Origin of the sequence: Cellulomonas xylanilytica (genome assembly GCF_007989805.1) — a bacterium.
Lineage (GTDB): Bacteria > Actinomycetota > Actinomycetes > Actinomycetales > Cellulomonadaceae > Cellulomonas > Cellulomonas xylanilytica.
Genome location: NZ_BJUB01000002.1, coordinates 1 through 112,215, shown reverse-complemented (window position 1 = coordinate 112,215; position 112,215 = coordinate 1). Strand labels below are relative to the sequence as shown.

Genomic DNA, 112,215 nt, shown 5'->3' with positions numbered 1-112,215 from the left:
CGGGCGTCCGACGCCTCGGCCACCTCGGAGGCGGACGGCTCGGACGTCGGGGCGTCCGCCGGCGAGCCCGCGCAGGCGGTCAGCAGGGCGAGGGGAAGGGCGAGCGCGGCGAGGGTCGTGGGGCGGCGCAGGGCGGCTCTCGTGGTGGTCATGGCGGTGACCGTAACAGCGAATGAGAACGAATATCAATACGTCCCCTCCGATGCGGCCGGGCCCGGTACAGTCCCGGCCATGGCGCGCCGCGGCGACATGCAGGAGGTCGAGCTGCTCGACGGTGACGAGCACGTCACGGAGCAGCCCGAGACGCCCGCGCGCAGCCGACGCGGCCCGCGGTGGGTCGCGGCCGGCGCGGTGGCGGTGGCCCTGTCGCTCGTGGGTACGCAGTGGGTCGTCGACTCCCGGGAGGCAGCGGCCGTCGCGCGCCTCGCCTCCGTCGCGGGCGTCTTCCCGCAGCTCGGCGACGAGCTGGTCGTGGTCCGCGAGATGTCGTCGGTGGAGGGCTACGACCTCTGGTCGGCCATCGAGATCGGCGACGCGCGCACCGCCACCCTCACCGTCGCGCCGGACGGGTCCCAGTCCGTCGAGGCGGTCGACCAGCGCACGGGCGCGGCGCTGTGGTCCACCCCGCTGGTGGGCCCGAGCACCGAGCGCGCCGCGACGCGGGAGAACGGCTCGGGCGGCCGCTGCCAGGGCGACGGTGGCTGGGAGGAGGCCTCGACGCTCCTCGTGTGCCTGGCCACGGACGGGTTCGTGCGCTACGGGAACGAGACGGAGGAGCGCTTCCCGGCGACCACCACCCGGGTCGTGGTCCTCGACAGCGGGGACGGGCACGTGGTCGCGGAGTGGGCCGTCGCGCACGGGTCCCGGCTCGCCGTCGTCGGTGACCTCGCCGTGGTCGGCACGCGCGACGCGCAGGACGGCGTGGTCGTCGTCGGGCACGACGTCCAGACCGGTGACGAGCAGTGGCGCTACCGGGAGCCCGTGGAGGCGGCGGACGTCACGCCCACCGAGCAGCAGGACTGGGGACTCTTCACCGCCGGGGACGCCGTCGCCCTCTACGACGGCGACGGGTACGTCGTGCTGTCGGAGACCGGGGCCCTGGTGCGGGACGACCTGCGGGAGGCGGGCCAGGACGCCGGCCTGGGCACCGACCCGGTGACCGGGCAGCTCATGATCTCGACCTACGGCGGCAGCAGCCCGACGACGACGACGCTGCTGGCCCCTGACGCCGACCCCGCCGGGGACGTCGTGCTCCAGGGGGAGCCCGTCCGGGTCACCGTCGACGACGGCAGCCTGCCCGGCCTGACGCTGACCTACCGCGGCCACGCGTACGCGTGGGACCGGCGAACCGGCGAGCAGCTCTGGGAGGCCAAGGTGCAACCGAGCTACAACGCCCTGATCCTGCGCGGCCGCCTGTACCTGACCACGTCGACCGAGATCGCCGGCCTCGACGGCCGCACCGGCGAGGTCCTGTGGCGCACCCCGCTGCCGGTGTCCGGCCAGGGCATGCTCGCCACCGACGGCCGGGACCTGATGCTGCTGTCGTCGGCGTACGACGACAGCGGCGTCGGCCGCGTGACCGTGTACGACCTCGGCACGGGCGACGAGACGCGCACGATCGAGTTCCCGCCTGGGGTGTCCGACATCCAGCTGATGCACGGCCTCCTGGTCGGGTGGTCCTACACGACCGACGGCATCACGGTGCTGGAGTGAGCCGGCGGCTCAGCCCAGGGCGTCGATCGCGGCCATCTCGTCGTCGGTGAGCGAGAACCCGAGGACGTCGAGGTTGGACCCGATCCGCTCCGGCGTCGTCGACTTCGGGATGACGACCACGTCGTGCTGCACGTGCCAGCGCAGCACCACCTGGGCCGGGGTCACGCCGTGCGCGTCCGCCGCGGCCGTCAGCGCCGACGCACCCAGGTCGGTGCGCTTCAGCGGGCTGTACCCCTCGACGACGACGCCGCGCTCGCGGTGGGCCGCCAGCAGGTCGGGGTCGTGGTCGCGCGGGCTGTAGGGGATCTGGTTCACCGCCGGGGCCTCGCCCGTGGCGGCGATGAGCTCGTCCAGCTGGGCGATCGAGTAGTTGGACACGCCGATCGACCGGACGAGACCCTCGTCGCGCGCCTCCCGGAACACCTGCCACGTCTCCGGGGAGGCCTGGCGCCCCGGCGGCCAGTGGATGAGCCACAGGTCCAGGTGGTCGGTGCCCAGTGCCACCAGCGACTCGGTCAGCGTGCGGCGGGCGCGGTCGGCGTGGTCCGGCGGCAGCTTGGTGGTGACGAACACGTCGTCCCGGTCGACGTCGATGGTCGCCAGCGCCCGGCCCACCTCCGCCTCGTTGCCGTAGCCGGTGGCGGTGTCGATGTGCCGGTACCCCAGCTGCAGCGCCGCGGTGACCGCGCGCTCGGCGGCACCGCCCTCCGACTGCCAGGTGCCGAGGCCGACGACGGGGATCTGCCCGCCGGGGAGGGTCAGGGTCGGGATGTCCACAGAGATCATGGATCCAGTCTCACCCGGTCCCTCCCGTCGCGCCCGGCGGTGTCGCTACGCTCCCCGGGTGGTCGTCGCCGACGTCGACCGGCGTCGCGGCGCGTCCCCTGCCGTGGCTCCGTTCGCCACGCTCTGGGTGCTCGGGACCGCGGGTGCGCTGCTCGCGGTGCTCGTCGCGCTGTCCGGCCGGTACGGCCCGCACCGCGACGAGCTGTACTTCGTCGCCGCCGGCCGGCACCTCGCGTGGGGCTACCCCGACCAGCCGCCGCTGACCCCGCTCGTCGCGCGCGTCATGGACCTGGTCGCGCCCGGTTCCCTCGTCGCGCTGCACCTGCCCAGCGCGCTCGCGGCCGCCGCCGTCGTCGTGCTGGCCGCCCTGACCGCCCGGGAGCTGGGTGGCCGGACCGGGGCGCAGGTGCTCACGGCCGTCGCGACCGGGACCGGCGTGGTCGTCGTGACGCTCGGCCACATCCTCTCGACCACGACGATCGACACCCTGTTCTGGGTCGCGATCGTGTACGTCGTGCTGCGGACCCTGTCCCGGGACGCGCCACGCGGGTGGCTGCTGGTCGGGCTGCTGGGCGGGATCGGGCTGTTGGACAAGCACCTCGTCGGGTTCCTGCTCGGGGCGGTCGTGGTCGGCGTCGCGCTGACCCCCCAGGTCCGGCACCACCTGCGCTCGCCGTGGGCCTGGGCGGGGGTCGGCCTGGCGCTGCTGCTCTGGCTGCCGAACCTGCTCTGGCAGGCGGCGCACGGGTGGCCGCAGCTGGAGCTGGCCGCCGACATCCGCGACGAGTACTCCGGGGTCGGACCGCGGCTGGAGTTCGTCGGCCTCCTGCTCGTCCAGTACAGCCCCGTCGCGGCCGTGCTGTGGGTCTACGGCCTGGTGCGGCTGCTGCGCGTGCCCGCGCTGGTGCGGGCCAAGCCGCTCGCGTGGGCGTTCCTCGTCCTCGTGGTGGCGTTCCTGGTGACCGGTGGCAAGGCGTACTACGTCGTCGGCGCCGTGCCGGTGCTGCTCGCGGCCGGCGCGTGCGGGCTGCAGGAGCGCTGGTCCCGCCGAGGGCTCGTCGTGACCGGCGCGGTGCTGGCGCTGGGCGCGTTCGTGGCCTGGCCGGCAGCCCTCCCGCTGCTGCCCGAGCGGACGTTCGGCGCGTCCGTCTACCCGGAGATCAACGGCGACCAGGCCGAGATGATCGGCTGGCCCGAGCTGGTCGCGACGGTGGGGCGGGCGGTCGACGACAGCGGGGCGGTGCTCGTGGTCACGGCGAGCTACGGCGAGGCCGGCGCGCTCGAGTGGTACGGCTCCGACGTGCCCGTGCACAGCGGGCACAACGGGTACGCCGCCTGGGGCCCGCCGGACGCCGACCTCGTCAGGCCCGTGGTGCTCGTCGGGTACGAGGACGCGCCGGCCTGGGCCGTCGGGTGCCGGTCGGTGGCCGTGGTCGACAACGGGGTCGACGTCGACAACGAGGAGCAGGGCGGGGTCGTGCAGGTGTGCGACGGCCCGCGCGAGACCTGGGCCGACGTCTGGGACGAGGTCAGCCACCTCGACGCGTGACGCCGGGCCGCCCGCGGGCGGTCAGGGCGTTGCACCGCCTCGTGCTGCACGGAACTGGTCCGACTGCCTCGTTGCGACGGACTCTTGCGTCGATATGCGTAAGTTCTTGCTTTCTTCAATCCGATCTTGTCTACAGGATTGTCCAGAACGTACGGTGTGTCCCGTCCCCGCGGCGCCGTGCCCCTGCCCGTCCTCACGGCGCCGTCCCCGGCTGCGCAAGGAGGCGCTCCGTGAGGAACTCAGTCAGCTGGCCCGGTCGCCGTCGGGCGCCGCGCGCGCTCGCCGTCGTGCTGGCCGTCGCCGTGGTCGCCGGTACCGGGAGCGCCGCGTCGGCCCACGGACGTCCCCCCGCCCCGGCTCCCACCCCCGTCACGCGCGCCGCGCTCGACCCCGCCCTGGTCGAGGGGCGCGGTGCCTCCGTCGGCTTCCTGGAGCAGGAGGCGGAGAGTGCGGTGACCACCGGCACGGTCATCGGCCCCGACCGGACCGCGTACACGCTGCCGGCGGAGGCGTCGGGGCGTTCGGCGGTGAAGCTGCTGCCCGGGCAGTACGTCGAGTTCACGCTGCCGAAGGCCGCGAACGCGCTCACCGTGCGGTACTCGATCCCCGACTCGGCCACCGGCGGCGGGATCACGGCCCCGCTCGACGTCACCGTCAACGGCTCCGGGAAGCGCACCATGACGCTGACCTCGCAGTACTCGTGGCTCTACAACCAGTACCCGTTCAGCAACGACCCGAACGCGGGCCTGCTGCACCCCGACTGGTGGATCACCGAGTGCGCGTGCGTCCCCGCGCAGACCACGCCGACGCCGACGGTCACCACCCCGTTCCGGCCCATGCACTTCTACGACGAGCAACGACTGCTCCTCGGCAAGACGTACAAGGCCGGGTCGACGGTCCGGCTGACCGCCCCTCCGGGGACGAACGCCGCGTGGACGGTCATCGACCTGCTGGACTCCGAGCAGGTCGGCCCGCCGCACGTCCGCCTGAAGGCCGCGAACGTGCTGCTGTTCGGTGCCGACCCCTTCGGCCGGAAGGACTCCGCCCAGGCGTTCGACAAGGCCATCGCGTTCGCGCAGAAGAAGGACCTGCCGGTGTACGTCCCGCCGGGCGTCTACCAGGTGAACCGGCACATCATCGTCGACGACGTCACGATCGAGGGCGCCGGCAGCTGGTACACCACCATCAAGGGCCGCGAGGTGGCCCTGCCCGCTCCGGCGCCCGACGGTTCCGTGCACACCGGCGTCGGCTTCTACGGCAAGGACGCGTCCGAGGGCGGCTCGTCGAACGTGCACCTGTCCGGGTTCGCCATCCAGGGCGACGTGCGCGAGCGCATCGACACCGACCAGGTCAACGGCATCGGCGGCGCGCTGAGCGACTCGACCATCGACGGCCTGTACATCCAGCACACCAAGGTCGGCGTCTGGGTGGACGGACCGATGGACAACCTCGTCGTGACGAACAGCTACCTCGTCGACCAGATCGCCGACGGGCTGAACTTCCACACCGGGGTCACCAACTCGGTCGCGTCGAACAACGTCGTGCGCAACACGGGCGACGACGGGCTGGCCATGTGGGCGGAGAAGACGACCAACTCCGGCAACCGGTTCGAGAACAACACCGTCCAGACGCCGACGCTGGCCAACGGCATCGCCATCTACGGCGGCCACGACACGACGCTCGTCGGGAACCTCGTGGCCGACCCGGTCCGGGAGGGCAGCGGCATCCAGGTGGGCTCCCGGTTCGGCGCCGAACCCTTCACCGGCAGCCTCTGGATCACCGACAACACCACCGTCCGTGCCGGCACCTACGAGCTCAACTGGAACATCGGGCTCGGCGCGATCTGGTTCTACGCGCTCCAGGGGGACATCGACGCGGACGTCCAGGTGGTCGGCGACCACTTCCTCGACAGCACCTACAACGCGATCATGGTGGTCGCCGACTGGCCCGTGAAGGACCTCTACTCGGTGACCAACCTGCACTTCCGCGACATCCGGGTGGACGGCACCGGCACCTCGGTGCTCAGCGCCCGCGCCGCCGGGTCAGCGACCTTCGAGAACGTCGACGCCCGCAACGTGGGTGCCGTCGGCATCAACAACTGCGGGTCGTTCAACTTCCCGCCCACCGGCTCGGAGTGGTCGTCGGTCGACCTCGGCGGCAACGACGGCGGCGGCACCACCGGGCCGTGGTTCGGCGCGTGGCAGCTGCCGAACACCATCACGTGCGACGACCGGCCGCCGGTCGTGGCGCCGCCCGCGCCGTCGGCCTGGTAGCAGGACCACCGCCGGGGGTGCGGTGAGGGAAGGGCGGCGTTCCGGCTGGGTACCGGTGCGCCGCCCTTCCTGCTCGCTACGGTGCGGGGCAGGAGGTGGCGGCCATGCCGGAGAGGGTCCCCGATCGCTTCGTCTGGGCGATGGAGGTGATGCGGATCGCGCCGACCGACCGGGTGCTGGAGGTGGGCTGCGGCCACGGGATCGCCGCCGCGCTGGTGTGCGAGCGGCTCGACGGCGGGCGCCTGCTGGCGCTGGACCGCTCCGCGACCATGACGGAGACGGCCGGTCGGCGGAACCGCCGGAGCGTCGAGGCCGGCGTCGCGGAGCTCCGCACCACGACCCTCGCCGCAGCGGAGCTGGAAGCGGCGTCCTTCGACGTGGTGTTCGCCGTCAACGTGAGCCTGTTCTGGACACCGCCCGCCGACGGCCTGGCCGTGGTCTCGCGCGCGCTGGCCCCGGGCGGGCGGCTGTACGTGTTCCACCAGGGACCGGTCCCGCAGAAGGACGAGCAGGTCGTCGAGGCGGCGACCGCCCTGCTGACCGGGGCCGGCTGGACGGTGCACGAGACGCTCCGCGCCGACACCGCACCGGTGGGGTCGGTCTGCGTCGTCGCAGGTCGCTAGACGCCTACGGCGCGACCACGGCCCAGCCGTGCGGCGCGACGTCGGCCCGCTCGCGGCTGGCGTCGTCGCACGCGAGGACCTCGCCGCCCGGCCGCGCGAGCGGCTCGTCGCCCAGGTTCAGCGCCACCAGCAGCGCGTCGTCGCCGTCCCGCACCTCGTACACGAACGTCGTGTTGGTGAGCGCGACCTGGCTCGTCCTCGCCCGGTGCAGCCACGGGTGACGTCTCCGCAGGCCGATGAGGTCCTGGTGGAGCCGCAGGACGGGGTTGTCGTCCTGGCTGGGCCCGTCGACCGCCAGCTCCCGCCGCACGGCGTCGTCGCCGCCCTCGCGCTCCTCCTTCACGCCCAGCAGGCCCAGCTCGTCGCCCGCGTAGACCGTCGGGGTCCCGCCGACCGTGCACAGCACCACGACCGCGTGCGCCCGGTGGCGCGGGTCCTCGATCGTGCTCGCGATGCGCGTGGTGTCGTGGTTGCCGACGAACGTCTGCGGCGCGAACGACTCGAGGAACTCGTCGTGCCGCGTCAGCGACCAGGCCAGCTCCCACAGGTTGGCGTCGCTGATCGAGCTCCAGATCGCCTTCCACAGCTCGTACTGGGTGACCGAGTCGACCGTCGACCCCTGCACGAACGCCGGGTAGTCGCCGTGGATGACCTCGGCCACGAACCACGCGTCGGGGTGCTCCGCGCGCACCCGCGGCAGCACCTGCGCCCAGAACGTCGTCGGCACCGCGTAGGCCGCGTCGAGCCGCCAGCCGTCCGCGCCCCGGTCGAGCCAGTGGTTCATGACGCGCACGACGTACTGCACGACGGAGGGGTGCGCGTGGTCCAGCGTGACGAGCGCGTCGTGCCCCTCGAACCCGACGAACCCGCCGTCCTCCCGACGCTGCAGCCAGACCTCGTCGTCGGACCGGCCCTCGATCGCGTCGACGGACCGCCGCGCGATCGCCGAGTCCCGGCCGACGTGGTTGAAGACGCCGTCGAGCAGCACCTTCAGCCCGCGGCCGTGCGCCTCCGCGACGAGGGCGTCGAAGTCCCCGTCGTCACCGAGGCGGGGGTCGATGCGCAGGTGGTCCACGGTGTCGTAGCCGTGCGTGCTCGATGCGAACACGGGGCCCAGCAGGACGCCCGAGGCGCCGAGCGTGACGACGTGGTCCAGCCAGCCGACCAGGCGGCGGAGCCGGTGCTCGTCGGGACCGGGGGCGTCGCCCGGGTACGCGCCGACGGCCCCGAGCGGGTAGACGTGCCACCAGATCGCGTGTCGGACCCAGTCGGGCTCGGTCATCTGCTCCCTCGTCCCCGTCGCGGTTCGTCGTCGAGCGTAGGCCGTCGCCGTGGGCGCCGCAGTGGGCTGGGCCGGCCGCGCGACGCGGTCACTCGCTCGCCGCGGGCGGCCCGAGGTGCGGGTACCGGCGCCGCAGCACCGGCGGTGCCGCCCACCACCAGGACTCCGCGAGGTGCGCCTGGAGCGTCTCGGCGTCGACCGCGTCCATCGCGATCAGCACGAGGTTGGCGCCGGCGTGGTGGTCGGTGGTCGAGTACAGCGACGGCTCCTGCTCCACCAGCGCCAGCCGCTCCCCGTTGTCCTCCACCCGCACCGTGATGCGGTCCTCGTCCCACATACGAGCCACCAGGGCCCGGTGGAACCACGCCGGCTGCCCCCAGCTCTGCCGCTCCGTCACCTCGGGCAGCGCGAGGGCCGATTGCCGGGCGTCGTCGAGGTCCATCGGGCCATCCTGTCGGTCGCCACCCACAGCGGGCGCGTGAGGCCGACTCGTACACTTGTTCGATGGTCCGGGAGATCGACTGGTCGAAGTGGCAGCGGACGCCGCGCGGCTGGGTGCGGGTGCCTCCGTCGGGCTGCCCGGCCGGTCACCGGTGGACGACGAACGGGCCGGGGCGACCCTCGGAACGGTTCGTCACGTGCGGCTGCACGGTCGACCGCCACCACACCCTGTGGGTGTGCCCGACGTGCGCGATGCACTGCGCGGAGGGGTGCACGGACACGGCCCTGTGGGCGGGCACGACGGTCTCGTCGGGGATCGTCGGAAGCCGCCGCGGGCTGGTGTGAGCGGGATAGTGGACGGCATGAGGAGTCGGTCGGGCATCGTCGTGCTGGTGGTCGCGCTGCTGTGCGCGGGCTGCGCGTCGTCGCAGGCGAGCCGGACCCCGACCGTCGCGCCGACGGCGACCCCCAGCGCGGCGCCGGTCACGGCTCCGCCGGTGCCGGACGTCCCGGACCCGCCGGTGGTCGCCCTGCCACCACCGGACTTCACGTCGACCGTCTCGGAGATCACGCCCGAGCTCGCCGCCCGCATGGATCGGTCGTGGCGCCCGGGCTGCCCGGTCCCGCTCGAGGACCTCCGCTACGTGACCGTCACGCATCGCGACTTCGCGGGCGAGAAGGTGCAGGGCGAGCTGGTGGTGCACGCCGACGCGGCGGAGGCCATGGTCACGGTGTTCCGCGCGCTGTTCGAGGCCGGCTACCCGGTCCGGTCCATGCGGCTGGTCGACGACTTCGGAGCCAGCGACGACGCCTCGATGGACGCGGACAACACCTCGGCGTTCAACTGCCGGGCGATCACGGGCGGCACGGGCTGGTCCGAGCACGCCTACGGACGCGCGATCGACGTCAACCCGGTGGAGAACCCGTACGTGTCGGGCTCGTCGGTGGGTCCACGGGCGGGGCGTGAGTTCGTGAGCCGCCCCGACAGCCCGGGCGTGATCCACGCCGGCGACGAGGTGGTCCGCGCGTTCGCCGCCGCCGGCTGGCTCTGGGGCGGCGACTGGGACTCGCCGGTGGACTACCAGCACTTCTCGCCGTCGGGGCGCTGACCGCCGCCGGCACGAGGACCGTCAGCCCAGCCGCGCGTCGACCTCCGCCATGCGTCGCTCGGCGATCAGCCGCACGGTCTCGACGCTCAGCGGTGCGCCGGCGTCGAACTGCAGGGTGGCCCCCGACAGCTTGCCCTCGCCGAGCACCCCGGCCAGGGCCGTGGCAAGCGGCGGGCTCATGAGGTGCAGGCTGCAGTGCGTCGTCGCGACCGACAGCGCGACCAGGCCGGTCCCGCGGTACCGGAGGGTCGGCACCTGGTACGAGATGACCTGTTCGGCGTCGGGGACGACCTCGAGCAGCCGGTCGCGCACGAGCCGCAGCGCGGCGCCCTGCTCTGGCGGGACGGCGTCGAGGTACTCGTCGACGCTGCCTGCGGGGTACCCGTCACGGACCATGTCTCCTCCTAGGGGTGAGGCGTCGCGGCGACCTCGACGAACTCGTCGACGCGCATGAGCCGCAGGCCGGCGCGGATCACCGCGGGCACCAGCCGCGCCCCGTCGTCCCCGTGCAGCCGGACCGGTGCGCTCAGGGTCAGCACGCGTCCTCGTCGCACCATCCGCGCACCGTCCGCGGCCTCGAGGTTGCGCAGCCACTGGACCTGGGGGCCGTAGGTCAGCGCGATCACGACGCCTCGCCGGGTGGTGAACGCGAAGACCGGCGTCCGGTACCGGCGTCCGCTGCTGCGCCCGACGTGGTGCAGGGTCGCCATCGGCCAGACGTGGTCGGAGAGGGTCCCCAGCAGCGGGTTGGTCACCCGGCGGTTGAACCGTGCGACCCGGAGCGGGATCGGCATGCCTTCGACGGTAGTGCGCAGGGTAGGGGGAGCGCACCGGTACGGCGACCCTGACGGGCGTCTGGACAGCCACGGTCTTGCCCAGCGGACGCCGAGTTGCATCGGCTGGCCGGGGCTGCGCACGGTGGAGACGTCCGATCGAGCCGCCCGCGAGGGTGGCACCACCGGCAACCGAGAGGAGAGCACCCGTGCTCACCCTGACCGACACCGCCCGTACCGCTGTCCACACGCTCACCACGAAGGCCGGCCTTCCCGACGAGACCGGGGGCCTGCGCATCGCGCAGCAGGAGGCGGGCGGCTTCGAGCTCGCGCTCGTCCCGGAGCCGTTCCCGGGCGACGACGTCGTGACCGACGGCTCGACCCGCGTGTACGTGGACCCGGAGGCCTCCGTGACCCTGGCGGACCAGCGCCTGGACGTCGAGCCCGCTCCCGACGGCACGATGTTCACGCTCGGCCCGCAGCAGTAGGCACCGCACGCCCCAGCCGCCCGAGCGCACGCCGGGGCACGACCGGCCCGCTCGGGCCTCCGACGACGACGGCGAGGACCCTTCCCCCTCCGAGGTCCTCGCCGTCGTCGCGCAGACGGATGACGACGGCCCGACGCTGATCGCGTCGGGCCGTCGTCGTGTGCAGGAGGTCAGGCGCCGCCGAGCAGCTGCTCGAACGACGGCACCGCGTCGTAGAGGCCGACGGGCGCGGACGGCTCCCGGTCGGCCACCATCTCGGCCAGCTCGCGCCCGGCGCGCCGGATGCGGTTCGGGAGCGGGTTGACGTCGTCGCCGCCACCGTCGGCCCAGTCGTCGGTGGCCGCGAACACGGCCGTCCCGGCGACGTCGGCCCGCAGGTACGCGAACAGCGGTCGCAGCGCGTACTCGAGCGCCAGCGAGTGCCGGCCGGTACCACCGGTCGCGCCGACGAGCACGGGCCGCCCGACGAGCGCGTCCTTGTCGAGGATGTCGACAAACGACTTGAACAGCCCCGAGTACGACGCGGAGAAGATCGGCGTGACGGCAATGACGCCGTCGGCCGCGGCGACCTTCTCCAGGACGTCCTTCAGCGCGCCGGAGGCGAAGCCGGAGAGGGTCATGTTGACCACCTCGTGGGCGACGTCGCGCAGCTCGACGTGCTCGACCTGCGCGGTGATGCCGCGGGCGGCGAGCTCGGTGACTGCTGCGTCGGCGAGGCGGTCGGCCAGCAGACGCGTCGACGAGGGCTGGGACAGCCCCGCCGAGATGACGACGATCGAGCGGTCGCTCATCGAGGTCCCTTTCCCCAGCATCATGACGAGATCGAGTCTTCGGCCCGGAGGCCGGTGTAGGTGTCCTGCGCGACGACCTGCTCATGGACGGTACCCGCGGCCTGCGCCGCCGCCACCCGCTGCGCGTGCGACGGCGGGTTCGCCGGCACGTGCGCGGGACGGGCGGACTCCGCCTCGGCGCGCAGCACCGGGACCACCTCGGTCGCGAGGATGTCGATCTGCTCCAGCACGGTCTTCAGCGGCAGTCCCGCGTGGTCCATGAGGAACATCTGGCGCTGGTAGTGGCCCACCTGGTCGCGGAACTTCCCGTAGCGGTCGATGACCTGCTGCGGGCTGCCCACGGTCAGCGGGGTGTCGCGCATGAAGTCCTCCAGCGACGGTCCGTGCCCGTAGACGGGCGCGTCGTCGAAGTACGGCCGGAACTGCTTCACGGCGTCCTGCGAGTTCTTGGACATGAACACCTGCCCGCCGAGCCCGACGATCGCCTGGTCCGCCTGCCCGTGCCCGTAGTGCTCGTAGCGCTCGCGGTAGAACTTCACCATCTGCGCAGCGTGCTCCAGCGGCCAGAAGATCGCGTTGTGCAGGAAGCCGTCACCGTAGTAGGCGGCCTGCTCGGCGATCTCGGGGCTGCGGATCGAGCCGTGCCACACGAACGGCGGCACGCCGTCGAGCGGGCGCGGCGTCGAGGTGAAGCCCTGCAGCGGGGTGCGGAACTTGCCCTGCCAGTCCACGACGTCCTCCTCCCAGAGGCGACGCAGCAGCGCGTAGTTCTCGATGGCCAGCGGGATGCCCTGACGGATGTCCTGGCCGAACCACGGGTAGACGGGGCCGGTGTTGCCGCGGCCCATCATGAGGTCCATCCGACCGTCGGAGATGACCTGGAGCATCGCGTACTCCTCGGCCAGGCGCACCGGGTCGTTGGTGGTGATCAGGGTCGTCGCGGTCGACAGGATGATGTTCTTCGTCGTGCCCGCGAGGTAGCCGAGCATCGTGGTGGGCGACGAGGGGACGAACGGCGGGTTGTGGTGCTCGCCGGTGGCGAAGACGTCCAGGCCCGCCTGGTCGGCGTGCTGGGCGATGGTCAGCATCGCGCGCACGCGCTCCGTGTCGTCCGGCGTCCGGCCGGTGGTCGGATCGGTGGTGACGTCGCCGACGGTGAAGATCCCGAACTGCATCTCGCGCCTCGCTCAGTGAAGAAGGTTCATGCGTTTGCATGTACTTGCCGCTCAACAGGGCACTCCCGCGACCTATTCCCCGGACCTCGACCCGGGCGCCTGTCCAGGTCCGGATCGCACCGGGGGCCCGCGAGCCCCGGTGGGCCGTAGCCCGGGGCGACCTATAGCGTGGGGCGCACACCGGCCGGCTGGGGAGGGCGACTCGGGGTGACTGAGCAGATCAGGGTGCTGGTCGTCGAGGACGACGCCGACACCGCGCAGTACGTGCGCACGGTGCTGGAACGCCGCGGCGGCATGGACGTGACCGTGGTCCACGAGCCGATGTCCGCGCTGGCGGAGGTCGCGGCGAGCAGCTTCGACGTCGTGCTGACGGACATCCAGATGCCGGGGATGAGCGGGCTCGACCTGCTGGGGGAGCTGCGCTCCCGGGCGGCCGGCACACCCGTGGCGGTCATGACGGCGTTCGCCAGCGTGGACTACGCGGTCGAGGCGCTGCGGCGCGACGCCGACGAGTTCCTGGTCAAGCCCGTCGCCGCCGCGACCCTGCTGGAGCGGATCACCGCGCTCGCGGTCGAGGGCCGCGCCAAGCGCGCCGCCGACGGTGCCACCGAGACGGTGCTGGCGGTGGGGGCGCACCCCGACGACGTCGAGATCGGCGTCGGCGCCACGCTGGCGTCGCACCGCGCGGCCGGGGACACCGTCGTCATCCTCACGCTGTCCAGCGGGGCCATCGGGGGAGAGGTCCAGCTCCGCCGGCACGAGGCGCTCGCCGCCGCCGGCATCATCGGGGCCCGGCTCTACCTGCACGACTTCGAGGACACGCGGCTCGACCCCGCGGGCGGCTTGATCACGACGATCGAGGAGCTCATCCGCGAGGTCGAGCCGAGCGTCGTCTACACGCACAGCGAGCACGACCGCCACCAGGACCACCGCGCCGTCCGGCAGGCCGTCGACGTCGCCGCCCGCCGGGTCCCGTCCCTGGCGTGCTTCCAGAGCCCGTCGTCGACGATCGACTTCCGGCCCACCCGCTTCGTGCCGGTCGACGGGTTCCTCGAGGCGAAGCTCCAGATGCTCGCGGCCTTCGAGTCGCAGTCGCACCGCGACTACATGGACCCCGACCTCGTGCGCGCGACCGCCCGCTACTGGTCGCGCTTCGGCGGCGGCCAGTACGCGGAGCCGCTGGAGACGGTGCGCGCCGCCGCCATGCTGAGCAACAAGGCGAGGGCCGCCGGTGTGGTGGCTGCCCCCGTGTCCGAGGTCGTCGACGAGCACGGAGGTCACGCATGAGGGTCCTGGTCACGGGTGCCGGGGGCCCCGCAGGGGTCGCGGTCATCCGGTCGCTGCTGCGCCGCGGCGACGTCGAGGTGATCGCCGCCGACATGGACCGCTGGGCCAGCGCGCTGTACCTGGTGGACGCCGGGTCGCGGTACCTGGTGCCCGCCGGGCGGGCCGACGACTTCGTCGACGTCGTGCGCGGGATCTGCCGCGACGAGCGCGTCGACGTCCTCTTCCCGACGGTGGACGTCGAGCTGCCCAAGCTCGCCGCCGCCCGCGACGAGCTGCTGGCCGACGGCACGGTCCTCGCCTCGCCCGCGCTGCAGACGCTCGAGACCTGCCTGGACAAGCTGGCGCTCGCGGCGGCGTGCGCGCGGACCGTCCGGGTGCCGCGCACCGAGCTGCTGGGCACCCCGCAGGCGGTCTCCGGCTGGGACTTCCCGGTCATCGTCAAGCCCCGCCGCGGTGCGGGCTCGCGCGGGGTCCGGCTGGTCGGCACGCAGGCCGAGCTCGACGCGGTGCACGACGCCGACGAGGACCTGCTGGTCCAGGAGCTCCTGCCCGGCGACGAGTACTCGGTGGACGTCCTGGCCGGGCTGGACGGGCGGGTGATCGCCGCGGTGCCCCGCGCCCGCCTGCGCGTGGACTCCGGCGTCGCCGTGGCGGGCGTGACCGTGCACGACGACGAGCTCATCGAGACCGCGTCGGCCGTGGCGCGCGCGATCGGGCTGACGACGGTCGCCAACGTCCAGCTCAAGCGCGACGCCGACGGCCGGCCGGCCCTGCTCGAGGTGAACCCCCGGTTCCCGGGCGCGATGCCGCTGACGATCGCGGCGGGCGTGGACATGCCGTCGCTCACGCTCGACGCGGTGCTCGGCCGGCCCGTGCCGGACCACGTCGACTTCCAGGAGATCGCGAACGTGCGCTACCTGGAGGACGTCTTCCTCCCGATCGCCGACGTCCTGCCCGCACCATGACGCTGAGCACGTCCCTCCTGACCGGCGACCACCACGTCCACTCGACGTTCTCCGACGACGCGGTGAGCACGCCCGCCGAGAACCTGGCGGCGGCGCAGGCCGTGGGGCTGCGCGAGATCCGCATGGTCGACCACGTCCGCGTGTCCACCACCTACGTCCCGGAGTTCCTGGCGGCGGTCCGTGCGCTCCCGACGGTCGACGGCCTGACCGTCCTGACCGGTGTCGAGGCGAAGATCCTCGACGCGTCGGGCACGGTCGACGCGCCGCCGGAGGTGCTCGCCGCGCTCGGCACGCCCGGCGGACCGGACCGCGTGCTGCTCGCCGACCACCAGGTGCCCGGCCCCGACGGCCCGTGGAGCCCGCGCGCGACCCGCGAGCGCATCGAGGCCGGCCTGGACCCGGCCGACGTGGTCGAGATGCTGGTCACCGCCACGGTCCGCGCGATGCACGCGGTGGGCCGCGCACAGCTGGCGCACCCGTTCTCGGTCCTGCCGAAGATCGGGCTGACCGAGCAGGACGTCACCGACCAGCTCCTCGACGCGCTGGCCGACGCCGCGGTCGCCACCGGCACCCCGGTCGAGGTCAACGAGAAGTGGCACTGCCCCGGCCCGCGGGTGACGGACCGGCTGCGGGCCGCCGGGGTGCTGCTCGTCGCGTCCACCGACGCGCACCAGGCCGCCGACGTCGGGGTGTACGACTGGGTGCGCGGATGAACGACGTCGGTCGGGACGTCCTCGTCGCGCTCTTCGTGGCGCTCGTGGGCATCGGCGCGATCCCGGTGCTCGCGGGGCTGTACCAGTACCTCCTGGTCCCGGTGCACGCGTTCCGCAACCACCTGCGCGCCGCGGCCCCGCACCTGCCGCGCGTCGTGGTCATCGTGCCCGCCTGGAACGAGGGCGCCGTGCTCGCGGCGTCGCTGGACCGGCTGATGAGCCTGCAGTACCCGCCGGACCGGCTCAAGGTGTTCGTCGTCGACGACGCGAGCACCGACGACACCCCCGACGTGGTCCGCGCCAAGGCCGCGCAGTACGACGACCGCATCGTGCACCTGCGCCGCGAGCAGGGCGGGCAGGGCAAGGCGCACACGCTCAACCACGGCATCCGGTACGCCCTGTCGGACGACTGGATGGAGGCGCTGCTCATCATGGACGCCGACGTCATCTACCGTCCGGACTCGCTGCGCCGGATGGCCCGGCACCTCGCCGACGAGAACGTGGGGGCGGTCACGGCGTTCATCCGCGAGGGCAGCGGCAGGCCGGGGAGCGTCGCGCGCTTCATCGGCTACGAGTACGTGACCGCGCAGGCCGCCGCGCGGCGGGCGCAGAACGTCATGGGTGCCATGGCGTGCCTCGCGGGCGGCGCCCAGCTGCACTCGCGCGAGAACCTCGAGGCGGTCGGCGGGCAGGTGGACACCTCCACGCTGGCGGAGGACACCTACACCACGTTCCTCACGCAGCTGAACGGCCGCCGCGTCGTGTTCGAGCCGGCGGCGGTGGTGCTCGCCGAGGAGCCCGACACGGTCACGGCGCTGTGGAAGCAGCGGGTGCGCTGGGCCCGCGGCAACGTGCAGATCACCCGGACCTTCTCGCGGGTCTGGTTCCGGCCCTCCCGCAAGCACCACCTGGGCAACCTCGACTTCGGGGTGATCTGGTTCGCCATCTACCTGCTGCCCGTGGCCATGGGGTTCGCGGCCGTCGGCCTGGTCGGTCTCTACTTCGTGGCGGAGCTGACGGCGACCCAGGTGTTCCAGGGCTTCTGGTGGGTGGCGGTGACCGCCTACGTGTACATCACCGTGGCGACGCTCCTGCTCGACCGGGAGACCGCACGCCGGTCCTGGCTGCAGGGTCTGCTGTTCCCCGGGATCGGCGCGCTCGTCGTGATGAGCGCCGCGTGGTTCCCGAACCTCTGGGAGGAGCGCCTGCCCGGCCTGCTCGGGCTCGAGATGTCCGAGACCGGCCGGATGGTGTGGACGCTGACCCTGTACTCGTGGTCGGTGCTGGCCATGGCGCTGGCGTGGCTGATCAAGGTGCTCGAGCGAATCCCCGCGGTGCGGTGGCTCGCCACACCGCTGCTCTACGTGGTGGGCTTCGGTCCGGTGCTCTGCGCGATCACGCTGGACGCGTACGTCAAGCAGGCCCGGGGTGCGACCGCCGTGTGGGACAAGACGGAGAAGACGGGACGGGTGATGGGATGACGAGCTCGCACCGGGCGGGCCCCGGCGACGACGCCCGCTGGTGGGCGACGCTGTCGCGCGACGCCCTCGAGGACGAGATCCGGTCCAACCGGCGCGCGGAGCGACGCCTGCTCGTCCTGACCGTCCTGGTCTCGCTGGCGGTCACGGCCGTGGCCCTCCTGCTGCACGGCGGTGTGTCGTGAGCCCCCGCGTGCTGGTGGTCGACGACGAGCCCGACGAGCTCGCCCTGATCACGCGGCACGTGCGCCGGCTCGGCCACGACGTCGTGGCGGCCAAGAGCGCCGAGGAGGCGCTGGCGGACCCGCAGCTGGACTCGGTCGACGTCGCGATCGTAGACCTGCGCCTGCCGGGCATGGGCGGCTGGGAGCTGATCGAGGTGCTGCGGGTCCGCCGCCCCGACCTGCCCGTGGTCGTGACGTCGGTCCTCGACGCCGACGACTACCCGCACGTCGAGGCGTGGCTGCCCAAGCCGTTCTCCGGTGACGCGGTCCAGGCCGCGCTGACCCGGGCGCTGGGCGGTACCCCGTGAGCCGACGATGACCGAGCTCTGGTCGAACGAGCGCACCGACCTGGTCACCATGGGGTCGCGCTACCTGCGTCGTCTCGCCCGCCACCTCGGGCCCGACGGCGGCGTGGTCGAGCGTCAGCTGCCGTTCGTCGGCGTGTTCCTGATCGCGCTGCTCACGCTGCTGATCCCGGGCGTCAACGTGACCAGCCAGCGCGAGGTGGTCATCGCCGCCCTGCTCACCGTGGGCCAGCTGATCGCGGCTCGGTACCTGCCGTGGGGCCGGTGGCCCGAGGGCCGGCAGGACGTCCTGCCGATGATCCAGCTGCTGGCCGTGGCGTTCCTGCGCACCGGGACCGGAGGTCCGGGGTCGGCGTACACCACGCTCGTGTTCTTCCCCGTGATCACCCTCGCCTCGCAGCGGGACCGGCGCGGCATCGTGCTGGCCGCGCTCGGGGTGGCCGGGGTCGTCCTCTCCCCGGTCCTGCTCACCAACACCGTGCAGCTCACGGTCGACACCGGCGTCCGGACCCTGTTCGTCACGCTCGTCGCCGTGGTCGTGGCCGCCACGGTCCACGAGATCACGGCCCGGCTGCGCGCCCGCAGCCGGGCGCTGCTGTCGCTGCAGATGGACCAGGCGGTGCTGCTGGACCGCGCGCGCGCCGACGCCCTGTCGCTCGCCCGCGTGGCCGACCAGCGTCGCGCCGCGCGTGACGCCCTGGTCTCCGTGATCGACTCGGCGACCGAGCAGGCGATCATCGCGACGGACGCCACGGGGCTGGTCGAGGTGTTCAACGCCGGCGCCGAGAGGCTGCTCGGGTACGGGCAGGGCGAGGTGGTCGGGCGCCTGCGCCTGACGGACTTCCACGACAAGGACGAGCTGGAGGCGCGCCGCACGCTGCTGTTCGCCGACGACTCGCCGGTCGACCACCCCCAGGCCCTGGTCGACGCGCTCGTCGCACCCGCACTGGCCGGCCGCCCCGAGGTGCGCGACTGGACCTACGTCGCGCGGGACGGCGAGCGCATGACCGTCCGGCTCGCGGTGACCCGGCGCTCCGAGGCGGACGGCACCACCACCGGCTACGTGGTCGTCGCCACCGACGTCACGTCCGAGCGCGAGGCGTCGCGCCTCCAGGACGAGTTCGTCAGCCTGGTGAGCCACGAGCTCCGCACGCCCCTGACCTCCGTGCTGGGCTACCTCGAGCTGCTCACGGACGGCACCGACCCGCTGTCGGACGAGCAGCGCGAGTACCTGACCGTGATCGAGCGCAACGCCCGCCGCCAGCTGCGGCTGGTGGGCGACCTGCTGCTCAGCGCCCAGGTGGACGCGGGACGGTTCTCGATCGCGCCGAGCCGCATCGACGCCGCCGACATCGTGCGGGCCTCGATCGAGGCCGCCACGCCCGTGGCCGACGCCGCGGGCGTGACCCTCGAGGGGACGGTCGTCCCGACGCCGATCGACGCCGACCCGGTCCGCCTGGCACAGGCCGTCGACAACCTGGTGTCGAACGCGATCAAGTTCACGCCCTCCGGCGGCACGGTCCGGGTCGGGGTCACGCCCCGGGGCACGCAGGCGTCCGGCGGCGCGGACATCGTGGTCGCGGACACCGGCATCGGCATCCCGCCCGACGAGCTGTCCCAGCTGACCACCCGGTTCTTCCGGGCCTCGACGGCGACCCGGCGCGCCATCCCGGGGGTCGGCCTGGGGCTGTCGATCACCAAGGCGGTCGTCGACGCGCACGGGGGCTCGCTCGCGATCACCAGCACGCTGGGCGAGGGCACCACGTTCACGATCACGCTCCCGGCGACGCCCCCGGGCTGAGCCGGACGTACTCCCCGGTAGCTCCGGACATCCCGGGATGTATCAGACAGGACGACCGACGTCCCCTCCTGCCCGTGCGCCGAACGACGGCGCAGGACAGGACGACGAAGGAAGCCCCCATGACCATCCTCAGCTCCTCGACCGGTGCGGACTACCGCCCCGCCACCGCCGCCGCCGTCGCGGCGCTCGCGGACGCGGGCGTACCCGTGCACCTGCCGGGCACCGAGGCGTACACCGCGCTCACCGGCACCAGCAACCTGACCAAGGCGATCAGCCCCGTCGCCGTCGTCCCCGTCCGCGACACCGCGGACGTCACCGGCACGGTGCGCGTGGCGGCCTCGGCCGGCCTGCGGGTCGCGGTCCAGAGCACCGGGCACGGCGCGACGGAGACCATGCACGACTCGATCCTGGTGAGCACCGCCGCGCTCGACGAGCTCACGGTGCACCCGGACGAGCGCTGGGCCCGCATCGGTGCGGGGGTGCGGTGGGCAGCCGTCCTCGAGGCGTGCGCGCCGTACGGGCTGGCCGGGCTCGCCGGCTCGTCGCCCGACGTCGGGGTCGTCGGTTACCTGACGGGTGGCGGGCTCGGCCCGGTCGCCCGCTCGCACGGGCTCGCCTCCGACACCGTCCGCGCCTTCGAGGTCGTCACCGGCGACGGCGTGGCCCGCCGGGTCACCGCCACGCACCACCCGGAGCTGTTCTGGGGCCTGCGCGGCGGCAAGGGGACCCTCGGCATCGTCACCGCCGTGGAGATCGACCTGGTCGAGCAGCCCGAGCTGTACGCGGGCGCCCTCTGGTTCGCCGGTGCCGACGCCCCGGCCGTGGTCCGCACGTGGAGCCGGTGGTGCGAGGTGCTGCCCGAGGAGGGCACCACGTCGATCGCCGTGATGCGCCTGCCCGACCTGCCGTTCGTCCCGGAGCCGCTGCGCGGAGTCACGTCCGTGAGCGTCCGGTTCGCGTGGACGGGCGACCCCGCCGTCGGCGAGGAGATGGTCCGTGCGATCCGCTCCGTCGCCGCACCCCTGATCGACACCGTGCAGGTCATCCCGTACGCGGCGCTCGGTGCCGTGCACACCGACCCCACCGACCCGATGCCGCTGCACGAGCACCACAGCCTGCTCGACGCGTTCCCCCTGGAGGCCGCCGACCGGCTGCTCGAGCTGGTGGGTCCGGACGCGCCGTGCGCGCAGGCGATGGTGGAGGTCCGCCAGCTGGGCGGCAAGGTCCTCGACGACCGCGGGGTGCCCAGCGCGTTCCCGCACCGGGACGCGGCGTTCTCGCTGTTCACGATCGGCGTCATGGTCCCGGAGGTGGCGCAGGTCGTCACGCAGGACACCGCTCGCGTGCACGAAGGGCTCGCGCCGTGGACCCGCGAGGGCGGCCTGCCCAACTTCACCGACGGCGCCGGTCCGCAGTGGGCGCAGCGGGTGCTGACCCCCGCGGTGGCGCGACGCCTGCAGACGCTCTCGATGGTCTACGACCCCGACGCGGTGCTGCTCGCCGCCCGGGGGATCCGCGGCTAGGGCTCCGCGGGCGTCACGACGAACGTGAGGGAGACGTCCGCGTCGTCGGTGAGCTGCGCGGACGTCGACCCGACGAGGGGGCTCGCCAGCGCCGCGACCGCGAACGCGACGGCGACCGCGAGCCGCACGAGGCCGTTGCGGTCCACGGACAGGAAGGTGCGGCGCCGGACGTCGGGGGCGGTGGGCTCAGTCGAGGAGGAGCTCATCGACCCTCCTGTCCGCACTGTCCGTCCGGCGGGAGGCCGGGTGGTCCCGCCGGGCCCGACGGGCGTCGCCCATCGCGAGCAGCTCGAGCGTAGCGAGCGCGAGCAGCGGAGGCACGAGCATCACCGCGCGTCCCTGCGCGGATCCCGCCCACTGCAGCACCCAGCCCCAGCCCTTGTGGACGGCGAGCTGGACCCCGCGGATGCGGCCGATGGGCGTCGCGTTGACGTCGGCCTCCGCGTTCGCGTCGCCCTTGGTCACGACGTACGACTTGGTCAGCCGCTCACCGTCGGGACCGACCTTCTGCACCATCCGGCCGGTCGCCGCGTCCTGCCGGAGGTCGGGCAGCTTGCGCAGGGCGACGATCCGGTGGGTCACCAGCTCGTCGGAGCCCATGGGCCAGAACGAGATGACCTGGCCCACCTTGAGGTCCGACTCGTCGGAGATGGCCCGGAGCACCACGGCGTCGCCCGCGTCGAACTTCGGCGCCATCGAGCCCGACGTCACGACGAGGATCCGCTGCTGGTGCGCCTGGAACCACAGCGGGACGGCCAGCGACGTCGCGTACGCCACGCCGCAGATGACCACGACCGTCCACAGCGCGACACCGAGCAGCCGTCGCCACGTCGGCTTGGGAGCACGAGAACGCCGCCGACCGATCGCGCGCGGCGCGCGCCGGTCGACGGCTGGGGCGTCTCGTCGCCCGTCCGACCAGGAGGTCATCGAGCTCAGTTGTTGGCGGTCTGCTCGGCGTTGAAGATCAGGTCGAGCTCCACCGCGGAGTCCTGGTAGGCGTTGTCCGCCTCGAGCGGGAAGTCGACGCGGAAGCAGAGCCACTCGCTGGCACCGGCCGCGAGGGCCCGGTCGCCGGTCTGCGCGCCCACCGTGGGCTGGCCGACGAGCGCCGTGGCGGTGCCCGGCCAGTCCTCGCCGACGCCCGTGTTGTTGATCGGCGTGAGGGCGGCGACGCCGGCCGCCGTGCAGCCCGTCTCCGAGCCGACCGGGAACACCGACAGCGCGAGGATGTCGCGCAGGTCGCCGGGCGTCGCGGGCGGGTCGAGGACCGGGTCGGTCCCGGGGTCGGTCACAGGCGTCGCGAAGTACGAGACGGCGTACCGCAGCTCGAGCGACCCGTTGCTCTGGACCTGCAGCGGCGTGTACGTCGAGTCGCCGGGCGCGAGGTTCTGGGGCGAGAACGCGAACGGCACCGCGTCGCCGATCTCCAGGTCGACCGTGCCGCTCTCGATGGCCGCGGACGTCGCGTCGTTGTCGGTGAAGATGGCCGACGTCGTCAGCGTCGTGGCGCCGATGGCCGCGAGGCCGACGATGGCCACGGTGGTCCAGAGCCGCCGCCGGCGCGGGGCGTCGTGGTGCGCGGGCGCGGGGTCGATCATCTCTTGAAGCAGGTCGTCCATCATGTGGGAACCCCCCTAGGTGAAAACATCCTTATCGGCACCTCGGCGCCGGACTTGAGCCGAACGCACGATACTCACCCGTTCGTGTCATCCGTCCCCGCTGACCTCGGCGGACGCGTGTGGCGTGTCGACGGCGGCCGCGTCGGTGCGACCGCGACACCGCCCCGGCCACCACCGGCCCGGTCCCGGCGCGGGCGCGGCACGGACGGGGTGAGCCGCAGGTCGTGCGCGGGCACGGCCTGGGAGTACAGGTAGCCCTGCGCCTGGTCGACCCCGAGCCGGCGCAGGATGACGGCGGTGGGCTCGTCCTCCACGCCCTCCGCGACCACCCGCAGGTCGAACGAGTGCGCGAGGTCGACCATGGCCTGCACGACGACCTCGGACCCCTCGCGGCCGTCGGCCCCCAGGTCGGAGACGAACAGCCGGTCGATCTTCAGCTCGTCCACGGGCAGGTCCCGCAGCTGGGAGATCGAGGTGTTCCCGATGCCGAAGTCGTCGATGGCCACCCGGATGCCCAGCGCGCCGAGCCGCTCCAGGACCGGCACCACGCGCGACGGGTCGGCGACCAGCGCGGTCTCCGTGATCTCGACCTCGAGCAGGTCCGCCGGCACGGTGTGCTCCTCGAGCAGCGACTCGATGAGGTCGACGACGGCGAGCGTGGTCACGTCGTGCGCGGACAGGTTGACCGCGACGGGCGTCGCCCGGCCCTCGGCCCGCCACGCGGCGAGCTGCGTCACGCACTCGGTCAGCGCGTACCGCGTCACGTCGTGGATGAGCCCGGACTGCTCCGCCAGCGGGATGAACGTGGTGGGCGGCAGCACGCCGCGGGTGGGGTGCACCCAGCGCATCAGGGCCTCGAGGCCGACGGTCCGGCCCGTCGCCAGCTCGATCTTCGGCTGGTAGTGCATCCGCAGCTCGCGCGCGGCACCCGGCGCCGGGGTCAGGGCACGGTGCAGGTCGCCCAGCAGGACCAGGCGCGCGGGCGACGAGTCGTCCTCGTCCGCGGAGTAGACCGAGACGCCGGTGCGGTGGTGCTTGGCGGCGTACATCGCGACGTCCGCGGTCCGCATGAGCGACGACGGGTCGCTCGCGTGGTCGGGCAGGCACGCGACGCCGACGGACGTGTCGACGTGCAGGGGCAGCTCGCCAAGCATGAACGGCGGCACGAACAGGCCGCGCACGCGCCGGGCGAGCCGCTCGGCGTTCGCGACCGAGCGCACGTCGGGCAGCAGGATCGCGAACTCGTCGCCACCCAGCCGTGCGACGACGTCGTCGTCCCGCAGCGCGCCGCGCAGCCGCTCCGCCACCTGCTCCAGCAGCTCGTCGCCGCGGTCGTGGCCGAGCGAGTCGTTGATGTCCTTGAACCGGTCGATGTCCAGGAGCATGAGCCCCACCCGGGAGCCGGTCTCCTCCGCCTCCAGGATGGTGCGGCGCATCCGCTCGGCGAGCATCCGCCGGTTGGGCAGCCCGGTGAGCGAGTCGAGGAGCGCGAGCCGGGCGTTCTCGAGGGCGGTGGCCTGCAGCCGGCGGGACGCCGTCCACACGGTCCGGAACAGCACCAGCCAGAGCGCGACCAGGCCGAGCGTCACGACGACGGCCAGCGTCCGGACCGCCTCGGCCAGCGCGGCGCCTGCCGCCCGGTGGTCGAGCATCACCTCGGCGGCCCCGATCACGCTCGAGCCGCGTGCCGGGTCGGGGTCGGCCACCTCGTCGGCCCGCACGGGCACGTAGACGTCGAGGACGGACAGCTCGGTCCCGCCGCCGGAGCCGGCACCCGCGCCGCGCACGTCCGTGATCACGCGGGCGCTCGGGCTGCCGCCGGCGGTGACGAGGTCGAGCCGGTCGCCGTCGGGGAAGCCGGTCTCGGTGTGCTCCGCCGAGCTGTAGATGAGCGAGCCGTCCAGGGCCCACAGCCGCAGCTCGACCAGCCGGTCACCGAACCCGGAGGTCGCGGCCTCGACGGCGTCCTTCTGGGCCTGGTCGAGGTTGTCCGGGGGGACGAAGGAGTCGGTCGGGACGGTGCGCGTGGCGTACGCCGTGACGGTCTCGGCGGTCGCGATCCCGTCGCGCACCGACTGCTGGCTCATCACGCTCCACGTGACCCAGACGAGCGCGCACCCGAGCACGACCATGGCGATGCTGCTGATGACCGCGAACGACCGTGTCAGCGGCCAGCGGCGGCGGACGGCTCTTGGCACGTGGACCTCACGAGCTGGGGCGAGCGCGGCTCGGAGGGGGCCGTGCTGTGCCGAGAGTATGCGGAACTTGTGCTGCACAGCGACACGCCAGGTCAGAGCGTCGTCCCGGCGCGTCGGGAACGTCCCGGGACACGCCACGGTTGCACCGGTCGTCACCACGACGCCGACCCGTCCCAGGAGGACCAGATGACGTACGACGTGTCCAAGACCGACGAGCAGTGGGCCCTGGAGCTGGAGCCGCAGGAGTTCGCGGTGCTCCGCCGCGCGGGGACCGAGCGCGCGTGGACGGGCGAGCTGCTGGACGAGAAGCGCGAGGGCGTCTACCGCTGTCGCGCGTGCGACAACGAGCTGTTCCGCTCCGACACCAAGTTCGACTCGCACTGCGGCTGGCCCAGCTTCTTCTCGCCCCTCGCCGGCGACCGCGTGGAGCTGATCACCGACCGCAGCCTCGGCATGGTCCGCACCGAGGTGCGCTGCGCGCGGTGCGGGTCGCACCTCGGGCACGTGTTCGACGACGCCCCGCAGACCCCCACGGGCGACCGGTTCTGCATGAACTCGGTGAGCCTGCGCTTCGAGCCGCGGCGCGCCGGGGCGGACACCCCGGACGTGTGACGTCCAGATGGTCGACACGTGTGAAGTCAGCCGCCGCGAGTGCCGATAATGCTCACGTGGAAGACGTCCTGACGGTGCGGCGGTGGAGGCGCTACGGCGCCGACCGCCTCTATGTCACGCAGGAGAGCGGTGCCCGCGTCGGCTCGGTCGACCTGCAGTCCGGTGAGGTCGTCGTCGACGACCCCGCGCACGAGGCCGGCCTGCGCCGGGCCGCGCAGGCCTACCTGCGCGCCGACGTCGCCGAGCTCGCCATGGCCCTGCCGGCGCCCGGCGTCGGCGCCCTCGACCCCGTCGACGAGGAAGCGCTGCAGGCGTGGCTCGGCGGGGACGACTGGGACTCGGTGAACGTCGCCGCGATCCGGGGCGAGCGCGGCAGCTCCGTGCGGACCCGGCTCGAGCGGATGGGCGACGAGGGCTGGCAGGTGGTCCACGACGTGCCGCTCGGCCGGCAGGGGAGCCTGGTCGAGCACCTGCTCATCGGTCCCGCGGGGATCTTCACGGTCGCCGAGCGGCGCCACCCCGGCCAGCGCATCGTCGTCGAGGGCCGCACCCTCGCCGTCGACGGGCGGTCCATGTCCTACCTGCGCGACGCGCGGCTCGAGGCCACCCGCGTGCAGGGCGCCCTGCTGGCGGCCGCGTGCGCGGCGATCACGGTGCGGGGCGTCGTCGTGGTGCACGGCGACCTCGAGGTGCGCACCGTCCAGCCGCAGCACGACGCGTTCGCCATCGCCCGCCAGGACGTGCAGACGGTGTTCCGCGCGATGCCGGTCCGGCTCGACCCGGCCCGCATCATGGCGATCGCGCACGTCGCCCGTCAGCGGTCCACCTGGTCGCGCTGAGCGGCACCCGGGTGTTGACACCTGTTCCGCGCGGTGATCTGCTGAAACGCTTCCCTCTGCTCGGGTGGCGATGCCGCGATTTGCGCAGGGGTCCCGTCAGGATGTGACCGTGGTCGACGAACAGTTCCGCCAGCTCGAGCGCGAGCTCGGGCTCCTCCTGCGACGCGCGCAGGCCTCCTCGGCATCGATCTCGCGGGACGTGCACCCCGACCTCGAGCCCGCCGCCTACTCGCTGCTCGCGCTCATCGCCGCCTCACCGGGCGTGCGGGCGAGCGACCTGGCCGCCACCATCGGCGTCGGGCGGGGCACGATGTCGCGCCAGCTCGCCCGGCTGGGCACGCTCGGGCTCGTGTCGCGACGGCCCGACCCCGACGACTACCGGGGCCAGCTCCTCGAGCTGACCGACGAGGGCCTGCGCCGCTTCGAGGCGGCCCAGCAGGCGCGGCGGGCGTTCCTGCGCCAGGCGCTGACCGCGTGGAGCGAGGCCGACATCGAGGGCCTGGCCACGCAGCTCGGCCGGCTCAACACCGACCTCGCGGCGGCCCGACGGGCGCACTGACGCCCGTTCCCCGAGCACGACGGCGCCGCCCGGTCGGAGGGACCGGGCGGCGCCGTCGCGCTGTGTCAGGTCAGCGGCGGGGTGCGGTCTTCTGCTCCGCCTCCAGCGCGTCGAGCTCGGCACGCTCGGGCTGGACCTCGGCGGATGCCTCGGCGGTGGCCGGGGCGAGCGCCTCGCCCTCCTGCTCCAGCAGCTGCTCGATGCCCGAGCGGGTGCCCAGCGGGACCTCCTTGAGGAAGAGGACCGCGATCAGCGAGATGAGCGCGATGGGCGCGGCCACCAGGAACAGGTCCGCGATGGCGTTGCCGAACGACTGCTCGACGACGATCCGCACGTTCTCCGGGAGCGTGGACAGGTCCGGGATCGCTCCGTCGGAGCCCATGGCGGACGGGTCGATGCCGATCGCGGTGAGCCCGCGGACCATCAGGTCGGTGACCCGGTGCGAGAGCACGACGCCCAGCGCGGACACGCCGAGCGCACCGCCGAGCGTCCGGAAGAACGCCACGGTCGACGTCCCCGACCCGATCTCGCGGACGTCCAGGGTGTTCTGCACGGCGAGCACGAGGTTCTGCATGAGCATCCCGACGCCGGCGCCGATGACCACCAGGTAGAGGCCGACCAGCGTGAACGACGTGTCGAAGTGGATGGTGCCCATGAGCCCGAGCCCCGCGGTGAGCAGGACGGCACCGGCGACCATGAACTTCTTGTACCGGCCGGTGCGGCTGATGATCTGCCCGGAGACCGTCGACGAGACGAGCAGGCCGACGATCATCGGGATGGTCAGCAGGCCGGACTGCGTCGGGGTCTTGCCGCGGGCCAGCTGCATGTACTGGCTGAGGAACACCGAGGTGCCGAACAGGGCGACGCCCACGGCGATGCTGGCGACGACGGACAGCACCAGCGTGCGGTTCTTGAACAGGTGCAGCGGGATGATCGGCTCGCTCGCGCGGGACTCCACCCAGATCGCGGCCGCGAGCGTCAGCAGGGAGCCACCGACCATGGCGGCCGTCTGCCACGAGGCCCAGTCGAACGAGGTTCCCGCGAACGTGATCCAGAGCAGGAGCGTGGCGATGCTGACCGACAGGAGCGTGGCGCCGGCGTAGTCGATCTTCACCTTGCGGGCAGCGCGTGCGGGCAGGTGCAGCGTGCGCTGGAGCACGATGATCGCGGCCAGCGCGAACGGCAGGCCGAGGAAGAAGTTCCAGCGCCAGCCGGCGCTGTCGGTGATGACGCCGCCGAGCAGCGGCCCGCCGACCATGCCGATGCCCATCACGGCGCCCATGAGGCCCATGTACCGGCCGCGCTCGCGAGGGCTGATGATGTCGGCGATCAGGACCGTGCCCAGCGCGGTGAGCCCACCGGCGCCGATGCCCTGCAGGGCGCGCATGCCGATGAGCATGCCGGTCCCGTGCGAGAGCCCGGCGAGCGCCGAGGAGATCACGGAGATGGCGAGCGCCAGCTGGATGAGCAGCTTGCGGTCGACCAGGTCGGCCAGCTTGCCCCAGATGGGCGTCGAGATGGTCGTGGTGAGCAGGGTGGCGGTGACCACCCAGGTGAAGGCGGACTGCGTGCCGCCGAGGTCGGAGATGATCCGCGGCAGCGACGAGGAGACGACGCTCGTCGCGAGGATCGAGACGAACATCCCGAGGAGGATGCCGGACAGGGCCTCGAGCACCTCGCGGTGGGTCATCTTGGGCGCGGGGCTCTGGACTGAGCTCTCCGCGGTGCTGGTGGGTTCGGGGGTGGCGCTGGTCATGGTCTCGCTCTCGGTGGTGCTGGCTGGGGGGATCAGGCGGGCTGGAGGACGTCGTGGGCAGGCTCGGGGGCGAGCCGGGCGAGCGTGGTGGTGAGCCGGTCGAGGGTCGCGGTGGCGTCGCGGAGCTCGTCGGCGGTCCAGCCGGCGAACACCTCGTGCGCGCGCCGGTCCAGGGCGTCGGCGATCTCGACGGCCAGGGAGCGGCCGGCGGGGGAGAGGCGGATCGTGCGGACGCGGCGGTCCTCGTCGTCGACCGCCCGCTCGACCAGGCCGTCGTCGACGAGCTGGCTGACCTGGCGGCTGGCCACCGAGATGTCCACGCGCAGGGCGTGGGCGATGTCGCTGACCTGGAGGGTGCCGCGGCGCTGCAGGATCCGGACGATCGCGAGGGCGCCCTTGGTGCACCCGATCTGTCGGGCAACCTCCAGGGACGACTCGCGCAGCGTGCGGCTGAATGCCTGGACCGACCGCAGCAGTGCCTGCGGGGGCGTCTCGGGATGGACGTGCGACATGCGGCTCCTCTTTGTTGCTTGCGGCAACCATACGTCCAACGCTTGCTTCAAGCAACTGAGTGCGACGTCTATTCCCTCGCACAGCGACGCGGCCGGGCCCACGGGGGGCCCGGCCGCGTCGTCGGTCGTCTCAGGTGGCCGACGACGCCCCGCGACGGGTGCGGTCCACCTTGACGCCCTCCATGTCCTCCAGCTCGATGCCCTTGGTCTCGGGCACCTTCCAGAGCGTGAAGAAGAAGGACAGCGTCGCGAAGATCGCGTACATCAGGTAGGGGATCGACGCGCCGAAGGTGTCCAGCAGCGGCGGGAACGACACCGTGATGAGGAAGTTGGCGATCCACTGCGCCGCCGCCGCCACACCGAGCGCGGCCGCGCGGATGCGGTTGGGGAACATCTCGCCCAGGAGCACCCAGACGAGCGGGCCCCAGGTCGCACCGAAGAAGACCACGAACAGGTTGGCCGAGATCAGCGCGATGACGCCCCACGAGCCGTCGAGGGTCAGCTCGTCGCCCGTGCCCGTCGACTGCGTGAACGCGAGCGCCATGATGCCGAGGGTCACCGCCATGCCGAACGAGCCGGTGAGCAGGAGGGGACGGCGGCCGACCTTGTCGATGAGCGCGATCGCGATGAACGTCACCAGCACGTTCGTGATCGACGTGATCGTCGAGATCATGAACGACTGGCTCTCCTCGAACCCGACGGCCTGCCACAGCGTCGTCGAGTAGTAGAAGATCACGTTGATCCCGACGAACTGCTGGAACACGGACAGCAGGATGCCGACCCACACCACCGGCAGCAGGCCGAACCGCGGACCCTTGAGGCTCGCCTGCGACTCGAGCTTCTTGTCGGTCGCGATGGTGTGCTCGATCATCACGACGTGCGCCTCGACGTCGTCGCCCTCGGGCAGCGTCGTGGCGAGCACCGCCTTGCCCTCCTCGCGCCTGCCGGTCGCGATGAGGAAGCGGGGTGACTCGGGTATCTGCAGCGCGAGGATGCCGTACACGGCCGCCGGGATCACCGCGACGATGAACATCCAGCGCCACGCCTCGAGGCCGAGCCACAGGTCCTCGGCCGCACCGCCCGCCGACGTGGCCAGCAGCTGGTCCGACAGGAGCGCGGCGAAGATACCGAGCGTGATGGCGAGCTGCTGGAGGGACCCCAGCCGGCCGCGCATGGCCGCCGGCGCGATCTCCGCGATGTACGCGGGCGCGATCACCGACGCGATGCCGATGCCGATGCCCGCCATGACGCGCCACAGGACCAGGTCCCACGCGCTCCAGGCGATGCCGGACAGGATCGAGGACACGAAGAACAGCACCGCGCCGAGGAACATCACGCGGGTGCGGCCCCAGCGGTCCGCGAGCTTGCCGCCGAGCCAGGCGCCGAACGCGCAGCCCAGCAGGGCGATGGCGACGACGAGGCCGGTCACGGCGGGGTTGATCTCGAACTCGTCCTCGATCGCGTTGACCGCCCCGTTGATGACCGAGCTGTCGAAACCGAACAGGAAGCCACCGACGGCGGCGGCGATCGCCAGGCCGATGGCCTTGTTCTTGTAGGGGCTCGGCGGGACCGCCGACCCCCCTGCCGCCCCCTGCGGCGACCGTGACGCGTCGGACATGGTGTTGCTCCTCCATGAGACGCCCGAGCCGCTCCCGGGGCGATCATCCCCACCTTGGCCCTCACGGCGTGACTGTGCACGTCGGAGGCGTGCCTGCTGGCAGCCGGGGGTGCGGGGAGGCAAGATCGTCCGATGGACGGCACCGGTGGTGGAGCGAAGCGGCCCCGTCGGCCCGCCATGCTCGACCCCGCCCAGGCCGACGAGCTGCCCGGCGGCTACGACCCCGCGCTGCGCAACGAGGCGGCGCACACGACCGCGGCGGCGCTCGTGCACCAGGGCCGCGCCAACACCGATCCCGAGGTCGTCGACCGGCTCGTGTCCCTCGTCGAGCGGGAAGGTCTCGACGTCGTCGCCGCCCTGTGGTCCGACAGCCCGGCGGACAGCCTGCCCGGTGCGCTGTGGCGGCTCTACGTGCTGCGGGAGTGGGTCCGGCGGGACCCCGCGACCGTCGCCGACCGGTACCGCCTCGGCGTCGCCGCCGCCCCGGTGCACGACGTCGTCGCCGGCGTGGCCGACGCCCCAGGGCCGGCGGACGTCCGGGCGGTGGCCGACGCGGTGCTGTCCGGCGTCTACACGGGTGACCTCGACGTCGCCCTGGAGCGCGCGGCCGCCTTCAGCCGGGTCCTGGCGACGGGTGCGGCGTTCGACGCCGACCACCTGGACGACGTCGACCCGTCCGGGGCGCAGCGGCTCACCCGCGGCGCCGCCTCCCTGGTCCGCACGGCGGAGGAGCTCGAGCACGCCGCCTCGCTGTGGCGGGCCGACCGGCTCGAGTGACGTCGGCCACGGCGGACGCGTGAACGTCCAGGTCGCGCGCGCGTCGCCCGGACGGCCCACCCGATCACCCGGCCGGAGCAGGAAGCCCGGCGTACGATGAGCGGCGACGTCGGGCCGCGGTAGCCCCGGGCTCCATCTCAAGCCGCTTCGAGCGGCCTCGCGCCGAGAGGCGCTCCGCGGTCCGGCGTCGCACATCGTGGGCGTGTTTCCGCGGACGCCGTCGGGCTGTCACCATGTGTCCATGCACGCGTCAGCGTGCGTTAGGCATCCGACCAGACGTGACCTAGCCTGATCCCCGCCCTTCCTCCCCCTCCTTCGGAGCCAGCCGTGCGCCTGCGCCTCACCCCGCGCGACACCACGTTCTTCGACCTCTTCGCCGCTCAGGCGATCCACCTCGTCACCGGCGCCAACCTGCTGGGCGAGATGCTCGGGGCCGACCGCTCCACCCGCAAGGAGATCGGCAAGCGCATCGCCGACGCCGAGCACGAGGCGGACGACGCGACCCACTCGATCATGCGCCGGCTCAACCAGACGTTCGTCACCCCGTTCGACCGGGACGACATCTACACGCTGGCCTCGAGCCTGGACGACTGCATGGACTTCATGGAGGAGGCCGCGGACCTCATCGTCCTGTACAAGGTCGACGCCCTGCCCGCGCGCGTCTCCGACCAGGTCCAGGTGCTCCAGCGCGCCGCCGAGCTCACCGCGGAGGCCATGCCCCGCCTGCGGTCGATGGACTCGCTGTCCGAGTACTGGGTCGAGGTCAACCGCCTCGAGAACCAGGCCGACAAGATCCACCGCAAGCTCCTGGCGCAGCTGTTCGACGAGGTCACGGACCCCATCCAGCTGATGAAGGTCAAGGAGATCGTCGAGAAGCTCGAGGACGCCGCCGACGCGTTCGAGAAGGTGGCGAACACCGTCGAGACCATCGCGCTCAAGGAGTCCTGAGCCCGGTGGAACTGGCGCTCGTCGTCATCGTCGTCGCGTTCGCGCTCGGCTTCGACTACACCAACGGATTCCACGACGCGGCGAACGCGATCGCGACCTCGGTCTCGACGCGTGCGCTGACGCCCAGGGCCGCGCTGATCATGGCCGCGGTCTTCAACCTCGTCGGCGCCCTGCTGGGCACGCAGGTGGCGACCACCATCGCCGAGGACATCATCAGCATCGGCAGCGTCAGCTCCGAGGAGGCGCTGATCATCGTCCTGTCGGGACTGATCGGCGCGATCGTCTGGAACCTCATCACCTGGTGGCTGGGGATGCCGTCCTCCTCCACGCACGCGCTCATCGGCGGGCTGACGGGCGTGGGCATCGCGTCGGGCGTCACCGTGCACTGGGAGGCGATCGTCGACAAGGTCGTCATCCCCATGGTGCTCTCGCCGGTGGTCGGCTTCACGCTGGCGTTCGCGCTGATGGTCGGCGTGCTGTGGCTGGTGCGGAACTCCGCACCCGCCCGCACCATGCGACGGTTCCGGCTGGCGCAGACGGCCTCCGCCGCGGCGATGGCCCTCGGGCACGGCCTGCAGGACGCGCAGAAGACGATGGGCGTGATCATGCTCGCCCTCATCGCCGGAGGCTTCTACACGCAGGGCGCGCCCATCCCGCTCTGGGTCAAGGTCTCGGCGGCCGCCGCCATCTCTCTGGGCACCTACTCGGGCGGGTGGCGCATCATGCGCACGCTGGGCCGCAAGATCATCGAGCTGGACCCGGCGCGCGGCTTCGTCGCGGAGTCGGTGGCCGCCTCCGTGCTCTACGCGAGCGCGTACTGGCTGCACGCGCCCATCTCGACCACCCAGACGATCACGTCGGCGATCATGGGCGTCGGCGCCACGAAGCGCCTGTCCGCGGTCCGCTGGGGCGTCGCGGGGAACATCGGCGTCGCGTGGGTGCTCACCATCCCCGCGTCGGCCCTGGGCGCCGCCTGCGTCTACTGGATCCTCAACCCGATCCTGACCTGACGCCCCACGACGCCCGCCAGGACGCGACTCGACGCGTCCTCGGTCAGGGCTCGCCGGGGCGGTGCGTCTCCGTGGCGACCACGCGGGGCCCCTTCGGGGTCTGGGCGACGTGCGCGACGAGGACCTGGGCCGGGTGCAGGAACGGGTCCGCGGCCGGGAGCGCGTCGGCGACGCTACGACGGGCGTGCTGCGCGAGGACGTCCACCACCGTCGGCAGCACCGGGCGGTGTGTGCACAGCACGGCGTCCCCGGTCAGCTGCAGCAGCCGCAGCACCTCGGCGGCCACCCGGGCGGGGGACGTCGAGTGCTCCGCCTCGGTGAGCACCGGCAGCACCTCGGCCGGCACCTGGGCGGCTGAGGCGTAGGGCGCGACCGTGCTGACGCACCGGGCCCACGCACTGGTGACCACCCGCGCCACGCCGAACGTCGACAGCACCGGCACCAGGGCGCGGGCCTGGCGCTGACCCTCCGCGGTCAGCGGCCGGTCCAGCTCCGAGCCCTTCCAGTCCGCGCGGCGACGAGCCGTGCCGTGCCGCGCGATGACGAGCGCGCGCGTGTCCAGCCGGTCCTTCTCGTATGCCTCGACCAGCTCGGCCAGCGGGATCCGGTCGTCGTCGCGCGTCAGCCGCTTGGCGGCCGTCACCACGTCGAACCAGCGCAGCTGGTCGATCTCCTTGGGGGAGACGGGCGCGACCGGCGCGCGCGCACGCAGCGCGGCGGCGTCCGGGCGTCCGGCCACCTGCGCGGCCCAGTAGTGGACGCGCTTGCGGCGGCCGTCGGACAGCGCGTACTCCAGACCGGGCAGCGGGATCCCGAGGACGACGTCCTGGGCAGTCTCCTCGGCCACCTCGCGCGTGGCGGCCGAGAGGATCGTCTCGCCCGGGTCCACCTTGCCCTTGGGCCACGACCAGTCGTCGTAGCGCGGACGGTGCACGAGGGCGACCTGCAGCGTGCCCAGGCGGACGCGCCACACCAGGGCCCCGGCCGCCTCGACGACGACCGGTGCGTGCGCTGGCGTCACCGTCCCGTGCCCGGCCGGCGCCGCTGCCGGTGGATGAGGGCGGCCTGCAGGTCCACGAGCGGCCCGTCGGGGCCGAGATGGTGCCGCTGCCAGGTGCCGTCCGGCTCCAGGTGCCACGACGAGGTGCCGTCGTCGGTCGACTCGTCCATGAGCTCGATGAGCTCGGCGACCTGGTCGGGGTCGGAGATGCGCACCAGCGCCTCGACGCGCCGGTCCAGGTTGCGGTGCATCAGGTCCGCCGAGCCGATGTAGACCTCGGGGCCCTCGAACGGGGCGTCGGCCGGGCCGGTGGCGTGCGCGAACGCGAAGATGCGCGAGTGCTCGAGGAACCGGCCGAGGATCGAGCGCACCCGGATGGTCTCGGACAGGCCGGGGACGCCGGGCCGCAGCGCGCAGATGCCGCGGACGACCATGTCGATCGGGACCCCCGCCTGCGACGCGCGGTAGAGGGCGTCGATCGTGGCCTCGTCGACCATCGAGTTGACCTTGATCTTGATCCACGCCGGCTGGCCCATCCGCGCGGCGTCGGCCTCGCGGTCGATGCGCTCGATGAGCCCGGCGCGCACGGAGCGGGGCGCGACGAGCAGCCGGTGGAACCGCGACTTCGGGGCGTAGCCCGACAGCTGGTTGAACAGCCGCGTCAGGTCCTGGCCCACCTCCGGGTCGCTGGTGAGCAGCCCGTGGTCGGTGTACAGCCGCGCCGTCTTCGGGTTGTAGTTGCCGGTGCCGATGTGGCAGTAGCGGCGCAGCCCGTCGGACTCCTGGCGCACCACCAGCGACAGCTTGCAGTGCGTCTTCAGGCCGACGATGCCGTAGACGACGTGCACCCCGGCCTGCTCGAGCTTGCGCGCCCAGGAGATGTTGTTCTGCTCGTCGAACCGCGCCTTGATCTCGACCAGCGCCAGCACCTGCTTGCCCGCCTCCGCGGCGTCGATCAGTGCGTCGACGATGGGGGAGTCGCCCGACGTCCGGTACAGCGTCTGCTTGATCGCCAGCACCTGCGGGTCGGCCGCGGCCTGCTGCAGGAACGTCTGCACGGAGGTCGAGAACGAGTCGTACGGGTGGTGCAGGAGGATGTCGCGCTCGCGGATCTTGGCGAACATGTCCGCGGGCGTCGCGCTCTCGACCTCGGCCAGCTGGCGCGGGGTGGACGCGATGAACCGGGGGAACTGCAGGGCGGCACGGTCCAGGTCGGCGATGAGGTTGAGGCCCGTCGCGTCGAGCGGTGCCGGCAGCTGGTAGACCTCGTCCTCCGCGACGTCGAGCTCGCGGATGAGCAGGTTGCGGATGCGCGGGCTGATGCCGTCGGCGATCTCCAGGCGCACGGGCGGGCCGAAGCGGCGGCGCAGCAGCTCCTTCTCCATGGCCTTCAGGAGGTTCTCGGCGTCGTCCTCCTCGACCTCCACGTCCTCGTTGCGGGTCACCCGGAACGTGTGGTGCTCCTGGACCACCATGCCGGGGAACAGCTGCTCGAGGTGCTCGGAGATGACGTCCTCGACGGGGACGAACGACATCGGGCCCTTCTCCGGCGAGGCGGCCTGCACGTCGGGGGCGCTCGGCCGGCCGGACGCGTCGACCGCGATGAACCGGGGCAGCAGCGGCGGCACCTTGACGCGGGCGAAGTGCTCCTTGCCGGTCGCGGGGTTGGTCACCACGACGGCCAGGTTGAGCGACAGCCCGGAGATGTACGGGAACGGGTGCGCCGGGTCGACCGCGAGCGGCGTCAGCACGGGGAAGATCTGCCGGCGGAAGAACTTGCGCAGCCGGTCCTGCTCGCTCTCGCCCAGCTGGTCCCAGCGGACCAGGGTGATGCCCTCCTCGGCCAGCGCGGGCTGCACCTGCTCCGCGAACACCGCCGCGTGGCGGGCCATGAGCTTGTGCGCCTCCTCGCTGATCGCCTCCAGCACCTGGCGCGGCGACAGCCCCGACGCGGCCGTGACCGCGATGCCCGTGGCGATGCGGCGCTTGAGGCCGGCGACCCGGACCATGAAGAACTCGTCGAGGTTGGACGCGAAGATCGCCAGGAACCGCACCCGCTCCAGCAGCGGGATGTCCCCGTCCTCCGCCAGCTCGAGCACCCGCTGGTTGAAGGCGAGCCAGGACAGCTCGCGGTCGAGGAACCGGTCCTCCGGCAGAGGTTCTGCGGTGTCGATGTGCTCGTCGATCTCGGTCTGGGCCATGTGCTCGGCGATGTGTGCGGCCAAGGACGGGTCGAGGGCGGTGGCGTCCGTCATGCGCCCATCGTGACACCCGCAGGTGAACTCGGGGTATCGGAACCGAACATCACGTCCACGGCCGCCCGGACGAAGCCCGCACGCTCGTAGGTGTGCACCGCGACGGTGTTCTCCGCGCCGGTGTAGAGGATCGCCTCCCGCAGGCCGAGGCTGGTCAGGTGGTCCAGGCCGAGCGCCGTGAGCGCACGTCCGAGACCCAGCCCCTGGGCGTCCGGGTCCACCCCCACCACGTAGATCTCGCCGACCGGCTCCGCACCGTGCTCACCGGCGGGGTGCACCTTGGTCCACACCGATCCGAGCAGGATCCCGTCGCGCTCCGCCAGCAGGAAGCCGTCCGGGTCGAACCAGGGCTCCGACTCCCGGGCGCGCAGGTCCGCCGACGTCATCCGGCCCTGCTCCGGGTGGTAGGAGAACGCGCGCGAGTTCACCCGACGCCACGCCTCTTCGTCGCGCCCCGGCACGAAGGTGCGCACGGTGACCCCGGTCGGCAGGTTCGGGGCGCCCGTCGGCCGGGTCGTCAGGTCGACGCGCATCTGCAGCAGCTCGCGCACGACGGCCATGCCCTGGTCCTCGGCGAACCGTCGCGCCGCCGGCAGGTCCCCGTGCGCCCACACCCGCAGGGTCCGGCCCGGGACGACCGTGGTCTCGGCGAGCGCCCGGCCGAGCAGCGCGCGTCCCACCCCGGCGCGGCGGTGCGTGGGGTCGACGACGAGCTCCGCCTTGGTGGAGGTCTGCGCACCGACGTCGAGCTGGGCGTAGCCGACGAGGTCGTCGTCGACCGTGGCGCACAGGTGGACCACCGGCGCCTCGGGCGCGGCGAGCCACAGCAGCGGCTGCTCCGAGAGCGGGGGGACCCCGTCGACCGCGGCTGCCCGGTCCGCGAGGGCGCGCACGGCGTCGGCGGAGGCGGCGGGCAGTGGCCCGGCCGTCGCACTGAGGATGACCTGCGAGGACGCGTCGTCGAGCATGGCCCCATCCCACCACGGGCAGGCCTGCACCGGCTGGGTCCACCCGGGTGAGCGGGTACCTTGGCGGGCGATGGATGCCTCGGGGAACGCCGTGCCGCACGACCGCCCGCAGGACACCCGCCGGTCGAGGCGGGCGCGACGGGCCTCGGCGACGACGGCCCCCGTCGACGTGACGGTGGTGGTGGTCGGCGCCGGGCAGGCGGGGCTGTCGGCGGCGTACCACCTGCGGCGAGCAGGCCTGGTGGCGGTCGGCGAGCGCGGCTGGGAGCGGGCGGCGGCGACGTTCGTCGTGCTCGACGACGGGGTGCAGGCCGGCGGCGCGTGGCAGCACCGGTGGCCGGGCCTGACGATGGCCGACGCGCACGGGGTGCACGAGCTGCCCGGGATGCCGCTGGTGGTGGGGGACCCCACCGAGCCGGCCGCGTTCGCGGTGCCCTACTACTTCGCGCAGTACGAGGACGCGTTCGAGCTGCGCGTGCAGCGTCCCGTGCGCGTGGAGCGGGTCGAGCCCGAGCCCGACGGGACGCGCCTCCTCGTCCGGTCCCGCAGCGTCGAGCGTCCCGACGAGACCGTGGTGTGGCGGGCCGGTGGCCTGGTCAACGCGTCCGGCACCTGGCAGAAGCCGTTCTGGCCGGCGTACCCGGGCCGGGGGGCGTTCCGCGGACGGCAGCTGCACTCCCACGACTTCCGGCTCCCGGAGGACCTGGCCGACGGGCACGTCGTCGTGATCGGCGGCGGGACGTCCGCCGTGCAGCTGACGCTCCTGCTGGCGCGCGTCACGTCGACCACCTGGGTCACGCGCCGGCCGCCCGCGTGGCGCGACGACACGTTCACGCCCGAGGTCGGCCGGGAGGCCGTCGCGCGGGTCGGCGAGCGGACGCGGGCCGGGCTGCCGCCGCAGAGCATCGTGAGCGTCACGGGTCTGCCCCTCACGCCTGCCTACCGCACCGGCATCGCCGCCGGCGTCCTGCGGGCACGGCCGATGTTCGACCGCATCACGCCGGACGGCGTCGAGTGGGACGCCCCGGACAGCCCGGGGGAGGGCTGGGTGCCCGGGCCCGCGCACGTCGAGGCGCGCACGCTCCTGTGGTGCACCGGGTTCCGCGCCTCGCTGGACCACCTCGCCCCGCTGGGCCTGCGGGCCCCCGGCGGCGGCATCGTCATGGACGGCACCCAGGTGGTCGCCGATCCCCGCGTGCAGCTCGTCGGGTACGGCCCGAGCGCGTCGACGGTGGGCGCGAACCGGGCGGGCCGCGAGGCCGTGCGCAACCTGCAACGGCTGTGGATTTAGTGGAATGGAACATTCCGTTCTGTTAGAGTCAGGTCATCGACCCGCCGACGGAAGGCAACACGATGACCGAGCAGAGCGCACCGCAAGGCACCCGCTGGACCGTGCTGGAGCAGGCGCACGACGCCCTGCGCACCGTCGTCGCGGCCGTCCCCGCGGACGGCTGGGACCGGCCGACCCCGTGCACGCAGTGGACCGTCGCGCAGGTGCTCCAGCACGCCGTCGGCGACCAGCAGGGGTACGCCGCCACGATCACGGGCGAGGGGTGGCCCACGGAGAACCCGTTCGAGCCGTCCGGCCACCTCGCCCTGGACCCGGTGGCCCTCGTCGAGTCCGCCACCCGCGCCGCCGCCGATGCCTGGTCGACCGTCCCGGCGGACGGCCCCGACGTCACGACGCCGCTGCCCGTCGGCCCGCTCGCCCCCGCGGTCGGCGTGGCCGCCTGCGCCCTGGACGCTGCGGTGCACGCCTGGGACATCGCCGTGGCCACCGCCCAGCCCTCGCCCCTCACACCGGGCCTCGCCGCGGCGCTGCACGAGGCCGCCGTCCAGTTCGTCGAGCCGCTGCGCGCGTTCGCGTACGCCCCCGTGCTGCCGTCCGCCGACGGTGACGGCCCGGCCGAGGCGCTGCTGCGCTACCTCGGCCGGTCCCCGGCCTGGCCGGCCTGACACGCACGACAGGCCGGGGTCGACGTGACCCCGGCCTCTCGCGTGCTCGTCGTGCTCGTCAGCTGGCGGTGCAGCTCACCGCGGTCGACGAGCTCGGGGCGGTGCCGCTGCCCACGAAGCCGTAGGTGGTGGACGCCCCGGAGCCGAGCAGGCCGTTCCAGGCGGCGTTGGCCACCGTCACGGTCGAGCCGGACTGCGCGTAGGTGCCGGACCAGCCGCTGGCGACCGCACCGCCCGAGGGCAGGGCGAACGACGTCTTCCAGCCGCTGATCATCGCGCTGCCGTTCGTGACGGTGACGGAGGCCTGGTAGCCGCCGGGCCACGAGTTGCTGACCGTGAGGGCGGCCGTGCAGCCCTTGTCGGTCGGCGGCGGGGTGGTGGGGGCCGGCGTCGTGGGCGCAGGGGTGGTCGGTGCCGGGGTGGTCGGCGCGGGCGTGGTGGGTGCCGGTGTCGTGGGTGCCGGGGTGGTCGGCTGGACGCCGCCGTAGATCTTCGCCGTCACCGCGGTGGACTTGATGCCGTTGGCGCCCGTGAAGATCCGCGTGCCCCACGAGGAGAGCTGAGCCGGGTTGAAGTTCGTCACCATGTCCAGGTACTCGACGCCGCCACCGTTGCCCGACCAGGACCAGCCGTAGTAGCCGATACCGCGCTTGACGGCCTCGGACATGATCGTGTCCTCGTCGGGGTTGCCGTCGGAGTGGTCGTACCCGAACTCGCCGATGACGAGCGGCAGGCCCTTCGACTTGAACGCGTCCAGGTAGGCGTTGATCGTCGAGGCGTTGTTGTAGACGCCGTACATGTGGACGGAGAACAGGACGTTCTTGTCCGGGTCCGACGCGGCGACGGTCGCGGCGTTGTCCCGCATGATCCCGGCCCAGTCCTGGCCCCACGAGGGGGCGTCGATCACGATGTTGTGGTGCAGGCCGGCGTTGCGCAGCTTGAGGATCGCTGCCGAGCTGGCGGACGCCCACTTCGCGTTCTCGGTCGCGTTGTTGCCGAACGGCTCGTTGCCGATGTTGATCTGGACGTAGTCCTCCTGGCCCTTCAGCGCCGAGGCGATGCTGACCCAGTAGTTGGCGGCCGTGTCGAGCGTGACCGCGCCGCTCTGCTCGCCGTAGCCCGTGGTGTCGTGGTTCTCGAGCATGCAGATGAGCTTGTTGGCCTTGCAGAGGCTGATGATGTTGGCCACGTCGGCGGCGTCGTTCTTGGTCCAGCGGTCACCGCCGGAGAGCACCACGCGCAGGGCGTTGGCACCGGCCGCGCGGATGGCGGGGATCGCGGTCGCCGTCTGCGACGTGTACCAGGTGTGGGCGTGGCTGACGCCGCGGGCGACGAAGGGGGTGCCGTCCTTCTCGACCAGCTGGGTGCCGGACACGTGCAGGCCGGGCGGCGTCGCGGCCTGCGCGGCCGTGGAGATCAGCGACGTCGCGCCGAGCGCGACGACGGCGGCAGCCAGGGCGGCGCCGGACAGCAGGGACAGTCGAGACCTCATGGGACTTCCTCGTTCCTGGGGCATCGGGCGGCCGCGGGCACGCAGCAGCCTCGAGGGGGTATGTGGTGGAAGCACCCGCCCGCCGTTCCGCCGGCCGGCCGACGGGCGGGTGCGTGGTCACACAACCAGGTCAGGGAGGCGCTCTCCACGGCCCGAAACGCTTCACACCGAACGCCGGATGCGGCCTGACCTCACGACTTGCCGGACAGGTGCGCGGACGCGAACACCAGGCCGTACGGGATCGCCTGCCGGGCGAAGCTCCACGTGTGGTCCATGCCCGGCTCGACCCGCACCACCACGTCCTGGCCCCGCGCACGCAGGTCCGCCGCGATCGACGTGAGGTCCTTGCGGTTCTGCCCGTGGTTCGCCCCGGCGATGTCCGCGAACAGCGCGACCGGGTGGGGGAGCGGGACGCTCGCCGCGTACGTCGTGACGTCGTGCTGGTCCCACTGCGCCTGCGTCGCGAGCATCGCCTGCCCGCCCGTTCCGGGGTCGCCGGTGGTGTCCAGCGCCAGGATGGTGCCGTACAGCTCGGGGTGGCGCAGACCCTGGTCGAGCGCGCAGAAGCCGCCCGACGAGAACCCGCCGATGGCGCGGTGCTCCCAGTCGTCGAGGGTCCTGTACCGGGCGTCGACCCAGGGGATCACCGTCTCGGAGAGGTAGGTCTCCACCTGCGACCCGCCCGTCGTCGAGTCGAGGCACTCGGTGTCCTCCGCACCCGGGCCCGTGCCGTTGACGTCCAGACCGACCACGATCATCGGCTCCACCAGGCGGTTCTCGAGGAGCACGTCCATCGCGTGGGGGACGTTGCCGGCCGCGAACCAGTCTCCGCCGGTGCCGGGGCTGCCGTGCACGAGGTAGACGACCGGGTACCGGGTCGAGCCGGTCGTCGTGTACCCCGGCGGCGTGTAGATCCAGGTCAGGCTGGCCTCGGGCATACGGTCCGCCGAGGGTGCCGGCACGTGGACGGCCTCGACGCGCCCCGAGCGAGGGCCTCCCGAGGTCGCCTCCGCGGTCCCGTGCTCGAGCGGTGCCGGTGGGGACACGACGCCCCAGCTGGACAGGGCCACGCGCGCGGCGGTGACGTCGGGGACGTAGCCGACGACGACGTTCGTCGCGATCCCCACGGTGAAGGCAGCACCCAGGCCTGCGACCGCCCACAGCGGCCACGACCAGCGGTCCGCCCGGCGCCGTCGCACCGCCCACAGCACCACCAGGACGACGAGCGCGAGCGCGACGACGACCGTCCACCACGAGCCGATCCAGTCGCCGCCACCCGCCAGCTGACGCAGGACGTGGGGCGGCAGGGTGCTCCCCGGTGGGTCCACGGCGCGGACCATGCCGACCCCCTCGCACCCGACAGCTGTGGGACACAGCGTCCCACCGGCGCGGCCGACGGGCGCGGGACCGGGCAGACTGGGCGGATGCGGGACAGGACGTCGCCCATCGAGGAGCAGCGCAGACGAGGGCGGGTCCGGGAGATCGCCTCACGAGCGGCGCTGATCCTCGCCGTCCTCAGCCTGCTCTCGGCGACGGTCCACCCGCTCTGGCAGCGCATGGGACTGGTCCGCGACCTCGCCCCCGAGCTGGTCGTGCACACCGCGCGGCCCACTCTCGCGCTGGTCTCGGTGGTCCTGCTGCTGACCGCACGCGGTCTGCGGCGCGGGAACCGGCTCGCCTGGCTGGGCACCCTGGCCGCGCTGACGCTCTCGGTCGTCGTCCACCTGGTCAAGGGTCCCGACGTCCTCCCGGCGCTGGTCATCGCCGTCGGCATCGTCTGGCTCGCCGCCCAGTCCAGCGCGTTCCCGGTGCTGCCGACGCGCCGCGCAGTCCGCTGGGCGATCGTCTCGACCGTCGCCGCCGTGGTGTTCGTCGTCGTGCTCGTCGTCGGCGTGGCCACCTGGGCGCTCGCCACCGACGCGTCCGACGCGCAGATCGAGCGGCTCGGACGCATCCTCGTCCCGCTCACCTACGCGCTCGTCGTGGTGTTCGTCGCCGCGCTCCTGTGGTCCCTGCTCTCACCGCGTCGTCCGCGCCGGCTCAGCCCGCAGGACCACCTCGACGAGCGGGAGCGCGCACGCCGCGTGGTGCAGGAGCACGGGACCGGCACGCTCGACTACTTCGCGCTGCGCGACGACAAGGACTGGTTCTTCACGGGCTCGTCCGTCGTCGCCCACTCGGCCCGCGGGGGCGTGTGCCTGGTGTCGCCCGACCCCATCGGCCCACCCGAGGAGCGCGCGCTCGCCTGGGCCGAGTTCCTCGACTTCGCCGACGACTTCGGCTGGTCGGTCACCGTCATCGGCGCCGCCGCGGACTGGCTGCCGATCTACGAGTCGAGCGGGCTGCGCACCGTCTACCTCGGCGACGAGGCCATCGTCGACTGCCCGACGTTCAGCCTGGAGGGCCGGTCCCACAAGTCCTTGCGGCAGGCGGTGAACCGCATCGAGCGGGCCGGCTACACGACGACCTTCCACGACCCGTCCGTCCTCGACCCCGCACTGCGCGCGCAGATCGAGCAGATGAGCGAGGAGTCCCGGCACGGCGAGACGGAGCGCGGCTTCTCGATGACCCTGTCGCGCCTGTTCCAGCCCGAGGACACCGGCCTGCTGCTCTCCGTCACGCGCGATCCCGCCGGGCGCGTCGACGCGTTCTGCCAGTGGGTGCCCGCGACCGCGATCGGCGGCTGGTCGCTCGACGTGATGCGGCGGCGCACGGACGTCGAAGGGCTGCCCAACGGGCTGATCGACGCGAACATCGTCGCGACGATCGGGTACCTGGCCGGCAGCGGGCTGCGCGGGCTCGGACTGAACTTCGCGATGATGCGCGAGGTCCTCGAGGGCGACCCGCAGGAGAGCTCGCGCGTCGAGTCGCTGACCCGCCCGATCCTGCAGCGGCTCTCGCAGGGCACCCAGATGGGGACCCTCAGCACGTTCAACGAGAAGTTCGACCCCGGCTGGGTGCCGCGCTACGTCGTGCTGGACTCCGTCGAGTTCGTCGCGACGCAGGCGCTCGTGCTCGCCGGCGCCGAGGGCGTCACCGAGATCCCTGTCATCGGACGGTTCCTCGGGAACATCGGAGCGGCCTCGTGACCATCTCCCTGCTGTGCGCCATCGGGTCGGCGCTGGCCTACGGTGCCAGCACCCTCATGCAGGCGGTCGCGACCCGGCGTGCGCACGGGCTCGCTGCCGTCCTGACCCCGCTGGTCATCGGTGCCTTCGTGGTCGACGGTCTCGGGTTCGTGCTGTCGCTGCTCGCGCTGAACAACCTGCCGCTGTTCGTCGTGCAGTCGATCATGGCGTCGATGCTCGTGGTGGTCGTCGTCGGGGCGCGGTTCATCCTGCACGCGCGGATGCGCCGCCTCGACGTGGCGGCGGTCGTCGTCGTCATCGCCGCGCTCGTCCTCATCGGCCTCGGGTCCGGCGAGCAGCCCGCGGTCGAGCCGCCTGCGTCCTTCGAGCGGACGATGCTGGTCGCGACCGCGGTCCTCGTCGTCGTCGCCCTCGTGGCCTACCGGTCCGGACCTGGCTGGCTGCTGGCCGCCATCGGCGGTCTCGGCTTCTCGGGGGCGGCGATCGCGGCGCGGGCGTCGCACCACCACGACGGGATCTGGGAGACCGTCTGGCAGCCCATGACGGCCTGCATCGTGGTCTGCGGGATCATCGGCGCGCTCTGGTACCTGCGTGCCCTGGAGCGGCTGGCCGTCGGCCCCAGCGCCGCGATCCTGTCCGTGATCGAGGTCGTCGTGCCCGGCGCCGTCGGCGTGCTCGTCCTCGGCGACACCATCGCCAACGGCATGCTGCCCGGCGTGCTCGTCGGGCTCGTCCTGGCGATCAGCGGGTGCATCGTGCTCGCGATGAGCCCGGCCAACCAGGCAGCAGAGGGGGAGCCGGCCCCGAACCCGGAACCGGCCCCCGCCTAGGAGCTGTCGCTCAGTCCTCGTTCCTGTGGTCGGCCTGAGCCTGCGCTTCGCTGCGGGCGAGTGCCGCTCCGCGACCCGCACCCTCCGCTGCGCTCCGGCTCAGTCCTCCTGCTTGGCGCCGGGGGCGGACAAGCCCTGGGCGATCAGGTCCATCACCGAGGAGTCCGCGAGCGTCGTCGCGTCGCCCACCTGGCGGTTCTCGGCGACGTCGCGCAGCAGGCGGCGCATGATCTTGCCGGACCGCGTCTTGGGCAGCTCCGCGACCACGAGGATCTGCCGCGGCTTGGCGATGGGGCCGATCTCCTTGGCGACGTGGTTGCGCAGCTCGGTCTGGACCGCGTCGGCCTCCTGGTCGCCGCCGCCCGCGTCACCGCGCAGGATCACGAACGCGACGACCGCCTGGCCCGTGGTCTCGTCGGCCGCGCCGACGACGGCCGCCTCCGCGACCCACGGGTGCGACACGAGCGCCGACTCGATCTCCGTGGTGGAGAGCCGGTGACCGGACACGTTCATCACGTCGTCCACGCGGCCGAGCAGCCAGATGTCGCCGTCGGCGTCCTTCTTGGCGCCGTCGCCCGCGAAGTACAGGCCGGGGAACCTCGACCAGTACGTGTCGACGTAGCGGTCCGGGTCTCCCCAGATGCCGCGGAGCATCGACGGCCACGGCTCGGTGAGCACCAGGTAGCCGCCGCCCCCGTCGGGGACCGGGTGCGCCTCGTCGTCGACGACGTCCGCCGCGATGCCCGGGAGCGGCACCTGCGCGGAGCCCGGCTTGGTCTCCGTGACGCCCGGCAGCGGGCTGATCATGATGGCGCCCGTCTCGGTCTGCCACCACGTGTCGACGATCGGGGTGCGGTCCCCGCCGATGACCCGGCGGTACCACATCCACGCCTCGGGGTTGATGGGCTCACCCACCGACCCGAGCACCCGCAGGCTCGACAGGTCGAACTGGGCGGGGATCTCCTCGCCCCACTTCATGCAGGTGCGGATGGCCGTGGGTGCCGTGTAGAAGATCGAGACCTTGTACTTCTGGATGATCTCCCACCAGCGACCGCGGTGCGGGCTGTCGGGCGTGCCCTCGTAGATGACCTGCGTGGCGCCGTTGATCAGCGGCCCGTAGACGACGTAGGTGTGCCCCGTGATCCAGCCGACGTCGGCCGTGCACCAGTAGACGTCCGTCTCGGGCTTGAGGTCGAACACGTTGCGGTGCGTGTACGCGGCCTGCGTCAGGTAGCCGCCGGTGGTGTGGAAGATGCCCTTCGGCTTCCCCGTGGTGCCCGACGTGTAGAGGATGAACAGCGGGTGCTCGGCCTCCACCGCGACCGGGGTGTGCTGGTCGCTGGCGGTGTCGACGACGTCGGACCACCAGACGTCGACCTCGTCGTTCCAGGCGACGTCCTGGCCCGTGCGCTTGACGACGAGCACGTGCTCCACGGACGGCGTTCCCTTGGTCAGCGCCTCGTCGACGGCCGGCTTCAGGGCGCTGGCCGCCCCGCGGCGGTACCCGCCGTCCGCGGTGACGACGAGCTTGGCCTCCGCGTCGTTGATCCGGCTGCTCAGCGCCTCGGCGGAGAACCCGCCGAACACGACCGAGTGCGGGGCGCCGATCCGCGCGCACGCCAGCATGGTGACGACGGCCTCGGGGATCAGCGGCAGGTAGATGGCGACCCGGTCACCCGTGCCGACGCCGAGCGCGGTGAACGCGTTCGCGGCCTTCGACACCTCGCGCTGCAGGTCCGCGTAGGTGACCGTGCGCGTGTCCCCACCCTCGCCCTCGAAGTGCAGGGCGACCCGGTCGCCGTTGCCCGCCTCGACGTGCCGGTCCACCGCGTTGTACGCGGCGTTGAGCGTCCCGTCGGCGAACCAGCGCGCGAACGGTGCCTTCGACCAGTCGAGGACCTCCTCGAACGGCTTCTCCCAGCTCAGAAGCTCACGCGCCTGCTCGGCCCAGAAGCTGGGCCGGTCGGCGTTGGCCCAGGCGTACAGGCCCTGCTGGGCGTTGGCCTGGGCGGTGAACTCCGCGCTCGGGGGGAACCGGCGGTCCTCCGTGAGCAGGTTCTCCAGGCCGGGCTCGTGGGTCTCGGGCGTGGTGTCGGTCACGAGGACCACCTCCTGTGCAGCGACGTCGATGCAGGTGGACCGGGGGTCCGGAACCGCACTCTAGCCGGACACCCGGCGCCTCCATGCTTCCCCGTCCGGCCCGATCGGGCCTGTTCAGACCCGGTGGCGCTCGCGGAACTCCCCGAGACGGGCCCCGCGACGACGCGCCGACCCGGCCACGATGCCCGCCAGCAGGAGCAGGAAGCCGACCGCGAGGACCATGCCCGACGTCCCCGCGACCGTCACCTGCGTGACCGTGAGGCGCCAGCCCGACGACGAGAGGAGGTTGAGCGTCTGCTCGCGGGCGACCGAGGGCAGGTACAGGTAGACGATCCCCGCCAGCGTCAGCACCGTGCCGCCCGTGATGGGGACCGCGGGTGTCCAGAGCGCGAGCAGCAGGACGCAGCCGAGGAGCAGGAGGCCGAGCGAGACCAGCACGATGCCCAGCACCTCGGTGGACGCGTCCCAGCCCTGGACCTGCGCCTGCAGGATCCGGGACTCGCCCAGCAGCAGCACCGCGACGCCGATGGGAGCCAGGATCAGACCCACGATGACGCCCAGGATGTGCGAGCCCACCGACGTGGTCCGCGGGGCGTTCGGGTCCGGGAAGAGCCGGTCGTCGCCCGGCGAGGCCGGGGGAGACGGCTCCGTGGCCGCCGGTGCCGCGGCCTCGGCGACCGGCTCGGGCGTGGTCGGGGCCGGGCTCGGCGTCGTCGGCACAGCGGGCACAGCGGGCGCAGCGGGCGCCGTGGAGGACCGGACCGGGTCCGGCGAGGTGTCGACGGCGGACGTGTCGGCCGTCGTCGGCTCGTCCGGAGGTGTCGGCGCCGGACGGACGACCGCGTGCCGCCCGGTGTCCGCCGCGGGTTCACCGGTGCTGCGCGCCGCCACCGGGGCAGCGCCCGCGACCGGGGTGGCGGCGGTCGGCGGCAGCTCGGGGTCGGCGCTGCCCGCGACCGGCTCGTCGGACGCCGCGACGGGCCGCGTGGTCGGCTCGCTCGCGGTCGGCTGGTTCGCGCTCGTCGTGGGCTCGCCCGTCGTCGGCTCGCTCGGCGCCGGCGGGTCGAGGGTCTCGACGGTCGGTGCGACCTCGTGGGCCGGGGAGTCGTCGGCGGACGGTGTCGTCTGCTCGACGGACGCGTCCGCGCCGGTGCCTGGTTCCGTCGTCCCGTCCGGACGGTCTGTTGCGCCGCCGGGGCGGTGCGGGTCGGAGGTGCTCATGCGTGCTCCTCGAAGCTGGCCACGTCGGGCGGCGTCGGCGACGCCGCTGTTCGAGTCACCGTATTGCCCAGGGGTGCTGGTCGCCGGGCAGCGCGCCCGGGACCGGCAGGAACGCGTGGTCCGCGTGTGATGGCGCACATGCCTCCGGTGCGGGGAATCGACGACGCCGCTCCTCGGTTGCGACCGCACGTGACCCGTCTCTTCTCGCCGCTGACGCTGCGCGGCACCACGTTCGCCAACCGTGCCTGGCTGGCACCGATGTGCCAGTACTCGGCGGTCGACGGCAGCCCGAACGACTGGCACCTCGTGCACCTCGGCTCGCGGGCCGCGGGTGGGTTCGGGCTGCTGATCGCCGAGGCCACGGCCGTGGTCCCCGAGGGCCGGATCTCTCCCGAGGACACCGGGCTCTGGCACGACCTGCACATCACGGAGTGGCGGCGCATCACCGACTTCGTGCACGAGCGCGGCACGCTCGTCGGCGTGCAGCTGGCGCACGCGGGCCGCAAGGCGTCGACGTTCTCCCCGTTCGCGTCGCAGCGCGGCTCCGTGCCCGTCGACCAGGGCGGCTGGACCACCGTCGGCCCGTCTGCCACGGCGTTCCCCGGTCTCGAGGCGCCGCACGCGCTGACGCTCGAGGAGATCGCGCGCATCCCGGCCGTCTTCGCGGCGGCCGCCCGGCGCGCCGACGAGGCAGGCTTCGACGTCGTCGAGCTGCACGCCGCGCACGGCTACCTGCTGCACCAGTTCCTCTCGCCCCTGTCCAACCAGCGCGACGACGAGTACGGCGGCTCGCTGGAGAACCGGGCGCGGCTGCTGGTCGAGACGACCGACGCCGTCCGCGCCGCGTGGCCCGACGACAAGCCGCTGTTCGTCCGGCTGTCGGCGACCGACTGGGTCGAGGGCGGGCTGACGGTCGACGAGGTGGCGCAGGTGGCCAAGGAGCTGGGCGGCCACGGGGTCGACCTGGTGGACGTCTCGACGGGGGGCAACGCGCCCGCGGACATCCCCGTCGGTCCCGGCTACCAGGTGCCCGCCGCCCGCGAGGTGCGCGAGACGTCGGGCGTCCCCGTCGCGGCCGTCGGCCTCCTCACGGACCCCGCGCAGGCCGAGGCGGTGCTGGCGGACGGGGCCGCGGACGCCGTCCTGCTCGGCCGCGAGGGCCTCCGCGACCCGTTCTGGCCGCTGCGCGCGGCGCACGAGCTGGGTGCCGCGCAGGACGTGGCATGGCAGCCGCAGTACGCGCGGGGCACCTGGGTCTGAGCAGCGCCGTGCGGGCGACGCCGTGAGCTACAGGCTCAGCGCTCGCGCGATCGGCACGCCCGGGCGGTAGGCGAGATGCCGGTGGTCGGGGGCGTCGAGGACGGCCAGGTCGGCCCGGGCGCCCAGGCGCAGGTGGCCGACGTCGTCGCGACGCAGCGCGTGGGCGCCGCCGAGCGTGGCCGCCCGGAGCGCCTCCGCGACCGTCATCCGCAGCTCACGGACGGCGAGGGCGATCATCAGCGGCATCGACGTGGAGAAGCACGTGCCGGGGTTGCAGTCGGTCGCCAGGGCCACCTCGACCCCGGCGTCCAGCAGGCGGCGGGCGTCCGGGTACGGGGACCGCGTGGAGAACTCGACGCCCGGCAGCAGGGTGGCCACCGTGCCGGACCCGGCCAGTGCGTCGACGTCGGCGTCCGCCAGGTAGGTGCAGTGGTCGACGCTCGCGGCGCCCAGCTCGACGGCCAGCTGGACGCCCGGTCCGGGGCCGAGCTGGTTGCCGTGCACGCGCAGACCCAGGCCGGCCGAGCGCGCTGCGACCAGGATCTCGCGTGCCTCGTCGCCGTCGAACGCGACCCGGCTCGCCGGCTCGCAGAACACGTCGGCCCAGCGGGCGAGCGGGGCGCACGCGGCGAGCATCGGGCCGGTGACCAGGGCCACGTAGTCGGCGCGGTCGGTGCCGGGCGGGACGACGTGCGCGCCCAGGAACGTGGTCTCCGTCGTGACCTCGCCGGCCAGGCGGAGCAGGCGCTCCTCGGTGCCGACGTCGAGGCCGTAGCCGCTCTTCACCTCGATGGTCGTCGTGCCCTGGGCCCGCGCCTCGGCCACGAGCGCGGCGAGGCGTCGGCGCAGGTCGTCGTCGGACGCGGCCCGGGTCGCCGCGACCGTCGTCGCGATGCCGCCGCCCGTGTACGGCGTGCCGGCCATGCGGGCCTCGAACTCCGCCGCGCGGTCGCCCGCGAAGACGAGGTGCGTGTGCGGGTCGACGAAGCCGGGGACCACCGCGGCGCCGCCCAGGTCGGTGCGGGCGTCCGCCGCCGGCTGCGCGGAGGCCGGTCCCACCCACACGACGACGCCGTCCTGGGCGACGAGCGCCGCGTCCCGCAGCGGCCCGTCGAACCGGGGGTCGTGCGTGACCAGCTCGCCGATACCGGTGACCAGGTGCGACGTCATCGGGTCTCCTCCCACGCGGCACGGATCGCGGTCCCCAGCATCGCGCCCACGTCGCCCAGGACGTGCCGGCCGCCCTCGACCCGCACCACGCCTCCGACGACGACCGTGTCGACGTCCGCGGTGCCCGCGACCATCACCAGCTGCGCGGGGTCCGCACCGGCGGTGGCCGGCGTGTCCGTGCGGACGGCGACCAGGTCGGCCGGCGCCCCCGGTGCCAACCGGCCGCCCGACGGGTCGCCCAGGCTGGTGTGACCGCCGCTCGTGAGCAGGTCGACCAGGGTCGCGGGGCTCAGCACGCCGCGCGACTCGTCGGCGAGGCGCTCGTGCAGCTCGACCGTGCGGGCCTCCGCGAGCAGGTCGGTGCGCACGTGCTGGTCACTGCCGACACCGAGCCGGGCACCCGCCGCGTGCAGGAGGGCGCCCGGCGCGATCCCGTCGCCGAGGTCCTGCTCGGTGGACGGGCAGAGGCACACGCCGGTCCGCGTGGACCCGAGGATCGCCACGTCCTCCGGGCTCAGGTGCACGGCGTGCACCGCCGTGGTGTCGGGGCCGAGCGCGCCCGCGTCCTCGAGCAGCCGGGTGGGGGTCACGCCGAACGTCGCCAGGGACTGCTCGTTCTCCAGCCGCTGCTCGGACAGGTGGACGTGCAGCGGTCGACCGCCCGCGTGCGCGGCGATCGTCGGGATCGCGTCCAGCGGGACCGCGCGGACCGAGTGGATCGCCGCGCCCACCCGGAGCGTCCCGTCGGGTCGGAGGTCGGCCACGCGCGCGGCCCACGCGTCGGCGTCGTGGTCACCGAACCGGCGCTGGGCACCCTCCAGCGGCGCGTCGATGCCGCCCGTCAGGTAGGCGGTGTCCAGCAGCGTGATGCGCAGGCCGGCGTCCCGGGCCGCGGCGCGCAGGGCCTCCGCCATGACGTTCGGGTCGTCGTACGGAGAGCCGTCCGGAGCGTGGTGCAGGTAGTGGAACTCGCCGACCACCGTGACTCCCGCGAGCACCATCTCGGCGTAGGTGGCGCGCGCCAGGTCGAAGTACGTGTCCGGGGTCAGGGTCGCCGCCAGCGCGTACATCCGCTCCCGCCAGGTCCAGAACGTGCCGCTGTCGTCGTGCGTCCGGCCCCGCAGCGCGCGGTGGAACGCGTGCGAGTGGGTGTTGGCGAACCCGGGCAGGACCACGCCCGGCAGGCGGTGGTCGTCGGGCTCCGCCGGCCCGGTGGTCACCGCGGCGATCCGGCCGTCGGCCACGCTGATCCGGACGTCGTCGGCCGGCCCGTCCGGCAGCCACGCGTGCGCCGCCCAGTAGGTCGTCACGCCAGCAACCGTCCCAGCACGGTGGCCAGCGCGTCGACGCCCGCCAGGCAGTCGGCCTCGTCGGCGTCCTCCGCCGGGGCGTGCGAGATGCCCGACGGGTTGCGGACGAAGAGCATCGCGGTCGGTATGCCGGCGGCCGCGAGGATGCCGGCGTCGTGACCCGCGCCGGTGCCGAGCCGCGGCGGGTGACCCAGTGCGCCGGCGGCCACGTCGGCGAGGTCGGCGTCCAGGACGGTGACGGGGGTCCAGGACTCCTCCGTCGGCGCGTAGCCGCGCAGGGTCGCCAGGACCGCACGGACCGCCGACTCGTCCTCCGCCCGCACGTCGAGCCACGCGGTGACCCGCGACGGGATCGCGTTGACGCCGTTCGGGTCGACGTGCACCTTGCCGACGGTCGCGAGCGCGCCGGCGTCCTGGGCCGCCTCGCGGACGTGCCCGACGAACGCCGCGAGGTCGAGCATCGGGTCGCGACGGTCCGCCAAGGGTGTGGTGCCGGCGTGGTTGGCCTCGCCGCGCAGCTCGACCCGCCAGCGGCCGTGGGGCCAGATCATCCGGCCGACACCCACGGGGTCGCCGGTGTGCACCAGGCCGCGGCCCTGCTCGACGTGCAGCTCGACGAACGACGCGACGCGACGAAGGGTGTCGTCGTCCCTCCCGAGCGCCTCCGGGTCCCGTCCGGCGCTGCTCAGGGCGTCGGCCATCGTGACGCCGTCGACGTCGCGCAGGCTCCGGGCCCTGTCCGCGTCGAGCGACCCGGTGATCAGGCGTGAGCCGGCGCAGGCGACCCCGAAGCGGGCGCCCTCCTCGTCGACGAAGCTCGCGATCCCTAGCGGCCGGGTCGGCGTCACCCCGCGCTCCCGGAGCAGGTCGAGAGCCAGGAACCCGCTGACGACGCCGAGCGGCCCGTCGAACGCGCCCCCGCCCGGGACCGAGTCCAGGTGGCTGCCCGTGACGATCCCCGGTGTCGCGTCCGGGTTGCCCCACCAGGCCCACTGGTTGCCCGCCCGGTCGGTGGTCAGGTCGAGCCCGCGGGCGGCAGCCTCCCCGGCGAACCACTCGCGCAGCACGTGGTCCTCCCGCGTCCAGGCGAACCGGCGGTAGCCGCCGTCCGGTGCGCGCCCGACGGGTGCGAGGTCGTCCCACGCCCGGCGGAACGCGGTGGCGGTGGCCGTCACGCGTCGCCCTCGCGCATCGGCACCCGCAGGCCGTTCGCCGTCGCGACCTCGTCGGCCCGCGGGTAGCCGGCGTCGACGTGCCGCAGCACGCCCATGCCGGGGTCGTTGGACAGCACGCGGGCCAGCTTGCGGGCGGCGAGGTCGGTGCCGTCGGCCACGGACACCTGCCCGGCGTGGATCGAGCGGCCCATGCCGACCCCGCCGCCGTGGTGGATCGACACCCAGGTGGCGCCGGACGACGCGGCCACCAGGGCGTTCAGCAGGGGCCAGTCGGCGATCGCGTCGGACCCGTCGGCCATGCCCTCGGTCTCGCGGTACGGCGACGCGACGGAGCCCGCGTCGAGGTGGTCGCGCCCGATGACGAGGGGGGCGCTCACGTCACCGGACGCGACGAGGTCGTTGAATCGCAGCCCCGCACGGTCGCGCTCGCCGTGGCCGAGCCAGCAGATGCGTGCGGGCAGCCCCTGGAACGCGACCCGGTCCTGCGCGGCGCGGATCCAGCGGTGCAGGTGGTCGTCGTCGGGGAAGAGGTCGAGGACCGCCTGGTCCGTGACGGCGATGTCGCGCGGGTCGCCCGAGAGCGCGGCCCAGCGGAACGGACCCTTGCCCTCCGCGAACAGCGGCCGGATGTACGCCGGCACGAACCCGGGGAAGTCGAACGCGCGGTCGTAGCCGCCCTGACGAGCCTCGTCGCGGATCGAGTTGCCGTAGTCGAACACCTCGGCGCCCGCGTCCTGGAAGCCGACCATCGCCTCGACGTGCCGGGCCATCGACTCGCGCGCGCGGTCGGTGAACTCCTCCGGCTTCGCCGCGGCGTAGGACGCCCAGTCGGCGACGTCGACGCCGACCGGCAGGTAGGACAGCGGGTCGTGCGCGGAGGTCTGGTCGGTGACGACGTCGACCTCGACGCCGCGGCGCAGCAGCTCCGGCAGCACGGACGCGCAGTTGCCGACGACGCCGACGGACAGCGCGGTCCTCTCGTCGCGAGCGGCTGAGACCAGCGTGATCGCCTCGTCCAGGCTCGTCGCGACGCGGTCCAGGTAGCGCTCGCGGACCCGGCGGTGCAGACGGTCACCGTCGACGTCCACGATGAGGCACACACCCCCGTTGAGCGTGACCGCGAGCGGCTGCGCACCGCCCATGCCGCCGCAGCCGCCGGTCACGGTCAGCGTGCCCGCGAGCGTCCCGCCGAACCGCTTGGCGGCGACCGCGGCGAGCGTCTCGTAGGTGCCCTGCAGGATGCCCTGCGTCCCGATGTAGATCCACGAGCCGGCCGTCATCTGCCCGTACATGGTCAGGCCGAGCTGCTCCAGACGGCGGAACTCCGGCCACGTGGCCCAGTCGCCGACGAGGTTGGAGTTGGCGATCAGCACGCGCGGCGCCCACTCGTGCGTGGTCAGCACCCCGACCGGCTTGCCGGACTGGACCAGCAGCGTCTCGTCGTCGGCGAGCGTGGTCAGGGTCCGCACGATCGCGTCGTACGCGTCCCACGACCGGGCGGCCCTGCCCGTGCCGCCGTAGACCACCAGGTCGTCGGGACGCTCCGCGACGTCGGGGTCGAGGTTGTTCATGAGCATGCGCAGCGGGGCCTCGGTCTGCCAGCTGCGCGCCGTGAGGGTGGTGCCGCGCGGTGCGCGGACGGGCCGGGGACCGGTCATGGGCGGGCTCCTCGCAGTGCGGCGGCGACGTGTCCGTCACGGACGACGTCCGCGGCGGTCTCCAGGTCGGGGGAGAGGTACGTGTCCGGGCCGGGCCCGGGGACACCTCGGGCGCGCAGCAGGTCGCGGACCGCGCCCGTGACGGGGGACGGCTCCAGCGGGGCACGCAGGTCCATCGCGCGGGCCGCGGTGAGGAGCTCGATGCCGAGCACCCGGGTCAGGCCGTCGATGGCGCGCCGCAGCTTGCGGGCGGCGTGCCAGCCCATCGACACGTGGTCCTCCTGCATGGCCGACGACGGGATCGAGTCGACGCTCGCCGGCACCGCCAGCCGCTTGAGCTCCGAGACCAGCCCGGCGGCGGTGTACTGCGCGATCATCAGCCCGGAGTCGACGCCGGGGTCGTGCGCCAGGAACGGCGGCAGGCCGTTGCTGCGCGCCACGTCGAGGAACCGGTCCGTGCGGCGCTCGGACATGCTCGCGACGTCCGCGACCGCGATCGCCAGGAAGTCGAGCACGTAGCCGACCGGTGCGCCGTGGAAGTTCCCGTTGGACTCGACGCGGCCGTCGTCGGTGATCACCGGGTTGTCGATCGCTGCCGCCAGCTCACGCTCGGCGACCGCGCGGGCGTGCTCGACGGTGTCCCGGGCCGCACCGTGCACCTGCGGCGCGCACCGCAGCGAGTACGCGTCCTGCACGCGGGTGCACTCCGGCGTCCGGTGGCTCGCCATGATGCCCGAGCCCTGCAGGGCCGCCCGGATGTTCGCGGCGGACACCGCCTGGCCCGGGTGGGGCCGCAGGCCCTGCAGGTCGGCCGCGAACACCGCGTCCGTGCCCAGCAGGGACTCGACGCTCATCGCGGCGGCGACGTCGGCGGTGTCGAGGAGGGTGGCCAGGTCGTGCAGGGCCAGCGCGAGCATGCCGAGCATCCCGTCCGTCCCGTTGATGAGGGCCAGCCCCTCCTTCTCGGTCAGCGTGTGCACCGGCAGGTCGTGCGCCAGCGCCCCCGTGGCGTCCCGGACCTCGCCCTCGCCCAGGAGCGCCAGCGCACAGTGCGCCAGCGGCGCCAGGTCGCCCGAGCAGCCGAGCGAGCCGTGCTCGCGGACCACCGGTGTCAGGCCGGCGTCGAGGAGTGCGGCGTACGCGGTCGCGGTCTCCGGGCGGACGCCCGTGTGGCCCGTCGCCAGCGTCGAGAGGCGCAGGAGCATGAGCGCACGCACCACCTCCCGCTCGACCTCCGGGCCTGTGCTCGCGGCGTGCGAGCGGACCAGGCTGCGCTGCAGGTCGCGGCGCTTCTCCGCCGGGATCGACAGGGTGGCCAGCGCCCCGAAGCCGGTGGAGATTCCGTAGTGCGGCGCGGTGTCGGCGGCGAGCTCGTCGACCACCGCGCGGCCTCGCGCGATCGCGACCAGCGCCTCGTCGGACAGCCGCACCCCCGCCCCGTCGCGCGCCACGGCGACGACGTCCGCGATCGAGACGGGGCCGGTGCCGACGACGACGGTGGCGCTCATGGTTCATGACACCGCGCGGAACCGGGACTGCGGAGGTGCCGTCGCTGGAATGTGTCTGGTATCCCAGACACATGACCGCCGTCCCCGCCGCCGACGCGACCCTGCGCCTGCTGCAGCACCTCTCGCGCACGGGCCCCCTGCCCTCCGCCGCGCTCGCGATCGCGCTCGACCTGCCGAGGTCGACGACCTACCACCTGCTGACCGTCCTGACGGAGCACGGCTTCGTCGTCCACCTCCCCGAGGAGCACCGCTACGGCCTCGGCCTGAGCGCGTTCGAGCTGGGCTCGGCCTACTCCCGGCAGGCGCCCCTCGCGCGTGCCGCGCGACCGGTGCTCGCGCGCCTCGTGGACCACGTCGGCGAGAGCGCGCACCTGGCCGTCCTGCACGGCCGCGACGTCCTGTACGTCGTCGAGGAACGCGCCGCCGGACGCCCGTCGCTGGTGACGGACGTCGGCGTCCGGCTGCCCGCCCACCTCACGGCGAGCGGACGCGCGATCCTGGCGCTCCTGCCGCCGGCGCAGGTCCGTGCGCTGTTCCCGGGGCGCGACGCCTTCGTCGACCGCACGGGCGTCGGGCCGCGCCGGCTGTCCGAGCTGCGGGCGATCCTCACGGAGGTCCGCCGCGTCGGCTGGGCGTCCGAGCGCGGCGACGTCACGGCCGGGTTCGCGTCCGTCGCGTCCGTCGTGCGCGACCACACCGGGCACCCGATCGCCGGGCTCGCCGTCACCTTCGCCGACGGCGACGTGCCCGACGGGCTGGTCCGGGCGACCCAGCGGGCCGCCCTCGAGCTGGCGCGACGGGTCTAGACCTCGACCGGGGTCTGCGCGGCCTTGGTGACGGCGGCGGCGACGACCGTCGTGACCTCCGGGTTGAACACGCTGGGCACGATGTAGGTCGGGTTGAGCTCGTCGTCCGTGACCACCGACGCCAGGGCGTACGCCGCCGCCAGCAGCATCGCGCTCGTGATCCGGTGCGACTGCGCGTCCAGCAGCCCGCGGAACACGCCCGGGAACGCCAGCACGTTGTTGATCTGGTTGGCGAAGTCCGAGCGGCCCGTGCCGACCACCGCCGCGTGGCGGGCCGCGTCGTCCGGGTCCACCTCGGGGCGGGGGTTGGCCAGCGCGAACACGATCGCGTCCTTCGCCATCGTCGCGACGTCGTCCCCGGTGATCACGTCGGGCGCCGAGACGCCGATGAACACGTCGGCGTCCCTCAGCGCGTCCGGGATGCTGCCCGAGATGCCGCGCGGGTTGGTCATCGACGCCGTCCAGAACATGGACTCGTCCAGCCCCGGCCGGTCGGCGCGCACGACGCCCTGGATGTCCGCGACGACGACGTCCTTCGCACCCGCGGCGAGCAGCAGCTTGAGCACCGCCGTCCCCGCCGCACCCGCGCCGGACAGGACGATCCGCACGGTGGCCAGGTCCTTCTTGACCACCTTGAGCGCGTTGGTCAGCGCGGCGACGACGACGATGGCCGTGCCGTGCTGGTCGTCGTGGAACACCGGGATGTCCAGCCGCTCCCGCAGCCGGCGCTCGATCTCGAAGCACCGCGGCGCCGAGATGTCCTCCAGGTTGATCCCCGCGAACACCGGGGCGATCGCACAGATCGTCTCCACGATCTGGTCCACGTCCGCGGTGTCCAGCGCGATCGGGAACGCGTCGATCCCCGCGAACCGCTTGAACAGCACCGCCTTGCCCTCCATGACCGGCAGGCTGGCCAGCGGGCCGATGTTGCCCAGGCCCAGCACGGCGGTGCCGTCCGTGACCACCGCGATCGTGTTGCGCTTGATGGTCAGCCGGCGGGCGTCCTCCGGGTGGGCCGCGATGGCCTCGCAGACGCGGGCGACCCCCGGCGTGTACGCCATCGACAGGTCGTCGCGGTTGCGCAGCGGCACCTTGGACTCGATCGACAGCTTGCCGCCGATGTGCATGAGGAACGTGCGGTCGGAGACGCGCTCGACCACGACGCCATGCAGCCCCTTGAGGGCCTCGACGATGTCCGCGGCGTGCTGCTCGCCGCGCGTCGCGCACGTGACGTCGACCGTCATCTGCTCGTGGCCCGACGCGGTGACGTCCAGCGCGGTGACGATGCCGCCGGCCTTCTCGATCGCCGTGGTGAGCTCGCTGACGGCGGTCGGACGGGCCTGCACCTCCAGGCGTGCTGTGATGGACGAGGAGACGCTCGGTGACACCATCTGGCCATTGTGGCGTGTCGGGCGCTCATTAGGGTGACGGCGTGACCGACCCTCTCGCCCCGCTGCTCGACCTGCCCGGGGTGGCCGACGCCGTCGACCGTGCCCGGGTCGCGTGCGAGGAGCTGCGCTGGCACGAGGCCTACCGGCGCCGGTGGCGTGAGGTCAGGGCCGAGGCCGGGCTGCGCGCCACCCGCGCGTCCTGCGCGATCGAGGGCGCTCGCGTACCGCTGTCGCTGGTCCGGTCGCTCGCCACGCAGGGTGGCGCGGAGCCCGTCGTCGTCGGTGCGCTGCGCGCGACGGCCCTGGTCGAGCGCTGGATGCCCGCACTCGGCGACCGGGGCGCCGCGACGCTCCCGCCGCTCGGTCAGCTGCTCGCGCAGGTCCACGTCGCCGCGACCGGCGGCTGGCTGCCCGACGCGTCCGTCGGCCGGCTCCGCTCCGCCGAGCAGCCCGGCGACCTGCGCGGCCTCGGCCCGGCACCGGTGGGCGACGAGCTCGCCGCCCGGGTGGAGCTGCTCGGCCGGACCGTCCGGACGTCCACCGCACCGGCGCTCGTCGTGGCGGCCGTCGTGCACGCCGAGCTCCTCACCCTGCGACCGTTCGCCGCGGCCAACGGGGTCGTCGCCCGAGCGGTCGCGCGGCTGCTGCTGACCGCGCGCGGGCTCGACCCCACCGGGTCGCTGGTCACCGAGTCCGCCTGGGCGGCGTCCCTCAACCCGTACCTGGGCGCGGTCGCGGGATTCGCGACCGGGACGCCCGACGGGGTCGGTGCGTGGGTGCGCGGCTACGGGGAGGCCGTCGTCGCGGGGGCCGCCGAGGCGCGCGTCGTCGCGGACGGGGTGCTGGCGGGCTCGCTGCCGACGTCGTGACGTCGGGTCCGTCACCGCTCCACCGCTCCGCGGTGACCACGTTCGTCGTCGGTCAGCGGCACTCGTGGTTGCCGAGCTGGTGGGCCGTCGGTGTCGGTGGTGGCCCACGCCACCGGCGTCGTCGCTCAGCTGCTGCGCCCCGGTGTCACACACGAACGACGGCGCCCCTGGGGGCGCCGTCGCCAACAGCCGATCGGAAGGTGATCAGGCGTGCACCGGTGTCGGTCGCGACGGGACCAGCCCGGTCGACCTGCCCATAGGTGGGCTCTCCTGCGCGTGGGTACCTTCACGGTCATGCAGTTGTGAGACCTGTCGTACCTCACATCCCGCACGAGCGAAACCCATGACGATGACGACGCAGGCCACGCCACGGCGGCCTCCGGATGCTGGGACGGTCGTCCGTGATGCGGGACGCGCTCAGCGGGCCCGACGCCGCCGGTGCACCGCGATCCAGGTCACCACGACACCCAGCACGACGACGGCGACGACACCGGCCGTCGCGATGCGCGCCCGGCGCGGGAACAGCGGCACCGGCCGGACGAACGACAACGTACCCCAGCCCCGCTCGAGGGCGAGCCGGCGCAGCGCCCGGTCCGGGTTCACCGCGAACGCGTGGCCGACCGCCCCCAGCATCGGCGCGTCGGTGATCGAGTCCGAGTACGCGTAGCTGGCCTCCAGGTCGTAGCCCTCGACCTGCGCGATGTCCCGGATGGCCGACGCCTTGTTCTCGCCGTAGGCGTAGAAGTCGATCTCGCCCGTGTACCGGCCGTCGACCACGTTCATGCGGGTCGCGATGACGCGGTCCGCACCGAGGATCGCGGCGATCGGCTCGACCACCTCCGCTCCCGACGCCGAGACCACCACGACGTCCCGGCCGGCGGCGTGGTGCTCGTCGATGAGCGCGACCGCCTCCGCGTACACGGTCGGGTCGATCGACTCGTGCAGCGTCTCCGCCACGATCGAGGACACCAGCGACACGTCCCAGCCCGCGACCATCCGCGACAGCTGAGCCCGCAGCCGCTCCGTCTGGTCCTCGTCCGCGCCGCCGACCAGGTACATGAGCTGCGCGTACGCCGTGCGCAGGACCGAGCGCCGCGTGAGCAGACCCTGCGCCAGGAACGGGCGGGAGAAGGCCGTGGCCGACGACGTCGCGATGATCGTCTTGTCGAGGTCGAAGAAGGCGGCCTCACGCAGCGCGTCGTGCTGCGTCGGGTCCTCGTCCATGCTGCTCCGGGCGTCGTCGTCGATGTCGGCGGTCCCGTGTCCGGGCGCTGTGCGGATCGCCGCGAGCCTAGTGGGCGGGGCCGACAGGGCGGCGCGGAGCCGAGCGACGGAGCGGTCGCGGCGTGCTCGGGCCGACAGGAGGCTGTCGGAGCGCGACGGCGCGGTGGGTTCGCGGGGTGGCCGACAGGGCGCTGCGCGACCGACGGGGTGGTGTCGACGGGCCTCCGCCTCGGGCGCCGAGCCGCCCACAGCCCCGACCGCTGAGGCCCGTGTCCCCAGGCTGACCCGGCGGTCGGCGACTGGTCCGTCGTGCCCGGCAGTGTTCATCGTGCGCCGGCGGTCAGGTCGGGCCACGACGGAGAGGAGCTGCCGATGACCCCCCTCGCCGGTGCGCGTCCCGTCCCCCCGACCTGGCCGTCGGTCGCCTCGTCCCCCCAGCGCGCGCACGTGGTCGGAGTCGTGGCCGGGCGCGGCGGAGCGGGGGCGTCCACCCTCTCCGCGGCCGTCGCCCGGCACCTCGCCCGGCGGACGGCAACCGTCCTGGTCGACCTCGACCGCGCGTCCGCGGGCATCGACGTGCTGCTGGGGCTCGAGGCCGCCGACGGCGTGCGCTGGCCGGACCTGGCGGACGCGCAGGGCGAGGTGTCCGGTGCGGACGTGCTCGCGCTCCTGCCGCGCTGGGGCACGTGCGCGGTGCTGAGCGCGGACCGCGCCCGGCCGGGAGCGCCCGAGCCGGCGGTCGTCGCCGACGTCCTGCACGCGCTGACCGCCGAGGCGGGAGCGCTCGTGCTCGACCTGGACCGTGCCGCCGTGGTCGCGGGCGAGTCCCTGGTGGGCGCGTGCGACGCGGTGCTCGTCGTCGCACCGCTGGACCTGCGCACGGTCGCCGGCATCCTCGCCATGCGCCCCCGTCTCGGCCCGCCCCACGCACCCACGTGGCTGGTCGTGCGCGGCCCGGCGCCCGGCGGCCTCGGCTCGATCGAGCTGTCCGAGGCGGTCGACCTGCCCGTGCTGACGACGCTCCCGCCGGACCGCGGTCTGGTGGGCAGCCTCGAGCGCGGCGGCGTCCCCGGGGCCGGCCGGACGGCCCGCTCGGCGGCTCGCGTCGTCGCAGCGCTGCACCGGAACCTGCCATGAGCACCCTCGTCCGGGGCGTGGGACCGGACTTCCTCGATGCCGTGCGGACGCGGCTCGGCACGCAACCGGCGTCCGACACCTCGCTGGGTGCGGCCATCGAGGCGACGGCCCGGGACGCCGGGACGGTGCTCGGGTCGAGCGCGCTGCGCTCCGTGACCCGCACCATCCGCGACGAGCTCTTCGGCGCTGGTCGGCTGCAGGCGCTCCTCGACGACCCCGACGTCACCGACGTGCTGGTCAACGGTCCGCGTGACGTCTGGGTGGAGCGGGCGGGGCGGCTGAGCCGCGCGGAGGTGGACCTCGGTGGCGCCGACGACGTCCGCGCACTCGCGGTCCGGCTCGCGGCCGCGGGTGGGCAACGGCTCGACGACGCCTCGCCCGCGGTCGACGCGCGGCTCCCGGACGGCACCCGGCTGCACGCCGTGCTGCCACCGGTGGCGGGGGCCTGCGCCCTGATCAGCCTGCGGGTGGTCCGGTCCCGCGCGTTCACCGTGGACCAGCTCGTCGCGTCCGGGACGCTCGCGCCGGCCCTGGTGCCGGTGGTCCGCGCGCTCGTCGCCACGCGGTCCAACCTCCTGATCTCGGGGGCGACCGGGTCGGGCAAGACCACCCTGCTCGCCGCGCTGCTGTCACTGGTTCCGCACGACGAACGGCTCGTGGTCGTCGAGGAGGCCGGGGAGCTCGCGCCCGCGCACCCGCACGTCGTCCGGCTGCTGGCGCGGCACGCGAACGTCGACGGCGCCGGGCGTGTGGACCTGACCGACCTGGTCCGCCACGCGCTCCGCATGCGACCCGATCGGATCGTCCTCGGGGAGTGCCGGGGCGCCGAGGTGCGAGAGGTCCTCGCCGCGCTCAACACCGGGCACGACGGCGGCTGCGCCACGGTGCACGCCAACGCCGCCGCCGACGTGCCTGCGCGGCTCGAGGCGCTCGCGGCGCTGGCCGGGATGTCCCGCGAGGCGCTCGCCGCGCAGGCCGCGAGCGCGTTCGACGCGGTGCTGCACCTGCGGCGGGCCGATCGCCGGTACGTCGCCGAGGTCGGTGTCGTGCGCCGAGGCGCTGCGGGTGGTCTCGAGGTGGCGTGCGCGCTGCGCGTCGACCCGACCGGTGTCACCACGCCCGGGCCGGCCTGGCCCGCGCTCGCGGACCGCCTCGGTCTGCCGGCATCCCGCGCGCAGCTGGAGGCGGGCCGGTGAGTGCTCTGGTGGGGGTGCTCGTGGCGCTGGCGGTCGTCGCGACCGCAGGGACGGGTGGACGTCCGGTCGGCACGAGCGCGCGGCGACGCCCGGTCGACCGCATCGCACGGCCCCGGTCTGCCCCCGACCTGTCGGCGCTCCTGCTCGGGGTCTGCGCTCAGCTCCGTGCCGGGGCCGCGCCCGGCGACGCGTGGTCCCGGGTGCTCGGCACCGTGGCGATCGGGCACGTGCCGACGTCCGGTGCGCTGCTGACCGCGACGTCCCGACCGTCCGGCTCGCTGCTCCGGGGCCGCGGCCCGGCCGGGACGGACACCGACGGTCCGGGACGCTTCACCCTGCGCGCCGGCTCCGGCGTCCGATCGCGCGTCACGTTCGGTGGGCGCTCCGACGACGGCGGTGTGCAGCGCGTGCATGCGGTGCTGGCCGCGGCACGGCTCTCCGACGATCTCGGCGCACCCCTGGCCGGTGTGCTCGAACGGATCGCGTCGGCGGTCGCCGCGGACGAGGAGGCCGACGGTGAACGCCGGGCTGCCCTCGCGGGACCGCGGTCCACCGCGCAGGTGCTCGCCTGGCTGCCGCTGCTCGGGGTGGCGCTCGGGGCCCTGCTCGGCGCGGACCCCGTGGCGGTCGTGCTCTCGGGCGGGATCGGGACGGCGTCGGCGGTGCTCGGTGCCGTGCTGCTGCTCCTGGGCCGCTGGTGGACCGCCGCGCTCCTCGCGCGGGCGGGTCGGGCCGGCGACGACCGACCGGATCGGGCCCGCGCACGCGGGACGCGCACGGGTGGGTCGCACGCCGTGGTGTCCCGAGCCGGCCCCTCGATGACGCGTGCACCTCGAGCGGTCGCATCGTGAGGAGCGGGTCGCGGGTCGGCGCAGATCGACCGGGAGTGCTCAGGGCGCCCGCCGTCCGAGCGGGGATCGTCGTCGCCGGCGGTGCAGTGGACGTCCACCTCCGCGGACGAACGTGACGCCCGGGATGCTCGCGATCCTCGTCGCGCTGTCGTGCGGTGCGGCGTCCAGCCCGTGGTGGTCGAGACGCGTTCCACCCGCCGCGCCGCAGCGGCCTCGGCCCGGCGATCTCGCTCCTGTTCCGGGCGTCATGGACGCCGTGCTGCTGCTCGACCTCCTCGACGTCGCCATCGGCACCGGTGTCTCCCTGCCGCGTGCGCTGTCCGCCGTGGGCGCGGCCGTGGGCGGTCAGCAGGGAGCGGAGCTCGGGAGGGGTGGCACCGCGCTGCTGCTCGGCGCGTCCTGGCAGTCGGCGTGGGCCGAGAGCACGCTGACGGACGTCGTCGGTGCGCTGGAAGCCAGCTGGAGCACCGGCACCGCCCCCGGACCGGCGCTGCGCGGACGGGCGGACCAGCTGCGGCGGGACCGTCGGACCCGCTCCCGCACCGCCGCCGGGGCGCTCGGCGTGCAGCTCGTCCTGCCGCTCGGGCTGTGCTTCCTGCCCGCGTTCGTCCTTCTCGGCCTCGTGCCGATGCTCCTCAGCCTCGCGGGCGACCTGTTCGGCTGACGCGGGCGCCCGAGCTCCATCGACGGTCCACAGCACCCTGCCATCGCCCAGACACGAGACGAGCGCGCGTGTTCCGGGCGCCACGTCGCCGCCAGCGACGCCAGTGCGGAGCCCGTGTCCGAGCGCGGTGCGGTCGCTGGCGCCCAGCCCCAGTGCGCGTGGGCGGGAGCCGCGTTCCCTTCGACTGCGCGGTGCGGTCCCTGGCGCCCAGCCTCAGTGTGCGCAAGCGAGAGCCGCGTTCCCTTTGAAGTCCCAGGGATCGCGCTGGCTTTGGGCGTCGTGCACGGACCTCCGCGCAGCAGCCCCGCCACATCGCCGCGACCTCGTCATTCGACCGCGACGCCTCGCAGCCTCACCGCTTCCGGACGGAGTGCGGACTGCGGACTGCGCACTGTCGATCTCTGGCGAGTCGTCCACAGCCCGGCCGATCGGCAGCCGGCCCACTGATGCTCCCCACCCCGGCCTGCCGGCCGGTGCCGCGGTCGACGCTGGCGGAGCGCCGGACGAGCCGGCGCCACGCGAGAGGAGACGCCATGACGCACCACCCCACGGCTCCGGCGCCGGACCAGACCGGCTCGGACGACGACGACCCGACGCCCAGCGGAGCCGCGGCACGGCCGCACGTGGTCGCGACCGGCGGTCGTGCGCCGGCTCGGACCGCCCGGCCCGACGGCCGGCGGGCGCTGGCCGACCGACGGCGACGGTTGCCGCGCGCGGTCCTCGCCTGGCACGAGCGTGGCCGGCGGACGCGCGCCGACCTGGCCGAGGCGGGGATGGCGACCGCCGAGTACGCCATCGCCACGCTCGCGGCGGTCGGGTTCGCGGGACTGCTGGTGGTGATCCTCAAGGGCAACGAGGTCAAGGGGCTGCTCCTCGGCATCGTCCGCCAGGCGTTGTCGTCGTGACCGTCGCGAGCCGGCGGGACCGCGGCAGCGTCACCGCCGAGCTCGCGGTCGGTCTGCCCGCGGTGGCGATCCTGCTGGTCGCGCTGCTGACGATCGCGTCGTCGGCGATCGCTCAGACGCGGTGCACCGATGCCGCCCGTGCGGGCGCCCGCGCGGCGGCGCTGGGGGAGCGGGACAGCTCGGTGGCGGCGACCGCTCGGCGTCTGGCCGGTGAGGACGCGTCGGTCGCGGTGTCACGCGCCGGGGGGTGGGTCACGGTCGAGGTGTCGGCGGCGGTCGCGTCGGGGTCGTGGGGCAGCTCCGCGCTGCGCGCCCGGGCGAGCGCGGTGTCCCGGGCGGAACCGTGATCGTGCGCCGCTCGGCCGTTGTGCGCGACGACCGTCCTGGCCCGGCACGGGCGGGGGCCGGTCTCGCCGGGGCTCGCCGGATCACCCGGTCGCGGGTCCCGGGAGGTCGCGGCGAGCAGGGCTCGGGCACGGTGCTGCTGCTGGCGCTCGTCGCGGTGGCGCTGGTCGTCGCGGCGATGCTCGGGCTGCTCGCCTCCGCGCAGCTTGCCCGGGGTCGAGCGCAGTCGGCGGCGGACCTGGGTGCGCTCGCGGGTGCCGCCGGACTCCTGGCCGGTCAGGCCCGCGACCCGTGCGCGACCGCCGCGGAGGTCGTCCGCCGCAACGGCGGGAGGCTGTCGTCCTGCACGGACGAGGGCGCAGGGGTGCTGACGGTGCGGGTGGCCGTGCAGGGTGCGGCCGGCACGGCGACAGCCTCGGCGCGTGCCGGCCCGGCGTCGGCGCGCGAGTGACGACGGCGGTGACGGCTCGAGCTCGACGGGCGCGCGACACCTGGACCCGTCCGGTCCCGAGTCGAGTTGAGCCGCCGCTCAGCGGCGCGGAGGGCGGCGGGCGTGCGCCGAGCCGACCGGTCGGTCTCGAGCCGAGCCGGTGCGACCGCTCAGGCGGCGGGCGCGTGGGCGAGGACCGCGGTGAGCAGCCGGATCGCTGCGGCCTTGTCCAGGGGGTTGTTCGCGTTGCCGCACTTCGGCGACTGCACGCACGCGGGGCACCCGGCGAAGCACCGGCACGCGGCGATCGCGTCACGCGTGGCCCGCAGCCAGGTGGCGCCGAGCGTGAAGCCGCGTTCCGCGAAGCCGGCACCGCCGGGGTAGGCGTCGTGCACGAAGACGGTGGCCTGCTCGGTGTCGACGTGCAGCGCGGTCGAGAGCCCGCCGAGGTCCCACCGGTCGCAGGTCGCGAGCAGGGGGAGGAGGCCGATGGAGGCGTGCTCGGCGGCGTGCAGGGCGCCGGGAGTGGCTTCGACGGTGACCCCGGCGGCGAGCAGGACCTCGGCGGGGGCGGTCCACCAGACGGCGGTCGTGCGCAGGGTGCGGGCGGGCAGGTCGAGCTCCTCGGTGCCGAGCACCTGCAGGTCGGGGATGCGTTTGCGCTGGTAGCCCAGGACCTGGGTGGTCACGTCGACCGACCCGAAGCCCCACGTGACGGGTCCCCACGGCACCTCGGCGTCGACGGACTGGATCTCGGTCGTCGTGACCCAGCGCGCCCAGGTGCCGTAGTCGACGTCACGACGGGTCACCAGGGCGACGCCGTCCTCGAGCCCGAGCTCGTCCACGACGAACGAGGCGCCCTGGTGCACGTAGACGGCGCCGTCGTGGACGGTCGAGTCGGCGGAGGCGGCGTCGACCGTCCCGAGGAGCCGGCCGGTGGCGGACTCGACCACCCGGACGGGGTCACCGCCGGAACCGCGCAGGTCGGTGAGGCGGCTGGCCTGCTCGTTGTGGGTCCAGTACCAGCCGGACGGCCGCCGGCGCAGGGTCCCGCGCTCGACCAGCTCGGCGAGCAGGTCGGCGGTGTGGGCCCCGAACAGGTCCAGCTCCTCGGACCGCAGGGGGAGCTCGGCCGCAGCGGCGCACAGGTGCGGCGCCAGCACGTACGGGTTGGTGGTGTCGAAGACGGTCGCCTCGACGGGTGCGTCGAAGACCGCCTCGGGGTGGTGCACGAGGAACGTGTCGAGGGGGTCCTCGCGGGCGACCAGGACGACGAGCCCGTCGGTGCCCGCGCGCCCGGCGCGACCCGCCTGCTGCCAGAGCGAGACGCGGGTGCCGGGCCAGCCAGCGATGAGGACGGCGTCCAGCCCGGAGATGTCGACACCCAGCTCGAGGGCGTTGGTCGTCGCGAGAGCGCGCAGCGCACCCGAGCGGATCGCTGCCTCCAGGGCGCGGCGCTCCTCCGGCAGGTACCCGCCGCGGTAGGCCTGCACGGACGTCGCGAACGTCGGGTCGATCTCCAGCAGGTGCGCCCGGGTGGTCGCCGCGACGGACTCGGCACCGCGCCGCGAGCGTGTGAAGGCGAGCGACCGTGCGCCCGCGGCGGTGAGGTCGGCCAACAGGTCGGCGATCTCGGCGGTCGCGGTGCGTCGCGGCCGGTCCGAGGGCTCCGCGACGACCCGCTCGCCCGTGCCGAGCGGCCCGGACCCCTCACCGGTGCCTGCGAGAGGAGGGCCGAGATCCGTCGCGAGCGGGTTCGGCCTGTCGCCCATCCCCGGGAGCGCCCCGGCGAGGAGCTCGGACAGGGCGACCGGGTCCTGGGCACCGGGCGACGGCCCCACCGGGCTCGCGACCGTCCCCCAGACGTCGTCCGGAGCCGGGGGGCTGGGGTCGTCCGCGCTGCGGGTCACGTGGCGTGGCAGCGCCAGCGGGGCGGCCCACGGGTCGTCCTCGGGCAGGAGCGCGGACCACGGGGCGTCGGAGCCGGGCAGCTCGGGCGGCTGCCACAGGACGAACGTCTTGCGACCGGCAGGGGAGGCGTCGGCGGTGACCGCCGTGACCTCGGACGGGTCGACGCCGATGAGCCGGGCGGCGCTCGCGGCGGGGTCGGAGGTGGTGGCAGACGCGAGCAGGAAGGTCGGGGTCGCACCGTAGGACGCGGCGAGCCGCCGCAGCCGCCGCAGCACCAGGCCCACGTGCGCACCGAAGACGCCGCGGAACGCGTGGCACTCGTCGACGACCACGTACCGCAGCGAGCCGAGCAGCCGCGCCCACCGCCGGTGCTGCGGCAGGAGCGCGAAGTGCAGGAAGTCGGGGTTGGTCAGGACGACGTCCGCGTGCTCCTGCACCCAGCGGCGTTCCTCCAGCGACGTGTCGCCGTCGCAGGTGGAGACCCGCACGTCACGGGTCCGGCCGGCCACGAGGAGCCGGTCGAGGGCGGCGAGCTGGTCGGCGGCGAGCGCCTTCGTCGGGCACAGGTAGAGGGTCGTCGCGCGACGGGTCACCGTCTCGATCCGGCCGGGGTCGAGGAGCGACCGTGCGCTCGCGGCTCGGGCGGTGGAGAGCGCCGGCAGCCAGAACGCGAGGGACTTGCCGGAGCCGGTCGAGGTGGCCAGCACGGTGTGCCGTCCGGACCACGCCGAGTCGGCGGCCTCGACCTGGTGGAGCCAGGGGCGGTCGACCCCCAGGGCGCGGTACCCCTGCACCAGGTCGGCGTCCGCCCACGACGGCCAGTCCGCCTGCGTGCCTGGCCGCGCGGGCAGGTGCCGGACATGGGTCATGCGGTCCGAGCGACCCCCGGCGGCGAGCAGCACGTCGAGCAGCGCACCGGGTTCCACCACCCGTCCATCCTCCCACCGCGCGCGGGTCGGGCAGGATCGGGGGATGACTGGACGGATGGGGGCGAGGATCGACCTCAACTGCGATCTCGGTGAGGAGCTCGACGCGTGGGAGGCCGGCGTGGACGGCCTCGACACGATGCTGCTCGACGTCGTGACCAGCGCCAACGTCGCGTGCGGGTTCCACGCGGGCGACGAGCGGATCATGGCGTCGGTCTGCCGGGCGGCGTCGGCGCGCGGCGTCGCCGTGGGCGCGCACGTCTCGTACCTGGACCGGGAGAACTTCGGCCGCCGGTTCCTCGACGTGCCCGCGGACGTGCTGACGGCGCAGGTGGCCGAGCAGATCGAGACCCTGCAGGCGGTCGCTCTCCGGGAGGGTGCGCGCGTGGCGTACGTGAAGCCGCACGGCGCGCTGTACAACGCTGTCGTCCACCACGAGGAGCACGCCCGGGCGGTCGTCGCCGCGATCACGGACCTGCCGGTGCTGGGCCTCCCGGGGTCGGCCGTGCTGGCCGCGGCGAGCGTGCGCGGCCTCCGCGCCGTCCCGGAGGCCTTCGCCGACCGCGGCTACCGCGCCGACGGGACCCTGGTGCCGCGCTCGGAGCCGGGCGCGCTCGTCACCGACGCCGCCGAGGTCGCTGCCCTGGTCCTCCGGTTGGCCACGGACGGCGTGGTCCGCGCGGTCGACGGCACCGAGGTCACCGTCGCGGCCGAGTCCGTGTGCGTGCACTCCGACACGCCCGGCGCCGCCGCGCTCGCCCGTACGGTCCGAGCAGCCCTGGTCGCGCACGGCGTCATGCTCGCGCCCTTCGCGGGCTGACCTACCCACGTCGGCGAGCACGGGACGACCGGCTGGCGGTTCGCCCGTGCATGACGCGACGGTCGTGCCTGCACGCCCTGACGGCCGGCGCGCCGGACCATGCACCCGACGACACGGCGTGCTCGTCCGTCATGGTCGGTGTCGGGCCCATCGGCCGGCACGGACCGAGAGCGATGCGGGCATCGGCCTGCCCGTGGACGCCACGGGCGTCGCTCAGCTGCGGGAGAAGCTCACCGTGCCGTAGGTCCGGCAGGATCGGCGCATGACCGACGCACGTGCGCCGCGGGTGGTGCCCTACGGGGACGACGCCGTCCTCGTGGAGCTCGCCGGGCTGGCGGAGGTCCGCGCGCTGGACGACGCGGTCCGGGCCGCGCGCGCGTGGGACCCGGACGCGGCGGTCGTCGTCGACCAGGTCCCGGCCGCGCGGACGCTGCTGCTGCGGGTGCGCGAGGGCGCGGACCCGCGTGGGTTGCCGGTGGAGCGCTGGTGGGCGGGACGGTCCGCTCCCGCCGCGGAGGCGGAGCGCCCGGAGGTGGTGCTCGCGGTCGACTACGACGGGCCGGACCTGGCGGAGGTCGCCCGGCTGACCAGGCTGACTGCCGACGAGGTCGTCGCCCGGCACACCGGTGCGCGGTACACGGTGGCGTTCGGGGGGTTCATGGCCGGGTTCGCGTACCTGGTCGGGCTGGACCCGGCGCTGCGGGTGCCGCGGCTGGACAGCCCGCGCGAGCGCGTGCCGGCCGGGTCCGTGGCGATCGCCGACGAGTTCAGCGCGGTGTACCCGGCGGCGACCCCGGGTGGGTGGCGGCTGCTGGGCCGGTGCGAGGAGACCCTCTTCGACGTCGACCGCGACCCCCCGGCGCTCCTGCAGCCCGGCACGCGCGTGCGGTTCACGTCGTCATGACGAGCGGTGCGGTGACGGCGCTGGAGGTGCTCGACCCCGGGCTCCTGACGCTGGTGGAGGACCTGGGCCGGCCCGGCTGGGCGCACGTCGGGGTCGGCCGTGCGGGGGCGGCCGACGCGGCGGCGCTGCGGCTGGCCAACCGGCTGGTGGCCAACGACGAGGGTGCCGCGGGGCTGGAGGTGCTGCTCGGCGGCCTGCGCGTGCGCGCGGTCGGGGACGTGACGGTGGCGATCGCGGGTGCACCGGGGCCGGCGTGGCTGGACGACCGGCCGGTCGGGCGCGCGGCGGTGCTGGAGATCCGCTCGGGGACCGTGCTGCGGCTCGGCCCCGTGACGTCGGGGCTGCGGGCGTACGTCGCGGTCCGGGGCGGGATCGACGTGCCGGCCGTGCTGGGCTCCCGGTCGACGGACCAGCTGGCGGGTGTCGGACCGGAGCCGGTGCGGACGGGCGACGTGCTGGCGGTCGGGCCGGCGCCTCGGAGCTGGCCGGTGGTGGACCTCGCGCCGCTGCGGGAGCCGCCGAGCCGGGTGGAGCTGCCGGTGGTGGCGGGACCGCACGCGGACTGGTTCGAGGACGTGCTGGCGGGATTGCGGGCGGGTGAGTGGCACGTCACCCCGGCGACCAACCGGGTGGCGGTCCGGCTCACCGGTCCGGCGCTGACCCGCACGGCCGCCGCGACCGGACGCGAGCTGCCGTCGGAGGGACTGGTGCCCGGCGCCGTGCAGGTGCCGCCCGATGGCCAGCCCGTCGTGTTCGGCGTCGACCACCCGGTCACGGGCGGGTACCCGGTGGTCGCTGTGCTCCGGCGGTACGCGCACGGTCGGCTGGCCCAGGTGCGGCCTGGGGACCGGGTGTCGTTCGTCCGCGGCTGAGGTCCTCGTCGACCGGCCGTGCGTCTGTTTGAATGCTCGCGGGAAGGAGGGCCGATGGACGTGCGTGTGACCAGCCGGGACGTCGGTCCCCGGACCGTCGTGGAGGTGGACGGCGAGATCGACGTGTCGTCCGCCGACGCGCTGCGCGACGAGGTCTCCCTGCTGCTCGACCGGGACCGGACGGATCTGGTGATCGACCTCCGGGCGGTCCGGTTCATGGACTCGACCGGCCTCGGCGTGCTCGTCGGCACCCTGAAGAAGGTCCGCCTGGCGGGCGGTCAGCTGCAGCTCGTGATCGACTCCGAGCGGCTGCTCAAGGTCTTCCGGATCACCGCGCTGCTCCAGGTGTTCACCGTGCACGACACCGTCGAGGCGGCGCTGGACGCCTGACCGGGGCGTCAGCCCGGGAGGATCGAGTAGACGACCGTCGGCTCTCCGTCCTCCGACGTCGACGCTGCGACGCCGACCTCCCACCCGGCCACGTCGAGGGAGATGCCGCGCGGGAGCGACAGCGCCGAGGTGGTCGGCAGGTCGTCGCGGAGCAGTCGGGCGGCCTCCATGGCGGCGTCGTCCCCGTCGACAGCGATCTGGACGACCCACCCCTCGCCGCTCGATCCACCCGTCGGCGTGACCGAGACCAGCCGCCCGCCGATGAGAGGGATGTCGTCGACCGGGAAGCCCTCGGGGAGGCCGGTCGGTGCCGGTGGCATCTCGAGCAGGGTCAGGGACCACGGGCCTGCCGCGGCGCGCTCGCCGTCCTCGGTGTAGCTCACGTAGACGGAGTACTCGCCCGCGGGCAGCGGCACGCCGCCGGGGTCGGCGTCCGTCGCGCAGGTGCTGAGCTCCGTGCTCGTCATGCTCATGGCCGTGGAACGGTCGAGCGACGAGATCCACGAGTACCGCGGGTCCGGCGACGGGTCCGCGTCGGACGCCACGACCGTGCCGTCGCGGGTGATCAGGATGTGGCTGTCGAGCTCGTCGCCGACGCCGGAGATCGGGTCCGACGTCTGCGCGGACTCGAGCTGTCGGCGCGCGACGTCCACGCCACGGTCCAGTGCGTCGAGCTGGCCTGCGGTGAGCGAGGCGGCGCCGGGAGCCGCCAGCCTGCTCGCGCGACGCGCCTCCGCCTCGGCGAGCGCCTCCTGCGCGCCGCGCACCAGGTCGGCGACCGCGGCGTCCCGAGCCCCCGGCGACAGCTCGCGGACGAGCGTCGGGCCCATGGTGCGCCCGACCAGGGCTCCCAGGTCCGTGCCCTGCGGAGGGACGGGGGCGTCCTCGTCCATGTACCAGGCGCCGTCCGTCGACGGCGGCAGCAGACCGACACGACCGGGAGCGGCCGTCGGCAGGAGACCGATGTCCGAGCCGCACGTCCCCGGCTCGGCGTCGGCCGACGCCGCGGGGAGCACGGACAGAGGATCCCGCCCTCCGACGTACACGGCGCCGAACGCCACGGCACCGACGGCACCGACGGCCACCCCGCCACGCACCCCCGCGCGGACGGTCCGGCGCCGCCGGATGCGGCCGGTGAGGGTCAGCACGTCGAACGGGGAGTCGTCGGGGCCGGTGTCGACGGCGTCGTGCAGGGCGCGGGTCAGGTCGGGGCTCATCGGGTCACTCCTGTCGGGACCAGCTGGATGTCGATGGTGTGCGCGTCGGGCAGCGGCCCCAGCAGGGACTCGAGCTGGCCGATCGCGTCGAAGAGGTAGCGCTTGACGGTGCCGTCGGACAGCGCGAGCCGGCGGGCGATCTCGGGGACCGTGAGGTCGTCGTAGAACCGGAGCACCACGCACGCCCGCAGCCGGGGACGCAGCGTGAGCAGGGCGGTCTGCACGTCGAGCCGGGCCGTGCTGGCAGGTCCGTGGTCGGCGGTGTCGTCCTCCCGCGCGAGCAGGTGGCGGACCGCCGTCCACCGGGCCTTGCGGCGGTAGGCGTCCAGGAAGATCGAGAGGATCGCCTGCCGCACGTACGACTCCGCGGCGCCCGGGTCGCGGAGGGTGCGACCCTGGCTGAAGCAGCGCACCAGCGCGTCCTGGACCAGGTCCTCACCCTCGCGCTCGTCGCCCGTGAGCAGCGTCGCGTACCGCACGAGCGCGCGCCCCCGAACCCGTACGAGCTCGTCCAGAACCTGTTCCCAGGCCGTCATGCCACCTCCCGAGTGGTGCCGTCATCTTCCTGGACGACCGGGAGGGGCGAACCGTTGGTCAGGTGAGGGTCACCGGGATGGGGGAACCGAGCGTGACCGAGTAGATGTCGTCCGGGCGGAGCATCTCCACCGTCCCGGTGCCGGTCCGAGCGACCGGGTCCGAGAAGGCCCAGGCGGGATAGACCGTGTACTCGCCGGCCGGCAACGGGTCCCCGGTGCTCAGCGGGTAGCCGCTCTCCGTCACGCACGACGTCAGGACCAGACCCCACTCGCTGAAGACGAGCGGTGCACCGGATCCCACGTCGTACTGGCTGAAGGCGTCGTTGGCCACCACGGTCACACCCACGACGACGCCGTCCTGCACGACCCAGTAGTCGATCCGCTCGTAGCCGTAGAAGCGCAGGCGATCGGGTCCGGTGTACTGGACGGTCGCCGTCACGGCCAGGGGCTCGCCGGAGGCCAGAGTGGTCGCGACGGGCGTCACCTGCAGGTCGAGCATCGCTCCGCGCAGCGGTGCGACCGGCGCGGGGGCGCCGCAGGCGGGCGGGGCGGCGAACGTCGTGGTGTCCAGCGGCACGTCGGCGCCGGGCAGCGGCTGCTGCGTCTCGGCCTCGCCGGTCACCGTCACGGTCGTGGGCTCGCCGACCGCGGTCGCGGGGGTGCCACCCAGTGCGGCGGCCTGCTCGAAGGTGAGGGAGTCCTGGAACAGCTCGGCAGGCGCCTCCGGGAGGCCGTCGTACGTGACGATGCTCGCCCACGGACGCAGCTCGTAGGTCCCGGCCGGCAGCGGCCGTCCCGCGGTGACCGGGCCGCCGTCGCCGGGGTCGCACACCGTGAGCCCGAGCAGGCTGGTGAAGAACGTGACCTCGCCGTCGTTCCCGCTGCGACCGGCCGTCACGTCACCGGCGACCTCCGAGAAGCTCGCGGTGCCGACGACGACGCCGTCCTTGACCACCGCCACGCTCGGTCCGTCGTCGGGCACGGCGTACGCGAGGTAGGTCTCGAAGGGCATCGGCCGCTCGATGACACCGCCGGCCGAGACGAACCCGCCCGCAGAGAGCGTGTCGGTGGCCGGTGTGATCCGCACGTCCACCCGGTCGTCGACCGGGTAGGCCGGTGCCGCGTCCGCCAGGGACCCGCACGCGCCGAACGGCAGCGAGGGGTTGCCCGGGGGGAGGACGACGGGCGCCAGCGTCGGCGTCGGTGTCGGTGTCTCGGTGGGCGTGGGCGTCGGCGAGGTGGTGACGGTCGGTGTCGGCGTCTCGGCCGGGGGGACCGGCGTGAGGTTGGGCAGCACGGCGAACGCGGTGCCGGCGACGGCGACGACCGCCGCCGCTGCGCCCGCGGCCACCAGGGCGCCCCGCGTGCGGCGGCCCCGTCGGGCGCGGGCCGTGATCAGGTCGACGGGCAGCGGTGCCCGGCGGGAGCGGTGGCTCTGCTCGGCGCGTGCTGCCAGCTCCTCCAGAGCCGACTCGAGGTCGCGGTTCATCGCGCGCCTCCCTTCGTGATCGTGGCGACGTCCTCGGCGGCCAGGCCAGGCTGCGGGCCGAGCAGCGGCTCCAGCTTGTGGCGGGCGTCGGACAGGTAGCGCTTCACGGCGCCGGCGGAGATGTCGAGCCGCAGACCGATCTCGGGCAGCGTGAGGTCGTCGTAGAACCGCAGGACGACGCACGCGCGCTCGCGGGGCGACAGGGTGGTCAGCGCACGGGCGACGTCGGCGCGGTCGCCCGCCACCGAGGCCTCGTCGTCGACCGCCTCGGGCGTCGCGACCAACGGCGTGACGGCCGCGAAGCGGGTCTTCGCCCGGTACCCGTCGAGGAAGGTGTGCAGGATGGTCCGCCGCACGTAGGCCTCGACCCACGTGATCTCCTCGGGCCGGCGCCGTGAGTAGGTGCGCACGAGAGCGTCCTGCACCAGGTCCTCGGCCGACGCCATGTCCCCGACCAGCAGGTACGCGTACGCGACCAGCGCCGGACCGCGGTCGGTGACCAGTCGGTCGAGATCCGCCTCCCAGCTCATCGTGGTTCCCCTCGGTCGGTCCGGAAAGTGTCTTCACCTGCCCAGACGTCCGTCGAGCCGGAACGGTTGGGGTCGCTCGATCGTCTCGCGGTCGGCACGCGCGGTCACGCTCGCGTGCCCGTGCGATCCACGTCACATCTGCTGGCTAGACTCACCCAGTCGCGCAGCAACGGGGCTGCGGGACGGGCGTGGTCAGGGGGGCCTCGCTGAGTCCGAGGAGGATGCATGGTCGAGCTCGGGTCCACGAGCATCACGATCGTCAGTGTCATCGCGGCCGTCGCGGTCGCGTCCCTGCTCATCGCCGTTGTGCTGCGCCGTCAGGTGCTCGCGGCCGGTGAGGGGACCGAGTCCATGCGCGAGATCGCGCGCGCGGTCCAGGAGGGGGCGTCGGCGTACCTGAGCCGGCAGTTCCGCACCCTGGCCCTCTTCGCGGTCGTGGTCTGTGCCCTGCTGTTCCTGCTGCCCGGTGACGGCGGCGTCAAGCTGGGCCGGTCGGTGTTCTTCCTGCTCGGGGCCGCGTTCTCGGCCGCGATCGGGTACCTGGGCATGTGGCTCGCGACGCGGGCGAACGTCCGGGTCGCGGCGGCCGCGTCGCAGCCGGGTGGGCGTGCAGAAGGCGCGCGCATCGCGTTCCGGACCGGTGGCTTCGTCGGCATGAGCGTCGTGGGCCTCGGCCTGCTCGGTGCCGCGTCGGTGGTGCTGATCTACCGGGCGGACGCGCCCGCGGTGCTCGAGGGCTTCGGCTTCGGGGCCGCGCTGCTCGCCATGTTCATGCGGGTCGGCGGCGGCATCTTCACCAAGGCGGCCGACGTCGGCGCCGACCTGGTGGGCAAGGTCGAGCAGGGCATCCCGGAGGACGACCCGCGCAACGCGGCCACCATCGCGGACAACGTCGGCGACAACGTGGGCGACTGCGCGGGCATGGCGGCGGACCTCTTCGAGTCCTACGCCGTCACGCTGGTCGCCGCGCTCATCCTGGGCAAGGCCGCGTTCGGTGAGCAGGGGCTCGTGTTCCCGCTCATCGTCACGGCCATGGGCGCCATCGTCGCCGTCCTCGGCGTGTTCATCACCCGGGTGCGCGGTGCCGAGAGCGGCCTGGCGGCCATCAACCGCGGCTTCTACATCTCCGCGCTCGTCGGCGTCGCGCTCTCCGCGGTGGCGGCGTTCGTCTACCTGCCGACGTCCTTCGCGGACCTCACGGGCGGCACCGCCGGCCTGGAGACCCACGCCGGCGACCCGCGGCTGATCGCCTCGGTCGCCGTGGCCATCGGCGTCGTCCTGGCCGGCGTCATCCTCTGGGTGACCGGGTACTTCACGGGCACGACGAGCAAGCCGACGCTGCACGTGGCACGCACCACCCTGACCGGCGCGGCCACCACCGTCCTGTCCGGCATCGGGGTCGGCTTCGAGTCGGCCGTCTACACCGCCGGCATCATCGCGGCGGCCATCTGCGGGGTCTTCCTGCTGGCCGGCGGCTCGGTCGCGCTGTCCCTGTTCCTCATCGCGCTCGCGGGCTGCGGCCTGCTGACCACGGTCGGCGTCATCGTCGCCATGGACACGTTCGGGCCGGTGAGCGACAACGCGCAGGGCATCGCCGAGATGTCGGGCGACGTCACTCCCGAGGGAGCGCAGATCCTCACGGACCTCGACGCCGTGGGCAACACCACCAAGGCCGTCACCAAGGGCATCGCGATCGCGACGGCCGTGCTGGCCGCGACCGCCCTGTTCGGCTCCTACGCGGACGCGGTGTTCAACGCGCTGCAGACGGCGGGCGAGGCGGGCGACGAGCTCACCCAGGCGATGCTGAACTACAGCATCATCAGCCCGGTCACCCTGGTCGGCGTGATCCTCGGTGGCGCGACGGTGTTCCTGTTCTCGGGCCTGGCCATCGACGCCGTGACCCGCGCAGCCGGGGCCATCGTCTTCGAGGTCCGTCGCCAGTTCCGCGACAACCCCGGGATCATGACGTACGAGGTGCGTCCGGAGTACGGCAAGGTCGTCGACATCTGCACCCGCGACTCCCTGCGGGAGCTGGCCACGCCCGGTCTGCTCGCGGCGTTCGCGCCGATCGCCGTCGGCTTCGGCCTCGGGGTCGGCCCGCTCGCCGGGTTCCTCGGCGGGGCCATCGCGACCGGCGTGCTCATGGCGGTCTTCCTGGCCAACTCGGGCGGCGCCTGGGACAACGCGAAGAAGATCGTCGAGGACGGCAACTTCGGTGGCAAGGGGTCCGACGCCCACGCGGCGGCGGTCATCGGCGACACCGTCGGCGACCCGTTCAAGGACACCGCCGGCCCGGCGATCAACCCGCTGATCAAGGTCATGAACCTCGTCGCCCTGCTCATCGCGCCGGCCGTCGTCGCCATCTCGGTCGGGGACGACGCGAACCAGACGGTTCGCCTGTCGATCGCCGTCGCCGCCGCGCTCATCGCCGGTGGTGCGGTCCTGGCCTCCCGTCTGCGGGCGTCGCGTGCGGACCGGAACGACCTGACCCGCGAGGCCGAGAAGGCCCTCGCCTGACGGATCCGGCCGCCCCTTCGTCCTCGGGCGAGGGGGCGGCCGTCTGCCCGCACCCAGGAGGATCGATGACCCACGCGCTGGTGCTCGCCGGGCACGGCCGCTACCAGGACCCCTGGCACGACACCGCCGCGATCGCCCACCGCGTCGCACAGCTCCTGGCTGAGGACGGGATCGACGTGACGATCCGGGGGACGCTCCCCGGCGCGCTCGACGGCATCGACCCCGACCTCGTGGTGGTGGCGTCCGGCCGCGGCCGCCCCGACCCTGACTTCGACGGCACCGACCAGGACTGGGTGCCGTTCCACGCGCGGCTGGAGCACCTCGTCGCGTCGGGGGTGCCCGTGCTCGGCCTGCACCAGGCGACCAACACCTTCCTCGACTCGCCGTCGTGGGGCCGGCTGCTCGGTGGTCGGTGGATCGAGGGCACCACCTGGCACCCGCCGCTCGCGGCGGCGTCGTTCCGGGTGGTCGACCCGACGCATCCTATGGTCGCCGGCCTGCGCGAGGTGACGGCCGAGGACGAGCAGTACCTCGCGCTGCAGGTGTCGCCCGACGTGCAGGTGCTCGTCGTCGCCGACCACGAGGGTGTCGCGCACCCCGTCGTCTGGGTCGCTCCCGGCCCCGGCCGGATCGTCTACGACGCCCTCGGCCACGACGTGCGGTCCTACGGCTCCCCGACGCGGGTCGACCTGTTCCGTCGTGAGGTCCGCTGGCTGCTGAGCCGCTGACAGCGCAGCGTCGCGCCCGCGAGTGCCAGCCCCCAGACCAGGAACCACGGCTCCCAGAGGGCCAGCCGCCAGGTGAGCGCCCGGTCGGACAGCGGCTCGGCCGGGACGACGACGCCCAGCGCCACCAGGGCGACCGACGCCGTCTGCAGCAGGCCGTAGAGCACGAGGACCGACGCGCCCAGCCAGCCGAGGGTCAGGAGCAGGCGGCGCGGCAGCCGTCGTCCCCACCGCTGCACCAGGGCGAGGGCCAGCACGCCGCCGAGCAGCTTGAGCACCAGGGCCACCAGGTTGGCCGCGAGCAGCACCGGGTCACCGGCCCGCGCCCTGCGCTCGATCGTCCCGCCCAGCGTGTCCAGCCCGGCGGTGCTGCCCAGCGCCCAGAGCAGGCTGACACCGGCGAACGCGAACGCGAGCACCACGGCGGCCCACCCGACCCACGCGGGCGGCACCCACGACTGCCTGTCCTGCTCCACGGAACACGACCGTAGTCACGGCGAGGGGTGCGCTGCCGCACCGATGTCCGAGAGGATGTCCGGATGGCGAGCTCCCACCGGCTCCGGGTGATGACGTACAACGTCAAGGGCCTGCAGGTGTCGCGACCCGACGCGGTCGCGGTGGTGCGTGCAGCCGCGCCGGACGTCCTGGGCGTGCAGGAGCCGACCCGGGGGCTGCTCGGCTGGTGGCGGATGTGGCTCTTCGCCCGGGCGGTGGGGATGCGGGCCGTGGTGAACGGCCGCGGAGCGCGCACCACCGCCCTGCTCGTGGCGCCGGGCCGGGCGGTGACCGCTCACTCCGCGGTGCGGCTGCCGAACCTGTCCGGCCGGACGCGTCGGGGGGCTGCCGTCGCGACCGTCGACGGCATCCGGTTCGTCGTCGTGCACCTGTCCCTCGTCCGCGACGAGCGCGCCGCGCACCTCGCCGACCTGCTGGCGCACCACGTCCCGACGACGCGGACCGTGGTGCTCGGCGACCTCAACGAGGCCCCCGGCGGGCCGACGTGGGCGAGCCTGACCCGGCTCCTCACGGACGCGGACCCGACCGGCGGCCCGACGTTCCCGGCGGTCGAGCCGAAGCAGCGCATCGACGCCATCCTCACCACGCGGGACCTCACCGCCGGGTCCCCGCGCGTCCTGTCGGACCCGTCTGCCCTCCGCGGCAGCGACCACCGCCCGCTGCTCGTCGACCTGTACCTACCTGGAGCCTCCTGACGTCCGCACGAATGCGCGGAGGTCACCCGTCGGCCCGCGGACGTCCGCACGATCGAGCGTTCTGGCGACCGGATGTGCGGACGTTGCGTGGGTGGCAGGCGACCCGAGCGGTCGGTGGTGCGGGGATGATGGCGGGGTGCCCCTCGAACCTGCGCTCCCGCCCGCTGCGCCCGTGACCGATCCGGCGCTCGTCGCCGCGCTGCGCGACGACCTGGCGGCTGCCGGGTACGGCGTCGCCGGTGTCGAGGAGGTGCTGGGGGCGGTCGCCGCGGACGCGCTGCACCGCGAGGAGCCCGTGCCGGCGCTGCGGGCGACGGAGGCGGCGGCGGACGACGTCGTGGCGGCGCTGATCCGGACCTTCCTGCTGGGTGCCACGACGCCCCGGGGCACGCTCGAGCGCGCGTTCCCGACCCTGACCGTGGAGGGTGCGGCGCGGCTCGGGCTGGTCGAGACCGACGGCGACGCGGTCCGTGCCCGGGTCGACCTGCGGCCCTACACCGCCGTCGACGGTGGTGGCGAGGTCGACTGGTGGATCGCCTCCGACCTCGGCGAGCTGGCCACCGGCCAGGCGCTGCGGACGGACCACGTGCTCGGCGTGGGCGGCGCGTCGACGACGCTCGCGCAGGTCACCGTGCGCGACGAGCGCGAGCACGTGCTGGACCTCGGCACGGGCTGCGGGATCCAGGCGCTGCACGCGTCACGCCACTCCCGACGGGTGGTCGGTACGGACATCTCGCGGCGGGCGCTCGCGTTCGCCCGGTTCAACGCCGCGCTCGCCGGGGTGGAGCTCGACCTGCGCGAGGGGTCGATGCTCGAGCCCGTCAGTGACGAGCGGTTCGACCTCGTCGTGAGCAACCCGCCGTTCGTCATCACGCCCCGGACGCCGGGGATGCCGTCGTACGAGTACCGCGACGGGGGGCGCTCCGGGGACGCGATCGTGCGTGAGCTGGTCGAGGGCGTCGGCGCGGTGCTGGCGCCGGGCGGGGTGGCGCAGCTGCTGGGCAACTGGGAGGTCCGCCGCGGCGAGGAGTGGCACGAGCGTGTCGGCTCCTGGCTCGACGCGTCGGGGCTCGACGGCTGGGTGGTGCAGCGCGAGCTGCAGGACCCCGCGCAGTACGCCGAGACGTGGATCCGCGACGGCGGCACGACCCCCGACCGTGACCGCGCCGCCTGGGCGGTCCGGTACGGGCAGTGGCTCGACGACTTCGCCTCGCGGGACGTCGAGGGCATCGGGTTCGGGGTCGTGACCCTGCGCAAGCCGTCCGGTGCGCCGACCCTGCGCCGGCTCGAGGAGGTCACCGGGACGGTCCGGCAGCCGCTGGGCCCGTCGATCGCGGCGTCGCTCGCCGCGCACGACTGGCTCGCGATGAGCGACGACGACCTCGCCGGGCAGCGCCTCGTCGTGGCCCCCGACGTGACCGAGGAGCGCTACCTGACGCCCGGCGACCCGGACCCGCAGGTGGTGCTGCTGCGCCAGGGCGGCGGGTTCGGCCGGGCGGTGCAGGCCGGGACCGCGCTCGCGGGGTTCGTCGGCGTCTGCGACGGGGAGCTGACCGTCGGCCAGATCGTCAACGCGCTGGGCGCGCTGCTGGAGGTGGGTGCCGACGCGGTCGCCGCGGACGTCCTCCCGTCGGCCCGCGGGCTGGTCCGCGACGGCCTGCTGCTCCCCGCCGACTAGCACAGCAACGTCCGCACTCCGACGGGGTGGAACCCGCCGGAGTGCGGACGTCCGCGTAGCAACAGGCGCAACGTCCGCACTCCCGCGGGGTGGGACCCGCCGGAGTGCGGACGTTGCGAGGGTTCGGTCAGCGGAGCTCGACGTCGTCGATCACGTGGGTGCCTGCGTTGAGGTACAGGTTCACCTTCTTCACGTCGGCCAGCTGCGCACCGCACTCGGCGCTCAGGGTGGCCAGGTCGACGAGCACGTCGTCGGTCGGAGCGGAGATCCAGCCGACCTGCGCGGTCTCGCACCACGTCCACGACGAGCCCACCTGCAGGGCCGCCTTGGTGTCGAAGCCGGTGGTGGACACCACGTCGAACCGCAGCTCGGTGCGCCCGGTCCAGTCGCCGACCGACGGCCCGAACCCGAACCAGCCGCCGTCCGGTGACGCGGCCGCGATGGTCAGCGTGCCGCCCGACGCGGTCGCCGTGCCGGCCGCGTCGATAGGTGCCCAGCCCTGGGCGCCGTCGGCGAAGTCGGTGAGCACCACGGGCTCGAGCGGGCTGGGGCGGTGGTCGAACCGGTCGAGGTACCCGGCGAAGTCACCGCGCGTGACCACCTTGAGCACGCCGTACCTCGTCGCGGAGGTCGGCACGATGATGCCGGTCTCCGTCGCCCAGGCGATGGCCGTGCCGTACGGGTGCCACGACGGGACGTCGGTGAACGCCTCGGGTGCGGCAGGCTCGGGCGATCCCGCCAGGCGCCAGAGCAGCTCTGCCGCGGACGAGCGGTCGAGCGGCGCCTTGGGCAGGAACAGCGGGATGGCCTTGTCGACGAGCTGCTCGCTCGCCAGCCACTCGATCTCCTTGTACAGCGCGTGCTTCTTGGGCACGTCGAGGAACGTCGGCCGCTTCGCCGTGGGGACGAACGTGGCGTTCGCGTAGCGGTACAGCAGCGACGCGGTGGCCTCGCGGGTCTGCGGCCTGGTCGGCCGGAACGTGCCGTCGGCGTAGCCGTCGTCGAGACCCTGGTCGTGCAGCCAGATGATGCTGTCGAAGTTGGGCGACCCCGGGGGGACGTCGGAGAAGAGCGGCGGCGGCTCGACCCCCGGCAGGGCGGCGATGTCGTCGACCACGATGCTGCCCGACGGGGCACCGGTGCCGTCGTCGGCGGCGTTGACGTAGATGTTGAACTGCGAGATGGCCTTGAGGTCCGCGTCGCTGATGCGACGGTTCGCGTTGGCGGTGTCCCACGGTGCCGGTCGCCAGTCGACGAACGGGATGGTCACCACGGAGGCCTCGGTGCCCTCCAGCGACGGGTACGCCTCGTAGGAGACGCCGCCGGCCACGAGCTGCAGGACCATCTTGTTGCCCGAGCCGTCGGGCTGCACCCACAGCGCCAGCTCGTTGAAGGCGGACCAGTCGCCGCTGATCTGCTTCCCGAACCCGGTGTACGTCTGCGTCGCGAAGTCGTAGTCCATCCGCAGCGCCTTCGACGTTCCGCTGGTGTCGAGCGAGAGGGTGTTGGCGCCGTAGGAGACGTACTCGGCCCGCAGCGCGGTGTCGTCGCCGTAGCCCTCGTAGTCGTCGACGACGCCCGGTCCGAACGTCGGTCGCGGCCCGAGGACCACGGACGAGCTCTCGGTGAGCACCTCGACGCCGTCGGCGACCACGTGCACCTCGAGCGTCTGCGTGCTGTTGTCCAGCAGCTCCGCGGGGATGTCCCACGGCGCCGACCACCACAGGCCGTCACCGGGTGCGAGCTCGATCTCGGCCCCGGCGACCGTGGCGTAGACGCGGTCGGCGTCGACGTTCTGGACCGTGGCTCGGATGGTCGTCGGTGACGTGGCCACCCGGGCGCTGTCGGCAGGCGAGGCGATGTGCAGGACCGGGCCGGCGGGCGTGGTGTCCACCTCGCGGTCGAACGCGCCGGTGACCTCGGAGGCGAACAGCGTGTACGGGTCGGCCGCGTAGTCCAGGAAGTCAGGCAGCAGCGCGTCACCGGTCACCGGCACGTAGTGCTGGCCGGCGTCGAAGTTGGCCCACGTCTGCATGTACGCGTTGCGGCTGGCCTTCGGGTCGGCCTTGATCGCGCCCAGCACCTTGGTGAACCACTGCTCGGGGCTGGAGCCGGTGGTGCCGACGCCGTTGGTGACGCCGAACTCGGTGAACGCGGAGACCTTGCCCTTCGCGTCGGCGAGGTCCGCGATCATGCCGAGGTCCTTGACCAGCCCGTCGAGGAACGCGGCCGAGCCGGTGTTGTCGTAGGCGTCGAGGCCGAACACGTCGACGAACTCGTCGCCGGGGTAGGTGCGCAGGTACGTCTCGGCGTTCCCGCCGAACCCGCTGCCGGGGCCGAACGCGTAGAGGAAGTTGGACACGCCCTTGAGGTCGCGCAGGTACTCGACCGTGTACCGGAAGAGCTCCTTGTACTCGCCGGGGGAGCCGAACGCGGCACCCCACCAGAACCAGGAGCCGGCGTTCTCGTGCCACGGCCGGAAGATGATCGGGACGAGGTTGCCCTCGGCGTCGCGGGCGCCGTCCGCGGCGGCGGCGATGTTGTCCAGGTACGCGTTGAGCTCGGCGTTCTTGGGTCCGCCGGGCAGGACCGCGCGCAGGGTGTCGCCCGTGGTGTCGTAGAAGCTGCCGCCGGTGACGAAGTTCTCGATGTGCGCCGAGAGGGTGTTGATGCCGCCGAGCGCGTGCGCCTTCTCGATGTACTCCGACAGGGCCGCGATGTTCTGCTCGGTGGTGTTGTTCGCCGACCCCGGGGCCTCGTCGCCCTGCAGGATCAGCGTGTCCCAGCCGAACACCGCGGGGTGGTCGCCGGTCAGGTTCTTCACGTCGGACGTCGTTCCGTCGGCGCCTGTGAACGTCAGGCCGTACGACGTCGTGTGCTGGTGGCCGAACAGGATGCCGTCGCCACGGACGTCATCGAGGTAGGAGAACAGCGAGCGGGTCTCCGGGGTGGCACCCGGGTCGACGATGGTGACGGTCTGAGCCGCCTGGGCGGGCAGGGTCACGAGCCCGCTGAGCGCTGCCGCGGTGATCCCCGCGGTCAGCGCACGGGCGAGATGACGGTTCTTCATTGAACCTCCTGGGTGGTCTCGATCCGCGGAAACCGGACGGAACCGGAGGTGGCGGACGAGGCGGAGCAGAGTTTGTCAAGTTACCAAAGAAAGGATCGACCGGACAGGACCGAATCGTTTGAGTACCGGTGCGGTGCTCCGCGCCTCTGAGGACGTGTCGGTGTGAGCGCTCACCCACGGACGCGCCTCACGTCGGTAGGCTCGCGGCGTCGCCCTCCGGTGACACCGACGGGGAGGACCACGATGACCGACGAGCGCACCGGCGGCAGGCCACAGGTCGCGGTGCTGGGTGGCGGCGTGATGGGCGAGACGCTGCTCAGCGCGCTGCTGACCGGGGGATGGGCACCGGAGCAGGTCGAGGTCACCGAGCGGCACGTGCCGCGCGCCGACGAGCTCGCCGAGCGGTACGGCGTCCGCACCGGGGCGTCGAACGCCGAGGCGGCCGCACGGGCCGACGTCGTGCTCGTGGCGGTCAAGCCGAACGTCGTCGCAGGAGTGCTCGACGAGGTGGCACAGGTCCTGCGCGGCGGCGAGCTCGTCGTCAGCGTCGCCGCCGGCCTGCCGATCTCCACGTACGAGAAGCGGCTGCCCGCCGGGCAGCCCGTCGTCCGGGTGATGCCGAACACGCCGGCGGTCGTCGGCAAGGGCGCCAGCGCGATCGCCGCCGGCACGCACGCGAGCGAGGGGCACCTGGTCCTCGTCGAGACGATGCTCGCCGCCACCGGGCTGGTGGTCCGCGTGGAGGAGAAGGACCTCGACGCCGTCACCGCGATCTCCGGGTCCGGGCCGGCGTACGCGTTCTACCTGATCGACGCGATGGCGGAGGCGGGGGTCCTGCTCGGGCTCAGCCGGGACCTCGCGACGAGGCTCGCCGTGGCCACGGTCGAGGGGTCCGCCGCGCTCGCCGCCCGGTCCGGCGACCATCCGGCGGTCCTGCGCGAACGGGTGTCGTCCCCGGGCGGGACCACGGTCGCCGCGGTCCAGGTGCTCGACGCCCACGGCGTCCGGGCCGGCGTCGTCGCCGCGGCGGAAGCGGCGCGGAACCGCTCGCGCGAGCTCGGCCAGCATTTCTGATGATGAACAGCGCCGCGCGTCCCCCCGCCATGAGCGACGTCGCCGCGCTCGCCGGCGTCTCCCACCAGACGGTCTCCCGGGTGCTCAACGACCACCCGAGCGTCCGCCCGGAGACCCGCGAGCGCGTCGCGGAGGCCATCCTCCAGCTGGGCTACCGCCGCAACAGCGCCGCCCGCACCCTGGTCACCCGACGGTCCGGCACCCTCGGCGTCGTCACCCCGGCGACCGCGCTGTACGGGCCGACGAGCACGCTGGTGGGCCTCGAGGAGGCGGCGCGCGTGGTCGGCTGGTTCGTGTCGGTGGCGACCATCCGGCAGTTCGACGGCGACTCCATGCACACCGCCCTCGAGCACTTCCTCGGGCAGGGCGTCGACGGGATCGCGATCATAGCGCCGACGACGGAGGTCGCCCAGGCCATCGCCGCGATCGCGTCGCCAGTCCCGGTGGTGCTCATCTCGTCGGCGTCCGACGTGCCGCCCGTGCCGCACCTGCACGCGGTCGGCGTCGACCAGCGCCACGGTGCCCGGCTGGCCACCCAGCACCTGCTCGACCAGGGCTTCGCCGACGTCGTGCACGTCGCGGGCCCGCAGGACTGGTTCGACGCGCAGGACCGGCTGGCCGGCTGGCGCGAGGTCATGGGCCCGGGCGCCCCCGAGCACGTCGAGGCCGGCTGGGACGCTGCCGACGGCTACGAGCTCGGCCTGCGGATGGCCCGGGAGGGGTTGCCGTCCGCGATCTTCGCGGCCAACGACCAGCTGGCGCTCGGCCTCCTGCACGCGTTCTGGGAGCGGGGGGTGCGGGTGCCCGACGACGTGGCGGTCGTGGGGTTCGACGACGAGGTCGGCGCCGCGCACTACACGCCGCCGCTGACCACCGTCCGGCAGGACTTCGGGGCGCTCGGCCGGCTCGCGGTCGACTCCCTGCAGGCGGCGTTCGACGGCAAGGACGTGGCGCGGCAGCAGATCCCGGCCGAGCTGGTGGTCCGCGCCAGCTCCGTCCGGCCCGCGTAGCCGCCGACGCAGCATGACCTCGGAGGTCATCGACACGACGACCTTCCGCGCGCGACGGTTCCGGTGCGACATCCGCCACCACCGCCTCCGAGGAGCGCCATGACCGCGACACATGCCCCGACCGCCGTCCCGACGAGCGAGCGGACCCTGCGCCGGGTCCTGGTGGCGGACGCGCTCGTCGGACTCGCCGCGGCGGTGGGGCTGCTGGCGGCGACCGACCTGTACGCCCGGCTGACCGGGCTGCCCGTCCCGGTGCTCCGGGGCGTCGGACTGACCCTCGTCGGCTACGTCGTCGCCCTGACGTGGACGAGCCGCGTGCACCCGCTGCGGCGCCGCGCGGTCCGCGCTCTCGTGGTGGCCAACTGGGCGTGGGTGGTGGCCAGCGCGGCGCTGCTCGTGGCACTCCCGGCGACGCCGTTCGGCGTGGTCTCCGTGGTCGGGCAGGCCGTGGTCGTCGCCGGGTTCGCCGTCGCGGAGGGGCGCCTCCTGCGACACTCGTCGGCACCATGACACAGGGATCGGGCGCGCTGCTGCGGCAGTGGCGGGTGCGGCGGCGCCTCAGCCAGCTCGAGCTGTCGTCGCAGACGGGCGTCTCCACCCGGCACCTCAGCTACGTCGAGACGGGACGGTCGAGCCCGAGCCGGGACCTCGTGCTGCGGCTCAGCTCGCATCTCGACGTGCCGCTGCGCGAGCGGAACCACCTGCTGATCGCGGCGGGGTTCGCGCCCGAGTACCGGGGCACCCCGCTGGACGACCCGGCGATGGCCGCCGTGCGGGGTGCGCTGCGCGTGGTGCTCGACGGTCACGGCCCGAACCCCGCGCTCGTGGTGGACCGTGCCTGGAACCTGGTCGAGGCGAACGCCGCCGTCGCCGTGCTGCTCGACGACGTGGACCCGGCCCTGCTCGACCCGCCGGTGAACGTGCTCCGCGTCGCGCTGCACCCACGGGGCATGGCTCCCCGCATCGCGAACCTGGCGCAGTGGCGGGGGCAGGTGCTCGAGCGGGTCGCCCGGCAGGTCGCGGCGACGGGCGACCGCCCGCTCTCGGAGCTGCTCGCGGAGCTCCGGGGCTATCCCGGCGGCGAGGTGGCCGCCGGTGCGACCGACGGGGTGGCGATCCCGATGACCTTGGACGTCGGAGGGGAGTCGCTCGCCTTCCTCACGACGGTGGCCACGTTCGGCACGCCGCTCGACATCACGGTGGACGAGCTGGTGATCGAGTCGTTCTACCCGGCGGACCCCGGGACGGCCCGGGCGCTGGCCCGGCTGGCGGCGGCGGCGGACCCCGTGCTGGTCCACGCGCTGCTGAGCCGTACGCGTCAGGCCTAGGCTCGGGTCAGTCCCGACTCCCTGGAGGTCCTGATGATCGACATCGCCGAGCTCGCCGACCGCCACCTCGACGCCGCCCGTGCGGATCCGCACGGCCGGTCCGCCGAGGTGGTCGCGCACGACGGCGAGCTGCGCCAGTCGGTGATCGCGCTGACGGCCGGGTCCGGGCTCGGGGAGCACAACTCGCCGAACGCGGCCACGCTGCAGGTCATCCGTGGTCGGGTGCGGGTGGGCTCGGCCGACGGCGACGTCGAGGCGGGTGCCGGGCAGCTCTGGGTGCTCACCCACGAGCGGCACTCGGTGCACGCCGTCGACGACTCGGTCTTCCTGCTCACCACGGTCACGGGGCTGGGCCGGCCGTCGCACGGGTGAGCAGCGGGTCGGGTGCGTGCGGGGTGGACCGGGCCGGAAGGACCGACCGCGGAGGCGTCCGCGAGAACGTGGCCCGGAGACGCGATGTTAGCGCTAACATGTGTCTCGGCCGCCGGCGTCCGCCGCGGTCCGTGACGGACGGAGCGGAGCCCGCGTGATGACGGTCGATCCCCACGGTGCCGACCCCCGGGAGGCCATCGCGGCCGGCCGGACGGCCATCGGCATCGAGCTGGGCTCCACGCGGATCAAGGCCGTCCTGATCGGGCCCGGCCACGCGCCGCTGGCCAGCGGCAGCCACGACTGGGAGAACCAGTTCGTCGACCGCGTCTGGACGTACTCGCTGGACGCCGTCTGGTCCGGCCTGCAGGCCGCCGTCGCCTCGCTGCTGGCCGACGCCGAGGCGCAGCACGGGGTGCGGCCGACCACGGTCGGCGCCATCGGGGTCTCCGCGATGATGCACGGCTACCTCGCGTTCGACGCGGCCGGCGAGCTGCTCGTCCCGTTCCGCACCTGGCGCAACACCACCACCGGCCCGGCCGCCGCGGAGCTCACGGAGCTGTTCGGGCACAACATCCCGCTGCGCTGGTCGATCGCCCACCTGCGCCAGGCGGAGCTCGACGCGGAGCCGCACGTCCCGGACATCGCCTTCGTCACGACGCTCGCGGGCTACGTGCACTGGACGCTCACCGGTCGCAAGGTGCTGGGCATCGGCGACGCGTCGGGCCTGTTCCCGATCGACACCGCCGCGAAGGCCTACGACGAGCGGATGCTCGCCGCCTACCCGGGCCTCGACGTGGCGCCGCTGCTGCCCGAGGTGCTGCTCGCCGGGCAGGACGCCGGGCGGCTGACCGAGGCGGGCGCCGCGCTGCTCGACCCCACGGGCACCCTGCAGCCCGGTATCCCGCTGTGCCCGCCCGAGGGCGACGCCGGCACGGGGATGGTCGCGACGAACGCGGTGGCTCCGCGCACGGGCAACGTCAGCGTCGGCACCAGCATCTTCGCGATGGTGGTCCTCGAGAAGCCGCTGACCAGCGTGCACCACGAGCTGGACCTGGTCACCACGCCGTCCGGCGAGCTCGTCGCGATGGTGCACTGCAACAACGGCGCGAGCGAGCTCGGGGCGTGGGCCGAGGTGTTCGGCCAGTTCGCGGCCGCGCTCGGCACCACGGCGAGCGGCGACGAGGTCTTCGGGGTGCTGCTGCGCGAGGCGCTGCGCGGCGACGCCGACGGCGGCGGGCTGCTGGCCTACAACTACCTGTCGGGCGAGCCGATCACCGGTCTGGACGAGGGCCGGCCGCTGGTCGTGCGGACCCCCGACAGCCGGCTGACGCTGGCCAACTTCATGCGCACCCAGGTCTACGGCGCGTTCGGCACCCTGGCGCTCGGCATGCGGGTCCTGCGCGGCGAGGGCGTCGAGATCGACGCGCTGTTCGCGCACGGCGGCCTGTTCCGCACCGAGGGTGTCGCCCAGCGGCTGCTCGCGGCCGCGGTCGGTGCACCGGTGACCGTCGGCAGCACGGCGGGCGAGGGTGGTGCCTGGGGGATCGCCGTCCTCGCGGCCCACCTGGGCGCGGCGTCCGAGCAGGACCTGGCCGGCTACCTGGAGAACGACGTGTTCGGGGGTGCCGTCGCGACGACGGTGGAGCCGGACACCGACGACGTCCGCGGCTTCGACGCCTACCTCGAGCGCTACAGCGCCGGGCTGGCGATCGAGCAGGCCGCGGTGGAGGCACTGTGACCGTCTTCCCGCAGGGATACCCGCAGGCCGTCCTCGACCAGATCGAGCGCACCCGAGCCGTCGTCGCCACCCTGCACGCGGAGCTCCCGCGCTGGGGCCTGGTGGTGTGGACCGCGGGCAACGTGTCGCAGCGCGTCGTCGTGGGGTCGGAGCCGGGCCCCGACGACCTGCTGGTCATCAAGCCGTCCGGCGTCACCTACGACGAGCTCACGCCCGAGTCGATGGTCGTCTGCGACCTCGACGGCACCCTCGTCGACGGCACGCGCTCGCCGTCGAGCGACACCGCCGCGCACGCCTACGTCTACCGGCACCTGCCGCACGTCGGCGGCGTCGTGCACACCCACTCCACCTACGCCACGGCCTGGGCCGCGCGCGGCGAGCCCGTGCCGTGCGTGCTGACGATGATGGCCGACGAGTTCGGTGGCGACGTGCCCGTCGGCCCGTTCGCGCTCATCGGCGACGACTCGATCGGCCGCGGCATCGTCGAGACCCTGCGGGACTCGCGCAGCCCGGCGGTGCTCATGCGCAACCACGGCCCGTTCACCATCGGCACGGACGCCAAGGCCGCCGTGAAGGCCGCCGTCATGGTCGAGGAGGTGGCCCGCACGGTGCACATCGCCCGGCAGCTGGGCGACACCGTGCCCATCGCGCAGTCCGACATCGACTCCCTGTACGCCCGCTACCAGCACGTCTACGGCCAGCAGCCCACGAACACCCCGGAGAGCGACTCATGACCAAGCCCTACGCCGACCGCGAGATCTGGTTCCTCACCGGGAGCCAGGGCCTGTACGGCGAGGAGACGCTGCGCCAGGTCGCGACGCAGTCGCAGGAGATCGCCGCACTGCTCGAGGACGCCCTCCCGGCGCGGGTCGTCTGGAAGCCCGTGCTCACCGACTCCGACGCGATCCGCCGTGCCGCGCTCGAGGCCAACGCGGACGACTCCGTCATCGGCGTGATCGCGTGGATGCACACGTTCTCCCCGGCGAAGATGTGGATCGCCGGCCTGGACGCGCTGCGCACCCCGCTGCTGCACCTGCACACGCAGGCCAACGTCGAGCTGCCGTGGGACACCATCGACTTCGACTTCATGAACCTGAACCAGGCCGCGCACGGCGACCGGGAGTTCGGCTACATCGCGACCCGCCTGGGCGCGGCGCGCAAGACCGTCGCGGGGCACGTCTCGAACCCGGCGGTCGTCGCGTCGATCGACGTCTGGGTGCGCGCGTGCGCCGGCTGGGCCGCGACGCACGAGCTCAAGCTGGCCCGGTTCGGCGACAACATGCGCAACGTCGCCGTGACCGAGGGCGACAAGACGGAGGCCGAGCTGCGGTTCGGCGTCTCGGTGAACACGTGGGGCGTGAACGACCTGGTCGCCGCCGTCGAGGCGGTGTCCGACGCCGACGTCGACGCGCTCGTCGCCGAGTACGAGGACCTGTACGACGTCGTCCCGGAGCTGACCAAGGGCGGGGACCGGCACGACTCCCTGCGCTACGGCGCCCGCCAGGAGATCGCTCTGCGCACCCTGCTCGAGTCGCTGGGCGCCAAGGCCTTCACGACGAACTTCGAGGACCTCGGCGACCTGCGCCAGCTCCCCGGGCTCGCCGTCCAGCGCCTCATGGCCGACGGCTACGGGTTCGGCGCCGAGGGCGACTGGAAGACCGCCATCCTGGTGCGGGCCGCCAAGGTGATGGGCGCCGGGCTGCCCGGTGGCGCGTCGCTGATGGAGGACTACACGTACGACCTGACGCCGGGCTCGGAGCGGATCCTCGGCGCGCACATGCTCGAGATCTGCCCGACGCTGACCACGTCGAAGCCGACCCTGGAGATCCACCCGCTGGGCATCGGCGGCAAGGAGGACCCGGTCCGCCTGGTGTTCAACGCCGACCCCGGCGTCGGCGTGGTCGTCTCGCTGGCGGACATGCGCGACCGCTTCCGCCTCACGGCGAACGTCGTCGACGTCGTCCCGCCCACCGCCGACCTGCCCCACCTCCCGGTCGCGCGCGCCGTGTGGGAGCCCCGCCCGGACTTCCGCACGTCGGCCGAGGCGTGGCTCACGGCCGGGGGAGCGCACCACACGGTGCTCACCACCGCGGTGGGCGTGGAGGCGTTCGAGGACTTCGCCGAGATCGCCCGCACCGAGCTCCTGGTGATCGACGAGGCGACCACTCGCCGCGGCTTCCGCGACCAGGTCCGGTGGAACCAGGTCTACTTCCGGCTGGCCCAGGGTTTCTGACGGTTCGTCCGATCGGGTGGAGCCCCCGGCGGTGATTGCCTCCTACAACATCTGTGCTTAACGTCATGACATCGGCGACGTGGGGAGCGTAGCGATGACGGTGCAGGGGGCGGCCGGGATGCGGTGGCTGCTCCGTGCCGTCCTCGTCGTCGCCGCCGGTCTGCTGGTCGCCCTGCTCACCGCGCTGTGGTCCGCGGCCTCGGCGCGTGCCGCCGTCGAACCTGTCGGCGACGTCGGTGGCGTGACCCCGACGGCGCTCGAGCCCATGGCCGTCCTCACCTCCGACGGCGGGGTCGACCCGGTGCCGGTACCGGCGCTCGACCCCGTGCTCGACCCGGCGCTCGATCCGGGGCTCGACCCCGTGCTCGACCCGGTGGTGGAGACGGTCGGCACGGTGGTGCCGGAGACGACCGGTCCGGTGGCCGTGCCGGTCACGCTGGCCGCCGCGCCGGACGCCGTGCCGGACGCCGAGCCGGTGACGGTGGTGACGGTCGCGGTGCCCGAGGTGGTGCCCGACGCGGTCGTGCCGGTCCTCGCACCCGTCACCGAGACCGTGGAGCAGGCAGTCCTGCCGGTGGTCAGCGTCGTGACGGCGCCGATCACGGCTGCCCTGCCTCCGGTCGCATCCGCCCCGGAGCCGGTGGGCGACGTGCTGCAGCCGGTCGCCACGGCCACCGTCCCGGCACCCGCGAAGCACGGGCCCGCGGCCGGTGCGGCGACCGTGACCACGCAGCTCGTCCCGTCGGCCCCGGCGGTGACGGTGGTGCCCTGCGCGACCGTCGCCCCGCCGGACGTGTCCACCGCACGGCCGTCCCCGACGCGCCTCCCCGGAGGCGACGGCAGCGCACCGCTCCCGGACGACCCGCTGCCGATGGTCGCGTCGCCGCCGAGCGTCGAGCACCTGCGCAGTCAGACCACCCGGGACGACGCCCGACCGTCGGGCGCACCGACGACGAGCCTGCCCCCGGCGGGCAGCGGAACGGCGTCCGGAGAGCGCTCGGGTGCCGACGGCGACCTGCCGGCCGAGCTCGAGCCGCCCCAGCTGCGGGTGCTCAGCGCGCGGGCGGGGCCCGGCCCCACCCTCCTCGTCGCACCGAAGATCGAGATTCTCGACTCCCCTGCGTGACCCGGGCGCCAGTGCGTCCGCGCGCCACGCCCCGCGCCCGACCGGGCGGCCCACACTCGTCCCAGGGAGTCCGCCGTGCACACGTTCCTCCGTCGGTCCGTGCAGACAGTCATCTTCTCGGGCGGCCTCGCCGTCATCGCCCTGGAGCTCGCCGGGGCGGCGGCCGCCGTCGCGATGGCGGTCGTGGCCGTCGCCGCGTCGCCCGCTGCCACCCGCCCGTTCCGGTGGTCGGCCCATCAGGGACGCTCGACCGTGACCGAGGTGCCGACGCAGCGCTCGTCCACCCCGGAGTCCTGAGCCCGCTCCGTACGCTGTGCCCATGCCGCCCACGCCCACGTCCGCCGACGCCGGCGCCGGCGCCGACGAGCCCGGCGCCGCTGCCACGGCGCGGCGTCGCGGCCGGCGGCCCGCCGGGGAGGACACCCGTGGCGCCATCCTGGCCGCGGCCCGCGAGGAGTTCGCGGACCGCGGTTTCGACGGGGCCAGCATCCGGTCCGTCGCACGCCGGGCGGACGTCGACCCTGGCCTGGTCCGGCACTACTTCCGCACCAAGTCGGACCTGTTCGCCGCCGGGATCGTGCCGACCGGCATCGACCCGGCGGTCCTCGCCGCAGGCCTCGCGGCGGGTGGTGTCGACGGGCTGGGCGCGCGCCTGCTCACCACGGTGCTGGGGATCTGGGGCCGGGACGGGGGGGTCGCCCTGCGGGTGGCGTTCGCGGGCATGACCGCGGGCGAGACGCAGGCCGAGGCGCTCGCCGGGTACGTCGGCCGGGAGGTCTTCGGACGCGTCGCCCAGCTGCTGCCGCCGCCCGACCAGCAGCTGCGCGTGTCGCTCGTGGCCTCCCAGGTCGCCGGGGTGCTGCTCGCCCGGCACGTGCTGCGCCTCGAGCCGCTGGCCTCGATGCCCGTCGACGACGTCGTCGCGCTCGTGGCGCCGACGCTCGACCGCTACCTGACGGGCTCGCTCGGGACGACGTAGAAGTCGGGCCCGGCCGGGGTGGACCGCCAGGAGACGATCCGCTCGACGTGGACCGTGAGGGGCTGGTCGAAGGTCGCGAACCAGCCGCTGATCGGTGCACCGCCGAGGTCGGGCGCGTACTTCACGGCGAACGCGGCGCGGACCTCCTCCAGGTCGTCCGGCGGGACCAGGGACGCCGTCCCCGACATCGTGACGACCTGCGCGCCCTCGTCGAGCGTGTCGAGGTGCAGCGCGACCGCCGGGTTGGCCCGGACGCGGCCGACCTTCGCGGTGCCGGACGGCGTGAAGATGGCGACGCGGGGGTCGGTCCAGACGAACCAGACGGGCACCGCGTGCGGACGGGCGTGTCCGTCGACCGTCGCGACCCAGACGACCCGCGCGGTCGCGAGCCGCGCCGCGAGGTCCGTGGCGGCGGGAGCGTCGCCCTCGATGAGGCGCCTCATGCGTCGAGGCAACCTCGACCGGGTGCTGCTCGCAACCGCTGCGCTCAGGCGCGGCGTGCCACCGCGACGGCCCAGCCGACGAGCGGGACCTGCAGCGGCAGCCGCGCCCACGCCACCGCCGGCCTGCCGGCCCACCCGCGCGCGTCCGGCCGGGAGCGGACCGCCATCGTCACGTTCCCCGGGAAGACGCCCACCAGCAGGGCGGCCGACGCCCACCCGCCGAGGCGACGCGTCGGTGGCACGACGAGCGCGGCGGCGCACGCCAGCTCCGCGACGCCGCTGCCCAGCACCCACGGGTCCGGGTCGCCCAGGCTGCGGGGGATCAGGGGGCGGAAGATGCCCGGACGCCGCAGGTGGAGCACGCCGGACGTGCCGAGCAGGGCGGCGAGCGCGACGGCCGGGCCGTGCCGGCGGAGGGTCTCGGTGAGCACGCGTCACCGTAGCGGGGAGGTCGGCGGGCGGCACGCCGGGGAGGTCGGTGTCGGCGGTGGTCGGTAGCGTGCGGCCCATGACCGAGGACACCCTGGACTACGCCGACGTGATCGCACAGGAGTCGGCCCGGGTGGCCGACGCCCTCGCGCAGACCCCGCTGACCGCGCAGGTCCCGTCCTGCACGGACTGGGACGCCGCGGATCTCGCGTACCACCTGGGGGAGGTGCAGGACTTCTGGTCGCAGATCGTCGGGAACGCCCCGGCGGGTCCCGACGACGCGGACGACACCGAGCGGCGGCCCGACGACGAGCTGGTGCCGTTCCTGCGCGGACGCACGCAGGCGCTGCTGGCCGCGCTCGCCGCGCACGACCCGGCGGACCCGTGCTGGTCCTGGTCGTCCACGGGCGGGACCGTCGGGTGGGTGCTGCGCCGCCAGGCGCACGAGGCGCTGGTGCACCGGGTGGACGCCGAGCAGACGGCGGGCCTGCCGGTCGGGGACCCTGGGGCGGTGCTCGCCGCGGACGGCGTCGACGAGATGCTCGGCGTCATGGTGAGCGGGCTGCCGGCGTGGGCGACGTTCACCCCCGACGGCCAGCGGGTGCGGCTGTCCGCCACGGACGCGCGCCGCGAGTGGGTGGTGGCGTTCGGGCGGTTCCACGGCACGTCGCCCACCACCGGCAAGGAGTACGACGAGGAGTGCGGGGAGCTCGTGGGCGGGGCGCCGTGGGAGGGGGACGACGAGGACGTCACCGCGACGGTCTCCGGCGCGGCGTGGGACCTGGACCTGTGGCTCTGGGGCCGCGGCAACGCGGACGGCCTCGCGCTCGTCGGTGACCGGGCCGCGATCGACCGGCTGCGTGCCGTGATCGTGGACTCCACGCAGTAGCGGCGAAGGCCTTGCGCCCGCCCCGGCGGCAGGAGCAGAATTCCTCGCATGAGGAATAACGCGATCGAGATCGCCGGGCTGCGGGTCGTGCGCGGCGGCACCCCGGTCATCCCGTCGCTCGACCTCGCCGTGCCGGTCGGGCAGGTGGTCGGGCTCCTCGGCCCGAGCGGCAGCGGAAAGACCACGCTGATGCGCGCGATCGTCGGCGCGCAGGTCGTGGACGGCGGCACGGTCACCGTGCTCGGCCTGCCCGCAGGGTCGGCCGCGCTGCGGCGGCGGGTGGGCTACGTGACCCAGTCGCCCAGCGTCTACACCGACCTGACGGTGATGGAGAACCTGCGGTACGCGGCGGCGATCCTCGGCATGGGCGCCGACGCGATCCGGCAGGCGCTCACCGAGGTCGACCTGCTCGCGCACGCCGGGCAGTCGATCGGCACCCTGTCCGGCGGCGAGCGGTCGCGGGTGTCGCTCGCCATCGCCCTGCTCGGCCGGCCGGACGTGCTGGTGCTCGACGAGCCGACCGTCGGCCTCGACCCGGTGCTGCGCCGCGACCTGTGGGGGCTGTTCCACCGTCTGAGCCGGTCCGGGGTGAGCCTGCTGGTGTCCAGCCACGTCATGGACGAGGCCGCCCGGTGCGACCGGCTCGTCCTGCTGCGCGGTGGAGCGGTGCTCGCCGACGGCCCGCTGGACGACCTCCTCGCCCGGACGGGCACGGCGGACGCCGAGGCGGCGTTCCTGGCGCTCGTCGACGACGCCGCCGCGCACGACAGCGTCACGAGAGGAGCGGGGGCATGAGCGTCACGCTGACGGCGCCGACGGTGCGGGACGTCCCGTCGCGCGTCATGACGGTGAGCCTCACGGCCGCGACCGCGCGCCGGGTCCTCACCCAGCTGCGGCACGACCGGCGCACGATCGCCCTGGTGGTTCTGCTGCCCTGCGTGCTCATCGGCCTGATCGCGTGGATGTTCGACGGCACGCCGGTGCTCGACCAGTTCGGGCCGCTGCTGGTGGGCCTGTTCCCGATGATGGTGATGTTCCTGGTCACGAGCGTCGCCACGCTGCGGGAGCGCACGTCGGGCACGCTGGAGCGGCTGATGACCCTGCCGATCGGCCGCGGTGACGTGGTGGTCGGCTACGCCCTCGCGTTCGCCGTCCTGGCGACGGTCCAGGCCCTGGTCATCGTCGGGTTCGCCGTGTGGGTGTGCGGGATGGACGTCGCCGGGCCGATCGGGCTGGTGGTCCTCGTCGCGGTGCTGGACGCCGTGCTCGGCTGCGCGCTGGGCCTGGGCGCGTCCGCGCTCGCGAGGACGGAGTTCCAGGCCGTGCAGCTCATGCCCCTGGTCCTGTTCCCGCAGCTCATCACCTGCGGGCTGCTCATGCCGCGCGACGAGATGCCCACGGTCCTCGAGTGGATCTCCCGCGTGCTGCCGCTGACCTACGCCCTCGACGCCATGCAGCTGCTCGCGGCCGGCGGCACCTGGACCGCCGTGCGCGGCGACGTGGCGGTGATCGCCGGCTTCATCGTCGGCGCCCTCGTGGTCGGGGCCGCCACCCTCCGCCGCCGCACCCCCTGACCGCGGGTGAGGGCCGGAGGGAGCGGCGCGGACCGGTGGTCCCGGGAGCGGCACGCTACGAGGACGACCAGCGTCCCGGCCGCCACGCTCGTCGACAGTGCCGCTCCTGCCGGATGACCAGCGGGAACGGCCGTGACCGGAGGCCGTTCCCGTCCGCCCGACGGGTGAGCTCCGCACCCGGGAGCGCCGGGCCGGCGGCAGCTCGCGTCGTCGGCTCGGAAGCGTGATCGGAATGCAACCTGAAAACCAGGCCTCCCACGAGAATGTGAGCGCTAACATTCAGGCGAACCACCTGCTGGACCTCGGTCCAGCGGGGCTCGTGCTCCCGGTGCCCCGGGGTGCGCGACCGCAGACCGGCCGGCGTGGGTCGGACTGCGTGCCAGTGCGTTTCTCGAGGAGGAGAAGCAGATGGTCAGCAAGATGTTCAGGACACGGTCGCTCGCCGCAGGTCTCGCGGTGCTCGCACTCGGGCTCGCGGCGTGCAGCAGCGGCGGCGACTCCGGTGACGGGGAGACCGCAGGCAGCGGCGACGGCGGCGACGGCGGCGCGATCTCCGTCGGCTTCAGCCAGGTCGGCGCCGAGAGCGGCTGGCGTGCCGCCAACACCAAGTCGATCCAGGACGCGCTCACGGAGGAGGCCGGGTTCGACCTGAGCTTCTCCGACGCGCAGCAGAAGCAGGAGAACCAGATCCAGGCGATCCGGTCCTACATCGCGCAGGGCGTCGACTACATCGCGTTCTCGCCGGTCGTCGAGTCCGGCTGGGACAGCGTGCTCGAGGAGGCCAAGCAGGCCGACATCCCCGTGATCCTCACCGACCGTGCGGTCGACTCCGAGGACACGTCGCTCTACGTGACGTTCATCGGGTCGGACTTCGTCGAGGAGGGCAAGCGCATCGGCGACTGGGTCTCCGAGAACCTCGGCACCGAGCCCATCAACGTCGTCGAGCTGCAGGGCACCACGGGCTCCGCACCGGCCATCGACCGCAAGACCGGGTTCGAGGACGCCATCGAGGGCAACGACAACATCTCCGTGATCGCGTCGGAGACCGGCAACTTCACGCGCGCCGAGGGCAAGACGGTCATGGAGGGCTTCCTGCAGGCCTACCCCGACATCGACGTCGTGTACGCGCACAACGACGACATGGGCCTGGGCGCCATCGAGGCGATCGAGGCGGCCGGCAAGGTGCCCGGTCAGGACATCAAGGTCGTCACCATCGACGGCGTCAAGGACGGCATGACCGCCCTCGCCGAGGGCAAGATCAGCTACATCGTCGAGTGCAACCCGCTGCTGGGTCCGGACCTCGCCGAGATCATCAAGACCCTCGAGGACGGCGGCACCGTCGAGCCGCGCATCGTCACCAAGGACGAGGCGTTCGACCAGGAAGGCGCCAAGGCAGTCCTGGCCGACCGCCAGTACTGACCGTCGCACCCTGAGACGCCACGCTGCCCGGGGGGACCTCGCGTCCCCCCGGGCGGCACAGCCCTGCCGGTACCGTGAGACCGGCGCGGACGAAAGGTCGACGATGACCGAGACAGCAGAACCGACCCCGATCGTCGCGATGACGGGGATCTCCATCACGTTCCCCGGGGTCAAGGCGCTGGACGGCGTCGACCTCCGGCTGTTCCCGGGCGAGGTGCACGCCCTCATGGGCGAGAACGGCGCCGGGAAGTCCACCCTGATCAAGGCCCTCACCGGCGTGTACACGATCGACTCCGGGTCGATCGTCGTCGACGGCGAGGAGCGCACGTTCGCCGGTCCCGCGCAGGCTCAGGCCGCGGGGATCAGCACCGTCTACCAAGAGGTGAACCTCTGCGACAACCTGTCGGTGGCGGAGAACATCATGCTCGGCCACGAGGTGCGCCGCGCCGGGGTGGTCGACTGGCGGCGCACCCGGAGCGCGGCCCGCGACCACCTGCGGACCATGAACCTCGACATCGACCCGAAGTCGTCGCTGTCGTCGCACTCGCTCGCCGTCCAGCAGCTCGTCGCGATCTCGCGGGCGATGGTCGTCGACGCCCGCGTGCTCATCCTCGACGAGCCGACGTCCAGCCTCGACGCCGACGAGGTCGCCCGCCTGTTCGACGTCGTGCGCGCGCTGCGCGACCGTGGCGTCGCCATCCTGTTCGTCTCCCACTTCCTCGACCAGGTGTACGAGATCAGCGACCGCATGACGGTGCTGCGCAACGGCACGCTGGTCGGCGAGTACCGCACGGCCGAGCTGGACCGGGTCGAGCTGGTGCAGAAGATGATCGGCCGCGCGCTCGCCGTCCTCGAGGAGCTCGAGGAGGCCCCGAAGCGGTCGGTCGCGGAGCGCGTGGACACCCAGCCCTACGTCCAGGCCATCGGGCTGGGGCGCAAGGGCACGATCGAGCCGTTCGACCTCGACGTGTACGCCGGCGAGGTCGTCGGGCTCGCGGGCCTGCTGGGCTCCGGCCGCACCGAGCTCGCCCGGCTGCTCTACGGCGCGGACCACGCGGACTCCGGCGAGATCCGGGTGGAGGGGGTCCCGACGAAGATGCGGACCCCGCGCACCGCCCTCGCCCGCGGCATCGTCTACTCCTCGGAGAGCCGCAAGACCGAGGGCATCGTCGGGGACCTGACGGTGCGCGAGAACATCGTGCTCGGGCTGCAGGCCGACCGGGGCTGGCTGCGCCGGATCTCGCGGCGGAAGTCCGACGAGGTCGTGAACCGCTACATCGAGGCGCTCGGCATCCGTCCCGCCAACCCCGAGGCCATCGCCGGCAACCTGTCCGGGGGCAACCAGCAGAAGGTGCTGCTCGCCCGCTGGCTCGCCACCGCTCCGAAGCTCCTGCTCCTCGACGAGCCCACCCGCGGCATCGACGTCGGGGCCAAGGCCGAGATCCAGAAGCTGGTCGCCGACCTGGCCCAGCAGGGCATGGCGGTCGTGTTCATCTCCGCCGAGCTCGAGGAGGTCCTGCGCCTCTCGCACCGCATCGCGGTGCTGCGGGACCGCCGCAAGGTCGCCGAGATCACCAACTCCGACGACGTCACCACCGACGACGTCGTCCACCTCATCGCGAGCGGAGGGCAGTCATGAGCTCCGTCATGACCTCGGCCGGAGCCGTAGCCCGGCACCGGTTGTTCTGGCCGATCGTCGCGCTGGCCGTGCTGCTGCTCGCCTGCGTGCTGAAGTCGAACACCTTCCTGGACATCACCGTCCGGGACGGGCACCTGTACGGCGGGCCCATCGACATCGTGCGGCGCTCCAGCGTCCTGCTGCTCGTGGCCCTGGGCATGACGCTGGTCATCGCGACCCGCGGCATCGACCTGTCCGTCGGCGCCGTCATGGCCATCGCCGGAGCGGTCGCCCTGTCCCAGATCGCGGCGTCCGACAACCCGGAGTCGCTCGCGGTCGTGCTGTCGGCGATCGGCAGCGCGGTGCTGGTCTGCCTCCTGATCGGGGTGTTCAACGGGTTCCTCGTGGCGGTGGTCGGGATCCAACCGATCATCGCGACCCTGGTGATCATGACCGCCGGGCGCGGCATCGCGATGCTTATCACGGGCGGCCAGATCACCACCGTGAACAGCGCCCCGTACAAGACGATCGCCACCGGCTACTGGCTGGGGCTGCCCGTCGCGGCGCTCATCGCCGGGTTCTTCTTCGTCGCCATGGCGCTCATCACGCGGCGCACCGCGCTCGGCGTGCTCATCGAGTCGGTCGGCATCAACCCCGTCGCCTCCCGGCTGGCAGGCGTGCGGGCCCGGACGATCATCTGGACCGTCTACATCCTGTGCGCGTTCTTCGCGTGCATCGCCGGGTTCATCCGCAGCTCCGACATCATGGCGGCCGACGCCAACAACGCCGGTCTGTTCATCGAGCTCGACGCCATCCTCGCGGTGGTCATCGGCGGCACCTCGCTCGCCGGCGGCAAGTTCTCGCTTGTCGGCACGCTGGTCGGCGTCCTGGTGATCACGACGCTGACGTTCTCGGTGACCATCCTCGGCATCCCCGCGAACGCGGTCTCGCTGTTCAAGGCGCTCGTCGTCATCCTCGTCTGCCTCCTCCAGTCGCCCGTGGTCCGCCACAAGCTGCGAGCCCGCAGGCGAGCCACCGCCCCTGCTCCCGTGGAGGTGCCGGCCTGATGGCGACCGACCAGCTCACCCCGTCGAAGGTGCCCACCGCACCACGTCAGTCGCTCGGCACCCGCGTCCGGCGGTTCCACGTCGACGAGCGCTACCTGCCGGTCCTCGGCACGGTGATCGTCCTGATCGCCATGCTGGCCATCGGCGGCTCGCTGTACGAGAACTTCCTGTCCGGCCGCGTCATGGCCAACGTGCTCATCAACAACTCGTTCCTCGTGGTGATCGCCGTCGGCATGACGTTCGTGATCCTTACCGGGGGCATCGACCTGTCCGTCGGCGCCGTCGTCGCGCTGTCCGGCTGCGTCGCCGCGTGGATGTTCTCGCACGGGTTCGGCGCCGCCGTGGCCATCCCGCTGGTCATCCTCGTCGGCACCGTGATCGGCCTCGTCGTCGGCGTGATGGTCCACGTCTTCGAGATCCAACCCTTCATCGCCACCCTGGCGGCGATGTTCCTGGCGCGCGGCCTCTGCTACATCGTGGCGCCCGAGTCGATCCCGATCACCGACCCCACCATCGTCGCCCTCGCCCGCACCCGCTGGGGCACCGAGGACGGCCTGGTCATCACCCCGAGCGGGGTGATCGCGCTGGCGGTCGTGGCCATCGCGTTCGTCACGCTGCACTACACGCGGTTCGGCCGGACGGTCTACGCGATCGGCGGCGGCGAGCAGTCCGCCAAGCTCATGGGTCTGCCGGTGGCGCGCACCAAGGTGCTCGTCTACGTCATCAGCGGCACGTGCGCCGGGCTCGGCGGCCTGCTGTTCGCGATCTTCTCGCGGTCCGGCTACGCGCTGACCGGGGTCGGCATGGAGCTCGACGCCATCGCCGCGGTCGTCATCGGCGGCACCCTGCTCACGGGTGGGAGCGGCTTCGTCCTGGGCTCGGTGCTCGGCGTGCTGGTGCTCGGCCTGATCCAGACCATCATCACGTTCCAGGGCACCCTGAGCTCCTGGTGGACCAAGATCTTCATCGGCGCCCTGCTGCTGATCTTCGTGGTCCTCCAGCGCCTGCTGGTGATCCGCCGCCGCTGACGGCTCTCCGAGTCGACGAGCCCGGCTGCCCCACGACGAGCGCGGCAGCTCACGAGCGCGGCGGCCGACGACGAGCGCGGCAGTTCGTGACGAGCGCGGCAGTTCCGACTGCCGCGCTCGTCGCAAGCTGCCGCGCTCGTCGCAAGCTGCCACGGTCCGTCGTCAGGACGGGGTCAGGGGCGGGCCGCGAACCTCTCCAGCAGGTCGGCGTGGCCCGAGACGATGATCAGGTCATTGGTCGACAGGCGGGTGTCCGGGGTCGCGTACACGAAGTCGATGCCCGGGCTCTTCACGCCGATCACCGTCACGCCGTAGCGCTCGCGCACCTTCGACTGGGCCAGGGTGAACCCCTGCGTCTCCTTCGGCGGGCGCATCTTGACGATGGTGAACCCGTCCTCCACCTCGATGTAGTCGAGGAGCTTGCCGGAGACCAGGTGGGCCACGCGCGCGCCGGCGTCGGCCTCGGGCAGCACCACGTGGTGCGCGCCGATGCGCTGCAGGATGCGCGCGTGCTCGTTGCTGATGGCCTTGGACCAGATCTGCGGGATGCCGATGTCCACGAGGTTGCCGGTGATCAGCACCGACGCCTCGAGGTAGGACCCGACGCCGACGACGGCCACGGGGAACTCGCGCGCGCCGAGCTGCTCGAGCGCCTCCGGGTTGGCGGCGTCGGCCTCGACGAGCGCGATGCGGCCGGCCCACTGGGCGACGAGCTCGGGGTTGCGCTCGACGGCGAGCACGTCCTGCCCGAGGCGGTCCAGGGTCGCGGCGATGGAGGACCCGAACCGGCCGAGCCCGATGACGAGCACGCCCGAGTCCTTCTTCGGGGTGCGCGGTGCGTTCTGCGTCCCTTTGAGGGAGTCGCCAAACCTGTCAGCCAATGATCGGCCTCTCTTCTGGTAGCCGGATCACCCGACGACGGTTGCGCAGCGCGAGCGCGGCCGCAAGGGTCATCGTGCCGGTCCGGCCGATGAACATGAGCACGGTGAGCACGTACTTGGCCGCGTCCGGCAGGTCCGCGGTGATGCCCGTGGACAGGCCGCAGGTGGCGAAGGCGGAGATGACCTCGAACAGCACGGTGTCGAGGGCCAGGTCGGTCATCGCGAGCAGGAGCAGGGACGAGACCAGGACGAACGTCGCGGAGACGAGCGAGACCGCGATGGCGACCTGCAGGGCCTCGCGGGGGATGCGGCGGCCGTAGGCCTCGACGTCCTTGTCGCCGCGGCCCTCGGCGAGGATCGCGAGCAGCATGACGGCGAGCGTCGTGACCTTGATGCCACCGGCGGTCGAGGCCGAGCCACCACCGACGAACATGAGCGCGTCCATGAGCAGCCAGGTGCCCTCGCGCATCTCGCCGACGTCCACGGTCGAGAACCCCGCCGACCGGGGCATGACCCCGGCGAAGAGGGACGCGAGGGCGGTCCCGCTGGCGTCCAGCGGCTTGAACGTGCCGGGGTTGGTCCACTCGAACGCGGCGACGAGGATCGACCCCGCCACCACGAGCGCGAGGCTGGTGGTGATGGTCAGCTTCGAGTGCAGGCTCCACCGGCGCGGCTCGCGCAGGTTGCGGGCCACGTTGAGGATCACCGGGAACCCGAGCGAGCCGATGAACACGCCGATGATGATGGGCATGAGCACCCACCAGTCCGACACGAACGGCTCGAGCCCGTAGGGCGTGGGCACGAACCCGGCATTGTTGAACGCGGAGATGGCGTAGAAGCCGGCGTGCCAGGCGGCCGAGCCGACGTTCTCGTCGTACATGAGGAACCGCGGGAAGAGCACGATCGCGATGATGAGCTCGAGCGCGACGGACGTGATGACCACGGTGCGGATCAGCGACCCGACCTCACCGAGCCGCGTCTCCTTGGTCTCCGACGACACGAGCAGCCGCTGCGTCAGGCCGATGCGCCGGGACACGGCCATGCCGAGCAGCGAGGCGAGGGTCATCACGCCCAGGCCGCCGATCTGGATGGCGACGAGGATCACCACCAGGCCCCACGCGGACCAGTACTCACCGGTGGGCACCACGACCAGGCCCGTGACGGTGCTGGCGGACGCTGCCGTGAACAGGGCGTCGACGAATGGTGCCCGCACGCCGCTGGCGGTCGCCCACGGCGCCGACAGTCCGGCGGTCACCACGACGATCACGAGGGCGAACACGCCGAGCGCGAGGCGGGCGGGGGACTGCCGTGCGGAGTGGTCGACGATGTCGCGCAACCGCCATGCCACGCCCGGGCCACCCCGCGCCATCACACCTCCCGCAACCGGCCCGGCGCTCGCCGGTCGGGCCAACTCTGGCACGCCGTGGCCGTGTGGATCGACCCGACAGGCACAGGTCCCCGGATCGACAGGGGCGGCCCCGGGTGCGACGGTGAGCCCATGACGTCGCAGGCACCCGTGCGCGTGGTCTGGTCGCGCGAGATGCTCGCGTACGACTTCGGCCACGGGCACCCCATGACGTCCGAGCGGCTGGACCTGACCATCCGCCTGGCCGAGGCGCTCGGGCTGCTGGCGGGCGACGACGTGGAGCTGGTCGGGGCGCAGATGGCGTCGGACGAGCTGCTGCAGACCGTCCACGACCCCGCGTACGTGGCCGCTGTGCACGCCGCGTCGACCGACGGCACGCCGGACCCCGCGCACGGCCTCGGCACGTCCGACGACCCGGTGTTCCCGGACATGCACGAGGCGTCCGCGCGCGTGGTCCAGGGCTCCGTGGACTCGGCGCTCGCCGTGTGGGAAGGGCGGGCCCAGCACGCCGTGAACGTGACCGGGGGCCTGCACCACGCGATGCCCGGGGCGGCCTCGGGGTTCTGCGTGTACAACGACGCGGCCGTCGCCATCCGCGCGCTCCTGGACGCGGGGGCTCAGCGGGTGGCCTACGTCGACGTGGACGCGCACCACGGCGACGGCGTCCAGGCGGTGTTCTGGGACGACCCGCGGGTGCTCACCGTCTCGGTGCACGAGACCGGGCACGCGCTGTTCCCGGGCACCGGTCACCCCCGGGAGACCGGGGGACCGGGAGCCGAGGGCACGGCGGTCAACGTCGCGCTGCCGTCGGGCACGGGCGACGCCGGCTGGCTGCGGGCGCTGGACGCGGTGGTGCCCGCCGTGGTGCGCGCGTTCGACCCGGACGTCCTGGTCACGCAGCACGGCTGCGACACGCACCTGCTGGATCCTCTGACGCACCTGCGGGTGAGCATCGACGGGCAGGTGCGTGCGGCGCAGCTGCTGCACGACCTGGCGCACGAGGTCGCGGACGGACGGTGGCTCGCCCTGGGTGGCGGCGGGTACGCGGTGGTCGACGTGGTGCCGCGCGCGTGGACGCACCTGCTCGGCATCGCGACGCACCACCCGGTGGACCCCGGCACGCCGGTTCCCGACGCGTGGCGCTCGCTGGTGCGCGAGCGCTACGGGCGCCTCGGCCCGGACGTCATGACCGACGGGCGCGACGCGCGGTTCAGCCCGTGGTCGGCCGGCTACGACCCGGGGGACGACGTCGACAGGTCGATCCGCGCGACCCGGGCGGCGGTCTTCCCGGCGCTGGGCCTCGACGCGGACCACGACTGACCGGCACGGACGCGGGACGCGGACCACGACTGCCCGCCGCGGACGCGGGAGGCGTCGGACGCGACCGGGTGTGCGGTGCGTTGGGCCGGACGAGCGACGTCCCAGCCGTCTCCTCTATCCCACCTGTCCCACGCGCCACTAGGCTGGTCCGGCACCCGCAGGGTGGGTGCGCGGGCCCGCCGCGCGCCGGGCGGAACGGAAGCGGACATGAGCGAGCAGCGCGACCAGCCCGGGCGCACGCGATTCCTGACGGTGCTCGAGGTCGCTGAGGTCATGCGGGTCTCCAAGATGACCGTCTACCGCCTGCTGCACTCGGGGGAGCTGCCCGGGGTCCGCGTCGGCCGCTCGTTCCGCGTCCCGCAGGACGCGCTGGACCACTACCTGGCCACGTCGCCGGCCGTCGAGGCGCGCGAGCAGGCCCACGGCCAGGAGCGACAGACGTCCTGATCGACCGCGCGTCGCCCGGCGCTCCCGCGATCGCGTAAGGTAGAGCCTCGGACTTTGTTCGTGCGTGGTCGACTCGATAGCACTCGATCTCTTCTGCGCGTCGATCGACCACCAGAACGGCCCGTCTCCGGGCCTCCATCGGAAGCGAAGTGAGGACCCCATGGGCTCCGTCATCAAGAAGCGCCGCAAGCGGATGGCCAAGAAGAAGCACCGCAAGCTGCTGCGCAAGACGCGTCACCAGCGTCGCAACAAGAAGTGAGCCACGGCGGCCGTGAGGTCGCCCGCTCCGACGAACGGGCCCGGCTTCTGCCGGGCCCGTCGTGTTTCTGCCGCCTCCCGGCTTCTACAACGATGTAGCGTGCTCCTGATCTGGGACTCTGTCCCGTGGGCGGGGGCGCGACCAGGGAGACGGCGATGAGCACGGCCAGGCGGGGATCCGCGGTGACGATGCACGAGGTCGCCGCGCGGGCGGGGGTCTCGATCAAGACCGTCTCCAACGTGGTCAACGGGTACCAGTACATCCGACCGGCCACCAAGGAGCGGGTCGAGGCGGCCATCGCCGACCTCGGGTACCAGGTGAACATCTCGGCGCGGAACCTGCGGCGGGGCCGGACGGGGCTCATCGGGCTCGCGGTGCCGGAGCTGTCGCTGCCGTACTTCGCCGAGCTGGCCGACTCCGTCATCCGCGCGGCCGAGGCCCGCGGGCTGACCGTCCTCATCGAGCAGACCGGGTCGGTGCGTGAGCGCGAGCTCGAGGTGCTCTCCGGCCAGCGCCGGCATCTCACGGACGGCCTGATCTTCTCGCCGCTGGCCCTCGGGCCGCAGGACGCGGCGGCGCTGCACGTCGACTTCCCGATGGTCCTGCTGGGGGAGCGGATCTTCGGCGGCCCCGCCGACCACGTGACGATGAACAACGTCGAGGCGGCCCGCGCGGCCACGCAGCACCTCCTCGACCTCGGCCGACGGCGCATCGCCGTGGTGGGTGCGCACGAGGGCGAGACGGTGGGTTCCGCCGCGCTGCGCGTCCAGGGCTACCGGCAGGCGCTCGAGGAGGCCGGCCTGAGCGTGGATCCGGCGCTCGTCGGCGAGGCGGGGCTGTGGCACCGCGCGACGGGCGCCGACACGATGGAGCGCCTGCTGGAGTCCGGCGTCGAGATCGACGCCGTGTTCGGGCTCAACGACGCGCTCGCGCTGGGCGCCCTGCACGTGCTGCACGCGCGGCGCATCGACGTGCCGGGGCAGATCGCGGTGATCGGCTTCGACGACATCGAGGAGACCGCGTACTCCTCGCCCACCCTGACCACCGTGGCGCCCGGTCGGGAGCAGATCGCAACGACGGCGGTCGACCTGCTGCTCGCGCGCATCCAGGAGGTCGAGCCCGACAAGCCCTTCGTGCAGGTCGTCACCGACTTCGAGATCGTCGTCCGGGAGTCGACCGTGGGAGAGCAGGCGTCCTGAGATGGCCCTGGACGACGCCGACCTGCGACGGTCGTCTACACCGGTGTAGAACGCGCGACGCGGTCTGTCCTGCGATCAGCGCACCGATGCGCGACGGTCGTTTGACGTCGTCCCGACGCGCCGTGCATGATGCTTGTACAACGATGTAGAAGACGGCGAAGGGGCCTCCACGAATGTCGCGTCACGCGCAGACGCCGCCCATGGGGTGGAACAGCTGGGACAGCTACGGGACCACGGTCACCGAGGACGAGGTCCTGGCCAACGCGGCCGTGCTGGCCGAGCGGCTGCTGCCGACCGGCTGGGACACCGTCGTCGTGGACATCGACTGGTACGACCCGGCGGCCCGCTCGCACGGCTACAACGACGGGTCGACGCTGGTCCTCGACGCCTACGGGCGCCAGCTCCCCGCCGAGAACCGGTTCCCGTCCGCGGCCGGCGGCCGTGGCTTCGGACCGCTCGCCGACCAGGTGCACGCCCTGGGGCTGCGGTTCGGTGTGCACATGATGCGCGGCATCCCGCGGATCGCAGTCGAGCAGGGACTCCCGGTGGAGGGCACCACCTGGACCGCACGGGACGCGGCCGACACCACCTCGGTCTGCCCGTGGAACGACGACAACTACGGGCTCGACCACGGCCACCCCGCCGCGCAGGCGTACCTCGACGGTCTCGTCGCGCAGCTGGCCGGCTGGGGGGTCGACTTCCTCAAGGTCGACGACATGCTCGCGCCGTACCACCCGGACGCGGTCGAGGCGTGGGCGCTCGCGATCGAGCGCTCCGGCCGGGACATCGTCCTGTCGCTGTCGCCGGGCACCCACCTGTCGACGGCGCACGTGGAGCACCTGCGCGAGCACGCCCAGATGTGGCGGGTCTGCGACGACCTCTGGGACCGCTGGGAGGACGTGCACGCGCAGTTCGCGCGGCTCGCCCGGTGGGCGCCGTTCCAGCGCCCCGGCGGCTGGGCCGACGCCGACATGCTGCCGCTCGGCCGGATCGGGCTGCGTGCCGAGCGGGGCGACCCCCGGCACAGCCTGCTGACGCCCGAGGAGCAGCGCACGATCCTCACGCTCTGGGTGATGGCGCGCTCTCCCCTGATGGTCGGGGGAGACCTGCCGACGAGCGACCCCGCGACGCTCGACCTGCTGGCCAACCCCGCGGTCGGCCACGTCCTGCAGAACGGGACCGACGGGCGCGAGGTCGTCCGCGAGCCGCTCGACGACGGCGAGCTGATCGTGTGGACCGCGGTGGAGGGGGCGACGACGTACGTCGCCGTCTTCTGGACCGGTGCCACGCCGCGGACCGTCTCGGTCCCGCTGGCGTCGCTGGTCGGCCACGCGGGGGCGACGGGCAGCTGGACCACCCGCGACCTGTGGGACCCCCGCACCACCCCCGACCTGCACCCCACGCCGTGGGAACCCGAGGGGGCGCTCGTCCTCGAGGTCCCGTCGCACGGCGTCCGCTGGGTCTCTTGTCAACCAGCAGAGCCCATCCGACCGAACCAGGAGACCGCATGATCCCCGTCCGCCTCACCCTCGACCCGGCCTTCCGGGTGGGACCGGTCCGCCGGCGCACGTTCGGCTCGTTCGTCGAGCACCTGGGCCGCTGCGTCTACACCGGCATCCACGACCCCGCGCACCCGACCGCCGACGCGGACGGGTTCCGCAAGGACGTGCTCGACCTGACCCGCGAGCTCGGCGTCAGCACCGTGCGGTACCCCGGCGGCAACTTCGTGTCCGGCTACCGCTGGGAGGACGGCGTCGGCCCGCTCGACCAGCGCCCGGCCCGCCTGGACCTCGCCTGGCACTCGACCGACCCCAACACCGTGGGCGTCGAGGAGTTCATGCGGTGGGCCAGGCTCGCCGAGGTGGAGCCGATGATGGCCGTCAACCTGGGCACGCGCGGCGTGCAGGAGGCCGTCGACCTGCTCGAGTACTGCAACGTCCGCGGCGGCACGCGCCTGTCCGACCAGCGCCGGGCCAACGGCGCACCCGACCCGTACGACGTGCGGATGTGGTGCCTGGGCAACGAGATGGACGGCCCGTGGCAGATCGGCCACAAGACCGCCCACGAGTACGGCCGGCTCGCCGCGGAGACCGGGCGCGCGATGCGCATGGTCGACCCGGACCTCGAGCTCGTCGCGTGCGGCTCCTCCGGCGTCTCCATGCCGACCTTCGGCGAGTGGGAGCGGATCGTGCTCACCGAGGCGTACGAGCAGGTCGACCTCATCTCCGCCCACGCGTACTACTGGGAGGAGGACGGCGACCTCGGCTCGTTCCTCGCGTCCGCGGTGGACATGGACCACTTCGTCGAGTCCGTCAGCGCCACCGCCGACGCCGTCCGCGCGCACAAGAAGCTGGACAAGCGGATCCACATCTCGTTCGACGAGTGGAACGTCTGGTACCAGCACCGTGCCGAGTCCAGGCCGCCGAGCGGGCACGACTGGCCCGTCGCGCCCGTGCTGCTCGAGGACCGGTACAACGTCGCGGACGCCGTCGTCGTCGGCAACCTGCTGATCTCGCTGCTGCGGCACACGGACCGCGTGCACTCGGCGTCGCTCGCGCAGCTGGTCAACGTGATCGCGCCGATCATGACCGAGCCCGGTGGCCGGTCGTGGAAGCAGACGATCTTCCACCCGTTCGCGCAGGCGTCCCGGTACGCGAAGGGCGACGTGCTGCAGGTCGCCGTCGAGGCGCCGACGTACGAGACCGCGAAGTTCGGCGACGCCGCGCTCGTCGACGCCGTGGCCACCTGGGACGCCGAGTCGGGCGACGTCGCGCTGTTCGCGGTCAACCGCTCGCTGACCGAGACCGTCACGATCGAGGTCGACGCGCGTTCGCTGCCCGGTCTGCGCGTCGTCGAGGCGACCACGCTGGCCAACCCGGACCACACCTGGTCCGCCACCGCCGACGACGACACCTCGGTCGTCCCGCGCGCCAACGCCACGGCGACCGTGCGTGACGGTCGCGTGTCGGTCCAGGTGCCGCCGGTGTCCTGGAACGTCGTCCGGCTGGGTGTCTGACCTACGAGAGCCGTGCCGTCGTGGCGGGCCCGCCGAGCCGGGGCCCG

At 73.5% G+C, this 112,215-nt stretch carries 107 protein-coding genes (1 of these 107 only partly in view); 67 read left to right on the top strand and 40 right to left on the bottom strand.

The genetic code is table 11. From position 1 onward, the window contains the following. Positions 1 to 152: the 5' end (the start) of a zinc metallochaperone AztD gene (gene aztD / locus CXY01_RS03375; protein WP_146925661.1), read on the bottom strand. 1,120 nt of this gene lie to the left of the window's left edge; only the first 152 of its 1,272 coding nucleotides appear in the window; it begins with the start codon at positions 150 to 152; its stop codon lies beyond the left edge, outside the window. Between the two features lie 79 nt (positions 153 to 231). Between aztD and CXY01_RS03370 the strand changes: the two genes are divergently transcribed. Next, a complete protein-coding gene (locus CXY01_RS03370; protein ID WP_186813283.1) occupies positions 232 to 1,713 on the top strand; it encodes an outer membrane protein assembly factor BamB family protein in 1,482 nt (493 codons plus the stop codon). A gap of 9 nt (positions 1,714 to 1,722) precedes the next feature. Here CXY01_RS03370 and CXY01_RS03365 read toward each other — a convergent pair whose 3' ends face one another. Next, positions 1,723 to 2,499, bottom strand: a complete 777-nt coding sequence (locus CXY01_RS03365; RefSeq protein ID WP_186813282.1) for an aldo/keto reductase — start codon at positions 2,497 to 2,499, stop codon at positions 1,723 to 1,725. Between the two features lie 58 nt (positions 2,500 to 2,557). On the opposite strand from CXY01_RS03365, the gene CXY01_RS03360 reads away from it, so the two are divergent. The 3 genes from CXY01_RS03360 (at position 2,558) to CXY01_RS03350 (ending at position 6,944) form a co-directional block, all read left to right on the top strand. Then, positions 2,558 to 4,048 (top strand): glycosyltransferase family 39 protein, encoded by a 1,491-nt coding sequence (locus CXY01_RS03360; RefSeq protein ID WP_186813281.1) that lies wholly within the window; start codon positions 2,558 to 2,560, stop codon positions 4,046 to 4,048. Between the two features lie 230 nt (positions 4,049 to 4,278). Continuing rightward, positions 4,279 to 6,321, top strand: coding sequence for a glycosyl hydrolase family 28-related protein (locus CXY01_RS03355; protein ID WP_146925658.1), 2,043 nt, complete (start codon positions 4,279 to 4,281; stop codon positions 6,319 to 6,321). Positions 6,322 to 6,425: 104 nt separating this feature from the next. Further along, positions 6,426 to 6,944: a class I SAM-dependent methyltransferase gene (locus CXY01_RS03350; RefSeq protein ID WP_146925657.1), complete on the top strand. Its 519-nt coding sequence runs from the start codon at positions 6,426 to 6,428 to the stop codon at positions 6,942 to 6,944. 4 nt (positions 6,945 to 6,948) lie between these two features. Here the strand turns inward: CXY01_RS03350 and CXY01_RS03345 are convergent, their stop codons facing one another. Further along, on the bottom strand, positions 6,949 to 8,226 hold the full coding sequence (locus CXY01_RS03345; protein WP_146925656.1) for an alpha-amylase family glycosyl hydrolase: 1,278 nt from the start codon (positions 8,224 to 8,226) through the stop codon (positions 6,949 to 6,951). 88 nt (positions 8,227 to 8,314) lie between these two features. Then, on the bottom strand, positions 8,315 to 8,668 hold the full coding sequence (locus CXY01_RS03340) for an MmcQ/YjbR family DNA-binding protein (RefSeq protein WP_146925655.1): 354 nt from the start codon (positions 8,666 to 8,668) through the stop codon (positions 8,315 to 8,317). Between the two features lie 62 nt (positions 8,669 to 8,730). Here CXY01_RS03340 and CXY01_RS03335 point away from each other — a divergent pair, with 62 nt between their 5' ends. Both CXY01_RS03335 and CXY01_RS03330 read left to right on the top strand, forming a co-directional pair. Continuing rightward, on the top strand, positions 8,731 to 9,012 hold the full coding sequence (locus CXY01_RS03335; RefSeq protein WP_146925654.1) for a hypothetical protein: 282 nt from the start codon (positions 8,731 to 8,733) through the stop codon (positions 9,010 to 9,012). Between the two features lie 17 nt (positions 9,013 to 9,029). Continuing rightward, a complete protein-coding gene (locus CXY01_RS03330; protein ID WP_146925653.1) occupies positions 9,030 to 9,776 on the top strand; it encodes a M15 family metallopeptidase in 747 nt (248 codons plus the stop codon). A 21-nt stretch (positions 9,777 to 9,797) separates the two neighbouring features. Here CXY01_RS03330 and CXY01_RS03325 read toward each other — a convergent pair whose 3' ends face one another. Then, positions 9,798 to 10,172 (bottom strand): iron chaperone, encoded by a 375-nt coding sequence (locus CXY01_RS03325; RefSeq protein ID WP_146925652.1) that lies wholly within the window; start codon positions 10,170 to 10,172, stop codon positions 9,798 to 9,800. Positions 10,173 to 10,180: 8 nt separating this feature from the next. Continuing rightward, the gene (locus tag CXY01_RS03320; protein WP_186813280.1) at positions 10,181 to 10,570 is read right to left on the bottom strand and encodes a nitroreductase family deazaflavin-dependent oxidoreductase; all 390 of its coding nucleotides are present in this window, start codon (positions 10,568 to 10,570) and stop codon (positions 10,181 to 10,183) included. Positions 10,571 to 10,758: 188 nt separating this feature from the next. Between CXY01_RS03320 and CXY01_RS03315 the strand changes: the two genes are divergently transcribed. Continuing rightward, entirely contained in the window at positions 10,759 to 11,037 is a 279-nt protein-coding gene (locus CXY01_RS03315) for an adhesin (RefSeq protein ID WP_146925650.1), read from the top strand. 170 nt (positions 11,038 to 11,207) lie between these two features. Here the strand turns inward: CXY01_RS03315 and CXY01_RS03310 are convergent, their stop codons facing one another. Beyond that, positions 11,208 to 11,828, bottom strand: coding sequence for a CE1759 family FMN reductase (locus tag CXY01_RS03310; RefSeq protein WP_146925649.1), 621 nt, complete (start codon positions 11,826 to 11,828; stop codon positions 11,208 to 11,210). 20 nt (positions 11,829 to 11,848) lie between these two features. Beyond that, a complete protein-coding gene (locus CXY01_RS03305) occupies positions 11,849 to 13,003 on the bottom strand; it encodes an LLM class flavin-dependent oxidoreductase (RefSeq protein ID WP_146925648.1) in 1,155 nt (384 codons plus the stop codon). A gap of 207 nt (positions 13,004 to 13,210) precedes the next feature. Here CXY01_RS03305 and CXY01_RS03300 point away from each other — a divergent pair, with 207 nt between their 5' ends. From CXY01_RS03300 to CXY01_RS03265, 8 genes are all read left to right on the top strand, one after another. Further along, positions 13,211 to 14,290 (top strand): response regulator, encoded by a 1,080-nt coding sequence (locus tag CXY01_RS03300; RefSeq protein ID WP_146925647.1) that lies wholly within the window; start codon positions 13,211 to 13,213, stop codon positions 14,288 to 14,290. After that, positions 14,287 to 15,255, top strand: coding sequence for an ATP-grasp domain-containing protein (locus CXY01_RS03295; protein WP_146925646.1), 969 nt, complete (start codon positions 14,287 to 14,289; stop codon positions 15,253 to 15,255). The genes CXY01_RS03300 and CXY01_RS03295 overlap by 4 nt, the downstream gene beginning before the upstream one ends. Further along, positions 15,252 to 15,968, top strand: a complete 717-nt coding sequence (locus CXY01_RS03290; RefSeq protein WP_146925645.1) for a PHP domain-containing protein — start codon at positions 15,252 to 15,254, stop codon at positions 15,966 to 15,968. Before CXY01_RS03295 ends, CXY01_RS03290 begins: the two co-directional genes overlap by 4 nt. Continuing rightward, positions 15,965 to 17,449, top strand: coding sequence for a glycosyltransferase family 2 protein (locus tag CXY01_RS03285; protein WP_146925644.1), 1,485 nt, complete (start codon positions 15,965 to 15,967; stop codon positions 17,447 to 17,449). Before CXY01_RS03290 ends, CXY01_RS03285 begins: the two co-directional genes overlap by 4 nt. Then, positions 17,446 to 17,631 (top strand): hypothetical protein, encoded by a 186-nt coding sequence (locus CXY01_RS03280; protein WP_146925643.1) that lies wholly within the window; start codon positions 17,446 to 17,448, stop codon positions 17,629 to 17,631. Before CXY01_RS03285 ends, CXY01_RS03280 begins: the two co-directional genes overlap by 4 nt. Then, a complete protein-coding gene (locus CXY01_RS03275) occupies positions 17,628 to 17,978 on the top strand; it encodes a response regulator (RefSeq protein ID WP_146925642.1) in 351 nt (116 codons plus the stop codon). Before CXY01_RS03280 ends, CXY01_RS03275 begins: the two co-directional genes overlap by 4 nt. A 7-nt stretch (positions 17,979 to 17,985) precedes the next feature. Further along, positions 17,986 to 19,776 (top strand): sensor histidine kinase, encoded by a 1,791-nt coding sequence (locus CXY01_RS03270; protein WP_146925641.1) that lies wholly within the window; start codon positions 17,986 to 17,988, stop codon positions 19,774 to 19,776. Positions 19,777 to 19,895: 119 nt separating this feature from the next. Then, positions 19,896 to 21,299, top strand: coding sequence for an FAD-binding oxidoreductase (locus tag CXY01_RS03265; RefSeq protein ID WP_146925640.1), 1,404 nt, complete (start codon positions 19,896 to 19,898; stop codon positions 21,297 to 21,299). Here the strand turns inward: CXY01_RS03265 and CXY01_RS03260 are convergent. The 4 genes from CXY01_RS03260 to CXY01_RS03245 form a co-directional block, all read right to left on the bottom strand. Continuing rightward, a complete protein-coding gene (locus tag CXY01_RS03260; RefSeq protein WP_146925639.1) occupies positions 21,296 to 21,505 on the bottom strand; it encodes a hypothetical protein in 210 nt (69 codons plus the stop codon). The two genes, CXY01_RS03265 and CXY01_RS03260, sit on opposite strands and share 4 nt — an antisense overlap. Further along, positions 21,486 to 22,226: a signal peptidase I gene (locus tag CXY01_RS03255; RefSeq protein ID WP_246124999.1), complete on the bottom strand. Its 741-nt coding sequence runs from the start codon at positions 22,224 to 22,226 to the stop codon at positions 21,486 to 21,488. The genes CXY01_RS03260 and CXY01_RS03255 overlap by 20 nt, the downstream gene beginning before the upstream one ends. A gap of 5 nt (positions 22,227 to 22,231) precedes the next feature. Then, a complete protein-coding gene (locus CXY01_RS03250; RefSeq protein ID WP_146925638.1) occupies positions 22,232 to 22,921 on the bottom strand; it encodes a TasA family protein in 690 nt (229 codons plus the stop codon). A gap of 71 nt (positions 22,922 to 22,992) precedes the next feature. Then, entirely contained in the window at positions 22,993 to 25,116 is a 2,124-nt protein-coding gene (locus CXY01_RS03245) for a putative bifunctional diguanylate cyclase/phosphodiesterase (protein WP_246124997.1), read from the bottom strand. 186 nt (positions 25,117 to 25,302) lie between these two features. Here CXY01_RS03245 and msrB point away from each other — a divergent pair, with 186 nt between their 5' ends. From msrB to CXY01_RS03230, 3 genes are all read left to right on the top strand, one after another. Further along, positions 25,303 to 25,728 carry a peptide-methionine (R)-S-oxide reductase MsrB gene (gene msrB / locus CXY01_RS03240; RefSeq protein ID WP_146925637.1) on the top strand — a complete coding sequence of 142 codons (426 nt, stop codon included), beginning with the start codon at positions 25,303 to 25,305 and terminating at the stop codon, positions 25,726 to 25,728. A gap of 56 nt (positions 25,729 to 25,784) precedes the next feature. After that, positions 25,785 to 26,567, top strand: coding sequence for a nuclease-related domain-containing protein (locus CXY01_RS03235; protein WP_146925636.1), 783 nt, complete (start codon positions 25,785 to 25,787; stop codon positions 26,565 to 26,567). 109 nt (positions 26,568 to 26,676) lie between these two features. Then, entirely contained in the window at positions 26,677 to 27,126 is a 450-nt protein-coding gene (locus tag CXY01_RS03230; RefSeq protein WP_246124995.1) for a MarR family winged helix-turn-helix transcriptional regulator, read from the top strand. A gap of 70 nt (positions 27,127 to 27,196) precedes the next feature. Here CXY01_RS03230 and CXY01_RS03225 read toward each other — a convergent pair whose 3' ends face one another. From CXY01_RS03225 to CXY01_RS03215, 3 genes are all read right to left on the bottom strand, one after another. Then, entirely contained in the window at positions 27,197 to 28,882 is a 1,686-nt protein-coding gene (locus CXY01_RS03225; RefSeq protein ID WP_371862746.1) for an MDR family MFS transporter, read from the bottom strand. A gap of 32 nt (positions 28,883 to 28,914) precedes the next feature. Beyond that, positions 28,915 to 29,394 carry a MarR family winged helix-turn-helix transcriptional regulator gene (locus CXY01_RS03220; protein WP_146925635.1) on the bottom strand — a complete coding sequence of 160 codons (480 nt, stop codon included), beginning with the start codon at positions 29,392 to 29,394 and terminating at the stop codon, positions 28,915 to 28,917. Between the two features lie 130 nt (positions 29,395 to 29,524). Then, a complete protein-coding gene (locus CXY01_RS03215) occupies positions 29,525 to 31,012 on the bottom strand; it encodes a sugar porter family MFS transporter (RefSeq protein ID WP_146925634.1) in 1,488 nt (495 codons plus the stop codon). A gap of 177 nt (positions 31,013 to 31,189) precedes the next feature. Here CXY01_RS03215 and CXY01_RS03210 point away from each other — a divergent pair, with 177 nt between their 5' ends. The 3 genes from CXY01_RS03210 to CXY01_RS03200 all read left to right on the top strand — a co-directional run bounded on the left by CXY01_RS03210 (position 31,190) and on the right by CXY01_RS03200 (position 33,747). Next, positions 31,190 to 31,789 (top strand): hypothetical protein, encoded by a 600-nt coding sequence (locus CXY01_RS03210; RefSeq protein ID WP_146926061.1) that lies wholly within the window; start codon positions 31,190 to 31,192, stop codon positions 31,787 to 31,789. A 327-nt stretch (positions 31,790 to 32,116) separates the two neighbouring features. Further along, positions 32,117 to 32,737: a DUF47 domain-containing protein gene (locus CXY01_RS03205; protein ID WP_055911795.1), complete on the top strand. Its 621-nt coding sequence runs from the start codon at positions 32,117 to 32,119 to the stop codon at positions 32,735 to 32,737. A gap of 5 nt (positions 32,738 to 32,742) precedes the next feature. Further along, positions 32,743 to 33,747 carry an inorganic phosphate transporter gene (locus tag CXY01_RS03200; protein ID WP_146925633.1) on the top strand — a complete coding sequence of 335 codons (1,005 nt, stop codon included), beginning with the start codon at positions 32,743 to 32,745 and terminating at the stop codon, positions 33,745 to 33,747. Positions 33,748 to 33,790: 43 nt separating this feature from the next. On the opposite strand, the gene CXY01_RS03195 is transcribed toward CXY01_RS03200, so the two are convergent. Genes CXY01_RS03195 through mshD form a run of 3 tightly spaced genes read right to left on the bottom strand, consistent with a single transcriptional unit; the run spans position 33,791 to position 37,970 of the window. Further along, on the bottom strand, positions 33,791 to 34,768 hold the full coding sequence (locus CXY01_RS03195; protein WP_146925632.1) for an NUDIX hydrolase: 978 nt from the start codon (positions 34,766 to 34,768) through the stop codon (positions 33,791 to 33,793). Next, positions 34,765 to 37,002 (bottom strand): RNA degradosome polyphosphate kinase, encoded by a 2,238-nt coding sequence (locus CXY01_RS03190; RefSeq protein ID WP_146925631.1) that lies wholly within the window; start codon positions 37,000 to 37,002, stop codon positions 34,765 to 34,767. The genes CXY01_RS03195 and CXY01_RS03190 overlap by 4 nt, the downstream gene beginning before the upstream one ends. Continuing rightward, the gene (mshD, locus tag CXY01_RS03185) at positions 36,999 to 37,970 is read right to left on the bottom strand and encodes a mycothiol synthase (RefSeq protein ID WP_146925630.1); all 972 of its coding nucleotides are present in this window, start codon (positions 37,968 to 37,970) and stop codon (positions 36,999 to 37,001) included. The genes CXY01_RS03190 and mshD overlap by 4 nt, the downstream gene beginning before the upstream one ends. Before the next feature lie 70 nt (positions 37,971 to 38,040). Here mshD and CXY01_RS03180 point away from each other — a divergent pair, with 70 nt between their 5' ends. Together CXY01_RS03180 and CXY01_RS03175 are read left to right on the top strand one after the other, a co-directional pair. Continuing rightward, positions 38,041 to 39,261: an FAD-dependent oxidoreductase gene (locus CXY01_RS03180; RefSeq protein WP_146925629.1), complete on the top strand. Its 1,221-nt coding sequence runs from the start codon at positions 38,041 to 38,043 to the stop codon at positions 39,259 to 39,261. Positions 39,262 to 39,323: 62 nt separating this feature from the next. Next, complete coding sequence (locus CXY01_RS03175; protein WP_146925628.1) at positions 39,324 to 39,926, top strand: TIGR03086 family metal-binding protein; 603 nt, start codon at positions 39,324 to 39,326, stop codon at positions 39,924 to 39,926. 58 nt (positions 39,927 to 39,984) lie between these two features. On the opposite strand, the gene CXY01_RS03170 is transcribed toward CXY01_RS03175, so the two are convergent. Together CXY01_RS03170 and CXY01_RS03165 are read right to left on the bottom strand one after the other, a co-directional pair. Further along, entirely contained in the window at positions 39,985 to 41,418 is a 1,434-nt protein-coding gene (locus CXY01_RS03170; protein ID WP_146925627.1) for a cellulase family glycosylhydrolase, read from the bottom strand. A 191-nt stretch (positions 41,419 to 41,609) separates the two neighbouring features. Beyond that, on the bottom strand, positions 41,610 to 42,758 hold the full coding sequence (locus tag CXY01_RS03165; RefSeq protein WP_146925626.1) for an alpha/beta hydrolase: 1,149 nt from the start codon (positions 42,756 to 42,758) through the stop codon (positions 41,610 to 41,612). An 84-nt stretch (positions 42,759 to 42,842) separates the two neighbouring features. On the opposite strand from CXY01_RS03165, the gene CXY01_RS03160 reads away from it, so the two are divergent. Beyond that, the gene (locus CXY01_RS03160) at positions 42,843 to 44,507 is read left to right on the top strand and encodes a bifunctional lysylphosphatidylglycerol flippase/synthetase MprF (protein ID WP_146925625.1); all 1,665 of its coding nucleotides are present in this window, start codon (positions 42,843 to 42,845) and stop codon (positions 44,505 to 44,507) included. Next, positions 44,504 to 45,337, top strand: a complete 834-nt coding sequence (locus CXY01_RS03155) for a hypothetical protein (RefSeq protein WP_146925624.1) — start codon at positions 44,504 to 44,506, stop codon at positions 45,335 to 45,337. Before CXY01_RS03160 ends, CXY01_RS03155 begins: the two co-directional genes overlap by 4 nt. Positions 45,338 to 45,436: 99 nt before the next feature. Here CXY01_RS03155 and acs read toward each other — a convergent pair whose 3' ends face one another. Together acs and CXY01_RS03145 are read right to left on the bottom strand one after the other, a co-directional pair. Further along, on the bottom strand, positions 45,437 to 47,437 hold the full coding sequence (gene acs, locus CXY01_RS03150; RefSeq protein WP_146925623.1) for an acetate--CoA ligase: 2,001 nt from the start codon (positions 47,435 to 47,437) through the stop codon (positions 45,437 to 45,439). 114 nt (positions 47,438 to 47,551) lie between these two features. Then, positions 47,552 to 48,658 carry a hypothetical protein gene (locus CXY01_RS03145; RefSeq protein ID WP_146925622.1) on the bottom strand — a complete coding sequence of 369 codons (1,107 nt, stop codon included), beginning with the start codon at positions 48,656 to 48,658 and terminating at the stop codon, positions 47,552 to 47,554. 189 nt (positions 48,659 to 48,847) lie between these two features. On the opposite strand from CXY01_RS03145, the gene CXY01_RS03140 reads away from it, so the two are divergent. Next, the gene (locus tag CXY01_RS03140; protein ID WP_222594477.1) at positions 48,848 to 49,918 is read left to right on the top strand and encodes an NADH:flavin oxidoreductase/NADH oxidase; all 1,071 of its coding nucleotides are present in this window, start codon (positions 48,848 to 48,850) and stop codon (positions 49,916 to 49,918) included. 27 nt (positions 49,919 to 49,945) lie between these two features. Here the strand turns inward: CXY01_RS03140 and hutI are convergent, their stop codons facing one another. The 5 genes from hutI to hutH are packed head-to-tail and all read right to left on the bottom strand — an operon-like array spanning position 49,946 to position 56,739. Beyond that, positions 49,946 to 51,088, bottom strand: coding sequence for an imidazolonepropionase (gene hutI, locus CXY01_RS03135; RefSeq protein WP_146925621.1), 1,143 nt, complete (start codon positions 51,086 to 51,088; stop codon positions 49,946 to 49,948). Next, positions 51,085 to 52,398 (bottom strand): formimidoylglutamate deiminase, encoded by a 1,314-nt coding sequence (locus CXY01_RS03130; RefSeq protein ID WP_146925620.1) that lies wholly within the window; start codon positions 52,396 to 52,398, stop codon positions 51,085 to 51,087. Before CXY01_RS03130 ends, hutI begins: the two co-directional genes overlap by 4 nt. Beyond that, positions 52,395 to 53,573, bottom strand: coding sequence for an allantoate amidohydrolase (locus CXY01_RS03125; protein ID WP_146925619.1), 1,179 nt, complete (start codon positions 53,571 to 53,573; stop codon positions 52,395 to 52,397). The genes CXY01_RS03130 and CXY01_RS03125 overlap by 4 nt, the downstream gene beginning before the upstream one ends. After that, the gene (gene hutU / locus CXY01_RS03120; protein WP_146925618.1) at positions 53,570 to 55,231 is read right to left on the bottom strand and encodes a urocanate hydratase; all 1,662 of its coding nucleotides are present in this window, start codon (positions 55,229 to 55,231) and stop codon (positions 53,570 to 53,572) included. Before hutU ends, CXY01_RS03125 begins: the two co-directional genes overlap by 4 nt. Beyond that, the gene (gene hutH / locus CXY01_RS03115) at positions 55,228 to 56,739 is read right to left on the bottom strand and encodes a histidine ammonia-lyase (RefSeq protein WP_146925617.1); all 1,512 of its coding nucleotides are present in this window, start codon (positions 56,737 to 56,739) and stop codon (positions 55,228 to 55,230) included. Before hutH ends, hutU begins: the two co-directional genes overlap by 4 nt. Before the next feature lie 71 nt (positions 56,740 to 56,810). Here hutH and CXY01_RS03110 point away from each other — a divergent pair, with 71 nt between their 5' ends. Next, positions 56,811 to 57,545 carry an IclR family transcriptional regulator gene (locus tag CXY01_RS03110; RefSeq protein ID WP_146925616.1) on the top strand — a complete coding sequence of 245 codons (735 nt, stop codon included), beginning with the start codon at positions 56,811 to 56,813 and terminating at the stop codon, positions 57,543 to 57,545. Here the strand turns inward: CXY01_RS03110 and CXY01_RS03105 are convergent. Beyond that, entirely contained in the window at positions 57,542 to 58,936 is a 1,395-nt protein-coding gene (locus CXY01_RS03105) for an NAD-dependent malic enzyme (protein WP_146925615.1), read from the bottom strand. The genes CXY01_RS03110 and CXY01_RS03105 overlap by 4 nt on opposite strands. 41 nt (positions 58,937 to 58,977) lie before the next feature. On the opposite strand from CXY01_RS03105, the gene CXY01_RS03100 reads away from it, so the two are divergent. Continuing rightward, positions 58,978 to 59,805 carry a Fic family protein gene (locus tag CXY01_RS03100; RefSeq protein ID WP_146925614.1) on the top strand — a complete coding sequence of 276 codons (828 nt, stop codon included), beginning with the start codon at positions 58,978 to 58,980 and terminating at the stop codon, positions 59,803 to 59,805. A 417-nt stretch (positions 59,806 to 60,222) separates the two neighbouring features. On the opposite strand, the gene CXY01_RS03095 is transcribed toward CXY01_RS03100, so the two are convergent. After that, positions 60,223 to 61,029 (bottom strand): HAD family hydrolase, encoded by an 807-nt coding sequence (locus CXY01_RS03095; RefSeq protein WP_146925613.1) that lies wholly within the window; start codon positions 61,027 to 61,029, stop codon positions 60,223 to 60,225. 372 nt (positions 61,030 to 61,401) lie between these two features. Between CXY01_RS03095 and ssd the strand changes: the two genes are divergently transcribed. From ssd to CXY01_RS03060, 7 genes are all read left to right on the top strand, one after another. Next, complete coding sequence (gene ssd, locus CXY01_RS03090) at positions 61,402 to 62,166, top strand: septum site-determining protein Ssd (RefSeq protein WP_146925612.1); 765 nt, start codon at positions 61,402 to 61,404, stop codon at positions 62,164 to 62,166. Further along, positions 62,163 to 63,362, top strand: a complete 1,200-nt coding sequence (locus tag CXY01_RS03085; RefSeq protein ID WP_146925611.1) for a TadA family conjugal transfer-associated ATPase — start codon at positions 62,163 to 62,165, stop codon at positions 63,360 to 63,362. The genes ssd and CXY01_RS03085 overlap by 4 nt, the downstream gene beginning before the upstream one ends. Beyond that, positions 63,359 to 64,213: a type II secretion protein F gene (locus CXY01_RS03080; protein WP_186813279.1), complete on the top strand. Its 855-nt coding sequence runs from the start codon at positions 63,359 to 63,361 to the stop codon at positions 64,211 to 64,213. Before CXY01_RS03085 ends, CXY01_RS03080 begins: the two co-directional genes overlap by 4 nt. A gap of 247 nt (positions 64,214 to 64,460) precedes the next feature. After that, entirely contained in the window at positions 64,461 to 64,877 is a 417-nt protein-coding gene (locus CXY01_RS03075; RefSeq protein WP_186813278.1) for a type II secretion system F family protein, read from the top strand. A 533-nt stretch (positions 64,878 to 65,410) separates the two neighbouring features. Then, entirely contained in the window at positions 65,411 to 65,782 is a 372-nt protein-coding gene (locus tag CXY01_RS21125) for a DUF4244 domain-containing protein (protein ID WP_246124993.1), read from the top strand. Then, positions 65,779 to 66,129 (top strand): TadE family type IV pilus minor pilin, encoded by a 351-nt coding sequence (locus CXY01_RS03065; protein WP_146925609.1) that lies wholly within the window; start codon positions 65,779 to 65,781, stop codon positions 66,127 to 66,129. The genes CXY01_RS21125 and CXY01_RS03065 overlap by 4 nt, the downstream gene beginning before the upstream one ends. Further along, positions 66,126 to 66,578, top strand: a complete 453-nt coding sequence (locus CXY01_RS03060) for an Rv3654c family TadE-like protein (RefSeq protein WP_246124991.1) — start codon at positions 66,126 to 66,128, stop codon at positions 66,576 to 66,578. The genes CXY01_RS03065 and CXY01_RS03060 overlap by 4 nt, the downstream gene beginning before the upstream one ends. 149 nt (positions 66,579 to 66,727) lie before the next feature. On the opposite strand, the gene CXY01_RS03055 is transcribed toward CXY01_RS03060, so the two are convergent. Then, positions 66,728 to 69,337 carry a DEAD/DEAH box helicase gene (locus tag CXY01_RS03055; protein WP_146926056.1) on the bottom strand — a complete coding sequence of 870 codons (2,610 nt, stop codon included), beginning with the start codon at positions 69,335 to 69,337 and terminating at the stop codon, positions 66,728 to 66,730. 103 nt (positions 69,338 to 69,440) lie between these two features. Here CXY01_RS03055 and CXY01_RS03050 point away from each other — a divergent pair, with 103 nt between their 5' ends. The 4 genes from CXY01_RS03050 (at position 69,441) to CXY01_RS03035 (ending at position 72,380) form a co-directional block, all read left to right on the top strand. Continuing rightward, entirely contained in the window at positions 69,441 to 70,214 is a 774-nt protein-coding gene (locus tag CXY01_RS03050) for a LamB/YcsF family protein (protein WP_246124990.1), read from the top strand. A gap of 262 nt (positions 70,215 to 70,476) precedes the next feature. Further along, positions 70,477 to 71,118: a 5-oxoprolinase subunit B family protein gene (locus tag CXY01_RS03045; RefSeq protein WP_146925608.1), complete on the top strand. Its 642-nt coding sequence runs from the start codon at positions 70,477 to 70,479 to the stop codon at positions 71,116 to 71,118. Between the two features lie 11 nt (positions 71,119 to 71,129). Continuing rightward, complete coding sequence (locus CXY01_RS03040; protein WP_246124987.1) at positions 71,130 to 71,990, top strand: 5-oxoprolinase subunit C family protein; 861 nt, start codon at positions 71,130 to 71,132, stop codon at positions 71,988 to 71,990. A 54-nt stretch (positions 71,991 to 72,044) separates the two neighbouring features. Next, positions 72,045 to 72,380 (top strand): STAS domain-containing protein, encoded by a 336-nt coding sequence (locus tag CXY01_RS03035; RefSeq protein WP_146925606.1) that lies wholly within the window; start codon positions 72,045 to 72,047, stop codon positions 72,378 to 72,380. A gap of 8 nt (positions 72,381 to 72,388) precedes the next feature. Here CXY01_RS03035 and CXY01_RS03030 read toward each other — a convergent pair whose 3' ends face one another. The 4 genes from CXY01_RS03030 to CXY01_RS03010 are packed head-to-tail and all read right to left on the bottom strand — an operon-like array spanning position 72,389 to position 76,152. Beyond that, positions 72,389 to 73,597: a hypothetical protein gene (locus CXY01_RS03030; protein WP_146925605.1), complete on the bottom strand. Its 1,209-nt coding sequence runs from the start codon at positions 73,595 to 73,597 to the stop codon at positions 72,389 to 72,391. Continuing rightward, positions 73,594 to 74,133 (bottom strand): RNA polymerase sigma factor, encoded by a 540-nt coding sequence (locus CXY01_RS03025; protein WP_146925604.1) that lies wholly within the window; start codon positions 74,131 to 74,133, stop codon positions 73,594 to 73,596. The genes CXY01_RS03030 and CXY01_RS03025 overlap by 4 nt, the downstream gene beginning before the upstream one ends. A gap of 58 nt (positions 74,134 to 74,191) precedes the next feature. Continuing rightward, positions 74,192 to 75,622, bottom strand: a complete 1,431-nt coding sequence (locus CXY01_RS03020) for a hypothetical protein (protein ID WP_186813277.1) — start codon at positions 75,620 to 75,622, stop codon at positions 74,192 to 74,194. Next, positions 75,619 to 76,152, bottom strand: a complete 534-nt coding sequence (locus CXY01_RS03010; protein ID WP_146925601.1) for an RNA polymerase sigma factor — start codon at positions 76,150 to 76,152, stop codon at positions 75,619 to 75,621. The genes CXY01_RS03020 and CXY01_RS03010 overlap by 4 nt, the downstream gene beginning before the upstream one ends. Positions 76,153 to 76,377: 225 nt before the next feature. Between CXY01_RS03010 and CXY01_RS03005 the strand changes: the two genes are divergently transcribed. Beyond that, entirely contained in the window at positions 76,378 to 78,669 is a 2,292-nt protein-coding gene (locus tag CXY01_RS03005) for a sodium-translocating pyrophosphatase (protein WP_146925600.1), read from the top strand. Between the two features lie 65 nt (positions 78,670 to 78,734). Next, positions 78,735 to 79,397, top strand: coding sequence for a ThuA domain-containing protein (locus tag CXY01_RS03000; protein ID WP_146925599.1), 663 nt, complete (start codon positions 78,735 to 78,737; stop codon positions 79,395 to 79,397). Here the strand turns inward: CXY01_RS03000 and CXY01_RS02995 are convergent. After that, the gene (locus CXY01_RS02995; RefSeq protein WP_146925598.1) at positions 79,334 to 79,870 is read right to left on the bottom strand and encodes a DUF3995 domain-containing protein; all 537 of its coding nucleotides are present in this window, start codon (positions 79,868 to 79,870) and stop codon (positions 79,334 to 79,336) included. The genes CXY01_RS03000 and CXY01_RS02995 overlap by 64 nt on opposite strands. Positions 79,871 to 79,933: 63 nt before the next feature. On the opposite strand from CXY01_RS02995, the gene CXY01_RS02990 reads away from it, so the two are divergent. Further along, entirely contained in the window at positions 79,934 to 80,605 is a 672-nt protein-coding gene (locus CXY01_RS02990; protein ID WP_146925597.1) for an endonuclease/exonuclease/phosphatase family protein, read from the top strand. Positions 80,606 to 80,741: 136 nt separating this feature from the next. After that, positions 80,742 to 82,283: a DUF7059 domain-containing protein gene (locus CXY01_RS02985; protein ID WP_246124986.1), complete on the top strand. Its 1,542-nt coding sequence runs from the start codon at positions 80,742 to 80,744 to the stop codon at positions 82,281 to 82,283. A gap of 127 nt (positions 82,284 to 82,410) precedes the next feature. Here the strand turns inward: CXY01_RS02985 and CXY01_RS02980 are convergent, their stop codons facing one another. Beyond that, on the bottom strand, positions 82,411 to 85,353 hold the full coding sequence (locus tag CXY01_RS02980; RefSeq protein ID WP_146925596.1) for a glycosyl hydrolase: 2,943 nt from the start codon (positions 85,351 to 85,353) through the stop codon (positions 82,411 to 82,413). A 243-nt stretch (positions 85,354 to 85,596) separates the two neighbouring features. On the opposite strand from CXY01_RS02980, the gene proC reads away from it, so the two are divergent. From proC to CXY01_RS02925, 11 genes are all read left to right on the top strand, one after another. Next, positions 85,597 to 86,427 (top strand): pyrroline-5-carboxylate reductase, encoded by an 831-nt coding sequence (gene proC / locus CXY01_RS02975; RefSeq protein ID WP_146925595.1) that lies wholly within the window; start codon positions 85,597 to 85,599, stop codon positions 86,425 to 86,427. A gap of 29 nt (positions 86,428 to 86,456) precedes the next feature. Next, complete coding sequence (locus tag CXY01_RS02970) at positions 86,457 to 87,437, top strand: LacI family DNA-binding transcriptional regulator (protein ID WP_146925594.1); 981 nt, start codon at positions 86,457 to 86,459, stop codon at positions 87,435 to 87,437. A 99-nt stretch (positions 87,438 to 87,536) separates the two neighbouring features. Beyond that, positions 87,537 to 87,947, top strand: a complete 411-nt coding sequence (locus CXY01_RS02965; RefSeq protein ID WP_146925593.1) for a hypothetical protein — start codon at positions 87,537 to 87,539, stop codon at positions 87,945 to 87,947. Further along, a complete protein-coding gene (locus CXY01_RS02960) occupies positions 87,944 to 88,765 on the top strand; it encodes a helix-turn-helix transcriptional regulator (protein ID WP_146925592.1) in 822 nt (273 codons plus the stop codon). Before CXY01_RS02965 ends, CXY01_RS02960 begins: the two co-directional genes overlap by 4 nt. A 33-nt stretch (positions 88,766 to 88,798) precedes the next feature. Beyond that, positions 88,799 to 89,137, top strand: coding sequence for a cupin domain-containing protein (locus CXY01_RS02955; RefSeq protein ID WP_146925591.1), 339 nt, complete (start codon positions 88,799 to 88,801; stop codon positions 89,135 to 89,137). A 157-nt stretch (positions 89,138 to 89,294) separates the two neighbouring features. Then, on the top strand, positions 89,295 to 90,875 hold the full coding sequence (locus CXY01_RS02950; protein WP_146925590.1) for a xylulokinase: 1,581 nt from the start codon (positions 89,295 to 89,297) through the stop codon (positions 90,873 to 90,875). After that, complete coding sequence (locus CXY01_RS02945; RefSeq protein WP_146925589.1) at positions 90,872 to 91,609, top strand: L-ribulose-5-phosphate 4-epimerase; 738 nt, start codon at positions 90,872 to 90,874, stop codon at positions 91,607 to 91,609. Before CXY01_RS02950 ends, CXY01_RS02945 begins: the two co-directional genes overlap by 4 nt. Beyond that, positions 91,606 to 93,108 (top strand): L-arabinose isomerase, encoded by a 1,503-nt coding sequence (gene araA, locus CXY01_RS02940; RefSeq protein ID WP_146925588.1) that lies wholly within the window; start codon positions 91,606 to 91,608, stop codon positions 93,106 to 93,108. Before CXY01_RS02945 ends, araA begins: the two co-directional genes overlap by 4 nt. Positions 93,109 to 93,202: 94 nt before the next feature. Further along, on the top strand, positions 93,203 to 94,234 hold the full coding sequence (locus CXY01_RS02935) for a hypothetical protein (protein WP_146925587.1): 1,032 nt from the start codon (positions 93,203 to 93,205) through the stop codon (positions 94,232 to 94,234). A gap of 75 nt (positions 94,235 to 94,309) precedes the next feature. Beyond that, complete coding sequence (locus tag CXY01_RS02930) at positions 94,310 to 94,531, top strand: hypothetical protein (protein WP_146925586.1); 222 nt, start codon at positions 94,310 to 94,312, stop codon at positions 94,529 to 94,531. A 22-nt stretch (positions 94,532 to 94,553) separates the two neighbouring features. Beyond that, positions 94,554 to 95,213, top strand: a complete 660-nt coding sequence (locus tag CXY01_RS02925) for a TetR/AcrR family transcriptional regulator (RefSeq protein WP_146925585.1) — start codon at positions 94,554 to 94,556, stop codon at positions 95,211 to 95,213. Here the strand turns inward: CXY01_RS02925 and CXY01_RS02920 are convergent. Together CXY01_RS02920 and CXY01_RS02915 are read right to left on the bottom strand one after the other, a co-directional pair. Next, on the bottom strand, positions 95,183 to 95,656 hold the full coding sequence (locus tag CXY01_RS02920) for a pyridoxamine 5'-phosphate oxidase family protein (protein WP_146925584.1): 474 nt from the start codon (positions 95,654 to 95,656) through the stop codon (positions 95,183 to 95,185). The two genes, CXY01_RS02925 and CXY01_RS02920, sit on opposite strands and share 31 nt — an antisense overlap. A gap of 44 nt (positions 95,657 to 95,700) precedes the next feature. Further along, positions 95,701 to 96,087 carry a DoxX family protein gene (locus CXY01_RS02915; RefSeq protein WP_146925583.1) on the bottom strand — a complete coding sequence of 129 codons (387 nt, stop codon included), beginning with the start codon at positions 96,085 to 96,087 and terminating at the stop codon, positions 95,701 to 95,703. A 77-nt stretch (positions 96,088 to 96,164) separates the two neighbouring features. Between CXY01_RS02915 and CXY01_RS02910 the strand changes: the two genes are divergently transcribed. From CXY01_RS02910 to yjfF, 7 genes are all read left to right on the top strand, one after another. Next, positions 96,165 to 96,974, top strand: a complete 810-nt coding sequence (locus tag CXY01_RS02910) for a maleylpyruvate isomerase N-terminal domain-containing protein (protein ID WP_146925582.1) — start codon at positions 96,165 to 96,167, stop codon at positions 96,972 to 96,974. A 48-nt stretch (positions 96,975 to 97,022) separates the two neighbouring features. Next, positions 97,023 to 97,769: an ABC transporter ATP-binding protein gene (locus CXY01_RS02905; protein ID WP_146925581.1), complete on the top strand. Its 747-nt coding sequence runs from the start codon at positions 97,023 to 97,025 to the stop codon at positions 97,767 to 97,769. Between the two features lie 47 nt (positions 97,770 to 97,816). Then, complete coding sequence (locus tag CXY01_RS02900) at positions 97,817 to 98,548, top strand: ABC transporter permease (protein ID WP_146926052.1); 732 nt, start codon at positions 97,817 to 97,819, stop codon at positions 98,546 to 98,548. A 408-nt stretch (positions 98,549 to 98,956) separates the two neighbouring features. Beyond that, positions 98,957 to 99,967, top strand: a complete 1,011-nt coding sequence (locus CXY01_RS02895) for an ABC transporter substrate-binding protein (RefSeq protein ID WP_146925580.1) — start codon at positions 98,957 to 98,959, stop codon at positions 99,965 to 99,967. 103 nt (positions 99,968 to 100,070) lie between these two features. Beyond that, positions 100,071 to 101,606, top strand: a complete 1,536-nt coding sequence (locus CXY01_RS02890) for a sugar ABC transporter ATP-binding protein (RefSeq protein WP_146925579.1) — start codon at positions 100,071 to 100,073, stop codon at positions 101,604 to 101,606. Beyond that, complete coding sequence (locus CXY01_RS02885; protein WP_246124984.1) at positions 101,603 to 102,652, top strand: ABC transporter permease; 1,050 nt, start codon at positions 101,603 to 101,605, stop codon at positions 102,650 to 102,652. The genes CXY01_RS02890 and CXY01_RS02885 overlap by 4 nt, the downstream gene beginning before the upstream one ends. Then, positions 102,652 to 103,680, top strand: coding sequence for a galactofuranose ABC transporter, permease protein YjfF (yjfF, locus tag CXY01_RS02880; RefSeq protein ID WP_146925578.1), 1,029 nt, complete (start codon positions 102,652 to 102,654; stop codon positions 103,678 to 103,680). Before CXY01_RS02885 ends, yjfF begins: the two co-directional genes overlap by 1 nt. Positions 103,681 to 103,853: 173 nt before the next feature. On the opposite strand, the gene CXY01_RS02875 is transcribed toward yjfF, so the two are convergent. Together CXY01_RS02875 and CXY01_RS02870 are read right to left on the bottom strand one after the other, a co-directional pair. Next, positions 103,854 to 104,489 (bottom strand): potassium channel family protein, encoded by a 636-nt coding sequence (locus tag CXY01_RS02875; RefSeq protein WP_246124983.1) that lies wholly within the window; start codon positions 104,487 to 104,489, stop codon positions 103,854 to 103,856. Positions 104,490 to 104,553: 64 nt separating this feature from the next. Next, complete coding sequence (locus CXY01_RS02870) at positions 104,554 to 105,930, bottom strand: TrkH family potassium uptake protein (RefSeq protein WP_146925576.1); 1,377 nt, start codon at positions 105,928 to 105,930, stop codon at positions 104,554 to 104,556. Positions 105,931 to 106,059: 129 nt separating this feature from the next. Here CXY01_RS02870 and CXY01_RS02865 point away from each other — a divergent pair, with 129 nt between their 5' ends. From CXY01_RS02865 to arfA, 6 genes are all read left to right on the top strand, one after another. Then, on the top strand, positions 106,060 to 107,247 hold the full coding sequence (locus tag CXY01_RS02865) for an acetoin utilization protein AcuC (RefSeq protein WP_146925575.1): 1,188 nt from the start codon (positions 106,060 to 106,062) through the stop codon (positions 107,245 to 107,247). 207 nt (positions 107,248 to 107,454) lie between these two features. Further along, positions 107,455 to 107,694, top strand: coding sequence for a helix-turn-helix domain-containing protein (locus CXY01_RS02860; protein WP_146925574.1), 240 nt, complete (start codon positions 107,455 to 107,457; stop codon positions 107,692 to 107,694). A 160-nt stretch (positions 107,695 to 107,854) separates the two neighbouring features. Continuing rightward, the gene (locus CXY01_RS02855; protein ID WP_003792170.1) at positions 107,855 to 107,953 is read left to right on the top strand and encodes a 30S ribosomal protein bS22; all 99 of its coding nucleotides are present in this window, start codon (positions 107,855 to 107,857) and stop codon (positions 107,951 to 107,953) included. A 155-nt stretch (positions 107,954 to 108,108) separates the two neighbouring features. Next, positions 108,109 to 109,152: a LacI family DNA-binding transcriptional regulator gene (locus CXY01_RS02850; RefSeq protein WP_246124982.1), complete on the top strand. Its 1,044-nt coding sequence runs from the start codon at positions 108,109 to 108,111 to the stop codon at positions 109,150 to 109,152. Positions 109,153 to 109,352: 200 nt separating this feature from the next. After that, entirely contained in the window at positions 109,353 to 110,663 is a 1,311-nt protein-coding gene (locus CXY01_RS02845; protein WP_146925573.1) for a glycoside hydrolase family 27 protein, read from the top strand. Then, entirely contained in the window at positions 110,660 to 112,168 is a 1,509-nt protein-coding gene (gene arfA / locus CXY01_RS02840) for an arabinosylfuranosidase ArfA (RefSeq protein ID WP_146925572.1), read from the top strand. The genes CXY01_RS02845 and arfA overlap by 4 nt, the downstream gene beginning before the upstream one ends. Positions 112,169 to 112,215 lie beyond the last annotated feature (47 nt).

Coding starts and splice junctions, on each gene's coding strand:
- CXY01_RS03215 (WP_146925634.1), bottom strand. CDS start 31,012: ATGTCCGACGCGTCACGGTCGCCGCAGGGGGCGGCAGGGGGGTCGGCG.
- CXY01_RS02910 (WP_146925582.1), top strand. CDS start 96,165: ATGACCGAGGACACCCTGGACTACGCCGACGTGATCGCACAGGAGTCG.
- CXY01_RS03320 (WP_186813280.1), bottom strand. CDS start 10,570: ATGCCGATCCCGCTCCGGGTCGCACGGTTCAACCGCCGGGTGACCAAC.
- CXY01_RS03000 (WP_146925599.1), top strand. CDS start 78,735: ATGACCCACGCGCTGGTGCTCGCCGGGCACGGCCGCTACCAGGACCCC.
- arfA (WP_146925572.1), top strand. CDS start 110,660: ATGATCCCCGTCCGCCTCACCCTCGACCCGGCCTTCCGGGTGGGACCG.
- CXY01_RS03290 (WP_146925645.1), top strand. CDS start 15,252: ATGACGCTGAGCACGTCCCTCCTGACCGGCGACCACCACGTCCACTCG.
- CXY01_RS03165 (WP_146925626.1), bottom strand. CDS start 42,758: ATGGTCCGCGCCGTGGACCCACCGGGGAGCACCCTGCCGCCCCACGTC.
- CXY01_RS02970 (WP_146925594.1), top strand. CDS start 86,457: ATGAGCGACGTCGCCGCGCTCGCCGGCGTCTCCCACCAGACGGTCTCC.
- CXY01_RS03045 (WP_146925608.1), top strand. CDS start 70,477: ATGACCGACGCACGTGCGCCGCGGGTGGTGCCCTACGGGGACGACGCC.
- hutH (WP_146925617.1), bottom strand. CDS start 56,739: ATGAGCGCCACCGTCGTCGTCGGCACCGGCCCCGTCTCGATCGCGGAC.
- CXY01_RS03210 (WP_146926061.1), top strand. CDS start 31,190: ATGCTCGACCCCGCCCAGGCCGACGAGCTGCCCGGCGGCTACGACCCC.
- CXY01_RS02990 (WP_146925597.1), top strand. CDS start 79,934: ATGGCGAGCTCCCACCGGCTCCGGGTGATGACGTACAACGTCAAGGGC.
- yjfF (WP_146925578.1), top strand. CDS start 102,652: ATGGCGACCGACCAGCTCACCCCGTCGAAGGTGCCCACCGCACCACGT.
- CXY01_RS02895 (WP_146925580.1), top strand. CDS start 98,957: ATGGTCAGCAAGATGTTCAGGACACGGTCGCTCGCCGCAGGTCTCGCG.
- CXY01_RS21125 (WP_246124993.1), top strand. CDS start 65,411: ATGACGCACCACCCCACGGCTCCGGCGCCGGACCAGACCGGCTCGGAC.
- CXY01_RS03280 (WP_146925643.1), top strand. CDS start 17,446: ATGACGAGCTCGCACCGGGCGGGCCCCGGCGACGACGCCCGCTGGTGG.
- CXY01_RS03025 (WP_146925604.1), bottom strand. CDS start 74,133: ATGACGGCCTGGGAACAGGTTCTGGACGAGCTCGTACGGGTTCGGGGG.
- CXY01_RS03345 (WP_146925656.1), bottom strand. CDS start 8,226: ATGACCGAGCCCGACTGGGTCCGACACGCGATCTGGTGGCACGTCTAC.
- CXY01_RS03260 (WP_146925639.1), bottom strand. CDS start 21,505: ATGAGCTCCTCCTCGACTGAGCCCACCGCCCCCGACGTCCGGCGCCGC.
- CXY01_RS03095 (WP_146925613.1), bottom strand. CDS start 61,029: ATGGACGAGGACCCGACGCAGCACGACGCGCTGCGTGAGGCCGCCTTC.
- mshD (WP_146925630.1), bottom strand. CDS start 37,970: ATGCTCGACGACGCGTCCTCGCAGGTCATCCTCAGTGCGACGGCCGGG.
- CXY01_RS03330 (WP_146925653.1), top strand. CDS start 9,030: ATGAGGAGTCGGTCGGGCATCGTCGTGCTGGTGGTCGCGCTGCTGTGC.
- CXY01_RS03035 (WP_146925606.1), top strand. CDS start 72,045: ATGGACGTGCGTGTGACCAGCCGGGACGTCGGTCCCCGGACCGTCGTG.
- CXY01_RS03190 (WP_146925631.1), bottom strand. CDS start 37,002: ATGACGGACGCCACCGCCCTCGACCCGTCCTTGGCCGCACACATCGCC.
- CXY01_RS02850 (WP_246124982.1), top strand. CDS start 108,109: ATGAGCACGGCCAGGCGGGGATCCGCGGTGACGATGCACGAGGTCGCC.
- CXY01_RS03305 (WP_146925648.1), bottom strand. CDS start 13,003: ATGCAGTTCGGGATCTTCACCGTCGGCGACGTCACCACCGATCCGACC.
- CXY01_RS02860 (WP_146925574.1), top strand. CDS start 107,455: ATGAGCGAGCAGCGCGACCAGCCCGGGCGCACGCGATTCCTGACGGTG.
- CXY01_RS02960 (WP_146925592.1), top strand. CDS start 87,944: ATGACACAGGGATCGGGCGCGCTGCTGCGGCAGTGGCGGGTGCGGCGG.
- CXY01_RS03055 (WP_146926056.1), bottom strand. CDS start 69,337: ATGACCCATGTCCGGCACCTGCCCGCGCGGCCAGGCACGCAGGCGGAC.
- CXY01_RS02950 (WP_146925590.1), top strand. CDS start 89,295: ATGACGGTCGATCCCCACGGTGCCGACCCCCGGGAGGCCATCGCGGCC.
- CXY01_RS02845 (WP_146925573.1), top strand. CDS start 109,353: ATGGGGTGGAACAGCTGGGACAGCTACGGGACCACGGTCACCGAGGAC.
- CXY01_RS02965 (WP_146925593.1), top strand. CDS start 87,537: ATGACCGCGACACATGCCCCGACCGCCGTCCCGACGAGCGAGCGGACC.
- msrB (WP_146925637.1), top strand. CDS start 25,303: ATGACGTACGACGTGTCCAAGACCGACGAGCAGTGGGCCCTGGAGCTG.
- CXY01_RS02920 (WP_146925584.1), bottom strand. CDS start 95,656: ATGAGGCGCCTCATCGAGGGCGACGCTCCCGCCGCCACGGACCTCGCG.
- hutU (WP_146925618.1), bottom strand. CDS start 55,231: ATGACCGGTCCCCGGCCCGTCCGCGCACCGCGCGGCACCACCCTCACG.
- CXY01_RS03255 (WP_246124999.1), bottom strand. CDS start 22,226: ATGACCTCCTGGTCGGACGGGCGACGAGACGCCCCAGCCGTCGACCGG.
- CXY01_RS03225 (WP_371862746.1), bottom strand. CDS start 28,882: ATGACCAGCGCCACCCCCGAACCCACCAGCACCGCGGAGAGCTCAGTC.
- araA (WP_146925588.1), top strand. CDS start 91,606: ATGACCAAGCCCTACGCCGACCGCGAGATCTGGTTCCTCACCGGGAGC.
- CXY01_RS03325 (WP_146925652.1), bottom strand. CDS start 10,172: ATGGTCCGTGACGGGTACCCCGCAGGCAGCGTCGACGAGTACCTCGAC.
- CXY01_RS03340 (WP_146925655.1), bottom strand. CDS start 8,668: ATGGACCTCGACGACGCCCGGCAATCGGCCCTCGCGCTGCCCGAGGTG.
- CXY01_RS03180 (WP_146925629.1), top strand. CDS start 38,041: ATGGATGCCTCGGGGAACGCCGTGCCGCACGACCGCCCGCAGGACACC.
- CXY01_RS02905 (WP_146925581.1), top strand. CDS start 97,023: ATGAGGAATAACGCGATCGAGATCGCCGGGCTGCGGGTCGTGCGCGGC.
- CXY01_RS03050 (WP_246124990.1), top strand. CDS start 69,441: ATGACTGGACGGATGGGGGCGAGGATCGACCTCAACTGCGATCTCGGT.
- CXY01_RS02980 (WP_146925596.1), bottom strand. CDS start 85,353: ATGAAGAACCGTCATCTCGCCCGTGCGCTGACCGCGGGGATCACCGCG.
- proC (WP_146925595.1), top strand. CDS start 85,597: ATGACCGACGAGCGCACCGGCGGCAGGCCACAGGTCGCGGTGCTGGGT.
- CXY01_RS03310 (WP_146925649.1), bottom strand. CDS start 11,828: ATGAGCGACCGCTCGATCGTCGTCATCTCGGCGGGGCTGTCCCAGCCC.
- CXY01_RS02870 (WP_146925576.1), bottom strand. CDS start 105,930: ATGGCGCGGGGTGGCCCGGGCGTGGCATGGCGGTTGCGCGACATCGTC.
- CXY01_RS02900 (WP_146926052.1), top strand. CDS start 97,817: ATGACGGTGAGCCTCACGGCCGCGACCGCGCGCCGGGTCCTCACCCAG.
- CXY01_RS03020 (WP_186813277.1), bottom strand. CDS start 75,622: ATGAACCGCGACCTCGAGTCGGCTCTGGAGGAGCTGGCAGCACGCGCC.
- CXY01_RS03295 (WP_146925646.1), top strand. CDS start 14,287: ATGAGGGTCCTGGTCACGGGTGCCGGGGGCCCCGCAGGGGTCGCGGTC.
- CXY01_RS03370 (WP_186813283.1), top strand. CDS start 232: ATGGCGCGCCGCGGCGACATGCAGGAGGTCGAGCTGCTCGACGGTGAC.
- CXY01_RS03005 (WP_146925600.1), top strand. CDS start 76,378: ATGGTCGAGCTCGGGTCCACGAGCATCACGATCGTCAGTGTCATCGCG.
- CXY01_RS03110 (WP_146925616.1), top strand. CDS start 56,811: ATGACCGCCGTCCCCGCCGCCGACGCGACCCTGCGCCTGCTGCAGCAC.
- CXY01_RS03075 (WP_186813278.1), top strand. CDS start 64,461: ATGGACGCCGTGCTGCTGCTCGACCTCCTCGACGTCGCCATCGGCACC.
- CXY01_RS03010 (WP_146925601.1), bottom strand. CDS start 76,152: ATGAGCTGGGAGGCGGATCTCGACCGACTGGTCACCGACCGCGGTCCG.
- CXY01_RS03250 (WP_146925638.1), bottom strand. CDS start 22,921: ATGATGGACGACCTGCTTCAAGAGATGATCGACCCCGCGCCCGCGCAC.
- CXY01_RS03220 (WP_146925635.1), bottom strand. CDS start 29,394: ATGTCGCACGTCCATCCCGAGACGCCCCCGCAGGCACTGCTGCGGTCG.
- CXY01_RS02925 (WP_146925585.1), top strand. CDS start 94,554: ATGCCGCCCACGCCCACGTCCGCCGACGCCGGCGCCGGCGCCGACGAG.
- CXY01_RS03030 (WP_146925605.1), bottom strand. CDS start 73,597: ATGAGCCCCGACCTGACCCGCGCCCTGCACGACGCCGTCGACACCGGC.
- CXY01_RS02955 (WP_146925591.1), top strand. CDS start 88,799: ATGATCGACATCGCCGAGCTCGCCGACCGCCACCTCGACGCCGCCCGT.
- CXY01_RS03085 (WP_146925611.1), top strand. CDS start 62,163: ATGAGCACCCTCGTCCGGGGCGTGGGACCGGACTTCCTCGATGCCGTG.
- CXY01_RS02855 (WP_003792170.1), top strand. CDS start 107,855: ATGGGCTCCGTCATCAAGAAGCGCCGCAAGCGGATGGCCAAGAAGAAG.
- CXY01_RS02865 (WP_146925575.1), top strand. CDS start 106,060: ATGACGTCGCAGGCACCCGTGCGCGTGGTCTGGTCGCGCGAGATGCTC.
- CXY01_RS03365 (WP_186813282.1), bottom strand. CDS start 2,499: ATGATCTCTGTGGACATCCCGACCCTGACCCTCCCCGGCGGGCAGATC.
- CXY01_RS03145 (WP_146925622.1), bottom strand. CDS start 48,658: ATGAGCACCTCCGACCCGCACCGCCCCGGCGGCGCAACAGACCGTCCG.
- CXY01_RS03105 (WP_146925615.1), bottom strand. CDS start 58,936: ATGGTGTCACCGAGCGTCTCCTCGTCCATCACAGCACGCCTGGAGGTG.
- CXY01_RS03350 (WP_146925657.1), top strand. CDS start 6,426: ATGCCGGAGAGGGTCCCCGATCGCTTCGTCTGGGCGATGGAGGTGATG.
- CXY01_RS03160 (WP_146925625.1), top strand. CDS start 42,843: ATGCGGGACAGGACGTCGCCCATCGAGGAGCAGCGCAGACGAGGGCGG.
- CXY01_RS02890 (WP_146925579.1), top strand. CDS start 100,071: ATGACCGAGACAGCAGAACCGACCCCGATCGTCGCGATGACGGGGATC.
- CXY01_RS03270 (WP_146925641.1), top strand. CDS start 17,986: ATGACCGAGCTCTGGTCGAACGAGCGCACCGACCTGGTCACCATGGGG.
- CXY01_RS02935 (WP_146925587.1), top strand. CDS start 93,203: ATGACGGTGCAGGGGGCGGCCGGGATGCGGTGGCTGCTCCGTGCCGTC.
- CXY01_RS03170 (WP_146925627.1), bottom strand. CDS start 41,418: ATGAGGTCTCGACTGTCCCTGCTGTCCGGCGCCGCCCTGGCTGCCGCC.
- CXY01_RS03285 (WP_146925644.1), top strand. CDS start 15,965: ATGAACGACGTCGGTCGGGACGTCCTCGTCGCGCTCTTCGTGGCGCTC.
- CXY01_RS03265 (WP_146925640.1), top strand. CDS start 19,896: ATGACCATCCTCAGCTCCTCGACCGGTGCGGACTACCGCCCCGCCACC.
- hutI (WP_146925621.1), bottom strand. CDS start 51,088: ATGACGTCGCACCTGGTCACCGGTATCGGCGAGCTGGTCACGCACGAC.
- ssd (WP_146925612.1), top strand. CDS start 61,402: ATGACCCCCCTCGCCGGTGCGCGTCCCGTCCCCCCGACCTGGCCGTCG.
- CXY01_RS03175 (WP_146925628.1), top strand. CDS start 39,324: ATGACCGAGCAGAGCGCACCGCAAGGCACCCGCTGGACCGTGCTGGAG.
- CXY01_RS03335 (WP_146925654.1), top strand. CDS start 8,731: ATGGTCCGGGAGATCGACTGGTCGAAGTGGCAGCGGACGCCGCGCGGC.
- CXY01_RS02885 (WP_246124984.1), top strand. CDS start 101,603: ATGAGCTCCGTCATGACCTCGGCCGGAGCCGTAGCCCGGCACCGGTTG.